Below are 112,032 nucleotides of genomic sequence, written 5' to 3' on the forward strand. Positions count from 1 at the left end.
ACATGAAATCCTGGGCAGGGAGTAGGGTACCGGTTACTAGCCTGCGAGCAAGGTAATCCATAACTTGGCGCGCGTAGCGGGGAAAATAAGCTATGGAGACTGGGGTCGCAGTTATGAGCGGGAGAAGACCCAGATGAATTATCTTCCCGCGTCCTCAGATCTATACCGATATCTCCCTGGCCAGGCTCTAGTGAGATAGATTACGGCTGCGACTATCACAATCAGACTTCCACAAGCAGTGATGGTCATTCCAACGCCGAATAGTTCGCCACTAACACCACCAAACGCCGGGCCGATTCCCTGGACCGTCATAAGTCCTGCTCCGAGTAGTGCGAATCCCTGGCCGCGCGTCGGCCCTCCGAGTGCTTCAGCAAACGGCAGCTGCAGGCCCAAGCTGTACGCAAAACCAATTCCGGACACAAACAGGGCAACCCATAGAATCCAAAGGTCATCGACGATGGCGAACAGGGCTAGCGGTGCTCCCATCACGCACATCAGTGGGCACACGAGTTGTTGCCGAGCGTGTGGCGTCAAAAGCCGGCCAAGCGTACCCTGACCGACAAACATTCCGATCGGTAGTGCAACCATCAATGCACCAGGAGAGACCGACCCATTCCACTGTTGAGTGACAAAAGGAACCAAGAGACCCTCAGCCCCCGCGAAGATGCCGATCGGAGCCCATTGCATTGCGAACAGCAGCGGCATTCCGGGTCGTGAGAAGATCGTTCGTATATTCTTGAGACTTCCCTTCAGTAACGTCTGACGATCGTCAGTCGCGTCCAGCCCGCCAATCATCGGCTCGGCGAGGACGCCGAAACTGACGCCGATACCGGCGGTGGGCACAGCGATCACGGCAGATGCGCGAAGCCCAGCGATGCGTCCCTCAGTCACGAGATCACTTCCCCTCGACGTCAACGCTACCTAACACCTATGATGTGTCAAGACCATTAAGATGAAATCGAGTCGCGAGCGAGGCTGCCTTTGCCATCACAATCACGTGCCGCCACCATCCCCCTGATCGGCGGGCGCCCCTGCCTCGACCTAGCCAACACGGTCAGCTGGCGGCCCGTGTCCGATCGTCGGGAGGAACACCTGCTCGAGCCCGACGACGCGCTGACGTGGTGCGTGCGCGCCGGGGTCCTCGACCAGGCCGAAGCCGATCAGCTGGACCAGACGTTCACGGCCCACCCGCACCGGGGCCGCGCCCTCATCGACGAGCTGGTCGACCTGCGCCAAAGCGTCTGGCAGCACGTCGTCGATGCAGCCGAACCCGATGTCCAGGCTCTGTCACCCCTGGTCATCGCCGCCCTGACCCACTGCCGACTGCAAGCAGCCGACGACGCCGCGCAGTGGGCCGCAGTGATCCTCGATGAACACACTCCCGCTCGACGCGTCACCCTCGACCTGCTCGACATGCTCACGCATCCCACCGGCCGGATCGGCCAATGCTCCGACGCCACATGCGGGTGGGCCTTCGTCGACACCAGCCGCGCCCGGAACCGCCGATGGTGCAGCTCAGCCGACTGCGGCAACCGCCACAGAGGCCGACAGCACTACGCGCGAAGTCGATAGCCTCTTGTCACCCGGGGATGAATCTGCTGTCCGGCAACACGACTCCTATACGAACGCTCGGCTTCATGGCCCCTTGTGCATCGGATTGCCGCACAGCAGACTGAAGGTATGTTCGAAGACTTCAGCTCTGAAATGGTCGATGCCGGCCGACTGGAGTTGTTCGTCCGCCACGGCGGCGACGGCCCGCCCGTTCTGCTGCTGCTGCACGGCCACCCCCGCACCTCGGCCACGTGGCATCGGGTCGCTCCACGGCTCGTCGAGCAGGCCGATCTCGCCATGCGTGCGCCACCGGTTCACCCATTTGGAGGCGCATGCCCGTGAGATTCCCATCTCGGCCGCGACGTGCGCGATCGGGCGGGTTTTGCACCGTTCAATGAGACGCCGGCGACCTTCGAAGGACAGGGCTGCGTTCGCGTGAGTCACTTTATGGACGCGGCGGTCCAACCCGAATGGACACCGGTCAGATCGGTTGACAGCTGCCACAGTCGGCTGGCGCTTTCACGGTTGAGCGCGTGTTCACGAACACCGCCATCGTCCATCGACCCAGCGGGGTCGGCTATGCGGGCGATGTCGCAGTCTTCGCAGTACGTCCCGCCGAGGCTGCTGAGGCTGGGCGAGGTCGCCGCCCATAGGCCAGTGGCCGCTCCCTGACTCGGTGTCTTGAAGCCGCGCCCGATGATGTTGCCGTCGGCGTCGACCCAACCGAGTTCGATCTGCTCGGTGCGGGTGAGGTCTCGTTGGAGCTCAGTGAGGATCGGTCCGGGATGCAACGAGAACGCGCGAATCCCGTCAGACTGCGCCAGCTGGTCGAGTTGGGCTGCGAATAGGATGTTGGCGGTCTTCGATTGACCGTATGCCCGCCACTTGTCGTAGCTAGCCTCGAAGTGCAGGTCGTCCCAGCGGATGTCAGACACGTGATGCCCGGCCGAGGAGTAGCAGATCACGCGGGCCGTCTCGACCAGGAGCGGTCGGAGCAGGTTGATCAGAGCGAAATGGCCAAGGTGATTGATCGCGAACTGGCTCTCCCAACCCGGTCCGACGCGGCGCTGTGGTGAAGCCATCACTCCTGCCGCCGCCACGACGAGGTCCAGGTGCGTCCCTGATTCTACCAGTTGCTCACTGGTTTCTCGGACGCTGCGAAGATCCGCCAAGTCCATCGGGACGATGGTGCACTCAAGCTCGCCCAGCCGCTCCCGCGCAAGCCTGGGACGTCGAGCCGGCACGACCACACGAGCACCCGCAGCCACCAGCGCCCGGGTGGTTTCCAAGCCGAGACCGGAGTACCCGCCGGTGACGAGAGCTGTCGCGCCATGCAGGTCAATGCCAGCCATGACGTCCTGGGCGGTCGAGGTCGCCGTGTATCCGGAATGAATGGATTGCTGATTTAGATGGTTCATGCGTACAACGCTAGAATCTAGAGTGGACTCTAGGTCAACCAAGAGGGACGGTGCGCACCATGCAATCAGAAGTGACCACAGCTCAGGGGCTGTCCATCGGCGAGGTTGCCGAACGCACTGGCATGAGCGTGCACGCCCTGCGCTACTACGAGCAGCAGCAACTCCTGATCGGGCCAGTGTCACGCACTACTGGCGGCAGAAGGATCTACACGCCCGTCGACGTAGACTGGCTACAGATCTGCGTCAAGCTCCGTGAGTCTGGCATGCCTCTGGCCGAGTTGAAGCACTTCGCCGAGCTGGTGCGTTTGGGGCCAGGAAACGAGGACGAGCGCCTCGCACTCCTCGACGCGCACCGGCAGCGAGTCGATTCCCAGATACAGGCACTCCAGGAATGCCGAGAAGTGATCGAGTGGAAGGTCGACATCTACAACAGGCACCTACGTGACGGCGAAGCAAAGGGACTGTGGGACCCAACGACGCGCGACACCACTGCGCAGCGACTGTCAACAACCTCCTGACCCGCAACAACTAGGGCAAGCGGGCCTGAGAAGCATCGAGAGTAGGACAACGATGCTTGATCGCTGTTCATCATGATCAATCATCTCCGAATATCGGTCCAGGACGAGGCATTTCTGGGACACCATTTCGAGGTTCGATCTCCGGGCCCCCACCACTGCAAGGCCCTACTCCCCTTGTCCGGACAGGCCGGGTCCCGGCAGGACATGCAGAGTCGCGTAGTACTGGGTAGCTCCGATATCAGAGGGCGTCGGAGTTCCTCACCATAGGACTTTCGGAGTTTTGTACCCTGTAGCATTAACGAAAGGCTGCGTCGCGCTAACCGGTGGCGGAAAGCGTGCTCAATCGGTGCCTCAAACTGGCAGTTCGACCCTGACGCGCACCCCGGCCGTTCTTTGGGAGCCGGAACTAGGGTTCCACGACGGCAACAGCTTCAATCTCAATAAGCAGGTTCGGGTCTGCCAATCTGGAGACTCCGACATGGGTGCGCGTCGGGCAGCTGGCGTTGAAGAAGGTCGTATAGACGGTGTTAACGACGTCCTGCTGATCCATACGTGTGTTGTAGATCGTAACCTTGACGATGTCGCTTCGGGCCCCGCCGCCGGCCCTAACGAGATTGTCGATGTTCTCCAAGCAAGCCCTCGTCTGTTCCTTTAAGCTAGCTTTGGAGGCTGGCACAGGGTTGTTGGAGCCAATAACAGGAAATGTCTGTCCGGAAGTGTAGATGGTGATTCCCGAGGTCCGTACGAGCGGCGCAAACGGAGGTTTCAGTATCCCTGTTACGTCGGCCAGCGTCTCCGACCAGTGGGCCTCGAGACCGGCATCGATGTATTCATGCATGAGAGATTCCTTGCTGTTATGAACGGTCGGCGATGGCCGATATACCGGTTAGTGGACGGTAGATAATGGCTCCGAAGATCAGTTCGACGGGATAGGCGAAATTCGCTCCGTCAAATGGGTCACCCGGAGATGGATCTAGCTTATTGTGGTGTTCGCCGCTAAGAGCCCCGCAACTTCTGTTGTTGATGTTGTGTCGCAGGAAAATGAAGGTACGAGGTCGCGTCAGCCCAATTGGGGTAGAGCACAGATTCCAGAACTGCATTGGCACTGAGTGTCCACATCGGTGTCAGAGTCGGCGAGTCACGAAAACTCGGGCGATGTGATGTTGGGCTAGAGACGGCAGCAATGTCCTAGTCATGGAGACTGCTGCCGTCGCCTGGGCCGCATATTTCGGTGCCACTTGAACGTATGCGGAGCGTTGTTCGAAGTCGAACGACTACCTTGGAGCCGTCCCTCGGTGCCACTCGAGGATCTGCTCACCGGTCATGAACACCGCGCGTTCATCCTCACGAATGTGTGCCAAAGCTTGATCAACATAGGTGAGACGATGCGGCGCCGCCATGATGTAGGGGTGAATGACCAGCGCCATCACTCGAGCTGAGTCATCGGCGTCGTCGGCGAGCTGGTCAAACTGATCGGTTGCTCGCTGGAGGTACTCCCGTGCGGGGTGGTGCTGGATGAGCATCATCGCAACGTCGTTGCACTCTTGCGTATAAGGGATGCTCGTGATCGGCGTAGTGCGCGTCCGCAGCTCAACGGGTTGATCATCCAGGACCCAATCGCAGACATACTGGTATCCCTCTTCGACGAGAATATCGGGCGTCTCCCAGGTCTCGGTGAGACCAGGGCCGAGCCAGCCACGCGGAGCCTTGCCGGTCACAGTACGGATTGCCTCGGTAGTGCGTCGGATGTCTTCACGTTCGTCGGCCACCTTCTGCATGTTCTTCTGCCCGTACCCGTGGCCGACGAACTCCCAGTTGCGTTCGACTGCCGCCGCTGAGATGGCCCGGTAGGAGTTCACCGCGCTACCGTTGACCGCCAGCGCCACCGGGATTCCGTGCTGGTCGAGCACTTTCAACAGTCGCCAGAACCCTACACGGTTGCCGTATTCGTGCCAGCACCAGTTAGGCACGTCCGGCGTCGGGACGCCTCCGGCTGGCGGGGAGAGCACCGTGCGGGGCATGGGCTCTTCGTCGCTCCATTCCTCTATGTTGACAATGACCCATACGGCCACCTTCTTGCCGTTTGGCAACGTCCGCGGTGGGCGCTCGGAAATCGCGCTGTAGTCGAGACGGTCGCTCGGTCTCATGATTCCTCCTGGTCGGTGATGGAAATGGTCAGCGATGGTAGTCCAGTGATCTCGACGTGGATCCGGTCTCCGCTGTTAAGTGCGGATACCCCTGCCGGAGTGCCGGTGAAGATGAGATCGCCAGGCTCAAGGGTGTAAAGCGCACTCAGTTGCGCCACGATCTCCGGTACTGCCCAGATCATCAGGTCAAATCTGGTCTTTTGGCGCTCCTCACCGTTGATGTCGACGGTGAGCGTTCCGGCGTCAATGCCAGTAACGCTATCGCGTGGAACGATCGTCCCGCAGGGCGCTGAGCGGTCAAATGACTTTCCCGGCTCCCAGGGACGGGCTTGCGCGACAGAGGCTTTTTGCAAGTCGCGGCGGGTGAGGTCGATGCCTGCTGCGAAACCGAAGACAGCCTCCATCGGATCTGTGGCACCCTGGTTACGGAACCGATGACCGATCGCGACAACGAGCTCTCCCTCGTATTGCAGGTCTCGGGTGGCCGGAGGATAGGGGATCTTCGCACCGTCGAGTTCTACGGCATCGCCGGGTTTTTGGAAGAAGAACGGGTCGTCGCGTTCGTCGCCCTCGCGCATCTCTTGTATGTGGTCAACGTAGTTGCGACCGACGCAGTAGATCCGGCGAACTGGGAATCCCTTCTGCGAGTCGAGGATAGGGATGAGCTTCGGGCTGATGGACCATTTCGGGTTCACGTGTCACTCCTGGTTTCGTTGGCGGGTGTGAGTCGACTGAAGTCGGCGTCGCGGAGCATGAGTGCAAGGGCTGCTGAGACGATCGACAGCCCGGCGATCTGAATCAGGCCACCGGCGTTCCATCCCACGACGCCCACGATCAGGCTGAACAGGAGACCGGCGAATCCAGCGGCTGTGTAGAGGCAGCTGGTGAACAGACCTGATGCACGGGACGAATGGGCTTCGTCCATGCTCTTCACGAGCGCGGCCGCAAGACCGACGTAGATTCCGGAACTCGCGACCAGACCGAAGAGGAATGACCAGGTGGCCTGCCAAGTAATTTCCGAGGGTCCTACGAAGAGAGCGACACCACACACAGCTTGCGCTACGCTCAGTGAGAAAAGGGCAAGGCGCGGAGTCAGTTTGTCGACTATCCATCCACCTAACGGCGAGGCGAACGCGGCGAGTCCGGAGAGTCCGACAGCCAGTGCTGCGTCCGTGCTGGTGAATCCGAGGTGTTCGATCGTGAAGCTTGCATACATTCCGATGTATCCAAAGTCGATCAGTCCGAATAGCACCGTGATAGCCGCGAGCATCATCGGGTTGTGGCTCAGGAACTTCGAGGCGCCGCCGACATGGTGCAACGACTCGCTGACGGACCGTTGCTCAGTGAATGCAGTGCGCACGGTCACCAGCACGAGCAGTGCCGCGACAATCCCGATCACCCCGAACGCGATCATCGGTGCGCGCCAGGTATCGAAGACTTGGTGCAAGAAAACACCGATGTTCGGGCCGATTAAGGAGCCGGTAGCGAATGCCATGTTCACGGAACCGATCGCGACGCCGCGCCGTTTCGGAAACGCGTGGGAGGCGATCGTCAGTATCGCGACGAGTTGGAGTGCCTCTCCGACGCCAGAGAGGATACGCCAGAGGAGCATGTCCCAGAAACCGAAGCTCACCACGGTGAGGATAGTCGCGACGGAAAATACGATGGTGCCGAGGATGATTACGTTCTTTCGGCTCCATCGACGAAGTGCGATGCCAGCGGGTATTCCCGTCAGCCCCATACCCAGTGCGAATAGCGTGGACTGCAGGCCAGCCTCTGGTAGGCCGAAGCCGTACTCGGCACGCACCTCGGGGAGGAGGACCGGAAACACCATGCGGTCCATCGCATTGACCGAATAGGCGACCAAAATGAGTAGAAACATGAACACTGCGGCTCGAGGGCCGATCACCCAGGGGACTCTGCTTGCGGTGTTATGTCCGTTCGGTGATTGACTGGCTATGTGCGTTCGGTCTTGGCGGATCATCGTTGATTGCCTTTCGTTTCAGGGATTCGTCACTTGCTCCACGTGCCAGCCGCGCGGGCGCGATCGACCAGAGCATCTCGGCGTTGGTTCACGGAGTCAATGGCGTGCTGTGCGGATTCCTGCACGAGTGCCCGATCGCGCAGCAGTATCCGCCCATCGCAGATAACGGTATGAATCGCCGCAGATGTTCCGTGATATACGAGGCTCTCGGTGACATCGCCGCTTGGCAGCATGGACGTGTGGGCGCGGTCAAGAAGGATCAGGTCGGCGCGCTTACCGGGGCGCAGGGATCCAGTAATGTGGTCAATGCCGAGGTCTCGGGCCGCCCGAATGGTCGCCATCTCCAGCGCAATCCGGGGCGTGAGAGTCGCGCGTCCCGTGCGGGCGTGCTCGGCAGACACCAGGGACCTCAGGGTGCTGAGGATGTCAGCGTTCGCCGGCATCGCTAGTGTGTCTATCGACACGGAAGTCAACACATCAGCTTCAAGGAATTCAGTGATCCGGGGAAAGCCCATTGTGCGCATCTCCGAGAGGGGGCTGACGGAGATCTTCGTACCCGTGCGTGCGATAGCCTCGATGTCTTCTGGTGAGGCGTGGACCGCATGGACTATTTGCACATCGGACCCGAGGAGGCCTTCCTGTTCCAGCCTTGTCAGTCCGCAAGATTGACAGTCAGCTTCCCGCATACACCGGTCGCAGTGCATCGTGATGGGCATTCCGCGCTCACGTGCCTCTTGCCACTCTGAACCCGATAACTCGGTGGAGGTGCGATAGGGGCCGCGCAATGCGACGCCGAAGTGGATTCGGTCATCTAGCCGCGACGTCGACCAGCGCTCACGGGCGGCATCGAGGCCGCTGAAAACCATTTCTTCGTTTGCAGGCGACGAGTCCCGGGGGCCGTAGGAGAATCGTCCGCGCAACCCCGCGTCGAGTTGTGCTTGCAGATTCGCGTCGACGTCGTCAGCGTCTACCACGTTGTGATCCCAGTTGTGTATCGTCGTAATGCCGTTCTGTACAGCTTCGGCGAGGGCAAATCGAGCAGACCAGTAGAAGTCGTCGACGTTAAAATGAGGCGCGAGACCGCGCTTGACGGAGAAGTAGTCGCGGCCCGGTGCGTCGCCGACAGTGCCTCGCAGCAGCGAGTTCCACAAGTGCCAGTGTGTATCAATGAACCCCGGTAGCAGCAGGCTCCCTGTGGCGTCGACTACATCAACACCGTCGGGCACATCGATTCCGTGGTCAATGTCCTCGATCACCCCGTCGCGGATGAGGACATCCGATTCTCGTTCTGGGATATCTGGATCGAACGGTAGGACGTAGGCGTTGCGTAGCAGCAGGTTAGATCGTTCAGGAAGCATGATTCTCCATAAGGACGAGAAATACGATTAGCCCGAAGGTCACAACTGACCAGCGGAGCAAAGGAACAGGGAGGCGACGTCCGATTGCGGCGCCGAACCAACCACCCAGTAAGCCCGTCACTGCCATCACGGCAGCGGCTGGCCAGGACACGGTCGCGAAGATGGCGAAGTACACGAGAGAAACGGTGCTCGCAACCACGGAGAGCACGCTCTTGAGCGCATTCAGCCGTTGCAGCGGCTCGTGGAGGACTAAGCCGAGCACGCCGAGCATCATGATTCCGAGTCCGGCATTAAAGTAGCCCCCGTAGACGGCCACCCCGAACTGCCCCAGGCCCGCCCAGCGCAGTGGTTTCTGCCGAGGCGCAGGTTCTGTGCCGCGATCATTGCCCCGTTCCATCAGGCGGGTGAGGTAGGGCTGAACCGCGAGCAGCAGGGTCGAAGCCAGCACCAGCCACGGAACGACTGCGGTAAAAGTCCGCTCATTCCCCAATAGAAGCAGTGCTGATCCCAGTAGTGCACCCAAAACGGTTACCGCACTAAGAGTGAAGATGCGGCGGCGCAGGCCGGAGAGTTCGCGTCGATACCCCCATGCACCTCCAATGTATCCCGGCAGTGCGGCCACTGTGTTGGTCACATTCGCGACTACCGGTGGATACCCGAGAGCAAGCAGAGTTGGGAATGTCACAAGTGAGCCGCCGCCCGCAATCGCATTGATCGCGCCCGCAGCGGTCCCTGCAAGTGCCATCGACACCACCGAACTCCATTCCATTAACCTACCTCCGACAATGATCGTACCCAGTGTATGCACTGGATGCAAACAGCATTAGTGTGTGCGAGGTATGCTTCAGTAATGAACAAAGTCGACCAAGTAGACACCGGATCGGCCCGCTCGGTTTATGACGCGCTCTGGGCACGATTCCTTGACGGGACCTACGCGTCGGGGGACCGGCTACCCGAAGCGGCCCTCGCCGAAGAGCTAGGCGTCAGCCGAACGCCCGTTCGAGAGGCACTTGGACGCATGCTCGCCGACGGTCTTGTCACTCCGGCAGCACGGGGTGTTGTTGTTGCGCGACTGGACCACGATTCGATGCGGCGTCTGTTCGACTTCCGACGCAACCTCGAAGGATTCTCTGCCGAACTTACGGCCGAACGATCGCGAGTAGGTCTAATCGCCCCTGTGTGGTTCCATGAGCTCAGGGATGTCGCGGGTGAATTTACTGCTGCCGTCGATGGTGGCAATGCATTGGCTGCGACGCAAACGAACATGCAATTTCATGGCCTCGTAGTGGAAGCTAGTGGCAATGAGTTCCTCGCTGATGCCCACCGTCGAGCTATAGCGCGACTCTCTGTGTCCACAGCACTCAATCTCGAGCACACAGAGTGGGCCCGTGAAGCAGCTAGTCAGCACGAACTAATTGCGAAAGCAATCGCCGACGGCGAAGTCACCGCTGCTCGGGACCTCGCCGAAGGACACATACGTAGCGCAACACGAGTGTTTGACGCAGCCAGTTAGAACGCAAGTTTGGCCGAGCTGCCCATGGAGCCATTCCTGATCGGATACAGGTGGGCCGCTATCATCTCTTGAAATCGCCTGGATTCTATGACGGGGGACGTCAGTACGGCGGATGTCTGCCCATCAGAGGGACGCCTATATTTTTTGCCAGTATCCGGCTGAGTATTCAGTGGTGTGAGCGCCACTGACTATTGCGGTTGAGACGGGCATGACAGGAAGCCCTCTCCGTGGCTTCACTCCCCAGGTGGCGTGGATAGACGTGCAGCGGCATAGGAGGCGTTGCTGGACGAAACAGCGGTGGTCCAAGTCGTTGCCGTTGAGATACTCAGGCCGAGAAGCCGCGAGAGAACCGGTGCTGGTAGCGAGATAGCCAAAGGCGTCAGAGCTGCCTTCCTGAATTTCGTCGGATTGCGGACACCGAGTTTGCGGAGGCGAGCCGCTAATGACGTGGGTGTGAGGTGTCGTCCGGGGACGCCTCCTGGGAATAGCCAGTCGTCTTCCATTGCGGGTGTCGTCAGCCGGGGAGCTGATCGATCGTGTTGAGCGTGGATTGCCGCGATATCCAGTGACGAAGGAAGCTCAAGCGGATGCGTTCCGATCAGGATGCTGTATTTGCCGTCGTGTTCGCGAAGATCGGACAGCCTCAACTCAGCGACACGGCCAAGTCGAATACCGTAGATCAATAGCAGACACCCCGCGAGTCTGGTCTGGCCGCTGATCATTTTCGAGGGGTCCAGGAACTTGTCCAGTACCGTCCAAATGTCAGTGCTGGTTAAGCCGGCAACCGTGAGTGCTGTCGCACGAGAGGCCGGGATGGTGACCTTAGCTGAGGCAAGCTTGTTCTCATAACACCATGTCAAAAAGTGTTTGACCCGTATTCGTGTTCCCGGCCCACGGGAGAGCCAGTTGTCGACCAACGATTGATTGACACCTTCGATCGAGCTGCCGCGCGAGCGTAGCCAGCCAATGACCTCAATGATGTGTCCCAGCTCGGTGCGGATCCCGCTCACCTGGCCGTTTCCGGCGGGATCCATCTGCCGCCGCAACCTACTCAAGTGTCTCCACCGGCCAAATTGTAGAAAGGCACGCCGCTCCGATGGATCAGCTACCTCATCGGCAGTGGCCGCAATCCACGCTTCGAGCCTCGCCAAGTTCTCATCCCGCCAGGCCAGCACACCATGCTCGACGAGGAACGCACGAACAACGACTTCCGCGCTGCCACTGGCAACCTGGGACAAAGAGTCGTGGGAAATTCCCCCAGGATGAGCGATCAACGATCGAAGCACTGCGACCGATTTGCGCCGCTGGAATAGTGTAAAAACCGCTTGTGGCGGGGCCGCACGTAATGCCTCACGCAGCAAGTCTCGCCCGTTTGCAACGGGCGACGGGCCGCCTTCGAACAGCGAGTCGACGAGGTCCGCGGCTTTGCAAAACGGGCAGAGTCCGAGCTTGGACAGGTATTCGAAGCGGCCGCATCGGAGGCAGTTCTGATGGAACAGCGGATTCCGTTCACCGCATTCCCAGCAGTAGGGCGCCCCGTCGACCCTGGCACGGACCTGGCGGTCCTTCCCGCAATCGGCGCAGGCTTCGATGACTTTCGGCGAGCACGTCGCACACAGCGAACCACCATCGGCGAGGCGGTTCGCTGGAACTTTGTTACGCCGGCACTGACTGCAGGGTTCTTTCGACAGGGCGCAGTTCTCGCAGATGGCTCGTGCGGTGCCCGCGAAGCGGCAGGGACGAACGTGGCCGCAACGGGTGCAAGTGCCGCTACGTTCCTTCATTCGGCACGTGCGACAGAGAATTCCCTCAGGTCGTTCTGAGCCGATTTGTTTTGTTCGGCCACATCGCGCGCATGTGCCGAAGTTCTGTGGGAGACGGTTCACACAGCTAATGCAGAGACGCGTGCCGTCGACCATGATTCGGGATGTGATTGAAGGTTGCGAACACGAATCACATGGAGCCATGTTTGCGCGCCGCCTGCTGAGGGTGACTAACCATGCCCGACCGGTTCCCCGTTGCGGGTCGAACCCGTGACAGCGAATCCATGCTTCGGCGAAGCATTCCTGCAGAACTTCCTCGGCCAAAGCCCGGTTCTTCACTATCCGCAGAATGGTGGCCATGAGGATTCGCGAGTGGTTGTTGAAAAGTTCTTCGAAGGCACCAGTGTTACCGCACTGAATTTTGATCAGGAGCCTGCCGCAAACATCGACAGCGTCCATGGTTGTTTGGTTGTCATGATGTGAAGCCGGAACTATATCCTGCCTTCCATGCACCGATACCTTCAAACATATCTACTTCATAATGCCACAGTGTGGCTGGCCTCGTGAGTAGCTAAGTTGTCGGATCTCTCAATTCAGGTAACTCAGGTATTCACGGTGGAGATTTGTCGCCCAGCAACGTTCCGAACTCTGTTGCTGTTGCCGCGCTGTCGGAAACGAAATCGCTTAGCCCGGTTCGAAAGGATCTGAAAGATATCTTTCGCCCTCCCCTAGTTCCAACTCCAGGGGTTTTGGAGAGATAGCATGAGGGCGAACACCCACAACCAGGCAACGAAAATGAGAGCGGGCTTGCCAACCGAAGGAAGCATCGAGGAGGAGTTCGATGGAAAACGACAGGAGCGAGGAGCACGCGCACCACGACCAGACGAACACTGGACACGACAAGCAGAGTGCGGGGCATCCGCATGACATGTCGGGCATGGCGGTTGGGGCGACACTGCATTGCCTGACCGGGTGCTCGATCGGGGAGATCATCGGGCTCCTGGTGGGCACCGCAGCAGGATGGACGAACCTGCCGACCACAGCTGTCTCCATTGGGCTGGCATTCGTCTTCGGGTACTCATTGTCGGCACTTCCCCTGGTCCGCGGCGGCATCGCCCTCTCCGTGGCCCTGGGCCTGGTGCTCGCGGCCGATACGTTGTCCATCGTGACAATGGAGATCGTGGACAACCTGGTCATGCTGGTCATTCCCGGAGCCATGGATGCCGGCCTGCTCAACCCCATCTTCTGGGTCTCCATGGCGCTTGCACTGACCGTCGCATTCTTCGTCGCCCTGCCAGTCAACCGAGCCCTGCTGCGACGTGGCAAGGGGCACGCGGTCACTCATCACGCGCTCGGCGAAGGCACAACCATGGACAATCGACCTCTCGTCATCGGTATCAGTGCCTTTCTATCGGGAGGATTCATCGCCTCGATCGGTACGTTGCTGAGTTGAGCGTGCGTGCTCGGGCCATACACGACCTCGAGTGGCGAATGCTGTACAACTCAGAAAACATGGGCCTCGAGCTCACAGGCTCCACCGCGGTTGCCGGCAAGCCGAGCGCGATCCTCATACTGTGTGTCAGCGCCCTGCCTGCGGTGATCGCGATACCACTGGTGGCTCATTTCCTGTCACGATGGGCATCCCGCCCCGGCGCGGCTATAGACCTGCTTATCGCCGGCGGTCCGGTAGGCGTCGCGGCGGTCCTGGGCGAGAACATCATTATCCTGACTCTCGCGCTTCTGATCTTCGTCGGCGGAATCGCGGCAGCCGCCCCGGCCATCGTCGAACTCATCCACCAACGAGCCGACGGCGCGATCGGCGCATCGACCGCGCTGTACACCGCCTCCATGTTCCTCGGCACCAGCATCGGACCGCAGATCGCCGTACTGTTAGCACCCGGTGGATTTGCCATAATCGCGGGATCGCCGCTGCCTGCATTCTCGCCATCGGGGCGCTCTTGGTCAGGGCTGTCCGTCGCAGCCTGCGCGATAACCAAGACAGGAGATAGGACAATCAGTAACCGTGAGAATTCGTCCTCCGCTTAAGGGCCCGGTTGGGCTATCCGAACGGGTGAACGCCCGTAGTGCCGTTAGCTGCGTAGATCGCTATCGCTCCGATAGCCGTGCCCAAGCCGTCGCTGAGCACGAGCAACCTGCCAGCGAAGCTTTTCACTTCACCGCGTCGGAGCAACGGGCTCGGAGGTCGGCGGCGAGATCCTTGATCGGCGGCTCTGACATGGCGCGGTGGAAACTAGCCCAATGCGCCTCTTGCAGATGCTTGGGCACGATCAGATCGAGGCTGTTACCGATGGTCTCATCCGCGCGGTATCCAAAGAGCGTCTCCGCTCCCCTATTCAATTGGCTGACCTCGCCATCGGTGTCAGCGATGATTACGGCATGTCCCATCGTTTCGATCATCTCATGTGCATTCTTGACGACGGCGGCCCGGACTTTCACCTGTGTCCGCAAAGCCACGGTTGCGGGCCCACATGATCCCTTGCGCATCGGTCCTCCGCGAAGCAGAGTAAAGATATGTTCGAAGAGTTCAGGGCCGAGATGGTCGACGCCGGCCGACTGGAATTGTTCGTCCGCCACGGCGGTGACGGCCCGCCTGTTCTGCTGCTGCACGGCCACCCCCGTACATCGGCCACCTGGCATCGGGTCGCACCGCAGCTCGTCGAGCAGGGCTTCACGGTGGTGTGCGCCGACCTTCCCGGGTACGGCCGATCCGGCAAGCCCGCACCGATGCCGGACCACTCGGCTCATTCCAAGCGGGCCGGGGCCCAGGACCTGGTAACCGCCATGCACGAGCTGGGCCACGACCGATTCGCCGTCGTCGGCCACGACCGGGGCAGCTATAACGCCCTGCGGATGGCATTGGACCACCCAAACTCAGTTACTCGCGTGGCGTTGTTGGACTGCCTGCCGATCAGCGAGCACCTCAACCGCGCCGACGCCCGCTTTGCCACGGCGTGGTGGCACTGGTTCTTCTTCGCCCAGCCCGAACTGCCCGAGCCGGTCATCACCGCCGACCCGGACGCCTGGTATCGCGGCGACCCTGACTCGATGGGGCAGGAGAACTACGACGAGTGGCAGTCCGCCATCCACGACCCGGACGTCGTGCGCGGCATGCTGGAAGACTACCGGGCCGGAATCACCGTCGACGCCGACCACGAGCGGACTGATCGGGCAGCGGGGCGACGGGCACGGCAGCCGCTGCTGGTGCTGTGGTCCTTCCAGGACGATCTGGAGGACCTCTACGGAGATCCGCTGGCGATCTGGAAGGACTGGGCCGACCACGTCACGGGACATGGCATCGACTCCGGTCATCACATGGCTGAAGAAGCTCCCAACCAGCTCTCACGAGCGCTCGGCGACTTTCTCGCTGTAGAGTCCCGATGAGCTATCCCCGCTTCAGCACGGGAACCGTCATCGGGACAGTGTCGGATTCCACCTGGTCGTGGCGAGGTTGTCAGGGTGGAGTTCGGGGAAGTGTGCGCCTACGCCGATCGTGTGCCGGTCGGCGAGCCAGCGGCACAGCCGTTGACGGCTCTGCACGGCCAGCAAAGGGTCGACATCGCCCATGGAATGCCAGCCTGGCTCCTCCAGCTGAACGGGGTTGCATCCCGAGAAGTATAAGTCGCTTTCCACAGGTGGCCCGGGGTGTGCACCGGCGTCAGCATCGCCATGATTCCGTCGCCGATGGACGTGTCTGCCCGGGTTCACGATCTCACTCGTCAAGATTTGATAGAGGGTGAGCCAGACATCGTGGAAGCGCCTACGGGTGACGACTGGTGAGATGGACCGGTCTGACTGGCGTTGCACCGCCGAGCACGGCGTCGGCTTCCATCTGGTCATACAGAGGACCAGACTGTAACGAGACAGTACTGGTCCGGGTCCTCGGCGGCGGTGACACGGCCGGTCGGAACATGGAACAGCGGAACGAGGATGGATCGATGGGTCGGACACGGCGAGACGAGTCGCGTGGGCTGGGCTCGCGGTGGCGGAGGTGGTGGTCTCGGCCCTCAGCCGCCACGGACGTGGAGCCGCTGCTGAGGCTGGACGAGGCGCTGGCGGTGCTCGGACGCTGCCCGCACCATCCGCAGGGTCTCGTCCGGAGAGAAGCCGACACGGTTCCCGTCGCGTCGATCGTCGGGACCCTGGCGCGCGGTGAGGACTTCGACCGGTTGTTCCGGCCCCTCAACCCCGCCCTGCGGGACCGGCGGGAACGCCTCGCTCGTGCCGGCGCGGCCGGCTTGTCCCCAGTGTCGTTGGTCCGGGTCGGCGAGCTGTACTTCGTCGACGACGGACATCACCGCGTCTCGATCGCACGAGCCCGGGACCAGCTCGCCGTCGACGCGCTCGTCCGCTCCGTCTGCACGGTCGCCTTCGCCTGCGCGTGCCTGACGCAGACGGATCTGCAGGTCAAGGCCGCCGAACGCCGCTTCCTGGAATGCGTGCCGCTGCCGGACCCGGCTCTGCGCGACGTGTGGCTCGATGACCCCGCCGACTACGAGGTGCTCGCGGCTGCCGCGCGCCGCTGGAGCGCCCAGCACGGCAGCACCGCCGTCGCCGAGGACGAGGGTGCCCTTGACCCTGCGGTCGCGGCCGCCTGGTGGCGACACCACGTCGTCCCGCTGGCACACAGGAATGGATGCGACGGAGCCGGGAGCATCGCCGCGGCCTATCTGTGCATCCACTGACCTTCCCAGGGCCGCGTCCTCTGCTCTGACGTGGATCGAGGATCGCAGAGATTCGCTTCCGCATGGGCGCGCAATATGTCAGGCCGCTGCGGATGCCATAGTTTTCCGGCAGCGGTATCCCGTGCCGTAAACCGATCCCCCTGCGAGCACTCGAACGCGGGAAGCCCGCGCCCCGTTAAACGGCGACTATCGTGGTGGTATGAGTTTTAAGGAACTATTGGACTTGGAACACCAGGGTTGGCAGTCGCTGTGCAACGGCAGTGGGTCCGACTTCTACGGTCACCTGATGACCGACGACGGCGTAATGGTCCTGGCTCACGGCCAGGTGTTCAGCCGACAAGACGTCGTCGACTCGCTCAGCGAAGCGCCGCCGTGGCGCACCTACGAAATTGACGAGGAACGGCTGATCCCGCTCGGAGATTCCGCCGCTGTGTTGGTCTACCGCGGCAAGGCGTACCGCGAGGACTCGTCTCCTGCGTTCATCGGGTGGATGGCTAGCACATACGTCCGGGGAGACGACGGCTGGGCACTCGCCTCCTACCAGCAAACGCCAGTTCCGGAGTGATCACGGCTCGCTGAAGGATCCGCCCGCGTCGACGAGACTATGACGGTCCCTTGCGGACCTGGCGAGACTGGGCCAACTCCGTTACCGACCATGGAATCGACTTTTGTCACCACATGGTCGAGCAAACTAGTACCCTGCTCGCACGAGCAATCGGCGGTTTCCTCGCCACAGAGACGCGCTGAACCATCGGGTTATGAGCAGTTAGTCGGATTACCGGCAGTCATTCGCAACGTCGCGCAGGACGGACACACCTGCCGCGATGGCGGGATGATTACTACTGCCACGGCGGACACTGGCAAGAATCTGCCTACCGGGGGCAGACGGACCAGTCAAAGGCACTCGGATGACAGCATGTGAGGCAGGAATCGGGACGATGCGCGGGAGCAGGCACACGCCGAGTCCGGCTGCGACGAGCGCGGAGACGGCATACCACTCCTTAGCCTGATGCGTGATATTCGGGGTGAACCCAGCTGCGGCGCAGGCCACAGACAGGAGGGTGTAGCTGTCGTTGTCGTGACGCTTGACGATCCAGGACTCCTCGCCGGCGTCAGCAAGGTTCACTCCCCCAGTTTGCGCGAGTTTGTGGCCGACGGGCAGGAGGAGGTCCTGCGGGTCGTTGAGGACGGGCTGCTGCTCGAACCGTTCGTCGGTCGGTGGTGGCGCATCGAGAGTCGGGAGGACCAATGCGATATCGGCCTCATCGCTCAGCAGAAGGCGGTAGCAGTCAGCGCTCTCCTCTTCCCGCAGCAGAACCTGCAGGTGGGAGTGCCGTGCTTGCAGGCAGGTGGTCGCCGGGGCCGCCAGCGCCGCGATCGCCGAGGAGACCCCGCAGATCCGTAGGGTTCCGCGGAGGCTGTCAGTGGTCGCAGCGAGTTCGGCTCGCGCCTGTTCCCACTGCGCTTGGATAGTGTTCGCGTGCGTGAGCAGGATGAGCGCGGCTGGTGTGAGGTGGACGCGTCGTCCCTGATGTTCGAGGAGCTCGGTGCCGAGGTCGTGGGCGAGCTGGCCGATCTGCTGGGACACGGCCGAGGGCGTGAAATTGAGAGCCGTCGCCGCCGCGGTGACCGTTCCGTGCTCGGCCACCGCCGCCAGCGCGCGCAGTCTGCGGAGATCGATCATGTAGCAATTCTAGGTGTTTTCTTTCAGAAAGGATCGCTGGACCTACACAAACCACGTTCTCCACACTGAACATATGACCAGGTTTCCCGCCCCATTGCTGGTGCTGTGCAGCGTACTGAGCGTCCAGTTCGGCCAGGCGATCGGCAAGAGCCTCTTCGGGCCGGTTGGGCCCGGCGGCGTTGTCGCCTTGCGGCTCGGTCTGGCCGCACTCGTCCTCCTGCTGATCTACCGCCCTGCCCTGCCGCGCGGTCGCACAAACGTGGTCCTGGTGCTTGGTTTCGGCACCGCGATCGCGGGGATGAATCTGGTCTATCCGGCGATGCAGTACCTGCCACTGGGGCTGGCAACGTCTCTGTAGCTGCTCGGGCCCATCATGCTCGCGCTACTCACCTCTCGCCGCCTGCTCGATATCGGGTTCGCCGCCCTCGCCTGTCTCGGCGTCTGGCTGTTCCATTCCCCGGCGGGGGCCCACTACGCGCTGCCGGGCATTCTGTTGGCCCTGGCATCCGGGGCGGCGATGGCCACGTATCTTCTGCTGAGCCGGCGAGCCGGTGCCAGCAACGTCACGGCCGCGCCACTGGTCTGGGCCGTCACCTGGGCCGCCGTGCTGACCGTGCCCAATGGCATCGTCGAAAGCGGTACCGCCCTTCTCAACGCCCGCGTGCTGGGCGTCGGGCTGATCGTGGCCGTCCTGGCCGCGGTACTGCCCTACTCCCTTGAACTGGTGGCCTTGCGCCGCATTCCGCCGCGGATCGTCGGGATCCTCCAGAGCCTCGAGCCCGCCGCGGCCGGGCTTGCCGGCACGATCATCCTGGCCGAGCACCTGGACGCCCTGCAGTGGCTCGCACTCGTCTGCGTCGGCGCTGCCAGCGCCGGCACCGTGGCCGGTCTCCGACGCCGGAAGTCTCCGGCCACCGACCGGACGAGTGTGCAGAATGGAATATTGACCCACGGGCCGACCATAGGTCCCGCAGAACGCAAACGACACTGCACACGGCAGAACATAACCGAAACGGAGGACTGATGACCGTGATCAATGTGATCGGCGTTCCCAGCAGCGCGGGCAGCTACTCGGCCGGTCAAGAGCAAGCGCCGACGGCGCTACGAGCGGCACGTCTGATCGAGGCGCTCACCGGTGCGGGCAACGACGTCCGCGACCGCGGCGACCTGACCGAGCAGACGTGGAGTCCTGACCGCGACCGACCCTTCGCCCAGAACCTGACCGAGGTCGTGCAGTCCGTGCAGGAACTCACAACGGCAGCCGCCGATCTGCTCACCACGGATGAGCGGCTCCTCGTCCTGGGCGGGAACTGCACGGTCGCGCTCGGGACCTGTGCCGGCCTGCGGCGCGCCAGTGGCGAACCGGGCCTGGTCTACATCGACCGCCACTTCGACCTCAACACCCCCGACAGCACCACCGAGGGAGCACTTGACTGGATGGGTCTAGCCCACGCTCTGGACCTGGACGGGGCCGCAGACGAACTGGTCGCCGCCCTCGGCCCCCGACCGCTGCTGCGACCGGACCGGCTGTCCTTCCTCGGCGTGGACGCGACCCAGGCCACCGACTGGGAACGGACGCAGGTCGAGCGACTCGGCCTGCACGTCGTGCCACAGGCCGACCTCATGCAGGCACCAGCCCGGGCCGCGGCCGCAGCACAGGAGGCCCTCTTGCCCGGACCGTTCGCCGTGCATATTGATGTTGATGTGTTCGACTTCATCGACGCGCCCATGGCCGAAAACGTCAACGGCCGCAATAGCGGCTCCACGATCGAGCAACTCGAACAAGCTCTTGCCCAGCTGTGGCGGCACCCAAACTGCCGGGCACTGTCCATCGGGGAACTCAACCCCGTGCACGCCGCCGCTGACCCCGACGCTCTCCCCCGCTTCATCGCAGCACTGGCCAGGGCGCTGACTCCGGCGGCTCGCAACGTGAAGGAGTGGCGTTGACAAATCGTTTTGGCGTTCGCAGACTCTGAAGTCGCTATTGCGGATAGGACTTGCCCCAGGCGTTGATCTGGTCGACGATGGGCGCGAGCGAGTCACCGAGTGGCGTCAACGAGTACTCGACTTTCGGTGGAACCTCGGCGTAGACCTCACGCCGGACGATGCCGTCTTCTTCGAGTTCGCGCAGCTGACGGGTGAGGCTACGGGGCGGTGCCAAGGGCAGCGCCCGGCACAGCTGACCGTAACGATATGGCTTCTCAAGCAGGTGCTTCACAATGGTGAGCTTCCAGGCCCCACCCAGCACCGCTGTCGCTACCTCCACCGGGCAGACCCTGGTCGCGGTTTCTACCGGTTTCCGCACCTGGTGTCCCTTCGCACTGTTAATTTCGGCCGTTATGGCCACTCTTGACTGTACTACCGTCAGTGGATGTTGGCTGTCAGGATGGAACGCATGGACGACCCAAAGACAGTGTTCTGGCTCAGCGCCCACCCCGAACCCCGTTCCCTGAATGGTCAGCTTCGCAGGATGGGAATCAAGCATCTCAAATCGACAGGCCACCACGTGGTGGAGTCTGACCTCTACGCGATGGGATGGGATCCCGTCGTTCGCGGCGACGGGCTGGTCGAGGCCGGCCAGCGGTTTGACCCGACCGGCGACACCAAGCGGGCATACATCGAAGGCAGTCTGCCCTCCGACGTCCGGGGAGAGCAGGCGAAGCTCCAGGACGCCGATGCCGTGGTGGTGCAGTTTCCGTTGTGGTGGTATGCCGTGCCGGCGATCCTGAAGGGATGGTTCGATAGGGTGCTGGTCAGTGGGTTCGCCTTCGGCAAGGATCCGGATACCGGGCAGCGGCTGCGGTTCGAGAAGGGCCCATTCCAGGGGAAGCGCGTACTGGTGCTGGTCACTCTGGGCGATCGACCGCGCGCGATCGGACCGAGGGGCAAGAGCGGGGAACTGTGCGAGCTGCTGTTCGGGCTCCTGCACGGAACCTTCGCCTACACCGGCATGGTCGTGTTGCCGCCGATGGCCTTCCCCAGCGCCGACTTCACGGATAACGAGTCATACGCAGACATGGAACATGCGCTGCACGATCGGTTGGACCAGCTATTTGAGACTCAGCCCATTCACTACCGTCCACAGTTCCAAGGCGACTACACCGAGGAATGGGAACTGGTCCCAGAGGTCCGCCCGGGCGAGACCGGCCTGTCAACGCACGTCATTGATGACCACGAGCGGCCCTCGTAGCTCGGCCCCAGTCCCCCGGCCCTTCACCGGACTTCGAGCGTGGTCAAGGCACTGTGACGCCTCACGCGGCGATTGTTCAGCCGCGATGTACTCAAGTACGGCGGTTAGACACTAAGTGTCGCTAGTTGTTGGAAAACGCTTCGCACCTGGGCGGACACAGGACGCACCACCTGAGCATTTAGCGGTGGTGACCCGGAGGGGTGTGACCCAGAGTATATACGCGGGCTGACCTTCAGTTTCATGCGTGAGCGGGCATACTGAGGTGTGCTTCAAGGAGCGTTTGTGCTTCGATAGACTCCTCTGCACCGAGGTCGGAACGGTGCCTCCTCGAGTCACTTCGATGAAATCATGCCGTGGCGAGCTCGCGGACGTAGGTACGCTGCTGCTCGATGTGCACCTCGATTACGCCGGCGCGGGCCAGGCGCTCCAGGGTCTCGATCGACGGTGCGACGTCACCACCCTCCAGTCGTGCCACGTGCGGCTGCCTCCAACCCAGCATGACCCCGAACGCTGTCTGAGTCAGTTCTTGCTCACTGCGGTAGTGAACGACCGCCAGGCTCACCTCGTTCGCCAGCGCGAGACGATCGGCCTCGGCCGCGTACTCAGAATCAGTCTCCCGGCGCTCGCGGACGATCTCGCCGTGGCTCTTCAAGTCGGACAGCTTCATGATCATCACCTTCATTCCTCGATCTGGTCTAATCGTCGTTCGGCGGCCCGGCATGCCCGAACGAAGCCTTTGGGGTCGTACTCCGCCTCGGGACCGTAGGCCCCGACGACGAAAGTGTCGCCGAACTGTCTGTACAAGGCTCGTGTGATGCTTCGCCCGCCCCGAGGGCGTAGCTCTCTGAGTTTATCGGCTCCCTTCACCCCACTGTTGTGCGGGAATGGCAGCTTCGGTCCAAGCAGCTCCAGTTTCGCGATCGCGTTGTCGACTGCCACGGCCTCTCGAGCACTGAGTTTTCTATGCTCGTCCTCGGCGTCCGGGTGGTCGACTACGCTCCACATAGCTACAAATATACCATGCGTGTTATATGCTCGCCAGTCTGTGCCTGCAGCCGAGACAGCATCGGGTACTTGCCCGGAACAGACCCGACATCCGTGGACCACTGTCGACCAGCAAGCATAGTCACCTTTCGTCAGATATATGCGTATCGCATACACTGTGGTCGTGGAATCAACACTGGAAGAGGCCATCAACGAGTGGCACGCAGGCGTGAACGCCGGCGATCTGAGCCGCTCGGCGACGGCTGTGGGCGACCCGGTCGTTGTCCTCGGACCCAAAGGGGCTGGCCCCATCTCGCCGAATCAGTTCGCGGACTGGGTCGAGCGATCGGGGATACATCTCGTGCCCCGCTCCTGGCACCCGATCAGCGAGCGGCTCATGGTGGTGGAGGAGGACGCGACGTGGCCGGACGATCAGAAGCCCACGCGCGTGGCGACGGTCTTCCGCGTGACAGGGACGAAGGTGACCGCCGCGCTGCGGGTGCCGGACCTGAAGTCAGCGCTCGAGCTCGCCTACATCTGCCGCGAGATGGCCGCGACAGAATGAGCACGCTCGGAACAGGGCAACTTCTGTTCACGTTCGTGCGGCACTGGTCACGACAGGCTGCATCCGGCGACGCGACGGTCGCTGAACAGGGGCGGCTCGTACTGGTGACCGAGGCCGTGAACTCGTTGGCGATGCGAGACGAACCCGCAACTGTCAATGCCATCGCCCGCGAACTCGGCATCGACCAGAGCGGAGCATCCCGGATGATCAAGACCGCAGTCGCCGCCGGCTACCTGGAAATGATGACAGGCTCGGCAGACGGTCGTTCGCGCGAGGCGTCGATGACCTCCGAAGGAATCGTCGCGCTGGAGAAGGCCCATGCCTGGCAGGAGCAGGTCCTCACCGAGCTCACCGCGGGATGGAGCCAGAGCCGGCGCAACGACTTTCACAGCGCCATGGCAGATCTCATCGCCCGCTCTTATGCGATCGATGCTTGACGAGCATGGTGAATCGCGAGTTAGCCCGCAGTTAACCCACTCCTCTTCCCACAGCACTTTGCGCAACAGTTCCACATTTCATCATTGCTGCCCCGTCTCGGCGGTTCCGTCTGTGGACCGAGTCTGGGGTCTTCCCCTGTGGAGCAGTATCGGGCACGCGATAGCAGTCACGATGAGAACGAGGCCTCCCGTGACCGTGGCGGCTCCGAGTCCGTCGGTGAAGGCGTGGCGGGCAAGCTCATTGAGGTGAGTTGCGGCATCGGCTGGTAGCTGCTCGGCGACACTGAGAGCTGCACCAAGGCTGGAGCTGACGACTCCGGTAGCTTCGGTCGGGAGGTCGGTGGGCACCCCGTCGAGGACTCGGGACTGGTACAGGGCGGTGCCGATCGAGCCGAGCACGGCGATACCAAGCGCAGCACCCAGCTCCGCGGCAGTCTCGGATAGGGCGGAGGCTGCACCGGATCGGGCCGGCGGGGCGGAGCCGACCACCACGTCGGTGGCCAGGGTCATCATCGGCGCGATGCCTGCGCCGATGAAGGCCGAAGCGGTTATGGCGAGAATCAAGCCATCGTCGACCGGGACCCGGCTGAACGTGAACATGCCTGCGGCTGCTACGGCAGCTCCGGCACCAAAGATGAGGGGGTATCCGAAGCGGGGTACGAGCACAGAAGCCAGAACGGACATGCCTCCGACGGCGGCCATAATCGGCAGCATCGCCACGGCAGCGATCAGCGGCGACAGTCCTGCGACAAGCTGCAGGTACTGCGCGCTGTAGAACATGACTCCGACCAGCGAGAACATCGCCAGTCCAGCTCCCAGGACGGCACCGCTGAAACGCGGGTTGGCAAACAAGCCGACCTCGACCAACGGTTCTTCGAGACGCCGCTGCCGAATCAGGAACACAGTGCCGGCGAGTACGCCGGCGACTAGCCCGACCACAGCAGGGGCAGTGAAGGCGAGTTCCTCGGCGGCGGTCTTGATCGCCCAGACGACCGGCAGGATCGCGGCGAAGGACAGCAGGACGCTGAGCATATCCAGCCGCGCCGAGGCCGGGCTCTGGTACTCGGGCACGAACCGGGGTGCCAGCACCAGCAAGAGCACGATGACCGGCACATTGATCAGGAAGACCGACCCCCACCAGAAGGCCTCGAGCAGCGCACCGCCGATGATCGGGCCCAGTGCGATGCCGCCGGACAGGCTCGCCGTCCAGATCCCGATGGCCCTTGTACGCTCGGCCGGGTCGGTGAACATGTTGCGGATGAGCGAGAGCGTCGAGGGCATCAGCGTTGCCCCGCCGATCCCCATCAGGGCACGGGCGGCGATGAGTATCTCCGGGCCCGGAGCGAACGCCGCAAGCGTTGAAGCCGCACCGAACACGGCCGCACCGATCAGGAGCAGCCGACGTCGGCCGATGCGATCACCGATGTTGCCCATGACGATGAGCAGGCCGGCCAGCAGGAACCCGTAGGCGTCGAGGATCCACAGTGTCTGACTGGGAGTCGGCGTCAGTTCCTGGGTGATGGTCGGGATCGCGATGTGCAGGATCGTGATGTCCATCGACGTCAGGATCACCGGCAGCGTCAGCACGGCCAAGCCGAGCCACCGCGACCGCCGGTCATGCGAATGAGAGGTCCGGGTGGGCATGGTGCGTCTCCTCGATCACGTTGCGTATTGCGTACGCATCGAGCGTAGCGTATGAGATACGCAACGCGCTAGACTGGGCTGCGGAGGTGATCAGATGAGTCCGAGAGTCGGCCCGTCCGGGCCCCTATCACGCGAGCGGATCGTCACTGCGGCGATCGAGATCGCCGACGAGGCGGGGTTGGAGGCGATGACGATGAAGCGTGTCGCCGCTCGGCTGGGTGCCGGAGCGATGTCGCTGTATCGGCACGTGGCCGACAAGGACGAGCTGATCGGTGCCATGGTCGAGCAGGTGACCGGGGAATATGCCTACCCCGACCAAGATGGGCTTGGCTGGCGGGAGGCCATGCATGTCCTCGCCCGCCAGGACTGGGCAGCCTTCCTGGCCCACCCGTGGATGCTCACGGCCACCGCCACCGTCACCCCACCCTTCGGAACCGCCTCACTGGCGGCCATGGAATGGGCGCTGACGGCGCTGGAAGAGGCGGACCTCCCACCGGACGCGGCTGCACGCGTGGTCATGACCATCAACAACTACGTCCAGGGCAGCGCGCGCGTCGTCCTCGGCGACCGGCAGTCAGAAGTCGGAGACGACCCTGGTCGCACGTGGCAGCACCGGCTCCACGACGTCGACCTGGGCGACTTCCCTCGTCTGAGCCGACTCATCGCGCATCCACTCCCCGCCGGCGAACGAGACTGGTTCATACAAGGGCTGGATGTCATACTCGACGGCGTCCAGCCACGCCAGAGCCCCTGACGAGCCGCGATGCCCAGTTCGTAGTGCACCTGCGCGACCCAGGGGACAGCGTCGTCAACCCCTGCGGTGTCTGGCACCGCCAAATCGTGCACGAGCCCAGCGACCTGCTGTTCCTGACCGCTGGCGAAGGAACCGAACAACGGCCCCTCAACGAGTAAAGGGCATTCATCAGCCCGCCTGCCGATCATCATTGTGGGCACGATACTGCAATCCCCGCTGGGGCATACCTGTGCTCGTCACACGTCCATCAAATGCCCATCGCTGGCAGTTGAGTCTCTTCTCGACAACGAGATGTCTGCGAGACTCATCAACCCGCTGGTCAGGCCTTGCGCAGCCCTTGCCGCGCGAACTCGACGACACGCGCCCGCATGACCTCGTGCCGGTGCTCGTCAGTGGCGTCCGGCAGGAGGAATCGCGTCAGTTGCGGCATGGTGTGCGGCCAGGCGGCCATGCCGATGAGCGTCATCAGCGTCGCAGCAGTCTGTTCATCAGCATCCCGTCCAAGTGCCTGGGCGAGAGCGTTAGCCTTCGCCTCATAGGAGCGGGTGCGGGCATCGTCGTCGGGAACGGGCCGGTCGCCGTAGTAGAGCGCCTCCCACAGCATAAGTCGGCGCAGCGTGGGATGGTTGCGATGGAAATCATAGAGCCTGCCCACATACTCGGCGAGATCGCCCTCGGGCAGGCCGAGTCCCTGGGCGTGCTCGGCCTTGGCCTCGGTGACGACAGCATCGAACAGCTTCTCCTTACTGCCGAAGTAACCATAGATGCGCTCCTTGTTCACGCCTGCCCGGGCCGCGATGGCATCGACCCGCGCCCCGGCGATGCCATGATCGGCGAACTCCTCTCGCGCAGAGGCGAGCAGAAGATCCCGGGTCGTGTTTCGAGGTGCCATACCTCCATTCTTACCACACAATCCAACTGGTTGGTTGACACCCAACTAGTTGGTTGGCATGGTGGACGGCATGACAACTTCCGCCTCGACCCCGAACAGTGCGCCCGTTCTCCGGACAGTCGCGATACTGGTCAGCACGGCCATCGTGGGCATCGGACAGACCTACATCGTCCTGCCGTTGCTGTCGACGATCGCCGTCGACCTCGGCACGTCCGCATCCGCCGCGGCGTGGCTGGCGACGGCGTTCAGCCTGAGCTTCGCCGCGGGCTTCCTGCTTGCGGGGCCCTGCGCCGACCGCTTCGGACCACGACGGGTCATCCTCATCGGCCTCATCGCCGCAACTGCCTCCACAGCAGCCGTCGCAACGGCCCAGACCCTGCCAGTGGCAATCGGCTTACGGGCCGTCCAGGGAGTCACAGTCGCCGCACTCGCGCCGACCGGCTTCGCCTACGTCGCCGACCAGATCGCACAGACCCGCCGCCCGGCCGCCTTGAGCGCGCTGAGCAGTGCGGGCCTGGCCGCGGCAGTACTCATGCAGGTCGCCGCCCAGATCCTCACGCCATGGGGATGGCAGTCGATCTTCATCGCCTCCACCGTCCTCCTGGCCGGGCTTGCTGTCATCGCCTGGCGCGGACTGCGCCCCGATACCGGCGAACGGGCCGACAGCGTGCTGGGCGCGTTGGCCAGGATGCGGCGGCTGCTCACCCGCCCGGCACTCTTGGGCCTCTACGCGGCGACGCTGACCTTGATGGGCAGCTTCGTCATCGTCTACACCGGCCTCGAACTTGCCGGCCCAGCCGCCATCGCCGGCAATCCGAACGCGATCCTCATACTGCGCGCCAGCGCCCTGCCGGCGGTGATCGCGGTACCACTGCTGGCTGGTTTCCTGTCACGATGGGCACCCCGCCACCGCGCGGCGATTGCCCTGCTCGTCGCTGGTGCTGCGGTCGCCGTCGCGGCGGTCCTGGGCGAGAACGTCATTGTCCTGGCCCTCGCCCTACTGGTCTTCGTCGGCGGAATCGCGGCAGCCGCCCCGGCGATCGTCGAACTCATTCACCAACGAGCCGACGGCGCGATCGGCGCATCGACCGCGCTGTACACGGCGTCGATGTTCCTCGGCACCAGCATCGGCCCGCAGATCGCGGCGCTCTTGCAGCCAGGCGGGTTCACAGGCATTGGGGCCGTCGCCGGCTGCATCCTTGCCATCGGGGCACTTCTCGTGTGGACCGCCGGTTCGCGATCAGCGTCATAGACTCCATATGCATCTGCAATCGCACCTCGTCGTCACATAGGGAGCATGCGCGACTGAAGAACCCGCGCGCGACCCTTTGCTCCATCCTCGCGGGAAAGATCGGCACAGTCAGATCACCTAGACCCCGTAGTGTCAGATACGAAGTCGTCGTTGGCTGCCAAACCGGAAGAACGTTCGGCGTCGTTAAGCTTGAGGAGGCATACCATGGGTCGGATAGTCGTCGTGAACTTCGTCAGCATCGATGGCGTCATCCAGTCGCCGCTGTCGCCCGACGAGGACCGCGAGGGCGGATTCGCGCACGGTGGCTGGGTACCGCCATACAGCGACGAGACCGTCAACGCTTTCATGCAGAACGCGACCGTCGGCGCTGCCAGCATGCTGCTGGGCCGCCGTTCCTACGAGATCCTCACCGACGCCTGGGCACCGGCGGACGAATCCGAGCCGGCGATCGCGGCCATGAACCGCATGCCGAAGTACGTTGTCTCGTCGTCCCTGGACGATCTCGCGTGGCAGAACTCCCAGCTGGTCACGGGTGATCTGTCTCGCTCCGTCACGGACATCAAGGACCGCACCGATGGCGACCTCGTCGTGTTGGGTTCCGGGGCCGTGGTCCGTGGACTCGCCGAATACGATCTGGTCGACGAATACCGCCTGTTGCTCTTCCCGGTCGTCCTCGGCGCTGGGAAGCGCATGTTCGACGACCGCGGCCACCTCGCACGGTTCGAGCTGTCCGACAGTGTGGTTGCGCCCAGCGGCGTCGTCATCCTCACCTACACGCGCACCACCTCCACCTCAGCGCCCTCAGCTGCGGACTGACGCCAGCGAACGCGCCCCATGAGCCCGCAAGACAGGACCTGCCCGCTGTCCAGCATCCATGGCGATGGCGCTCGCTATGCATTGGAGGACTGCGGATCGAACCACGCGCCACTGACGGGGTCCGCCTGTTACTCGCGGTCGCTCTCAGTCGCCGAGTTCGATCGCGGCGACGGAGAGGTAGAACGGCGAGGGGACCACGGGGCGCTGGCCGTGGATGATTCGACGAGCGAGGAGAACCGGCCATTTCGGCGCTTCACGCACGCCGGTGACGTACACGACAGTCCGGTCGCGATCGACGTCGTGCAGGATGCCGGGGCCGTATGCGCCCCGGGCGAGGAATGCGGGCATCCCAAAATCGCCGGTGTTGAGCACGTGTCGCGGCTCGGACCATGCCGCTCGATCTGGGCTGAGTTCGCGCGCCGTACTGACCCAGAGTCCTTGCGCCGGGAGCCCTCCGATGCCATGCAGGTCCGATCCTCGCGCGAGCACCATCAGCCAACCGTCTTTCGTGCGGGTGACGGCATTGTCAAAAAACCCTTCCTTCGGCGTCGCGAACACCTGCGGGTCCGACCAGGACACGCCGTCGGGACTCTCGACCACCTGTAGCTCGTAGTCCGGAAGCTCGCCCGGGCCGATCTCGTGCGGATTCGCTTGGAACCACATCACATAGCGTCCGCGATCGTGCATGACCAAGGGTTCGAGCACACTCGAGCGAGGTGCCACACCACGGATCAATGGCTCCTCGCGCCGAACCCACTCGCCGCCGATGAGCTCCAACGCACCGAGCGCGTAGCTGCTTCGGGGACCGTACTGTTTCCGCGATGCCCGACCGGTGTAATAGATTCGGGCGGGCTGGTCACCGACGGCGGGCACGAACGAGGGAGTGTGCATCCCTTCGGAATCCCACGCGTCCTTCGGCGGGTCGGGAGCGAGGCTACGGGCACGGCCGCGGTCATCGAGATCCACGGACCACGATGCGCGTGCAGGGTCTTCCTCGGGAGCGAGGGTCGCGACATACAGGCGGTTCCGGAATGACGAAGAGAACCCGCCGAGAAACATCGTCGGGGTCCCGTCGAGGACGTGAACGTCGGGGTCGCCCAGACCCAGCACACCCCGCGGCATAGGGCCATCGACCATGTCCCACAATGGGACGATCCCGGATGAGAAAATAGTGTCGGACACGACGACCTCCAAGCGAATCGGACACGCTAGTCAGCGCGGACTCCCCTGTGGATCAGGTAGGTCGTTACTGCCAGACTAGCAAGGTCTTCGGCGAACGCAGTCAAATGCGGACCTCCAGCAGTTCTGCCCTGCCCCGGGACTGGGACACAAAATATCCACCCTCCTCTGCCGAGAGTTGAGAGACACGCTGGTCGGTCGGGGCCCTCTTTACCCCATGCCTGTGGTCGTATTCCTTTGCTTCACGCATGGAGCATGTCGCCTGGACACAGTCTCTGGCGGTAGCGTTGGATGGCATGAAACCTCCGGAACCGGCGAACGCGACGAGCCCCTCCAGCGACTCGGTGGCCCCGGGAGTGTCCCCGTCCCCCGGGTCGTGGTTTCGGGAGCGGATGTGGTTAGTCGATCTGCTCGTCGCGTTCGGTGTGTTCTTGTACAACCTGCCGACGATGCCGGCGTCTGCGTTGCACCTGATCGACGATCCGGTAAGTTACGCGACGCTGACGGTCCTGTCGCTCGTCATGTGCGCGATCTACATTCTGCGCCGTCGCTTTCCGCTCGCCGTTCTGGTCGCGATGCTGGCACTCGCGTGCGCTCAGCTGTTGTTCGGCGCGCCGATCATCATGGCCGACATCATCCTGCTGTTCGGCGTCTACACCGTCGCCACGCGCTACGCCTGGACCGTGTCGCTTCCTGCAGCGCTCGTTGTCGTCGGCTGGCTGCTGGCGGTTGTCATCCCGCGGCTGAGCGATGACTTCATCGATGTCGGCCAGCTGGGCGTGCTGATCGTCGTGACGCTGTGGGTGTGGACGTGGGGCACACTGGTGCGGATCCGCCGGCAGTACATGGACGGACTACGGGAGAGGGCCGAGCAGGCTGAGCGCCAGCGGGAGACGAACGCGCGGATCGCGGTCGCCGATGAGCGAGCACGCATTGCCCGCGAGATCCACGACATCGTCTCGCACAGTCTCAGTGTCGTCGTGCTCATGTCCGACGGTGCCGCCGCGAAGGTCGACTCGGAGCCGGAGCGTGCGAAGTCGGCGATGCTCACCGCTCGCGATACGGGCCGGACGGCGCTAACGGACATGCGGCGCATGCTCGGGGTGCTGCGCGATGACGAGCCCGGCTCGCACGCCCCGCAACCGGGCACCGCGCAGCTCGACGCCCTGATCGAGCAGTCCCGTGCCGCTGGTCTGCCGGTGGCTCTGACCGTCGAGGGTGAGCCGGTCTCGGTGCCGGATAGCGTGGGGCTGACGATCTACCGGCTGGTGCAGGAGGCGTTGACCAACGTGCGTAACCACGCCGGACCGGACCTCTCTCGTGTCGCCGTGCTGCTTCGCTTCCAGTCGGCTGAGGTGGAGGTGCGTATCGTCGACGATGGTCAGGGCGCAAGCACACGAGAGAGCGAACAGGCCAGCGGGCACGGCCTGGTCGGCATGCGGGAACGCGTGGCCGCGCACCGCGGTAGGCTCTGCGTTGGTCCGAGCAAGGCCGGCGGCTTCGAAGTCGTGGCTGTGCTGCCGGTGGAGGGAGGACCATGACGGTTCGGGTGGTGCTGGTCGATGACCAGGAGATGATTCGGATGGGACTGCGGATGGTGCTGGAGTCCCAGCCGGGCATCGAAATCGTCGGGGATGCCGACGACGGCGACAGCGCGCTTGAACTGCTGGGGCAGGTCGAGGCGGACGTCGTGCTCATGGACGTGCGGATGCCGCGGATGAACGGCGTGGAGGCGACCCTCCGCATCCGGGAGCGGGAGGGTGCGCCGGAGGTGCTCATCCTGACGACCTTTGACCTCGACGAGTACGCCTACGATGGCCTGCAGGCCGGTGCCTCGGGGTTCCTGCTCAAGGACACGCCGGTCGAAGACATCGCGGCCGCGATCAGTCACATTCACAATGGCGACGCCGTTGTCGCGCCGAGCACCACCAAGCGTCTGCTCGACCACTTCACCCGGTCCCGACTGGAGCTGGCGGGCAACCCCGCCCCCGGTGGACGGTTGGAGGAACTGACGCCGCGGGAGCATGAGGTCCTCCAGTTGATCGCTCGCGGGATGTCGAATGCGGAGATCGCCGCTCATCTGGTGCTCGCCGAGGGCACGGTCAAGGTCCACGTCGGCCGCATCCTCACCAAGCTGGGCCTGCGAGACCGGGTCCAGGCTGTCGTCCTCGCCTACGAGAGCGGGCTCGTCGAGGCCGGCGAGCACTGAGACACCCGGACTGTCCGGATATCACTTCAGGCATACGAGCACAGGGATGTACCTCGTGAGACATAGCCGGAAGATACGCCTATAGCCAGACGATTTCCGGCCGTGATCTGGGGATCGTAGAGGTATGTCTTCCACGATCGTTGCCACCGAGAACCTGACCAAGCGCTACGGCAATCGCACCGTCGTCGAGAACCTCAACCTGGCCATCCCCGAGGGCTGCGTGTACGGGTTCCTCGGCCCCAACGGCTCGGGCAAATCCACGACGATGAAGATGCTGCTCTCCCTCATCCAGCCCACCAGCGGCAACGTCGAGATCATGGGCCAGCCCATGACCCGTGGCACCCGAAGGAGTCTGCTGGGCCAGATCGGCTCGTTGATAGAGTCGCCGCCTGGCTATGCGCACCTGACCGGTGCGGAGAACATGCGCCTGGTTCAGCGACTGCTTGGGCTGGACCGGCAGCAGGTCGATGTCGCGGTGGCCACCGTGCGGCTGCAGGATCAGATGGGCAAGAAGGTCCGCGACTACTCCCTGGGCATGAAGCAGCGCCTGGGCATCGCGATGGCCCTGGCCCGGCAACCTCGGCTGCTGATCCTCGATGAGCCGACCAACGGCCTCGACCCGGCCGGGATCGAGGAGATGCGGACCCTGCTGCGACGGCTGGCGGGTGACGGGGTGACCGTCATGGTCTCCTCGCACCTGCTCGGTGAGATCGACAAGACCGCGACCATGCTCGGCGTCCTCTCCGCCGGGCGGATGATCTTCCAAGGCACCCGCTCGGAGTTGATGGTGGCCTCGACCCCGGATGTCATCATCACCTGTACCGACCCGCAGGCCGCTGCCGCCACGCTGGGCTCGTTCAACGCCCGACTCACCGAGGCCGGCGAGGTCGCCGTGCCCGGCCTCGACGATCGGCAGACCGCCGGCGTCGTCGCCGCACTCGTCGGCGAGGGAATCGGGGTCTACGGAGTGGCCCGCGACGAGCAGAGCCTCGAAGACGTCTTCATGCACCTCACTGCCGGAGGTGGACTGTGAACACCCGCGCCGTGTCCAATGAGTTCGCCAAGATGCGGCACCTGAGAGTCGGTCTCGTCGCCGTGGTCATGGTCGTCGCCGTGCTCGGGCTCTCGCTCTACACCGTGGTGTCCAGCCCGACGTTCAGCCCTGAGGCACCGGGAGCCTGGAACGGGCTGCTGGCAGGCATGTCCCTGGGCATCCCATTGGTCTTCCCGCTGCTGCTGGCGGTGCTCGCCTCGCGCCAGATCGACATCGAGCACCAGGGAAATGGGTGGCTGCTGCAGGCGACCTCCGGACTCACCCCGGGCGGCATGTGCCGGGCGAAATTCATCGCGCTGGGACTCATCGTCACAGCGATCACGATTGGCACCAGCCTCCTGGTCCTCGCGACGGGGAAGCTGCTGGTCGGGATCATCCCGCCTGTCCCTTTCGTCCACTGGGCCGGCTTCACGGGGTGCATGCTCGCCGTCAACCTCGTCGTCCTCGCCGGCCACATCCTGGTCTCGGCGAAGATCGACAACCAACTCGTCGCCCTCGGAATCGGGATCCTCGGGACCATCCTGGCCGTCTTCTCCCAAGGACTGCCCGCCGTCGCCGCGCACCTCACGCCGTGGGGCTACTACGCGCTCGCAATGGCTGCCGACTACCGGGGCAGCGGCTTCGTCGCCCTGCCGCTGCCGTATCCGAGCATCGCCGCCCTGGCCGTGGTTGCCAGCGTTGTGTTCACCATCATCACCTACCGCTTCGACCATCAGGAGGCCTGACATGGGTGCCCTCAACGCCGAACTGATCAAACTCAAGCGCGGGCTGGCCTGGCCAGTCGTGGTGCTCCTGCCCATCGTCCTCGTGCTCGCAGGGGCGGCGACCCAGCTGGCCCGCGGCGGGCAGCCGGAGAACGGGTGGCACACAGTCTGGGTCCAGTCCGTCGTCTTCTACGGCCTGTTCCCGTTAGCGATCGGGGTCGCGATCCTCGGCTCCCTGGTCTGGCGGGCCGAGCACCGCGGCAGCAACTGGAACGCCCTGATGAGCGGACCAACCTCCTCGCTGCGCATCGTCATCGCCAAAGCCGCCGTCGTCGCCGGACTCACCGCGATCATGCAGATCATCCTCCTGGTTTCGGTGGTCGCCATCGGAAAGCTCGCGTTCGGGCTGCCCGGCATGCTGCCCGGCCAGTACGTCGGCATCACCGGGCTGCTCGTGGTCGCGACCATCCCGGTCGCGGCCGTCCAGTCCGCGCTGTCGATGGTTCTGCGCTCCTTCGCCGCCCCGATCGCGGTCGCGCTCGTCGCCGCAGGCATCTCGCTGGCGCTTCTGATGATCGAGGTCCCAGGTGCGATCGCCTCGCCCTACGGGCTCGCCACGCGCACGACCCAGCTTGGCACCGGCATGTTCGCTGACACCGGCACCATCACCGGCGGCGACGTCGTCGCGATCCTCATCGCCGCTGCGATCCTGGCCGTTGCGCTCGTAACGGTCACGACCTGGATCCTCGAACGCCGCGACACCCGCATCTGAGCAGGCTAATCCAAAACTCTCAGACGGGCACCGCGAAGAGCGAGCGTGGATGCAGCTCACCAGGGGGAAACGATCGTCACGCGACCTTCACGATAGGCCGCAGGGGCCCACCGATCGTCGTCGCCAATCGCTCGACCTGTTCCTCGAACGCCTCGCGGGGCGGCGCGCCGTACTCGCCGAACCACAGCACCTCCACCTCGCCGTCTTTGGCCACCCACGTTCCGCTCACGACGCCGCTGGCGATCACTATGTTCGCCTTGCGCGTCACCGAAGCACGGTGTGCCGGCGGGACGACATGCTCGGCCTTGGTGCCCGGCCCGATTGCCCATTGGTCGTGGCCGGGCAGGAACTGCACAGCCTCAGTGGGGCGCGCCTCCATCAGCGCGTCAACGTCCTCACTCGTCACGTAGACGGTCTCGCCCTCGACATCGACGGCCACCAGCTGGTCCTTCATCTCCGCGAGCCAACCCTGCAGGCGCTTGCGGCCGGCGCTGAGTCCTTCACCCAGCCAATAGTGGATGTGGTCATGGGTTGCCGGGACATAGCTGCGCAGGTACGACGTGATCGCGTGTGGTCCGGCCTCGTCGAGGTCCCAGAGTCCTGCCCATCGCGCGATATCGGCAAGCCGCTGGAAGGAGTGCTTCCCGTCTCGTTGTGGCCCTAGGCTCACGTCGCCCTGCCAGGTGAGCGGCTTGATCAGCGTGCCAGCACCATCGTCGAAAACAGGGCGCAGGTGACGGTACGTCTGCTGGCGCGTCACCGCCGTGCCGAGCTCAGCGATGGTGAGCGGTCCCTCCTCGAGAGCTTCCCGCACCGTCTCACGGAAACCGGGCCAGTCGGTTGCCTTCAATTCGTAGTACTTCTGCCAGCTCGGCAGCTCCCACTGCCGTCCGGCCGACCGAAGCGCGAGATAGGCTCCGCCGTCCTCCGGTGTCAGGTAGTGCCTCGCACCTCGGAAGGCGAAGACTTTGATGACCTCTCCGCCGGCGAGGGCGCGCCCGAGCTCTCCGGCATGCGATCGGACCCGGCGTGCCCCGACTGCGTACTCAGCCGAGCCGTCATCCGTCGCCAACACCGCCCCAAGGAGTCGCACCACGTCCGCGACCGAACCGCTTCCCACGGGGTCGAGCAGATGCAGCTACATCCCCCAGGCGAGGACTTGCGACCAGGTGATCGACACCCCCGCAGTTTAACCGGACGACCGGACAATGCCCGATCGCTTACACGTCCCGCCGTGTCTACGGGTGATAGCAGCGCTATAAAATGCCGACCACCAATGAGCCGACTCGTGAGAAGATGGAAGGCCTGACGAATGGAGGAGGACTTGTCACGAGATTCTGACTGCGATCCGGTCAATGGCAAGCACGACAACGAGCTCAGAATTGTCCTCAACCCGCCGCAGGACGACCGTCCGTTCGCAAAACTTCTGCGACACCGCGGGTCGACCAAGTCGTACCGGCCGGCTCACATCGATCTCGAGACTCTCAGCCGGCTCCTGGGAGCAGCGATCGGCTGCGCATCCACCGACCAGCGGCCCTACGGTTCGGCACACGCCAGATACGGGATCGTGGTCACCGTGATTGCCGCCGCCGTTGATGGTCTCGCACCTGCCGCTTCCCGCTACCTGCCCGTAGAGCATGCTCTGGTCCAGCGTGAAGAAGGCGATCACCGCGCCCTCCTGGCACGCGGATCCCTCGACGCAGACTGGTTGACTACCTGCCCTGCCATGCTGCTGCTCTCGGCCGACCTCGCCGCCGCCAACGACTCGTTCGCAACCCAGGAAGCAGGCCGGGGTGAACGCTATTGCTGGTTCGAGGCCGGCCTGATTGCCCAGAACGTCTACCTGTGGGCCGCTGAGAACGCGCTCGGGACCGTCTTCCTCGGCGGCCTCGACTCCGTCAAGATACAGGCTGCGGCACGGTTGGTACCGCCATCACACACGATCCTTGGCATCCACCCGCTCGGCCACCCCGCTGAAGGAGCGACATCCGAATTCTGAGCAAATCTGTTGCCCCACCTACCGTCAGACCGCGCACCAGTGCCAGGGTCGGACTACTCCTTCTCGGTCGAGGCCACGCCAAGGGTGCGTCCTTACGCGATCGATGATGGCGGATGGTGGCCAGTTCGTCCGGCGAGGACCTCCGAGTAGAGACCAGCGAGTCGGTCGACGCCGTCGCGTAGTTCGTTCTCGGGCAACGTGAACGGCAGGCGCAGGTGTCGCTCGAACGCGCCCCCGACCCCGTACCGTGGACCTGCCGCGAGCAGCAGCCCGTGATCCGGGGCGGTGTTGGCCAATCGCGTGCTAACCGGCTCGGCCAAGCGCACCCAGAGACCGACCCCGCCAGCAGGGATGGAGTACGTCGCATCCGGCAACTGCGTCGACAGCGCTGTGCCCAGAGCATTCAGCGCGCAGTGCCGCGCCAGCCGGGGACCTTCATCGCGGGTCCGGCCTCCTGCTATGAGCTCGACTGCTGCCAGCTGCTCGAGGACCGGGTTGCCGAGGTCGAACAGGTTGCGGGAGCGAACCAACCGATCGATGAGCTCCGTGCCGGCCCGTACCCAGCCGACACGCAGGCCTCCCCAGACGCTTTTGGACAGCGACCCGATGGTTACCACCTGCCGGTGGTAGGCGGCCAGCGGCGTCACGGGGGAAAACGGGTGCAGCCCGGCTTCGACGTCGAGGAGGGTTTCGTCGACGATGGTCGGCGACGACAGCCGCATCGAACGGCGCACGTCTTCTCCCATCGTGAGGCCCGTGGGATTTTGGAACTCCGGAATCAGGTAGGTCAGGTCCGCGGAGCGGTTGGCGGCAGAGAACCGCTCGGCGTCCCACCCCTCAGCGACGCTGATCGGTATGATGCGCGCGGAACGGTCGAGGAAGACGCGGATCGCGTTGGGGTAGGTGGGATGCTCGATGACCACTCGACCATTGCGAGGCAGCAATTCATGCGTGACCAGCGCGAGGGCGTGCTGGGCTCCGTGGGTAACCATGATCTGGTCCGGGCCGGTGGGCAGACCCCGTTGGCGGTAGCGGTCAGCGATCGCGCGGCGCAGTTCCCCGACTCCGGCGCGTTCATACCCGTTCCCGGCGAAGTGGCGGGGCATGTAGTCCAACGCTGCGCGGAACGCGGCGTGGATCAATTCGCCCGGTGCCGCTGGAGACGCCGACGAGAAGTCGATGACGTCGGCGACGCAGTGCGGCCTCAAGGTGTCCAGGGCCGTTGCCGGCAGTGTCACGACGGCTCGCGTGCGGGAGTTGGTCTGCAGGAAACCGGAGGCGACCAGGTTGCGATAGGCCGTCGCCGTCGTCGTCCGGCTGACACGCAGGGTTTCTGCCAGGGTCCGCTCGCTGGGAAGCTTGACACCGAGGGCGAGACGGCCGTCGACGATGAGGCGTTGAAGAGCCTCGGACAGTGCCCGATGCGCGGGTCCCGACTCGGGGTGCCACTGTCCGAGCAGGACTGCCAGTGCGCTTGCTTCCACCCTCATCATGCCAGCATCGCCCATCTGGCTATGGAAATAAAGTCCAGTACGGTCGACAGTGGCACGTATGGCCTCTCGTTTCCAAACACTCCGACGGTCCCGACGTGCAGCGAGACCTCTGGTCCGAATGGGGCCGCGTGAGCAGCTTCGGGCCGGCAACTTGACCCGCCGGGTATCCCAACTCCTGGTCGGTCTGATCGGATACGGGGCGTGCGTGATGCTGCTCGTCGAGTCCGGGTTGGGGGCGGCGAGTTGGAACGTGTTGGCTGAGGGGATCGCGGAGAGTACCGGGCTCTCCTTCGGGTGGACGACGAATTTCATCGCGGCGGTGGTGCTCCTGGCCTGGATCCCGTTGCGCGAGCCTCCCGGCATCGGAACTGTTCTCAACGTCATGATCGTCGGAGTCGCCGCTGACGCCACCGCCGCACTCCTGCCCGACCTCGACTCCCTCGGTGCCCGCATGGCGGCCTTCGCCATCGGGCTGGTGGGATTCGCCTTCTTCGACGCCCTGTATCTCGGAGCACAGTTCGGGTCCGGTCCGCGTGATGGGCTGATGACCGGCCTCGTGCACGTGACCGGGAAACCGGTTGCGGCCGTGCGGACCGGGCTCGACATCGTCGTGGCCCTCGTCGGTTGGTCTGTCGGGGGCACGCTCGGTCTCGGCACGATCCTGATCACCCTGTGCACCGGATGGCTCGTCGGCACTGTGCTGCCGTGGGTCACCGTCCGGCTCGAGCACAAGTCCCCTCCCGCAGCCAGCAGGCAGGTCGACCGCGATCCAACCTCAGCCGCAGCGCAGATGATCGAGGATCCTCGCGGATGGCCCCACCGCAAGGCATGGGGAGCCAGCGGAATTTTTCGGGCCACTGACGACGAGGCGTAGTTCTCGACGGTCAGGTCCACACGGTCATGCCTGCTGCTCTTCGCGCGGCTTCTTGATGAACAGCGACAAAAGCGCGGCGGCGAGCACAGTGATAATGGCGACGGTGAACACCGTGTCGAGGGCGTTGAGGAACGTCAGGTGAGCCGCCTGAGTGACCTCGCCTGCGAGTTGGCCACCGAGTTGCTCGCGCAGCTGTTCCTGGGCACCCATGGGGAATCCCAGGGCGATGCTCTCGAGCAAGCCGCCATCGGATCCGAGGTCGCCCGCGACCTCAGTGGGTGCATTGGTCGCTTGCACGGCCTGGGCGAAGGTCTGGGCAACGAGGGTGGAGATGATGCTGCCGAAGACCGCGATGCCCAGGGTCCCGCCCAGCTGCTGAGTGGCCTGCTGGATGCCGGAGGCCACACCGGACTTCTCCTCCGGTGCACTGCCGACGACGAGGTTGATGGCCGGGACCAGCAGGAATCCCGCACCGGCACCGGCGAGCAGTAGCGCAGGGGCCAGCGACAACACGGACGAGTCGGTGTCGAGGCCGAGCAGGATGGCCAGGGAGGCGGTGATGGCACCGGCACCGATGAGCACTGTCCCCCGGCTGCCGAGGCGTTCGGTCGTCCATCCCGCCAGGGGTGAGGCGATGGTGAAGATCGCCGTCAGCGGCAGCATCGCCAGGCCGGTGGCCACCGCCGTTTTGGATTGGACACCCTGGAAGAAGAACGTCAGGTAGAACATGATCGCGAAGAACACGAACATCGTCACCACGCTGAGCACGCACCCGATGGCGAAGGTCCGGTCCCGGAACAGGGTCAGCGGCACCAGCGGACGGGACACCCGGCTCTCGATGGCGATGAAGGCCGCGAGCAGCACCAGACCGCCGATGAGGAAGCCGATCGTGCCCGTCGTCCACCCGTTATCCTGGATGGCGGTGATGCCCCAGATCACGGCGACCATCGATGCCACGAGCGTCGCCGCTCCGGCGAGGTCGAGCCGTTCGCGTGACTGTGGCGGCGAGTGGCGCAGCACCCGAGCCCCGACTCCGACGGCCAGGAGCCCGAAGGGCAGGTTGACCAGGAACACCAGGTTCCAGCTCCCCACGGCCAGCAATGCCCCGCCCAGCAGTGGTCCCGAGGCCAGCGCCGCGGCGGTCACCGCGCCGAAAACTCCCAGCGCGCGAGGAAGTGCGTCGGCGGGGAATGCGGTGCGGATCAGCGCGAGTCCGGCGGGGCCGATCGCGGCGGCGAAGACTGCCTGGAGGACGCGGCCGGAGATGAGCATCTCCACGCTGATCGAGAGTCCGCAGAGCAGGGAGGCGAGCGTGAAGCCGCCGACACCGATCAGGAACAGCCGCTTGTGCCCGAGCCGGTCGGCCACCGTGCCCGCAGGGATCAGCAAACCCGCGAACACCAGCAGATAGCCCGTCGTGACCCACTGGATCTGCGCTGGCGTGGCTTCCAGGTCGGCGGCGATCGACGGGTTGGCGACGGACACGATCGTGCCGTCGAGCTGGATCACCATGATCCCCAGCGCGACCGCCAGCAGGGTCAGCCAGGAACGCCTGGTCACCCGCTGTCCTGTGTCGGCTATGGGGTTGCTGTCGTGTGGCTCTGTCATCACATGTCCTTCCTTGTACGGTGCGCAAGTGCTTACTTGCGCACCGTACAAGGAACTTGCGCACCGCACAAGTGGGTCGTAGAGTTGGAGCATGACCACCGAACGACTCGACCGCAGGCGCGTCATCGACGCCGCCGTCACCCTCCTGGATGCCGAGGGGCTCGATGCACTGAGCACCCGGCGGCTGGGTGCGGCGCTTCAGGCCTCGGCGAATGCGATGTACTGGCATGTCGGCAGCAAGGACAACCTCGTCGGTCTCGCCGCTGACGCCGTCTTCGCCGAACTGGAGCTCGGCACCGACGACAGCGCGCTTTGGCGTGAGCGACTCGCCGCTACCGCCCGGGAGCTCCGCACGATGTTCACCGGCCATCCATGGCTCACCGGTGCATTCGCCGCCTACCCGAACACTCAAGGGCCCGCGCTCCGGCGCTTCCAAAACCACCTGCTCGTCGTCTGCCGACAGGCAGGATTCGAGGGCTTCGACCTCGACTGGGCCGGCGCGACCGTGTTCTCCTTCGTCATCGGCGACGCCTGGGGGCATACCCATTCACCGACCCTGGACGACTCCTCAACCATGACCGCCGACCTGCTCGAGCAGGTCAAGCCCGATCTCGCCGACTACCCGTTGCTGCTGGAGCGCTACACCGCGCTGTCGAACGCCGACCCGGCCACCGTTGACGACTCCAGCTTCGACTTCGGCTTGTGCACACTGCTCGACGGACTACAGACCCACCTCGACCACCAGGACAAGTCAGCGCAACTACACGCGTGACCTCCTCCCCTGCGTGGCGATTTGGTTCGCTTGACTGCGACTGGACTGTCAAGCTTCCAACATGCGTGAGATTGACCTGAGTCCGGTGACCAGGATCGATGCGATGTCGCCGCCTGTGATGGTGCTGGCGTCGGCGAATATGCCTGTGCTCAGCCGAGTCGTGCGAGTGGCCAGTCCGTAGGGCGAGGCGATCCCACACGGAATCCCGATGTTGAGCACCGCCAGCGAGATGCCTGCGGCGACGAGCGCGACCGCGATCAGGGCAGCGAACGACTGCAGGGACATCGAAGCGCGGACTGGACGGCGGCAACCGGGATCGTCACCACCACGAGCAGTCCCACAATGCCTATGTATTGGCCGGGCAGCATGCCGGGCAGTCCGAAAACGAGCTTTCCGATGCCGATTAACGAGGCCAGGAAGATGGTCTGCGTGATCGCGATGACCCCGGCGGCTGGTTCAGTCGTGCTCGGGCGTTGGAGTGTTCGAACTCCTCCAGGCTCGGACACGGCGGTCGGCAGCAAGAGAGGCCACAGCAACGGCAAGGGCGGCCAGCGCCAACAGGGCTCCAATCCAGCTCGGAGCGAGGAGGCCGGCTCCGGAGGAGATGCCGAGTCCACCGAGCCATGGCCCGAGCGCGTTGCCCAGGTTGAAGGCCGAGATATTGCTCGTGCTGGCCAGCGTCGGTGCATGGTCGGCCAGGTTCATCACGCGGGTCTGAAGGGCCGGGTTGATCACGAACGCTCCGACGCCGAAGAGAGCGAGGGTGACCACCATCGCGACCTGGTGACCAGCGGTGAGCGTGAACGCGGCCAGGATCGCTGCGAGGCCGATCAGGCCGAGGCACAATGTGGCCATCAGGGACCGGTCCGCGAGTCGGCCACCGATGAGACTGCCGATGAAGGTGCCGACGCCGAACAGGCCCAGTAGCGGGGCCACCCAGCCGGGGGCGAAGCCGGTGACGTCGGTGAGCAACGGCGCAATGTAGGTGTAGGCGGTGTACAGCCCTGCCTGGGACAGCATCGTGGTGGCCAGTGCCAGCCACACGCGGGTGTTGGCGAACGCGGACAGCTCCCGGCGCAGGTCCAGACCACCTGATTGGGCGGGCTGTTTCGGCACGAGGGTGGCCACGCCGATCAGATCGACGATGCCGAGGACCGCGACCGCGCCGAAAGCAGCCCGCCACCCGATCTGCTGGCCGAGGAAGGTGCCCAACGGCACCCCGGCGATCGTGGCGATCGTCAGGCCACCGAACATGATCGAGATCGCCCGCGCCCGCCGCTCAGGTTCCACCAGATCTGCGGCCAGGACTGCCCCGATGCCGAAGAACGCACCGTGCGCGACCGCGGTCACCACCCTGGCGGCCATCAGCACCTCGAACGAACCGGCGAGCGTGGCGACGACCTCGCCGGCGATGAAGATCACCAGCAACCCGATCAGTGCGGCCTTGCGGGGGATACGAGTGGTCGCGGCGGTGATCAAGGGGGCACCGATGACCACGCCGAGGGCGAACACCGAGATCAGCCAGCCCGCCTGGGAAACCGTCACGTCGAATTCAGCAGACAGCTCGGGCAGCAGCCCGGCGACCATGAACTCCGTGGTTCCCAGGCTGAACACGGTCAGCCCGAGAACGAAGACAGCCACAGGCATCAGGAACCCCTCCCTTCACCCAAGCCGTTCTGCGATCGATCGAGTGCGGTCAATCCGGCCGTGGCGACGCGGACGTCGTCGCTCCAGTGACCGCCGGAGACGCCGATCGCGCCGACCACCTCGTCGTCGATCACGATGGGCAGCCCGCCGCCCATGGACACCAGCCGGTCGATGCCCGTCGGTGCGCCAGCGGCCAGCACGGCATCGGAGGCCAGTGCCTTCGACCACTGCTCGGTCGACATCTGCGAGGCGGCGGCGGTGTAGGCCTTGTCCTGGGCCACCTGCACCGCATTGAGCTTCGCGCCGTCCTGGCGCACGATCACCTTCAGCACGCCCGCGTGGTCTACCACTGCAATCGCGAACCGCAGCTGCGCCTGCACCAGCGCAGCCTCATCGGCAGCAGCGATGATCAGTTGCGCCGACTCGGCGCTGATCGTCGATACGTTCTTCACATCAGTCATGCTTGTGGCTCCTCTCCGTGCGACGGGCGCTGCCCGCCCACGACTTTGTAGTTCCATGTGGAACAACTAGACTAGCCATATGATTCCACATGGAACAACCGCACGCGAAGAACAGCGAAGCCAAGCCGGCGAGGAGCTCAGTCCAAGCGAGCTGGCAGCCTGGCGGGGGATGCTGCGGTTGACGCACCGCCTCCGCCGGGACCTCGGCGAGCAACTCAGCACTCACCACGATCTGTCGATGGCCGACTACGACGTGCTCGTGGCCCTGGCCGCCGCGCCAGACCGATCGATGCGCATGAGCGAACTGGCCGACATCGTCCTGCAGCCACGCAGCAGTCTCAGCCGGATCGTTGGCTCCCTCGAGAGACGTCGACTGGTCCAGCGATCACGCGTCGAAAGTGACGCCCGCGGATCCTCGGCGGCGCTGACCGCTGAGGGCTACCGACTGTTCGCACAGGCGCATCGCACCCACATCGCAGGTGTTCGCCACCGATTTCTCGAACACCTCAGCACTGACCAACTCGAGGATCTCGCCACCGCCTGGAAATGTGTGGACCCCGACGTGGAGCATGGTTGAATTGACTCGATCCTGCTGGAGACGGCAAAGCAGCACATCGTCACCGCGATCGGCGGTAGTGGCCCCGATTTTGTTTCGGCCCGTATCGAGGCAGGCTCCATGGACAGGAAGGGACATTCAGCGGGACCCGCGATAAGTTCGCCGGTAAGCAGTGGGCGTTGTCGCGGCGTCGCGAGCCAGGTGCAGGCGCAGATTTGCAGAGGTGCCCAGCCCGCAGCGACTGGCGATTTGGTCGACAGGCAAATCGGTGGTTTCGAGCAGTCGGCGAGCTTCGAGTAGTCGTTGCGCAGTGAGCCACCGGAGCGGTGTTGTCCCGGTCTCGGACAGGAAGCGGCGAGCAAACGTGCGCGGTGCCCAGCCGGCATGGGCGGCCATCGCGGTGACAGAAATCGGATCGGCAAGGCGTGCCAGTGCCCAAGTGCAGGTTGCAGCCAATCCGGGTGCGGTGGTCGGAGTCGGGCGTTCGACATATTGGGCCTGCCCGCCCTCGCGGTATGGGGCGACCACCATTCGGCGAGCGACATCAGAAGCAGCATCAGCGCCATGGTCGAGTCGAACCAGGTGCAGGCAAAGGTCTAAACCGGCGGCAACGCCCGCACTGGTCATCACTTGGCCCTCGCAGACGTATAACACGTCCGCATCGACGTTGACTTTCGGGTGCCGTACGGCAAGCTCGCCGGAATCACGCCAGTGTGTGGTGGCGCGACGGCCGTCGAGCAGCCCGGCGGCAGCGAGTGCGAATGCCCCCGTGCATACCGAGATGAGACGCGCGCCGCGCTGGGCGGCAGCTTGCAATGCGTCTATCACAGGAGTGGTCGGCGGGTCGTGCGGTGCATAACCGGGAATCACTATGGTGTCGGCATCTTTGAGAGCGGCTATCCCGTGGTTGGCATGGATATCGTACCCGCTTGTTGTCGGGACTGGACCCTGTTCGAGAGCTGCCGTGACGAAAGTGTAGCGATTTCGCTCGTCGTGGTGACCAAAGACTTCCGATGGGATTGCCAGGTCGAAGGCGACAACGTCCGGAAGGCAGAAGGCGACGACAAGGTGCATGCCATCAGTATGGCAGGATACTTTTGAAATGATGCATTTCTGCCTATCGCCGGTGGGCTCTTGACGGGCCACACTGAATGACGTGCCTAGCCAATCAGGCGCACATGACCGCAAGCTTCTTCGGCTGCGGCTCCGAGCACGGGATAAGGCCCTCCAGAATGTGGTGTGGTCTCTGCCCCACGTCTGAACAGGAGATTTTTATGCAATTCATAGATGCAAGTTCTTTCAGCGCCGAGCGCCCGTGGGGTGCCCTCGATGTGGCCGAGATTGACAACGCATCGATCCGGCTGCACTGGACCGATGAGCCATACGTTTGGCATATCAACGACGGACCGGAAGTTTTCGTAGTGCTGGACGGCACGATTGACATGCACTACCGCTCTGAGGGCAACGAGAGGGTCGAACTACTCACTCCCGGCCGAATTTGCTACGCCGAATCCGGCGACGAGCACGTAGCCCATCCCGCTCCCGAAGCTCGCATTCTGGTGATTGAACGTAAGGGGAGCATCTGACCAGATCGTTGCCCCTGAGAATGTTCGTGCCGGCGGGCGTCGTCGATGGGAGAGGTAGCGCAATCGGGAAGTAGACGGTGCTTCTGGCTCAGGCAAACCGAACGGGGGGCAACCCCGCCATGAGGTCATCTAGCCCGGCCTTGATCCGTTCTGGACTCATACCTTGCCGCTCACGCTGGTGGGTGTAGTGGCTTGCAGAAAGTGGTTCGAGTAGGGCTTGAGCCAGGTAGGGCGCATCGGCGTCGGGCCGGGCCTGCCGGATCAGCGCAATGAGATGTTGACGATGAGCCGTGTAGGGGCCGCTTCGATATCGGCGATCGGGTGACATTGTGGCCTCGGCTGCCGCCATCAATGAGCCATAGGTCTCGAGGAGATCAACGTAAGCATGCAGGAACGCTCGAATGCGTTCGACTGCGGGCGCGCCGGGACCCAGCGGCGGTCGCCCGCTAGTCATCGCGTCCTGAAGGCGGTGTTCACGTTCGTCCATCATGGCCTCGACCAGTCCACCCTGGTCACCGAAGCGGCGGTAGACAGTGCCGACCCCGACGCTAGCGGCCGCGGCGACCTCGTTCATCGTCAAGGCCCCGACACCTTTGAGCGCGACGAGTTCCTCGGCGGCGGTGAGAATCCTGGTCCGGTTCCGCGCCGCGTCGGCTCGCTCGGCGCGCGAAGTCGGTGCGCCGGTTCGTTCGCCTGCGGAGGCACTCGTGCTCATTGCCGTCACCTTTGCTCTGTCCGTGATCGTCTTACGTGCTCATCGTACGGCAACCCATTGACATACGGATAGCTATCCGTATAGTAGCAATCGGATAGCAATCCGGATAAGGTTGTGGAGGTGCTCGATGGGTGACATTGGCTTGCTCATGATTCGACTCGTTGTCGGTCTGCTGCTGGCAGGCCATGGAACTCAGAAACTCTTTGGTTGGTTCGGCGGGGCCGGGCCGGCCGAGACGGGACGACAGTTCGCCGCCATGGGATACCGTTCTGGACGCGCTATGGCGGTGCTGGCGGGTTTGAGCGAACTCGGGGCCGGTTGTGCTCTTGCCGTGGGAGTGGCCACGCCATTGGCCACGGCGGCAGTGGTCGGAGTCATGGTCAATGCTGCTGTGGCTGCTCATGGCAAGAATGGGTTGTGGGCGGACAATGGCGGCTACGAGTATGCCTTGGTCATCGGCGTCGTCGCCGTCGGCATCGCCACTCACGGCCCCGGTGACTTCTCGGTCGACGCCCTGGTCGGCATGACCAAGACCGGGTGGGCCTGGGGGCTCGGAGTTGCCGTCCTCGGCGCGGCCTCGGCAACTATCGTTCTGCTATCACGCCAGTCAGAAGAGACCAACAGCGATCCGACCCGCTCGCACGACGAACCTCGGGCGGAGTGACTGGGATGGGCAAGCGACTCCAGCACCCGCACGGGCCCCGCTCTTCTCCCGGCTCTGCAGGCGTGTTCACCCTTGTGCTGCTGTGCGGCGCACAGTTCATGGTCGTGCTCGACACCTCCATCGTGAACGTGGCACTGCCTGCCATCGGAGCAGACCTGAACTTTCACTCCGATGCTCATCTTCAGTACGTGATCTCCCTCTATGCGCTCACGTTCGGCGGATTCCTCATCCTTGCCGGGCGGATGGCGGACATATTCGGCCGTAGCCGCTTGTTCCTTATCGGACTGCTGGTATTCACCGCCGCATCACTGGCGTGCGGTCTGGCGGGCACGAGCGGATTACTGCTGGGAGCAAGGGCGTTACAAGGTGTGGGAAGCGCCATTGTGTCTTCGGCGGCTCTGGCTCTATTGACAACGCAGTTCGCCGAAGGAAAAGCACGTAACACAGCGTTGGGAGTGTGGGGTGCCACAGGCGGGGCTGCGGGGGCATCCGGCATGGTCCTCGGCGGACTGCTGACCTCCGCGTTGGGCTGGGAGTGGGTGTTCTTCATCAACGTCCCAGTCGGCATCACCATCATGATCGCCACACCACGCATCATGCACGCGTGCACAACAGCCTCCCCAGACACACGCCTCGACCTGCTCGGCTCAACCTGCATCACCGCCGCGTTGGGCCTACTGATCTACACCGCAACCCAGATCGAACAGCTCGGCCTGGAGCCTACGACACTTGGGATGTCGCTGGGAGTCGTGGTCTTGATCATCGTCTTCATCGTCGTCGAGCAACGAACGACTCATCCAATACTTCCCTTTCGACTGTTCCGGGTGCCCGGACTCGCCGTGGCCAACATCGTGGTGCTCATTTTGAACTCGATCATTGCCTCGCACTTGTTCTTCACTACTTTGTACGTGCAGAACGTTCTCTCATACTCGCCGCTGCAGACAGGATTCGCGTTCGTGCCTAATAGTGTTCTCGTCGTCGTCGGCGCGAGTATGACCTCCCGACTGGTCCACCGAATCGGAGTCAATTACCTCCTCGCATTTGGTTCGGCTCTTATTGGGATCAGCGCACTCCTGCTGAGCCCGGTACCGTCCGCTGGCAGCTACCTGCTCAACGTCCTGCCCGGGTTCGCCCTGGCCGGCTTCGGTCTTGGCATCGGATTCACCGCTGCCATGATCGCCGCCACCACCGGGGTGCCGACCCGCGATCACGGCGCAGCCTCGGGGCTCATCAACTCCGCCCAACAAGTCGGATTCGCCCTCGGAATCGCTATCATCGTCGCCATCGCGTCCTCAATCGGACGCAACCTCCACCCAAGCGATGGAGGATTTCAAACCGCGATATATACATCCGGCTACCTCCTCGACGCGGCACTCGCACTCCTCGCCACAACCATAGCCCTCATCTTCATTCGCCACTCCAAGCGAGGAAAGTCTCACAGCACATCTGACCCAGCCGATCAAACATGAAACCAACAGGTTCAAACCACCGACAATGAAGGGTCGACCGGTGAACAGGAACTGCATGCAGACCCGAGCCTTCGACCTCAGTCCTGGTCGACGTGTTCACACTGTGAGTCGAAGTCGCCAGGAAATTCGGCAATTCGGCGATGAGTGACCGTCCTTAGACACGACGACTCGATCGGGTACGACCATCGGAGGCTCATTGTCCACTGAGACAGACCCGCACTAAGTGGCAATGACGAGCGAGCCAAACACCAGTGTGTGGACGAAGAAGGAGACGCACATCGTGCCGCTAAGGAGAACCCCACCCTACTGAGTGGTTGCCGACCTGCCCGTAGCAGCTGGCGGCGCTCCTTCACTGTTCGGTAACGTGAAGGCGTGCTTACCGAGGATCTGCGAGAACTTGCCCACGCGACGATGAACCACGCGCGACGGTGGAATGACGACGCCGACCACACCGTGGCCGGCGGATTGCTCACGGAATCCGGACAGGTCGTCCTCGGCCTCAACACGTACCACTTCCTCGGCGGCCCGTGTGGCGAGGTCGCCGCTCTGTCCAACCATGCCTCCACGGTCCCCGATGACCCGATCGTCGCGGTCGCAGCCGCGTATGGTCCGACCGGCGACATCATCGCCCCCTGCGGGAAGTGCCGACAGATCATCCTCGACCTCTCCCCTTCCATCCTCTTCGTGGTGCGAGAGGCTAACGGCCTGACAGCGCGGACTGCTGAGGAGCTCCTGCCCTTCGCCTACGAGTGGCGGGACGCGGAGCGTCCGCAGCGGATCTACATGTGGGAGGGATACGAATCCGCGATCCGAGCTGGCGAGAAGCGCCAGACCATCAGGATCGACGACCCCTTCCGCCCGGGGCAGGCAGACCTCGTGTTCGAGAAGGACGGCGGCGAGGTCGTCAGCATCGCCGCGACCGTCACCGACGTCCGATCTGTGACCCGCAGCGGGCTCACCGACGACGACGCCAAGTGGGATGGCTTCGACACGCTCACCGACCTCAACGCTGCTCTCGATCTGCACTACCCGGGACTGCAGGAATCGAGCACGATCGACATCGTGGCATTCACAGTATCGGAGCAGTGACCGCTCGCTGCCAGACGTCCGATACTGATTCCTTCTGCTCGATAGCAATGTGGGCCCTGGGTTCTCAGGAGAAGCGTGATTCCACACTTCGTACAGATCATACGTAGTCACATGAAATGACTGCAGAGTCGGTCAGATGATCTCCATTGCCGGCCCACAGTGGATTGCGCGGTAGATGTCGTTGCGGAGCTCGTTGGCTTCTTCCGAGGTCAACGTCCGGTCGATCGGTCGCAGCATGATTCGCAATAGCATGTTGCATTGGCCCGGCTGGGTACCGAGCCGGTCACGAGCCGACTCGGGTAGATCCGAATGGGGAGTCCGGCTGAGCACCTCGACAGACTCGATGACCTCAGCACCATCTGCCAGGGCAGTACGGATGACGTCACCCAACGTTTCCTCGTCCTCGTCATCCGGGACCACAACGGAGATGTCCCGTCGCGCATGCGGCAACGGTGAGACGTGCTGCCACGGATCCAGGTGCCGCATCTGCTCGGCGATGCGCGGCTCGGTGGCCCGCAGGTACCGGATGTCGGGAATGGATTTGCGCAGCATCAACGCCCGTTCGAGCCCCATTCCCAGGGCCAATCCTGACCACCGCAGTGGGTCGAGACCGGCACTGCGCAGAACACCGGGGTGGATGCGGCCGCATTCGGCCAGTTCGAGCCATTCGCCATCCAGTCGGACATCGATCTGGCGGCCACCGATAGTGTATGGATGCACCGCGTCGGTGACTGTCCACTCGGCCCCGGGAAGAACGGCTTCGACGAGGCTCTCAATCATGTCCAGCATGTCCTCATCGCTCGTGTCTGAAGTCTCGCGAATGCGCCACAGGTCGACCTGGTGCGGTTCGCCGACGTGACTGCGATCAACGACGTCGCGGCGATAGACCAGTCCGGGAACCACGAGGAGCTCGTCGACTCCGTCGCGAGCAGCATATGATTCCAGAGCGGCCGGGACCTCAGCGCTGGTGTGACTGCGCAGCATGGCCGTCGGACTGACATAACGGGTGTACCGACGATCACGGGTGACGTCGGCGGGGTCATACCCGAGGCGGTCGTAATTGTCCCTGACGGCGACCACGGGCGGGTTGCGCACGTAGCGGACGGTGCAGTTCCATCGGTCCCGTAGGGCCGAAACGACTGAGGTCAGGAGTTGCTGGATTGCGTGTTCGCCCTGGTCGGGGTCGGTGAGGTCGCGCAGAGCAAGCGCGCGCTGAATCTGGGTGGGCGTGAGGTGCGAGTTGGACATGGTGAGTCTCCGAAATCAGGTAGGCCGTGAAGGATGTACTGATTCCCCCGACCGTGCCTGCGGAGACCCGGCGACTATCGGCGCGCGTGAAGGACCCCGCGGCCGTCTCCCGGCCGGGGGTCAATAAATCGCTGCTGCCAACTCACATTCACAAGAGTATCAGCAGCAACGTCACGAGCGAGCGTGCTTAGCAGATCGCGGCGTCGATGAGAATCGAGCCCGTGTTGCTTCTTCTAGAGTCGCGACTGAACAGTAAAACGCGGTCCGCGAGGTCTCCGAAGCGGTTTAGCCCTCACGTCGCATTGTCGCCAATCAGTCTGACGCGGTCGGAAAGCGGCCCGGTGGCGTTTACAGGAAATGGTCAGGTTCAGCCCACGGGAACGTTCAGGGGGAACCGGCCTACGGTCGTCGTATGCCGATGTTGAGAATTGAAATTGCAGCTACTGATCAGATCGAAGCCAAGCGCATTCAGTCCGTCTACCAACGCGGAGAACGAATTATCAAGCTTGATGACGAGGCCACTGACGAAGCGTGGAAGGCCGGGTATACACCTGTAGGTCGTCCTGTTTTCGTCGGTCTCACGAATGGTGAACCACTGATGTATCGATTCGACGTCCCCGTTGAAACGTCGGTTCGATAGCCCACGCTATTGCGGGACAGGACGTTCGTGACGTCGCCATTCGGGGCGCTTGGCTTCGTCGCGGGGCGGCGCTTTCGCCTCGGTTGTTTGGGTCAGCGTTCGGGCAATCTGCCTCTTTTTCTGCGCTCATGGATACATTCTGGTAACGAATTACAGGTGATTCCTAGAATTCGTGATAACTCGTTTCTGATTCAACAACGTCAGTGATACTTTCAAAATACTAAATAGGAGCGGGCCACCCGAAGCAACCGAGTGACCCGCACGACAACGCTGAATAGGAGCGCCGTCATGAAGAAGATTACCGCATGGGCGAAGTCCCACAAGATCGCCGCAGTTTTCATTGGTGCAGGAACATTCGTTTTTGCAGTGTTCGCGGCACTGTTGGTTTCTGGGTTGATCCTCATGGCAAACGGGTACAAAGCTGAACCTGTTGCTGAGGTCACACAGGAGGCGGCTAAGAAGGTCGACGAGTCGAGAGCCGAGGAGCCGGTAGAGAAGCCAAAGGAAACGAAGGCACCGGAACCGAAGAAGGCCGAGTCTCCGAAGGTGGAGAAGCCCAAGCCCTCATCCAAAGCTGAGACGGTGAAGCCGAAGAAGGCGGACCCCGTTGACCCACTCACGAAGCGTCTTGTCGCCGCTCAGAAAGATCTCGACGTCTGGTTTGAAGAATGCGACTGGGACAACGATTTCATCGACAGAGGCATAGCTCAGTATGCAACTGGGGTCTGCGAGTCCAAAAGTATTGGTGTGATGGTCTCGGGCAGCGACGTGCAGGCGGAAATTTTCATGGAGGGTGTGGCAGAAGAGGCACCTCTGGGTAAGTACTTCATTGATGACGGTATGGCGGTGTGGTCCCTTGACGATGGCGCACTCAACCAGGCGTGGGATGCACTCGGTGCACCAGGCTTCCCCAAGGACATGTCGGACCTCGTTAAGTAACACACGCCAATTAGGAGAGTCACCGTGTCCAAGCTCAAGTCATGGTTCAAGTCGGAGTTGCCGTCTCAGAAATACAACGGATCATTCGGTGGTTCGTTCCTCGACGGATTCCGCATTCAGTACCGCACGAAGACAGGTTTCGAGAAGCTGCCCACAGCTGGACTTACGGCGACTGTGCAGGACGGCGCGAACGTCGGAACCTATGTGAGCGCAAAACGTGTTGTTGCCGGAGGCGTGCTGTTCGGGCCGCTCGGTGCTGGCGTAGGTGCGCTGATTCGTAAGAACCAAAATGAGATTCACGTGGTGTTGGAGCGTGACGACCAGATCATTGGAACGATCAGTGGTAGCGCGAAGCACACTGCAAAGGCTCGGACGTTTGCCGAGAAAGTGAATGCGTCGTCTTCCGATCCTGGCAATACTGGTGAGGTGGAGTCGTGAACTACGGATACGCTCAGCGCCCGCCTGGAGCACTGTGCTCCACTAGCCTCGGGGTTTCATGATTAGGAGCGTCCAGGACCCGGACAGAGAGAAGAAAAGTGCTCCTGACCAGGGATAATGATGTTTGCGACGACATCAATATTCTCTGGAAAAGGAGCACTCTCAGAGTGAAGCCTACCCGCACCTATCCCCGCCTGCACATCGATAACGCACCCAGCAACGCCCTCGGCCACGCCGGTGGCCTCCTGCTCACCGAAACCGTGCACACCAGCGGCCTCGACCACCATCTGAAAACGGCGCTGGCACCGTGGAAGAAGCCCTTCGCCGTTCATGATCCAGCCAAGGTCCTTCTCGATCTCGCGATCACTCTCGGACTCGGTGGTGACGCCCTGTCCGATACCACAGCGGTCCGCGACGAACCTGATCTGTACGGGCCGGTGGCATCGAATCCGACGATCACCAGGATCGTCCAAACCCTGGCCAGCGACGTCGACCAGGCGCTAGCAGGCATCAACCAAGCGCGGGCGACAGCCCGGACCCGCGTGTGGGAACTGGCCGGTCCACACGCCCCGAACCACAACGCCGATGCCCAGGATCCATTGATCATCGACATCGATGCCAGTCTCGTCACCTCACACAGCGAGAAAGAAAACGCGAAACCCACCTACAAGAAAGGGTTCGGATTTCATCCCCTGCTCGCCTTCATCGACCACGGCGACTGTGGCACTGGTGAACCCGTGGCCGAGTTGCTGCGTCCTGGCAACGCGGGATCGAACACCGCTGCTGATCACATCAGCCTGGTCAAACTCATTCTCGACCAGTTGCCCGGGGCCAACCCTCGCCCGGGCAAGAGTGTCCTCATCCGCACCGACACCGCTGGGGGCACCCACGACTTCGTTGAGTTCCTCACGAAGCGGCGTCTGTCGTACTCGGTGGGGTGGATGCTGCCAGAACACACTCCAGAACTGTATCGCCAACTGACGGAACTCGGTGCTTGGGAGCCAGCCTATGACACCAATGGGGACCCCCGCGACGGTGCTGATGTGGCCGAGCTGACAGGGGTGCTCGACCTGACCGGCTGGCCGGAAGGAATGCGAGTCATTGTCCGCCGTGAGCGTCCTCATCCGGGCGCGCAGTTGCGCTTTGATGATGTCGACGGGTATCGGGTCACCGCGTTCGTCACGAACACGACAGGCGCTCAGCTGGCGGATCTGGAAGTCCGTCACCGATCCCGGGCTCGGTGTGAGGATCGGATCCGCATCGCCAAGGGCTCCGGGTTACGTAACTTCCCGCTGAAGGGATTCGATCAGAACCAGATCTGGTTGGCTGTCATCGCTTTGGCTGGAGAGATCGAGGCGTGGAAGTCGTTGTTGGCGTTTCCGGACCACGAGATCCGCCGGTGGGAACCAAAGAAGTTGCGTATGCACGTCTACGCAGTCCCGGCGACGATCGCGAGGACAGCCAGGCGGACCGTGGTGCATATGAAAGAAACTGCCCGCTGGGCCGGGGCCATCGTTGCTGGCCTCGACCTGTTGCGGAGTCTGCCGGGGCCAGCCCCAGGATAGAGCTTGGGTGTCCGTGTTCGTTCGAGTTGAGGAAAGGGCTGGGGTTGGATCCCCGCCACGCCGTGGCGACACACGGCGATCGTGTCATGCTCGAATGGCAGAATCAGTGTCAGCACGCGGCAACGGAGCCGGAATCATGAACGACAGCCAGTCGTGAAAAATCGAGGCTAGGGGAGAACATGTGAAAAGCGTAAAGCTTTGCGCGGTCATGGTGGCCGCTGCGTTGACATTGGCAGGTTGCGGACAAGCACCGGGGAGCAACGAAGCTCAGTCGACGGAGGAAGAAGCGGTTGAGCCGATTGCGGATTACAGCGGGCCTCCAGTGCAATCACAGAACAACTGGCCGTGCTTCACCGTGGCGGAGGTCGGTTCTCAGTTGTCCATGGGATGGGAGCTAGTTGTAGCCGCTCGGGATGCTCCTGACCAGAAGAGCTACATCGACGATCTCTCGGATGATGGAGAAGATCTCATTGGTGACATTGAAGACGATCTCTCCTGTAGCGGAGCAACACAGCTAGCTGACTTCAATCTCGGAGTGGCGACTCTCAATATCGATGTGGCTCTGGATGAGGACACTGATGAACAGTATGAGGAGATCGCAGAGTACGGGAATGAGCTTCTTGATATCTCCGACGAAGAAGGTTACGAGTGGGACTATGAGTTCGTGACTGATGTATCGGAAATTGGTCTGTAATGGGTTGGTCTCGCAAGAAGAAGCACTCCCGGAGAATGAAGCTACATAAAAAGGATGACGTAGTAAATGTATTCGATAGGGCGTCTTATCCGACTCCCTCTAGTCACTACCCCCAAGAACGTTTCCAATGACCAGTTTGCCTCCGACTCAGGACATGCAATTCCCCCCGAAGCAGCACCGCCGCTCGAAGCGGAATTATTGGCTGATTCCCCTCACATTTGTTGTCGGTATCGGTCTCGGCATTGGCGGTACGTCCCTCGTTTACTACACGACAGACTCAATGGATGAGTCGGCTTCGCCGCAGTCTGCTTTCGACTCACCGGATGCGTTGGGCGAGGAAGCAGACACCGAGGACTCGCCCGAGGTGGAGCCTGACTACAGTCCTGTGGCTAGCGATTTCGAAGTTGAGCTGATCGTGAAAGAGCAGGAGTGCTTCGGCTCAGCGGGGTGCAACGTCAACTTGCGCGTTGAACCGAGCTACGTTGGTACGGAAGTCCCCAGCGGTCAGTGGGAAATTACGTATGAGGTGACTGGCATCGAAGATGAGCCTCAGATCCAGACTTTCACGTTGGACGGATCAGAGTTTTCGTATCAGCCCGAAATTGACGTCCAGACTGTGAGTCGGTCATCTGAACCTACGGCTGAAGTTACCGACGTCTACGAAGGGTACTGAGGCTCCCGTTCGCGAGTTCTGACCCATGAATCTCTCGAAAGACTCGTTGGAACGTCTTTCCAGTCCTCAGCTACCAACAGAGCCCGGGAGGGGTTATTCGGGTGCCGATAAGAGTGCGCGTACGATCCTCTCAGTCTGAGCCGAGGGACCGGATCCACCGGGCTCTTCCTTGTGGTCCGCATGCGACGTCGAGGGGGCTGCGGAATCGGTTGAACATGTAAGAGCTCCTCATTTTTCAGATGACGGTGATGCCCCCATTCTTCCATGCTGGTTTGCCGGTGTTGATTTCCTCGATGCTCCGGCTCACGCGACGGTCGACGTTGTCCATGCCCTGATAAAAGCCCTTACCAGAAATCCCCAGGCGATACCCATGGCACTCCGTGTCTGGGGTGAGCGACACTGTATTCATGGGGTGTGGTCAGCGAATCTAGCAACATAGGCAGAGTCAGACTTGCAGCGGTCGCGAGTTGTCACTTGTCGATCTTCGTCCGTCGTTTCGGGCTACAGCACAAACGAACCTCATCGCTATCAACGCGCCACCAGCGCCAATGCTTCTGACTGACAAGCACCAACATGGCTCACCAGCACAGTCGATCCTTCTCGAGCAGTCTTAGTCCAGGACGAGATGAAGAGCCGGAGTGAACTGCCGTAGCGGTTGTACGTGCCAGGCCCCCACCACCGAGACAGTACTCCCGGACCCGAGCGCCAGCGTGGAACCGCTGGTCAGTTCTCATTAAGTCCTACTTAGGTGGTGTCCGCGAGACGGTTCGAAACAGCTGATATGTCAGGACCGTATGAAACTCTTGAGAAATCAGAATTAGACAGTTCGTGTGTTGATCGCAACACTCGGACGTAACCAGCTTGGGAGGACACGCATGGACAAGGGTGCCAATTCATCGCAGGATTGGTTGCCGCCTGGGGCGCTCGACCATCTGAAGGTGCGTTCGGACGGGCTGTGCTGGTGGTGCCGTGAACGTCCTGCCACCACCGGCGAGCACAAGTACAAGCAGACCGATCTGACCAGACTGATGCGTGATGACTATCTGGTCTGGGTCGGCGACGAGGGAATGCGAGAGATCCGTGGTAAACGTGGGATCAAGCGTGACCGCTATGGTGTCGTGAAGTTCCCAAAGTCCTTGTGCGGCACCTGCAACAATGATCGCTCCCAGCCGTTCGATCGGGCATACTCGAAATTCTCGGACTATCTGGACGAGACCTGGGTGCGAATCATGCCGGGCGTCCCCTTCGAGGAGATATACGGAGACACCTGGACGAAGGACACTCTCGACCTCGCTAGGTACTACACCAAGCACTTCGGATGCCGCATGGTCCGGTCCGGATTGCGGGTGCCCGAATCACTTCGGGCATTCATGGACGGGGCCACCGATATGCCCGATGCCCACATGGCGCTCGTGACGACAGACTCCGTCCACCGCGTCGCTAGTAAAGGGTTGACTATGAGCGGCGACTGCGTTTGGACCGATCCCGAGCGAACCGAGTTCAGAGGCTGGGTGATGGCAGCCTACGTCGGTTCAGTCGGTGTCCGATACCAGTGGTGGGCGGAAGGACAGAAGCCGGACGGGTGGGACTCACAGTTCTTCCACTACCCGTCGCCCGAGATCAACTGTTTCAAGGACGAACAAGCACTGATGGAAGGCAGGACCAGGCAACCTGGTTGGTTTGCCAGGATGTCGCAGTGGCTCAATCGGCGCTCCGACCACGACGCCGCTGAGATGAAGTGATACTGCCGGAATTGCAGGCCCAATCTTGGCCAGCGAACGGTAGAGATTCTCCGCCTTCGCTATGAGCAGCGGCCAGAACGCCCGGCTGCAGCGGCGCTTGACCTCCTCGACGGACTCCTCGAACTCCTTGATTGCCTGAGCTAGCGACCTCGCTCAGCCCGGCGGGCGGATCAGCAGACTTTCTGCTGCTGGGGCATCGGACCTCACCCGCTGAGTCATTCTGTCTGTCCTTCTCCGTCGGGCCTCTCTGTCATGATCCGGGCCGCGACTTCTTGCTGCGCCGGACTGAGCTGCTTCGCGTCATAGCCGTCCATGGCCACTGCCCACCAGACGGTGGCGGTCATCGGGCAGGTACCGCAGGTGCGCTGGCTGATGACGCCCCACTGGCCCATGCGAGGCGGAAAGTCCCAACCCTTCCCGAACGCCTCTTCGGAGGTGAGCTGCTCAGTTTTCCCACACACTTCGCACCAGTGCTCGAAGGGTTCCGTTGACTCACTCATCACGTCGATCTCATTCCGCAGTTCTGCTTGTGTTGTTCTTGATCCCCGTCAGCAGCGCGACGAGCATGGGCTCGAATTCCCAGATCGCATCCGAGCAGTCGCCGTCCGGGAGGTCGCGTGCGTGTCGGTGGTCGTCCTCGCTCAACGGGGAGGTGCCGCGGGCCATGACCACGGCCAGCTCGAGACCACCGACGAATGCGCGGACGACATCGGCACCCGGCCTCGCCCATGTACATCCCTGGCTGCCTGACGATCGTCCTGGCCAGGTCTGCCGGATCGGCAGTGAAGGCAGCGCTCACCTCGTGTTCGTCGGTCATTTTCAGTTCCAATCGCAGGTAGGCTTGTTTGATCAACGGCGAAGTTCCCAGGGCTAAGATCCGAGCGTGCTGGGTTGGACAGTTGATTCTATTTGATCCCATATGGGTCGCCAGGTCGTTGCCGATAGTCGCGGACGAATCCGGCCACGGCCGTGTATGAGCGATTCAGGAGCTCAGCGCGCTTTGCGATCGACAGATCGGTGCGCGTATATGCAATCGCGGCATCTTCACGAGTCCACCGCTTCCACTGATTCTGCGCCAGCGATTGCCCGTATTTTCCGGCTGCTGGCCGCACTCCCCATTCCCGGAGCCATTTGCCCATCGTCGACTCATTGACGACCAGCGAAACTGCGATGTCAGCGATGCCCTCACCAGCTGCTCGACGCTGCGTCGCTTCGAACCGTACCCGTTCCTTCGTCTCCCGCGTCGTGTATCGCCGCGTCTCGTTGGCCGAGGCCACGCTTGTACCTTGCATAGCACCTCATACACACACCACGTGCTACTGCGGCCCGGTCGCACCACACGACTGCGCAGACACTCATGCTGGACTCATCGTCGAGAACATGTACTCAGAATCGTTGAAGCACTGAACCCCGGTCACTGGGGCTATAATATTGACAGAAGCGAGGGCAGGACTCCTCGCACAGAAATTGAGCCAACCCCCGTCGTTTAACGACGGGGGCGCTTTATTTTCAGGCCGGAGCTGTCGACACAGCTCACGTTCGATGGCGCGATCATTGCCGCGCACAAAGGCATGCGCTACTCAACACTCGGCGTATGGCTACGTCCCGGCAATGTGTGGTGGGAGGGGAAGTAGACTCAATGGTAGTTTTATCTTGTCGGCGAAGGAGCGGAGTTGGACTGGACATGGCTCGGCCCAGTGCTTTCACTTATTGGTGCACTGTCAGGTGGGTTATTGGCGGCGTGGTTTACGTCGCGAAGAGAAGAACGACGGTTGGTTCGAGAACAGGTCCGTGTGGCTCGCACTGCCCTCGAACGTTGCGCAGCTTCGCAGTTGGGCCCTGACGTCATTGCTTATCCAGGGGCTGATCCTGAGTTGATGGCCGAGATACAGCGAAACAGGTGGCAGATCTTCTTTGACCTGTACTTTGATTCAAACTTTGAAGCGAAGGCGGCGCTCGGTGCCATCAGGCATTTGGATGCTGAGATGTCGAGAGCGCTAGACAAAAGTACCTCATGGCGCTTAGAACCTGCGGAGATTGCGATACTTCGATCTGCTTTAATCCGAATCGAGCAACAACACTCCTGAGGTATGAGTTGCCGTCAGAAGTGCGCACAGTCACTCACGACCATCACTATCCGAGGGCACACTCAGGTTGCACAAACACGTCCAGAGCTGAATCGATGGATATCTAACAGATGCCCACGTCGTGAGCGAGCCCAGCAACCTCGGCTCGGAGGAGCTTTCCCGAGCGATCATCACCAGGCCGGGAAATTACACCGGCGTGAGACCCAGTGCCGATGTAGCCCACGCCTTCGTCAACGACCTCGACCTGATGTTGTATCAGCAGTTAACGACTGTGTCACTGGAAGCTCCTATCTTGTGCCTGAAACGCTGTGACGCCCAACTTTGAAGGTGCGGGGCGTCGGGTGGCTGAAGTAGTGAAAAAGTTGGAAACTCGAGGATCGTCGCAATTGCAATAGACAACTTTTCCTTTGAAATGCTTCCGGTAGTGCCTGAGCTCCTTTTCGACATCCGTCAGCGTCGTGTAGAACTCGTCTTCTTTGGCCTTCTTTGCTGTCCGCAAATGGCTGTAAGTTGACTTCGCTGTCTGTGACGTCATTTTCTCCCCCTGCTGGCCCGTCTGCGCCGCCGAACATACGGGGCTTCCTCCTGGACCATCCTATAGCCGCAAGTAACGACTGCCTGGTAAACGAGGATGTCTTCTGCACAGTTGCTCCATACTCCGTAGCTTGAGGCGAACGCGACCGAGCCACTTAGCGTCGTGTGCCGCAGTGGCAATCGGTCTGTTGACTGCGTTATAACCCCGCATCTATTCCGCAGATTCAACGACAGCTCGTAGTAGACGGTGACAGCCGATTACACCTCTGACCAGGCAGGACCGAAGTCCATGGCAATCCGCAGAAACCCCCGATAGAGCGGAACTCTTACTCGAAAGGTCACCGGATCGACGCCGGTCGGAGCCACAAGTTAGAAGAACCCCTGAATTTCTACGGAAGTTCAGGGGTTCTTCTGCGCCGAGGGAGCAGTTTCCTCCATCATGTACTAACGTACTGTTCGGTAACTCACATTCACCGAGATGCCCGTTGAGACCACATGATGCAAAGGAGCAACCACATGAAACGTGGAACACAGATCGCCGGTGCGCGGGTTCTGATCACCGGTGCCGGCAGCGGAATCGGACGCCTGATGGCCCTCGACGCCGCAGCACGTGGAGCCGCGGAAATCCTCATCTGGGATCTCTCAGCAGAGAGCGGACAGCGTGTTGTTGATGAGATCGTGGCGACCGGATCGCACGCCCGCTCGTTCACGGTCAATGTGGGCGACTCCGACCAGGTCGCAGCCATCGCAGAAGACACCGGGCCAGTCGACGTCCTCATCAACTGCGCCGGAATCGTCACCGGCACGAAGCTGATGGAAGCCGATGAAGCCGCAATCCGCCGCGTCTACGATGTCAACACCCTCGCCCTGTACTGGGTGACGCGTGCCTTCCTGCCTGGAATGCTCGAGCGCGACCGGGGCACAGTGGTCACCATCTCAAGCGCGGCAGGAATGGTCGGCGTAGCCAGGCAGACGGACTACTCGGCGAGCAAGTACGCTGCGGTGGGCTTCACCGAGTCTCTTCGCGCCGAACTGCGCGCCGATGGCAGCAACGTCGAAACCCTCGTCGTCTGCCCCTTCTACATCAACACCGGCATGTTCGAAGGCGTCAAAACCAAGTTCCCTCTTCTTCTGCCCATCCTCGAGGAGACCAACGTCGCCGATAACGTCCTGGACTCCGTCGAATCAGGGCGTGAGCAGCTTGTCATGCCTTCGCTGGTCCGCATCCTGCCAGGGGCACGGCTGCTGCCGACACGCGTGTTCGACAAGGTGATGGACTTCCTCGGCGTCAATAAGACCATGGATCATTTCACCGGCCGACGGCCCGCGGTCGCAGAAAAGAACACTGCATCACCTGCCGCCGAGCTCAATGATGCCGACCCTGCCTCGGCACCCGCACGGCGCTGACAAGCGACACGGCCCGATCCTCTCGTTGCCCCCGCTCCTTCCAGGTGCACAATGAGAAGAGGAACGACGGCACGAAACTCGCCGTCACACCGAGGCTGCTGAGAAGGAGGACGTCATGGCCGTCACCGACCTGGTCCTCGAGGGCGGAGGAGCCAAACTTCCCGGCCTCGTCGGTGCGGTCAATGCGCTGAGCTCGGCCGACTATTCCATCCACCGCATCGCCGGAACCTCGGCCGGTGCCATCGTGGGTGCACTGACCACGGCGGGCATTCCGCCCGAGAACCTCATCGAGACGATCCTCGGCAAGGACTTCACCGATTTCGAAGACCTCAACCCGGTCTTCGACCTCGTGCCGTGGCTCGGGAAGATCCAGGGACTGCTGTTCCACAAGGGCATGTATCTCGGGACCGCCCTCCACGACTTCCTTGCCGACGCCCTCGCCGCACAGGGCATCCGCACATGGGGAGACCTCCGCCTGCACGACCCCCACAGCGCGCTGCCCCCGGAGCGGCAGTACCGGCTCGTCGTCATCGTCTCCGACGTCTCCCGCGGCCGCATGCTGCGCCTGCCCTGGGACTACCAAGAGGCCCTCGGCGTCGATCCGGATTCGCAGTCGGTCGCCGAGGCGGTCTGCGCCTCCGCCGCGACGCCGTTCTTCTTCCGACCCCGCTCACTGCCAGCCGATTCGGGTGTCGCCGGCGGCGCTTCGGTGCTCGGCGCGGACGGCGGACTGCTGTCGAACTTCCCCGTCGACATCTTCGACCGCAAGGATGCGCGGCCAGCACGCTGGCCGACGCTGGGCGTGATGCTCTCGGCCAGGACGACGGCAGAAACCCAGTGGCGACCCAACGCGAACACCTACCAATATGCCGTCTCGCTCCTGTCGACGATGATCAACGCCCACGACCGGCGCCATATCGACGAGCCCTCAGTCACCGATCGCACGATCTTCGTCGACACCGCCGATCACAGCAGCACCGACTTCGCTCTGACGCGGGCCGACAAGCTCGACCTCATCGACTCGGGCGACACCGCCGCCAGGGAGTTCCTGAACACATGGGACTGGCAGACGTGGAAGGAACGCTACGACCGACGGTGACCGCAGCGACGTCCACGACACCGACGAGAGCCAGAACACCTGTGCACAGGCCTCAGCTCGTGCAACAATGTGGGCATCGACAGGCACACACATCGACCACCACCGAAGGAGCGAGCATGAGCGACAATCCCAACGATCCGAGACAGTGGCAGGACGAACCTGCGATGGGTGAACCTGAGATGGATGACCCCACCCTCGAAGCCCTCGACGACCCGACATTCGACGAGCCCACAGCCGACGAGCTGGACGATCCTGAACTCAGTGCCGCTGAGGCCGAAGCCGATGACGTCGACATGGAACTCGACGCCGACGCCGAACCCGATGCGGCATCCGCACCATCGGTCGAGCCCGGAGCAGACGGCCCCGAGGGCACCGGCATCGAAGGCGCCGACGACGCTCTCCTCGAGGATGCCGATGAGGACGAGCTCGATTCCCCGGACAGTCCCGATGAGTTCTCCACGGATTCCGCGACAGCCGCCGAATTGGGCAACCGGCCCGGCGATGAGATGGTCACCGAAGACGAGGACGAGGATGAAGTCGCCGAACTGGCCGGCGATGACCTCGATGTCGACGCTCTCGCCGATGACGGGGCCGAGGAGGTCGCCGTCATCGACGGCATGCCCGAGGTCATCGACGACAACTACGACGAAGACTGAGCAGTGGATCGTTCGGAGAACGCCAGGTAGGACAGCACGTTCGCTGTCTGAGCCGGGCGGTCTCCGGCCAGCCCTTCCAACGACTGCACCGCTGCTGAGATCGCCGTTCGATACAGCAGGGAACCCGTGCTGATCCGGGCCACACCTGACTCGGCCAGCTGGTTGCGTGAGAACCGTGGGCTGGCCAGCACGTTGACCGGCACCGGGCAGGCCTCGACGATCCGTGTGATGACATCCAGGTCGAGATCCCCGGGGACGAAGATCCCATCGGCCCCGGAATCGACATAGCAGCGCATCCGCTCAAGGGTGTCGCCGAGGTTGTCCTGACCGGTCCAGTACGTGTCGATCCGGGCATTGACGAACAGCCCCGGAAACGCCTCCTTGATCGCGTTGACCTTGCAGGCGAGCGCCTCCGGTGCGACGAGGCGACCGCGGGCGGAATCCTCGATGTTGATTCCGGTGACTGCGAGTGCATCGTCCTGCCGTCTCGTTGCATCGGTCTCGACAGCGAAGCTCCCCCGCAGATTGTCGACGACGGCACCCGGGTCGTCACTGTACCCATCCTCGAAGTCGCAGGTGAGCAGCGCTTTGGGCAGTACCTGTGAGATGTTTCCGATCAGATCGGCCATTGCGGTCAGCGTTTCGCGGTCCTCATCGGCGGCGCCGATGCCGGCGGCCACACCAAGACTGGTCGTGCCGATGGCCGGGCGGCCCGCCTCGGCGAACAGACAGGCACTCGCGACGTCCCAGGCGCAGGGCAGGACGAACGGCTCCCCCGGCCGGTGCAGTTGGTGGAAGGGCAGTTGGCGGAAGGCATTCATAGCTGTGTCACCTCTGTGGCAAGAATCCAGTCGAGGCGGTCCCGACCGGTTGGTGTGAGTGTGAGTGCTCGACTGTTCCGGCGCCGGACGATCCACGTGCGTTCGAGGAATTCTCGGCACAGTTCGTCACCGAGCCACCCACCGAGGTGGGTCCGCCGTTCCGTCCAATCGAGACAGCTGCGTGTGACCGGGCGAGACGACGGCGGTGCGGTCGGTACGTCGATTCCCCACGCCTCGGCGATGGACTCACGGCCAGCAGCAGTCATGGTCACCGTCTCGTCGATCCACTCTCTCGCGGTCAGGGCTGCGAAGATCTGGACCCCGAGCCTGCCCGCGATGTGCCTGTAGCAGGTGCGTGCCTCGAGGAGGTGCCGATCACGGGTCTTCGCGGCCAACGACGGCGCCGATTCGATCCGCCCGTCTGCCAGGGCACCCGTGTGCTCGAGCCAATCGGCGATGTCGGCCGAGGCGAGCTGGACGTAGCGGTGCCTGCCCTGGCGACGTTCGGCCAACACCCCTCGGTCGATAAGCATGCTCACGTGTTACGAGGTCGACGACATCGGGATGGCCAGGGCGCGGGAGAGCTCGGTCATGGTCCAGGCCCTGCCATCGAGGAGGCTGGTGCAGATCATCACTCGCGTGGGATCGGCGATCGCCGAGGCGAGTGCGGCGATGTTCGGCGCCGATTCCGGGTAGCTCCTGCTCATGCCTCCATGCTAAGACTGCCACGGTTCGGGGTGAGCCGAAGCGTCCTCGAGGTCAGGAGACTGCCAGTGTTCGTTTGACCCCGACGATCGTTGACAGCGCCAGGCCGAGGAATCCTCCGATGAAGACCGGTGCCCCGTACCCGCCCAGGTCAGGCCGTATTGCCGCCTGGCTCGCGCGGTGGCATATGGTGGACAGCGATCACCTGGACGGCGGATACTAAGGAGCAGTCATGACAGATATGACAGTCGATGACTCGGCGGCCGACCGCCTCGAATCCGCGCTGACGGGACGAATCGACCGGTCTGCAATGGACACGATCGCCGATCTGGTGCAGCAGGTTCCTCTGCCCGAGCTGACTCGCCTCGTCCACACGAGCACACCGCTGCAGTCGGCGGTGCTCTTCCGCATCCTGGACAAGGACGACGCCCTCGCTGTCTTCGAGAACCTTCCCCCGGGCTACCAGGCGGAGCTGATCCAGAGCCTGCGCGAACCGGAGATCGCCCACATCGTCGAGGGCCTCGACCCCGACGACCGCGCCGAACTCTTCGGCGAGCTGCCGGCCAATGTCGTCCGTCGGCTGATGAGTGGCCTCGACGCCGAGGAACGGGAGATGACCACCGCCGTCCTCGGATACCCGAAGTCTGCCATCGGTCGGTACATGTCCCCGGAGGTGCTCAGCCTCCATGAGGACTGGACCGCCGCCGAGGCGATGGAGGTCGTCCGCGCCCGCATCGACGGCCCCGAGACCGTCTACCTTCTGCCCGTCGTCGGTTCCGGTCGTGTCCTTCTCGGCGTGGTGTCCCTGCGCAACCTCATCGCTGTTGAAGACTCGGCCCTGGTCGGGGACATGGTGCGGGAGTCGATCAGCACGCAGGCGCTGACCGATCGAGAGGTCGCTTCCCGCGAATTCCTCTCCCACCGCCTCATCGCGATGCCGGTCGTCGATAAGGAGGATCGTCTCGTCGGGATTCTGACCATGGATGATGTCCTCGATATCGTCGATGAGGAGGACGCTGAGGACATTGCCCGGTCCAGCGGTTCCGAGCCTCTGGACCGTTCCTACCTCTCCAGCACGATCCTGCGCCTGGTCAAGAGCCGCATCGTGTGGCTGCTCGTCCTCGCGGTCTCCGCGATCCTCACCGTCCAAGTTCTCGAGGTCTACGAGGATCGGCTCGACCAGGTCGTCATCCTCGCCCTCTTCATCCCACTGCTTACAGGCACCGGCGGCAACACCGGCAATCAGGCTGCGACGACAGTGACCCGTGCCTTGGCCGTGGGTGAGGTGAGGATCCGCGACCTCGGGAAGGTCATCTGGCGCGAGCTGCGGGTCGGGGCACTTCTGGGAGCTGTGCTCGGCAGTCTGGGGTTCCTCGTCGCCGGTCTGGTCTACGGGTGGGCGATCGGCCTGGTCATCGGCCTCACCCTGCTGTCGGTGTGCATCATGGCCGCCACCGTGGGCGGACTGATGCCGATCATCGCGAAGCGAGTCGGTGCCGACCCCGCGGTGTTCTCCAACCCGTTCATCTCCACCTTCTGCGACGCCACCGGCCTCATCCTCTACTTCTCGATCGCCACGGCGGTGCTGGGGCTGAGCTGAGCGTCGGGTTCACGCCGACCAGGCCGCCCACAGCTGGGAATATCGGCCACCGGCGGCAACCAGGCCCTCGTGCGCGCCCTCTTCGACGATCCTCCCGTGATCCATGACAAGGACCCGGTCCGCGGTCTCGGCCTGGCTGAGACGGTGCGCGACGACGAGGGCTCCACGTCCGGCCAGCGCGGCCTTGGCCGATAGTTCGAGCGTGTGGGCCCCGGCCGATCCTGCCTCAGCCGTCGCCTCGTCGAGAATGGCGAAATCCGGGTCGGCGAGCACCAGGCGGGCCAGTGCGATCGACTGCTCCTGGACGGCGGTGAGCCTGGCCCCGCCGTCGCCGACTCCGGTGGCCAATCCCCGGGAGAGTTCGGCGACCCAGTCGGCACCGACCGTGTCCAGAGCGGCAGTGATCTGCTCGTCCGTCGCATCCGGGACCGACAGAGCCACATTCTCGCGCAGGGTTCCGTTGAAGGTGTGGACCTCCTGGGCGACCATCGTGATGTGCGAGCGCAGGACCGATTCTGGCAGTTTGGTCAGTGACTTTGGCTGGTTCGCTTCCCTCGCCGAGGCGGCTGTGCTCATTGCGAGTCCGGCCCGTCCGTGGGTGGGTGCGGAGAGGCCGGCCGCGATCCGTGCGAGTGTGGACTTCCCGGCCCCCGTGGTGCCGACGACGGCGACGACCTCGCCGGGTTCGAGTCGAAGGCTCACGCCCTTGAGGACGTGGTTGCTCGGCTCCGGGTCCTCATCGTAGGTGAACCACAGGTCCTCAAGGACCAGGGCCGGACGGTCGATGCTGATGTCGGTCGACCGCCTCGGCGAGGTTGCTGCCTCATCGATGACGCCGACCATACGAGTCAGCGAGGCACCTGCTGATTGGATCTGGTCGAAGAGCCCGACGAGGGCGCCGATGGGGTTGAACAGGCGGTGGAAGACCAGGGCCGCGGTGGTCACGGCGCCGGCGGTGGTCTCGCCGAAGTAGACCAGAGCGAATCCGGCGATGAGGAGCAGGGAGAGGACGACGGCCTCGGCGCGGTTGTTGCGTGAGAAGGCGCGGGTGAGGAAACTGAACACGCCGATCGACAGATCGCGGGCCTGCCCGGAAGCGGAGTCGATGCGAGCCAGCTCCCCGGACTCGGCCCGGTAGGCACGCAGGGTTCGAGCACCGGTGAGACCGCCCAGCAGGCGTCCTGCGCGACGACCGAACGCGGCGCGCTCCTCCTTGTAGATCGGCTCCGACCGGGGCAGATACCAGCGCAGCGTGAGCCAGTACATCGGCAGCGCGACGAGCCCGACGATGCCCAGCCGCCAATCGATCGCGGCCAGCCCGGCCGCGGAGACGATGACGATGAGCAGTGATTCCACGACGAGCGGAAGCACCTGCGCGGCTGCCTCACTGATCTTGCGGGAGTCGTCGGCGACGCGGGATACCAGGTCGCCGGTGCCGGTGGATTCGACGCGCTGTGATTCGAGGGTGAGCGCGGATTCGACGACCTGTGTGCGCAGGTCACCGACGACGGGCATCGCGATATGGGCCAGCGCCCACGCCCCGATCCAGGTGCCCAGCGCCATGATCACACCGGCAATGGCCACGGCGATCGCGCTTTCGATGACGAGGTCAGAACCTGCCCCAGCGGGGAGTTCGTCCACAAGACGGCCGATCGCCCAGGGTCCGACGAGGCCGGCACCAGCATTCGCCATGCCAGCGACGATGAGGATGATGAGCCAACCCCACCTGGCGCGCAGCGACGGAGCCAGATGGACGAAAGAACGGCGCCTGGTGGCGATGGACAGTGTGGTCTGAGAAGTCTGCTCCGGGGTCGCACTCATCGGGTCACCGCGTTTCGGTAGGCCGTGGCGGAGATGCGGTCGACAGATTCGTCGGTGGAGGTGTTGCTCGCGGATTCGTCTGCGGCGGCGAGGAGGTCGGCATGCTTTCCAATCAGGGCCGGACCTGTGGCCGGGACGAACACAACGGAATCGGCTACGGCGAGGAACGCCGGGGAGCTGGTGGCGATGAGGGTGGCTGCGTCCTCGCGCGAGCTGCGCAGGTCCTGGAGTCCGGCTGCGATCCGCGCTTCGGTGACGGCATCGACCGCGGTGGTCGGTTCGTGGAGGACGAGGAACTGGGGGTCGGCGTGCAGAGCTCGGGCCAGCGCCACTCGCTGGCGCTGTCCTCCGGAGAGGTTGCCGCCGAGCTCCTGGATTCGGTGGTCGAGTCCGGCGTCGACGAGACCAAGGAGCTCATCGGCACCCGAGGCAGCCAGCACCTCGGCGGTCACTGGGACATCATCGGCGCCGAGGATCATCGTAATGTTGGAGCGAATCGTTCCCTCGAACAGGTCGACCGTGTGGGGTGAGACGATCATCTGCCCGACTCCGGTGCCTCGCGCATGGCCGGCCAGGGCGGCGATCAGTGCGGTCTCCGCCTCGGGTTGCTCGGTGACGATGCAGGTCAGTGAACCGAAGGTTGTGGTGAAGTCGACCGTGCGGTCCTCGCCCACGCTCCAGTCGCGGATACTGATCGCCTCCTCGGTGATGGCGACGGTCGGTGCGGTGGCCTGGCTGTCTGCGGTCGCTGCGGCCGTCGGTGCCGCATCCTCGCCGTCGATGTCGGTCAGGAGCTGGGAGATCCGCTGAGCGGCACCATGGGATTGGGCGAAGAGACCGACGATCTCGGCCAGGGCTCGCATCGGTTCGGTGAGGAACGCGGTCATACCGAGGATGCCGATGAGCGCACCGACGCTCATCTGTCCCTCGATGAGGCGCAGACCGGCGACGATGAGGACGATCGCGAGCACGACCGACATGACCAGGGCCCCGAGACCGGCGAGTCGTCCGGTCCTCTCGCCGGTGGCGATGCCGGCGGTGGCAGCCTCGTCCGAGGTGTGCCGGTAGCGGCTCACAGCCCAGGATTCTCCGCCCATGGCCTTGATCACGCGCAGCCCGTGCATGAGGTCGGAGGCTGACCTTCCTGCTCGTGCCACGGCTTCGAGCTGTGCACTGGCCTTCGTGGACACGGACCGTCCGGGCAGGGCCACGATGACGAGGCCGATGGGTACGGCGATGAGGACGACGAGGCCGGTCACGGGGTCCGCGATGAGGAGGAAGACGGCAGCCGTGATCATGCCCAGCACCGAGGCGATTCCCCGCCCCAATTGGGCGAAGGACTGTGCCGCCGTGTCCGCATCCGCCGAGGCGATTGACAGCACCTCACCGGAAGCGCGGTCCGGAGGGAGGTTTGCCGAGGTGAGCGCGGCGTGGGTGATCTCGACGCGCAGGGCGTGCGCCTCGTGTTCGCGGGCAGAATTGCACAGTCGTGCGCCGAAGCGGTAGCCAAGGCTGAGCACGGTGAACAGCAGGCCGATGCCAATGATGGACACGATGAGCATCGGGAGGGACAGCGGGATGATCGCGACGTCGACGACGATGCCGATGGCGACCGGAACGAGCGCTTCACAGACCTGCCACAGCGACATCGTGATAACGCCGGGAAGCAGGAGGCCGAGGCGTCGACGGGCGGCTCTGCGGAGGAGAATCGAACCTGATGAGGGAGTCTGCGGCACGAAGGCTACCCTAACATTTTGCGAGGAGCCGTGGAGGCCCTCACTTGGGCTTACGATAGGTTCCATGGGCACCAGGCTCGATGACAACATTTCATCCGCGGCCGACCGCACCATCGTCATCACCGGTGGCAACAGCGGAATCGGCCGGGCGGCAGCATCCATGCTCGCAGGCATGGACGCTCGAGTGGTGCTTGCCGTGCGCGATCTGGGCAAGGGACGGGCTGCGGCCGAGTCGATGCGTGGAATCGTCGATGTGCAACGTCTCGATCTTGCCGACCTCGACTCTGTGAAAGCGTTTGCCGAGAATTTCACCGACCCGATCGACATCCTCATCAACAATGCCGGGATCATGGTCCCTCCCCTCGGGCGGACCGCTGACGGGTTCGAACTGCAGTTTGGGACGAACCACCTCGGACATTTCGCCCTCACCAATCTGCTGCTCGGCCAGATCCGCGACCGCGTCGTCACTGTCTCCTCGATCGGGCACCGTTCGGGGACGATCGACTTCGATGATCTCAATTGGGAGCGCAAGCCCTACAAACCCATGGCCGCCTACGGTCAGTCGAAGCTCGCCAACTTGCTCTTCACCTCCGAACTCCAGAGACGGTTCTCCGACGCCTCGTCATCGGTCATCGCGACCGCGGCCCATCCGGGGCTGGCGGCGACGAACCTGTACAAGCGCGAGGGCAGCCGCGTACTCGCTTCCGTCACCGAGGCCGTGATCGGTCTGATCTCGCAGAACGAGCAGCAGGGCGCTTTGCCGACACTGTGCGCGGCCACAGCGGATATCCCGGGCAACAGCTATGTCGGCCCCCGACGCCTCAAGGAGACCACGGGACAGCCGACGCTCGTCGACCGTTCTGATGAGGCCAAGGACGCCGAGGTTGCGCGTCGCCTGTGGAAGGTGTCGGAGGAGCTGACCGGGGTGGAGTTTCCGCTGTAGAGCCAGTGGTTCCTCGCGCGGTATAATGGGAAGTGGGTACGCGAGGAGGCGATGATCATGATCGGCAACGGCCAATGGGTCACGACCCGGGACATGGCGAGTGCGCAGCTGTTCATGGATGAGATCCACATGCAGGAGGACCTGCGCGAAGAACGCTCACGACGCCGACGCGAACTCTTCGACTACTGGTGGTCGCGGGTCCGCAGTCTGTTCGCCACCAAAGCCTGAATCTTTACAGTGGCGAAATAACTGTACTGCGCAATGTCCGGGTGACGGTCGGCGCTGGGATCACCGTCATCGCCGGCACCGATGCGAACGAGACTCCGTTCGTTCCGGTCCCCACGGCCCCTCGCTGCACGACGAGATCGACTTCCTCATCGCCGCCGGGATGACGACTGCCGAGGCACTCCTTGCGGCCACGACCTCGGCCGCCGAGGCGCTCGAGCTGAGTGATCGCGGGCGGATCGCCGCGGGTGCCCGAGCCGACTTCGTCCTCGTCGACGGTGACCCGAATGCCGATATCTCGGTCCTGCGCACCCCCGCCGAGGTGTGGGTGGCGGGGACTTCGATGCACCGTCTCTGAGGTCGATCGCTGCTTACCCTCGACAGCGCAGCTTTTCATCGACGAATTCGCGATGCACGCGGAGTGGCAGAAAGACTCCTTGCAGCGCCACGACGAATCCATGCGCCGGGTGTGGAGAGGCATTGTGCGCCTCTCCCGCCGCCTCGCCTGACTGCCCCAGCTGCTCACCGAAACGCCTGCTCACCGGTGATGTGACGGCCCAGGATGAGAGTGTGGACCTCATCCGTGCCTTCGTAGGTGCGCACCGATTCGAGGTTGTTCGCGTGCCGCAGCGGTGAGTACTCGAGCGTGATGCCGTTGCCGCCGAGCATGGCACGGGCCTCCCTGCAGATAGTGATGGCCTCGCGGCAGTTGTTGAGTTTGCCGACCGAGATCTGGATCGGGTCGAGCGTGCCTGCATCTTTGAGGCGACCGGTCTGCACGGCCACGAGGATACCCTTCTGGATCTCGAGGACCATGTTCACCAGCTTCTGCTGGGTGATCTGATAGCCGGAGAGCGGTTTGTCGAACTGCATCCTCTCCTGCGCATACTTCAGAGCCACCTCGTAGGAGTCTCTGGCGGCGCCCATCGCGCCCCACATGATTCCGTAGCGTGCCTCGTTGAGGCAGGAGAACGGCCCCTTGAGTCCACGCACATCGGGCAGGACCGCCTCGGCGGGCAGTTGGACATCGACGATGTCGATATCGCACTGGATGGAGGCGCGCATCGACAGCTTCTGTTCGATCGGGGTCGCGGTGAATCCCATGGTGTCGGTGGGGACGAGGAACCCGCGGATGCCTTCGTCGGTCGCGGCCCAGATGACGGCGATATCGGCGATGGAGGCCAAGCCGATCCAGCGCTTGGCTCCATTGAGGGTCCACGAACCGTCGTCATTGCGTGTTGCCGTGGTCGCCATCGATCCCGGGTCGGATCCGGCGGTGGGCTCGGTCAGGCCGAAGCAGCCGATGATCTCGCCCTTGGCCATCCCCGGCAGGTACCGGTTCTTCTGCGCTTCGGAGCCGAATTTGTGGATCGCGGACATCGCCAGCGACCCCTGCACGGAGACGAAGGTCCGTAGTCCCGAGTCGCCAGCTTCGAGTTCCAGTGCGGCGAGGCCGTATTCGACCGCGGAGCGTCCCGGGCAGCCGTAGCCGTGCAGGTGCATGCCCAGTAGCCCGAGGTCGCCCATCTCGGCCACGATCTCGCGGGGGAAGACCGCGTTTTCGTACCAGTCGGCGATGTTCGGGCGGATCCGTGCATCGACGAATCCACGAACCTTATCGCGGAGTTCGATCTCGGTCTCACTGAAGAGGCCGACGAGGTTGAGAAGGTCGGAATTGTCGAGGTCGGCGGCGTCCTGCGTGGTGGCGGTCGTAGTCATTTCAGGCTCCTGTGGTGGCTGGGTGCGGGTGGTCGGCGGCGCCGAGGATATCGTCCGTATCGGCTCCGAGCTCTGGTGGCGCGGAGCGCACGGGTGGGCGGAGTCCGTTGAAGTTGACGGGGAATGCCACCTGCCGCATTGGTCCGGCGGTGGGATGGTCGACCGTCTGGACCATCCCGAGGGCTTCGGTCTGCGGATCGGCATAGACCTCGTCGAGGTGTTTGATCGGTGCAGCGGGGATACCGGCGGCGGAGAACAGTGCGCACCAGTGGTCGACGGTTTTTGTCCGCAGGGTTCTCGAGAGTTCCTCATTGACGTACTCGCGGTTGATCACGCGTCCCCGGTTCGTTGCGAATCGCTCGTCCTCGCCGAGGCCTGGTCGGCCGATGGCGGTGCACAGCTGCTGCCACAGAGAGTCGTTGCCGATGGCGATGACGAAGTAGTCATCGGCGGCCGGGTAGGCCTGGTAGGGCACGAGGTTGGGGTGCCCGGAGCCAAGCGCGTGCGGGCGTTTCCCGTCGGCGAAGTAGTTCGTCGCCCAGTTCACGTGCAGAGCGAGCTGACCTTCGTAGAGCGAGGTCGTCAAGTACTGACCTTTCCCGGTTCGGCTGCGCTCGAAGAGTGCGGAGACGATACCGATAATTCCGAACAGCCCTGCACCCAGGTCACCCATGGCGAATCCGGCCTTCATCGGCGGTCCCCCTGCCTCACCGGTCAGGGACATGAGACCACCGCGAGCCTGGGCGACCATGTCATAACCCGGTTCATCGCGCATCGGCCCGTGATCGCCGTAGGCAGAGATGTGGAGGATGACGAGGTGCGGGAACTTCGCTGCCAGTTCCTTATAGTCGAAGATCGTCTGCAGTGAGCTACCGGGCCGGAAGTTCTCGACGAGGACGTCGGCGTCTGCCAACAGTTTGTGGACCTGCGCCTGTCCACGATCGGACTTGAGGTCGATCGTCACGGACTTCTTGCTGTGGTTCGCGGCATGGAAGTACGTGGCATCGGGGCCGACCATGGGTGGGCCCCAGGCACGGGTCGGGTCTCCCCCATCGGGGTGTTCGACCTTGATGACCTCGGCGCCGAGGTCGGCCAGCGACATCGTGGCATAGGGTCCGGCAAGGATCTTCGACAGGTCGATGACGCGCACGCCGGCGAGCGGCCCTTCGAAGGTCCCACCTGTTGCGGTGCTCGTATCGGGTGCGGATTCGGTTTCTGTGGTTCTCACGACTTGCTCCGGTGTTCTGTGGCTTCAGGCCACGGGTGCGGGTGTGGGGACGACCTCGGCGAAGACAGCGTCGCGGGCCACCATCCGCCCATCGACGATGTCCTCGAAATGGGTGAGTGTGTCGACCACGGCATTCTCATCGGCAGTGACGTTGCTGCCGATGAAGGTCCTGGCCACGAGCAGCTTGCGGAAGTTGTCGTCACGGGTGACTTCGGCACCGGCCTGTTCGAGCAGAAGGGTGGCCATAATCAGTTGAGCCAGATCGTCGGCATAACCGCCGACGAGAGCCTCGGCAGCATAAGACTCGGCACCCAGGATGACGTCGCCACGGTCGACGATCGCCGTCCACCTGGTCAGAAGCTCACGGATCTCAGGGCCCGCCTCGGCGAGGGTGATGGTGTTCAGCTTCTGCGTCATCGTCTCGGCCAGGAGCTGGTGCGTGTTCTGTTTGCGCATGCAGCGCAGTACGTCGAGGGCGATGACGTTGCTCGAGCCCTCCCAGATCGAGCCGAGGTGGGAGTCGCGGACGAGGCGGGCGTCGGGGAATTCCTCGATGTAGCCGCGACCGCCGCGGACCTCCATCGCCTCGCCAGTGACGAAGCGAGCGCGTTTGCAGATGTAGTGCTTGGCCAGCGGGGTGAGCACGCGGATCTGCGCGGAAGCGGAAGCATCGCCTGCATCGGCTTTCTGGAGTATGTCACCGGCATAGAAGACGAGTCCGAGGGCGGCCTCGGCTTCGGCCTGCAGCGGCAGCAGGGTCATGCGCATCAGGGGTGCTTCGATGAGGGCTTTGCCGAAGACGACGCGTTTGCGGGCGTGGGCGAGCGCCTCGTTGACCGATCGGCGCATGAGGGCGGTGGCGCGCATCGCGTTGGACAGGCGGGAGGTGTTGACCATCTCCGCCATCTGCCGGAATCCGCGCTCGAGCGCTCCGACCTGGACGGCATAGGCACCGTCGAGGGTGACCTCGCCGCTGGGCATCGACCGGGTACCGAGCTTGTCCTTGAGCCGGTCGATGACATAGGAGTTCTTCGACCCGTCCGGGCGGTGCTTAGGCAGCATGAACAGTCCGACGCCACGTGTGGTGTCGTCACCACCGGGGAATCTGGCGAGGGTGAGGATGATGTCGGCGTCCGGGTTCGAGGCGAACCATTTGCGCCCGGACAGGGCCCAGTTCTCGCCGTCGCGTTCGGCCACCGTCTCGGTCTGGGCGATGTCGGTGCCCGCATGGATCTCGGTCATGAACATCGCTCCGGTGAACCGACGGTTCGGATCGGTCGAGATCAACCGTTCGATCGCCTCGGCGATTTCCTCCCCTTCGCCGAACTTCCGCAGGGTCCTCGCGGCGGCGTCGGTCATCGAAACCGGGCAGGCCAGACCGAACTCGGCTTGGACGAAGACGTAGGAGAGGATGTACTTCACCAGGTGAGGCGGCACGTCGTCCCAACCGTGGAGGCCGCGGTGAGAAAGTGCCGAGAGGCCGTATTCCTCGTAGGCCGCCTTCTGCAGTTCCTGGTAGCTGTGGTGGTAGTCGATGGAGTCGACGCGATCGCCTTCGCGATTGAACTGCTCGAGTGTCGGCGGGTTCTTGTCGGCGATGTCGGCCAGTGGGGCGAGGCGCTGTGCGGCGTCGGCGCCAAGTGCGGTGAGCACCGGGGCGATCAGCTCCTGATCGCTCGTGCCGAGGTAGGACTCAATGAGGGGCTGCAGGGCGGGATCGAGGTCGACGTAGTTCATGGTTCCTTCTCTGATCATCAGTGGTTGCTGCTCTGAGCGGTCAAATCAGTGTCGATCAATGATTCGCTGTGGATGCTGTGGTGACGGAATCCGTGGGAGTCGCCGGGGTGGTTCCTGTCTTTGCAAGATGCCCGGTTTCTCCTTCGCGGTTGATCCACGACTTTCCGCGCAACAGGAGAGACATACACACGATGGAGATGAGGACGTACCCCAGGCCGAGGCAGACCACGACCCAGATCGATCCGGTTGCGCTGAGAAGAGCCTGGCTGAGGAAGGGCGCAGTGCCAGCAAACAGAGCCGTCGAAACTTGATAGGCCACAGAGATCCCGGTGTAGCGGATGGTGGTGGGGAACAGCTGCGCGAGCACGCCGGCCAGAGCTGCGTAGTACATCGCGTGTGGCGCGGTCGCCAGCACCATGCCAAACATCGCCAACCAGAAATTCCCGGTCTGGATGAGGAGGAACATCGCCGGCAGCAGAACCAGCTCGGGCAACAGCATGATGAGGATCGCCTTCTTAGCATCGACTTTCGACGCGAGAATGGCTCCGAAGGGCTGGATGATCACCTGAGCAATGAGGGCAACGGTGATGACTTGAAGGAACTCGGTGCGACCGAAATCCAGCTCAGTCGTCGCCCAGGACAAAGCAAACGTGGTTTTGACGTAGGTGATGGCCACGCCTGCAACAACGGCACCGATCGCCAAGGCAACAACTTTCCAGTGGTCGTGCAGCAGCTCGACGATCGGGGTGCGTTTCTGGGGCGCCTTCTCGGTCGCAGCAATCATCTCAGGAGATTCGGTGATCTTAAGCCGAATGTAGAGACCAACGAGGATGAGGATCGCCGAGGCCAGGAAGGGAATTCGCCAGCCCCAAGCACCGAAGTTCTCGGCACTCATATATGTCAGACCAAGGAAGGAGACGGTAGCCAACAGATTGCCGACTGGCGATCCCTGCTGCGCAAAGGCACCGTAGATGATCTTCTTACCCGGCGGAGCAAACTCGGTCGCGATGAGGACCGCACCTCCCCATTCGCCTCCCATGGCAACCCCCTGGATGATACGAAGGAGGACCAGGAGAATCGGAGCCATGAAGCCGATCTGCTCGTAGGTGGGCAGGAGGCCGACACCGACCGTGGCCATTCCCATCAGCAGGAGTGTCGTGATGACGGTGTTCTTCCGACCGAATTTGTCGCCGAAGTGACCGAAGATGACGCCACCGAGCGGCCGGGCGATGAAGCCGACGGCGAACGTGGCGAAGGCGGCGAGTGTGCCCATCGCTGGGCTGACTTCCGGGAAGAAGAGCTTGCCCAGCACCAGCGCCGAGGCGGTGCCATAGATGTAGAAGTCGAACCATTCGATGGTGGTGCCGACGAAGGCAGCGGTGCCGGCGCGGCGACCCTGTTTGGGATCGACTGAAGGTGCGGGTGTTGCGTCCGTGTCGGGGATCGGCGCTGATCCAAGGTTGCTCATGTCTTCTCTCTCGTTGCTGGAGTTGGTGGCTCTATCTGTGCCAGTCATCACTGTTGCACTTGTATTACTCAGAGTCCAAGACGTAATCTCTAGGTTATTATTTGGAATTATTTATTAATCGAGTTTCAGCATCGGGCGATGGAAGCTTCACCGCCCCCCAGAGGAAGGCTTATGGGATGGAGTTGCGGCATTTCTCGGCCTTCCTCGCCGTGGCACAGGAGCTGCACTTCGGACGAGCGGCGGAGACCCTGCACATCGCCCAGCCAGCGCTGAGTCAGATGATCCGCTCGCTTGAGAAAGACCTCGACGTGCAGCTGTTCGAACGGACCACCCGCCGGGTGCGACTGACCTCCTCAGGTGAGGCGCTGCTCGAACCAGCTCGCGCAATCCAGGCTCAAGTCGAGGGTGCGCGTCGAATCGCTCGGGCTGCGAAGGAGGGCGTGGTCGGCCGAGTGCGGATCGGGTTCGGCGGCACGAGCGGCTATTCGATCCTGTCCCTGCTCGCCCGAGAGGTCGCGCACCGCCAGCCCGGCATCAGTCTGGAGATGCACCCGCAGACCTACTCCGGGGAATCGGCGCTGGCCGTTCGCGACGGCACGATGGATATGGGGATCATCTCCCCGCCAGCACCTGCAGGCATCGCCGTCCACGTCATCCGGCAGGAGCGGGTCATGGTCGCGGTCCCCGCCGGCCACGAGCTCGCCGACGCAGACAGCGTGTCCATGGCCGACCTGCGGGAGCAGCCGTTCATCACCTATGCGCCTTCGCACGGTTCGCAGGTGCGGGAGGCGATGATGCGCTTGGCCGATCAGGCCGGCTATCTTCCGCGCATCGCGCAGGAGGCACCGGACCCCTACAGTCTGCTCGCGCTTGTGGGCGCCCAGGTCGGAATCGCGATTGTCGTCGAGTCCTCGAATCACATCCGCATCGACGGCGTCACCTATGTTCGCCTCGCCGAGGGTGGGGATGCGTTCACATTGGCGCTCGGTTGGCGCCGCAACAATCCCTCGAAGGCCCTGGCCAGGGTGGTCGAGATCGTGCAGGAGATCCTGCCTGAGGCGAGTGAGGGCTGATTTGCCCCGACGTCACTAAAACTCCCCGGCGCCACGCGAAAACAGTGACGTCGAGGAGTATTAGGGAAACGGGCCAGCTGCGGACTCGCGGGAGCCGCGCCGGCGGAGCAGGTGTTACCAGCTGATCACGTGGGGAACGCTGACGTGCTTGAGGCCCTCGAGACCGAACTCGAGCCCGAAGCCGGACTTCTTCACGCCGCCGAAGGGGATGCGCGGATCCACTGCGCCGTGCTTGTTGATCCACGTCGACCCGGCCTGGAGACGAGCTGCGACCTTCTTGCATTCCTCGAGGTCGCTGCCCCAGACCGAAGAGCCGAGGCCCACCTCGAGCTCATTGGCCCAGCCGATGGCCTGCTCCAAGTCGGTGTACTTGATGATCGGCAGAACGGGTCCGAACTGCTCCTCAGCGACCAGGGGATTGTCGTTGTCGATGTCGGCGACGAGTGTGGTCGGGTAGAAGTATCCCGGCTGGTCTGCGGCAGGGTCTCCGCCGGTGAGGACTCGGGCGCCGGAGTCCTTGGCGGCTTGGACGAGCTTGGCGACGATGTCGTACTGCTGTTTGTTCTGCAGCGGTCCGAGCACGTTCTCCTCCTCCAGGCCCACGCCCATCGGTGACTGCTTGGCCACCTCGACGAGGGCTTCGCAGACCTGGTCGTAGAGGGATTCGGGCACGTAGAGGCGCTTCATCGCCGCACAGGTCTGACCCGTGTTAATGAACGCACCCCAGAACAGGTCGCCGGCAATGGCGGCAGGATCAGCGTTCTCGAGCACGATGCCTGCGTCGTTGCCGCCCAACTCCAAGGTCAGACGGGCCAAAGTATCGGCGGCCGAGCGCATGATGGCCTGACCGGTCTTCGTCGACCCCGTGAACATAATCTTGTCGATGTCTTCATGGGAGGTCAGTGCCGCACCGACCTCGCCGCTGCCGGGAACGACGGTGAGCACATCGGCGGGCAGAACCTCATTGATGACTGCGACGAGCGCCTGCACGGACAAAGGCGTGTACTCGGAGGGCTTGAGGACGACGGTGTTGCCCATCTTCAGCGAAGGCGCGAACTGCCACACGGAGATCATCATCGGCCAGTTCCAGGGACCGACGGCACCGACGACGCCGACAGGTGCGTAGTGAAGCTCGGCGTGGGTCTCCTCATCGTCGACGAGGACCTCGGGCTCCAGCTCGAAGGCAGCATTGGCCCGCAACCAGACGGCGCAGGCCCCGACCTCGAAGCGGGCGTTGGGCCCGTTGAGCGGCTTGCCCTGCTCGCGGGAGAGCAGCTCGGCCAGCGCCTCGGCGGAGGCTTCGACAGCGTCGGCGGCTTTGTTCAGCAGCTCGCTGCGCTCCTCCGATGACCGCGACGCCCAGTCGGACTGGACCTTGCGGGCGGCAGCGACGGCCGTGTCGATGTCGGCTGTGCTGCCCTCACGGGTGCGGCCGACGACCTCGCCGGTGGCGGGGTCGAGCAGTTCGCGTCCGTTCGGGTCTTCGATGGTCGACAGCAGTCCTGCGAACGTGGTGAGGTCGGTGCTCATGATTCTCCTTTTCTCGGGGTGGAATGAGTGTTGCGGGGATGGCTTCAGCCCAGGCTTCCACCTGTGCCGATGCCTGCATAGAGCTGTGGGCGACTCGACCTCAGGACAAAGGCCCAGATGGTGCCGAGGACGCCGGGTACGAGCACGATGGCCGGCAGCAGCCAGGAGAGCACCGAGGTGCCTTCGAGGCCGATGAGGACGTTGAAGTTGATGACGATGGAGACGAAGAGGACGACGAGGCCGATGGCTGAAAGTCCCGGTGCGATGACGCGCGTCCACAGCGTGTACTCGTTTGAGTGAGCGCGCAGGAATCCGATCACGGCCAGCGCCGTCAGCGCCATGAGGAGGACGAGCCCGAAGGCGCCCATGTTCGTCAGCCAGGTGAACAGGGTGACGACGGGAAAGAGCGGATCCTCGCTGCCGGCGCCGACGATCGCGAAGACGAGGATGACGATGAGCGCAAGTCCTGACTGGGCCAGGGATCCGGCAACGGGTGCACCCGAGCGGCGGGAGGTTCTGGCGAGGAACGTCGGCAGCACCCGGTCGCGGCCGAGCGCGAAGAAGTAGCGGGCGACGATGTTGTGGAAGGCCACGAGGGCGGCCAGAAGTGAGGTGAGGAAGAGCAGGTTGGACAGGTCGACGAACCACACCGGAGCGTGTTCGCCGAGGAAGACGAACATGAGATCGGGACCGAACTCCTGGGACCGTCCGACAACGCTCGAGGGGCCCTCGGCCACGGTCATCGCCCAGGCGGAGAAGGCGTAGAAGACGGCGATGATGCTCACCGCGATGATCGTCGCTCGCCCTGCCGTGCGCTTGGGATCCTTGACCTCCTCGTTGTAGATCGCGCCCGACTCGAAGCCCATGAATGCGGCGATCGAGAACGCCAGTGCGGCGCCGACTCCGGGTGCGAAGAGCTGATCGGGCAGCATTCCGTCGGCGGTGATGCCTTCCGGGCTGTGACTGAGACCAATGATGTCGAAGACGATGACGACGAGGAATTCGGTGCCGACGATGATGCCGAGGACCTTCGCGGAGAAGTCGACGCGGCTGATGCCCATGAGTCCGACGATCACCCACGCGATGAGCGCACAGATCCACCAGGCCATCTGCAGGCCGAACAGCGAATCGAGGAAGGAGGAGAAGACGAAGCCGAACATTCCGGCGATGCCGATCTGCATCGAGTTGTAGGCGACCAGCGCGGTCAGTGCCGCACCCATGCCAACCGGCTTGCCCAGTCCTTTGGAGATATAGGCGAAGAAGGCGCCCGCATTGTGCACGTGCCGGCTCATCGCCGCATAACCGATGGCGAAGAGGATGAGGACGACGCCGAGGACGATGAATGACAGTGGGATGCCGAGCAGACCGGTGACCGCGAAGTTGCTGGGGACACCGCCGGCGACCACGGTCAGCGGCGCCGAGGCGGCGATGATCATGAAGACGAGTGCGAGGGTGCCGATGCGGCGGGAGTTCAACCCCGCACCGGCTGCCTGCAATGGTGCGGCTGCTGATTCCAATGGTGCGCCCGCCCGCTGCGTGGCGCCCGCCTGCTGTGCTGCGCCCGCGGTTCGCGATTGTGGGCTGTCGGGTTCGCGTTTCACGTCCATGTGATCCACCTCAGAGTTTGAATGTAGCTCCAGGCTCTCTCACTGAGGACTGAGGTGTCTTGGCTCTGCGAGCAGGACTCTTGACGATCGGCGCAGTCAGCTCAGCGAACCCCGACGGAATGCGGCAGGAGGCGATCCCACGACGCTGCGGAAGAGCCTCGAGAAATGCGCTGGGTCGCTCAAACCCCACCGGGCTCCGATCGCGGCGACCGGCACGTGAGCCTGAAGCGGATCAGCGAGGTCGTGGCGGCAGGCCGCGATTCGGCGGCGACGGATCTCACCGGACACCGATTCTCCACTGCCTTCGAAGACCTGGTGCAGCGCGCGTACCGACATGAAATGTGCGGCAGCGATCGTTGTGGGCGTGAGCTGCGGGTCGGCGAGGTTCGCGTCGATGTAGGCGGTGATCTCCGACCAGAGTCGCCGCCCTTCCCCCAGCGCTTCATCGGTCTCGGCAAGTTCATCGGCCATGACGGTGGTGAGCAGGTCGACGACATTGCCTGCCAACCTGATTCCGATGGACTTGCTCAGCGTGGGCAGCATGGCTCCGGCCTGGGTGATGATCTGGGTGGCAACGGCACCCAGCTGATGATCGGCACCGATCGAGGTGGCCGTGAGCTGGCCGACGGTGTCGGTGGGCAGGTTGACCCGTGACTGCGGGAACATCATCACATAGGACGAGAAATCACAGTCGAAACTCAGCGTATAGGGACGCGAGGTGTCATAGATCGCCAAGGATCCGGGTGCCAGGGACACTTCGCGGCCGTCCTGGATGAGCATCCCGTGTCCCTTGAGCTGGAGCGAGACCTTGTAGTAGTTCGTTGAGGCATCCGCCCTGGCCCCGGCCGCACTGCTGAGCGAATCGGCGGAGATGAGTTCGGACGTGCGCAACACGGCATGAGGGTTGGCGCTGATATGGGACATGACGACGGAGTCGTAATCGCGGGCACTGATCGCTCCCCGGAAACCGCCGCGGCGCTGGGGTTCGGTGTCCAGCGGCACGAACGAGTCCGAGACGAGGGCCTGCCACCCGTCGAAGTCTGAGGCTGTGCTCTCCAGTAACATCTTCGTCCTTCTCAGAAACAACCGGTCGTCGACGTCAGCATCGCCCAACCGCTTGGCGCTCACTCTATCCCCAACTGCGCAGGGAGTCACGAGTCCATCAGGATTTACCGACCAATTGGTCATTTTCGCCCGATCGCTCGGCCGACATTCGGCCGATCACATAGTCGAGCTGCGTGCGGAAGCCTGCGAAGTCGAACGAGTCGCCACCGATGATTGCGGTGGTCTGGGCACCAAGCAGATATGTCAGGAGAACATCGGCGGCAGGCTCAAGCACCACCTCGGCGGCCAATTCTCCATCGACGTCGGCCTGGCGAAGCCAGCCGAGGATCCAGGTCCGCCACAGCGCCATGGTCTCCCGGGTGGTCCGGGCATGTTCGGGGCTCTGGGCCACCTCGGCGAGGAACGACAGCACGACGCGAGCCTCATCGTGGAGCTCGGGGGTGACAGGGAGGACCTCGTCGGCGAAGGCCCGCAGTGCGGCGATGCCGCGTACGTGCACGGTGGAGAGTTCGACGCGGCGGTTGGTGGCCTCGTAGACGAACAGGTAGGTGGCGGCCAGCAGATCCGACTTGGAGGCGAAGTAGGACTTGATCGCGCCGTTGGCGAATCCGGCTTCGGTGGCGATATCGCGCATCGTCGCTCCGGCCAGCCCCTGGCGAAGAATGATGCGCAGGGTCGCCTCGACGAGCTCGCGCCGACGCTGATCGTGATCGACGATCTTGGGCATACATCCTCCGGTCCCGCTCTTGACTTTATTTTCTACAAGCGTAGGTTATTAAGTGAACAAACACACACACCGATGACGTTGCAAAGGTGCACCCATGTCTTGCCATTCCGCTCCTGCCGATCCTTCCACACCGACCGCACTCACGCCGTTCTCGCTGCCCACGGAGGCAGAGATCGCGACCGTGACTTCGGTCCTTCGCGAGGCCGGGCACTTCCCCGCCGAGGCTCGTCTGAGCTACGTCGGCCTGCTCGATCCCGTCCGCGGCCAGACTCAGTCCGCCGCCGAGGCCGATCGCCGTTTCCGTGCCCTCATCCTGAACAAGACCGCAGGTACGGCTCACGACATCATCGTGTCCGCGACCCATTCGAGAGTTGATTCCCTCGCCGAGGTGGACTCCACCACCGAGGGCGAGTTCCCCGTCATGGAAGAGGAGTTCGAGCTCGTCGAGGAAGTCCTCGCCGCCGATCCGAAATGGCAGGAGATCCTGACTCGGCGGGGTCTGCCCGTTGCCGAGGTTCGGGTCGCACCGCTGTCGGCCGGGGTCTTCGAATACCCGGAGGAGTCGGGCAGGCGCATCCTGCGCGGACTGGCCTTCCACCAACAGCACGAGAGTGATTCCGCGTGGGCGCGCCCCATCGACGGACTCGTCGCCTATGTCGACGTGACGAACAAGACCGTTGACCAGATCCTCGACCTCGAGGACGTCCCGGTGCCCACCGAGCACGGAAACTACACGGACCCGGAGCTGACAGGTCCGGTGCGCACCACACAGAAGCCGATCGAGATCACCCAGCCCGAAGGCCCGAGCTTCACCCTGACCGAGGGCAATCACATCGAGTGGGAGAAGTGGTCCTTCGATGTCGGCTTCGACATGCGCGAGGGTCTCATCCTGCACAACATCGCCTTCACCGACGGCGAGCGCACTCGCACGATCCTCGACCGAGCCGCAATCGCAGAGATGGTCGTCCCCTACGGCGACCCCTCACCTGTGCGGTCCTGGCAGAACTACTTCGACACGGGCGAATACCTCGTCGGGCAGTGGGCGAACTCATTGGAACTGGGGTGTGACTGCCTCGGCGACATCACGTATCTCTCCCCGTGGGTGGCGAACAACCTCGGCGAACCTCGGCAGATCAAAAACGGCGTCTGTATGCACGAGGAGGACGCGTCGATCCTGGCCAAGCACTATGACCTGTGGTCGGACGTGGCCTACACCAGGCGCAATCGCCGGTTCGTCGTCTCCTTCTTCACCACCGTGGGCAACTACGACTACGGCTTCTACTGGTATCTCTACCTTGACGGCACGATCGAGTTCGAGGCCAAGGCCACCGGCGTCGTCTTCACCTCGGCACTGCCGAATGGATCAACGGACTTCGCTTCCGAAATCGCACCCGGCTTAGGTGCCCCGTTCCACCAGCACCTCTTCGGGGCACGACTCGACTTCGCCCTCGACGGCGGCAAATGCCGGGTCGAGGAGGAGGACGTGGTGCGTCTGCCGACCTCGGAGACGAATCCGCGTGGCAATGCCTTCAGCCGCAAGCGCACCGTCCTCGGCACGGAACTGGCTGCCCAGCGCGACGCGGATCAGTCGAAAGCTCGGACCTGGGTGGTGTCGAACCCGGAATCGGTCAACCGCCTCGGCGAACCTGTCGGCTACAAACTCCACCCGACGGGACTGCCGACTCTGCTGGCGGCCGAGGATTCGTCGATCCACCGCCGGGCGACATTCGCGTCGAAGGCGCTGTGGGTCTCGCAGTATCACGAGGACGAGCGCTATCCGACCGGTGATTTCCCCAACCAACACCCCGGGCATGCGGGACTGCCGGCGTGGACCGCCGCCGATCGAAACGTCGACGGTGAGGACATCGTGCTGTGGCACAGCTTCGGCCTCACGCACTTCCCACGGGTCGAGGACTGGCCGATCATGCCCGTGGACACGGTCGGGTTCAAACTGCGGCCAGAAGGATTCTTCGACCGCTCCCCTGTCCTCGACGTCCCCGCCCCGGCATCCGGCGGGCACTGCGGCGAGTCCGCCGGCGACTGCTGCGAGGGGTGAGGCGTGAAGGATTTTATCGTCACCAATGGGCGCATCTGCACGAGCGATCCTGAGCAGCCATTCGTCGAGGCCTTCTCCGTCGTCGCTGGGAAGATTCGTACGGTCGGAGCGCTTGACGAGGTGCGTTCGTCCGTCACCGCCGTCGCCGAGGTGGTCGACCTCGAAGGTCGGTTCGCCATGCCCGGCCTGGTCGACGTCCATGCCCACCTCGGGCTCGGAGGGCGCCAGCTTGCGTTCGAACTGCAGGTGCTGCCCAGCGACGGCGTCGCTGAGATCGCGGCGAAGGTCCGCGAGTGGCAGTCTGAGCTGAAGGCTGGCCAGTGGGTGGTCGGCGGAATCGTCGGCTCGACCGTGATGGACGATCTCACCCATCACGACCTGCACACCCTCGACGAGGCGGCCGATGGTCATCCCGTGCTCCTGCGCGATGACACGATGCACAACCGGTGGGTGAACTCTGCCGCGTTCGAAATCCTCGGCATCAGTGAGGAATCCCCCGACCTGGAGGGCGGAACGTTCGTCCGGGACGGCGAGGGCAGGCTCAACGGCGTTCTCACCGAGCTGGCCTGCAGCCCGGCGGAGGCTGCCGTCTTGGATGCGATCGACAACGTGGCGGACTTCCATACAAAGGCCATCGGCACAGCCGTGCAGACGCTCAATTCCTACGGGGTGACTGCCGTCCAGGAATCCGCGACGATGGACTACGCCCTGCGGACGCTGCGGGACCTCGACGAGGCAAGCGATCTGACAGCGCACGTTGTGGCGTCGATGCCGGCCCAGCCATTCCTCGAGGAGGGCATCACCGGTGAAGAGCTGTACCGGGTCGGAGATGAGAACCACTCGGACCATCTGCATCCGACCTTCGCAAAATATGTGCTCGACGGTGTGCCGATGACGCGAACCGCGGCATTGGTCAATCCGTATCAGTGCCATCATCCCGACGATGATCCGAACTTCACCGGCGAGCCGCTGTGGGATCGGGACGAACTCATCGCATCACTGCTCGCGCTGGCCGATCACGGCCTCAATGCGAAGCTGCATGCCACCGGCGATGGAGCCGTGCGGATGATCCTCGACGCCGTGGAGATGGTTCGCAAGGAGCGAGGGTGGGACACCAGATTCCACATCGCCCATGTCGAGTACGTCCACGATGATGATCTCCCTCGTTTCGCGCAGCTTCAGGTGGTCCCCGACGCGTCTCCTTATCTGTGGTTTCCTTCTGTGATGCAGGAGTCGATGGCCAAACAGGTTCCTGTCGAGACGTTCGAACGGTCCTGGCCGTTGCGTCGACTCATCGAATCCGGGGCGCTGGTCTCCTGCGGTTCCGATTGGCCCTGCGCCGCGCCCACCCCGGACCCATGGACCGGGCTGGCCACGCTGATCACGAGGGCGAATCCGGCCCCTGAAGTTCCTGGTCAGCTCAACGCCGGCGAAGCACTCACAGTCGAGCAGGCGGTCGCTGCATTCACGCGCAACCCTGCCCAGGCCATGGGCCTGGGTGAGAAGACGGGAATGCTGCGACCCGGACTATCGGCCGATTTCATCGTCCTCGACCGGGACCTGTTCGCCGCCGAACCAGCACACTTGCATGAGACCACGGTTGTGAAGACATACTTCGAAGGAAATCTGGTCTATGAAGCGTGATCGTCAGTCGGCGCGAAAGGCGGTTGACGTTCAGAGCTGGCGGAAGAAGTCATCCGTCGTGGCGTTGGGGTGCTTCGCCAGGGGCGTGACCTTGACGTTCATGTAGGCAAACATCGGGAAACCCTGGAAGGTTGCGTGCAGGAAGTCGAGGTCGTCGACCTCGTACATCGAGATGTTGGAGTATTCGCCCACGATACGCCAGATGCCCTTCATGATTCCGCGCTCCTGGAGGTCAGCCGAATAGGCCTTCTCCTTGACCTGGAAATCGGCTTTGGTCTCGTCGGTCATCGATTCGGGAAATACGACGTCCATGCGTGCAACGAACAGCATTGCGCCTCCTGTGTTGGTTGATCTGGTGATTTGATGGCCACTATAGGGCTTTGACCGCCGAGGCAGTGTGGCTGTCCGCTCCCCAAAACCAGAAGAATCACTCATGTGCGCATTGACCCTGCGCGCACGAGAGGTGACTCGTCTTGCTTGTGCGCGCAGAGTTCCCACCCACCCCTATCGGGCAGTGAACCAGGTCACTAGTCTGACGTCATGAACGCCACCGACGATAACCGCACAGTCAGTCAGCCGGGCTCGATCACCGAGCACAGCGAAAACTTCCCCACCGAGCACTTCGACTATGTGATCGTCGGCGCGGGATCCTCCGGCTGCGTGATCGCGCGCAGACTCATCGACGCTGGCAAAAAGGTCTGCCTCATCGAGGCCGGCGGGGACGAGACGAACCCGAACATCGATCACCTCAACACCCTCGGTCTGCTCTGGCATTCGGCTCAGGATTGGGACTACTATTCGACCCCGCAGCCGGACGCGATGAATCGCAAGATCCACCTGCCGCGAGGCAAGGTCCTCGGCGGTTCCAACGCCCTCAACGCCGTGATCTGGGTCCACGGCGACGCCTGGGACTACGAGCAGTGGGTCGAATCAGGCTGCCCCGGCTGGTCCTGGGACGAGGTACTGCCCGTCTTCAAAGCCATCGAGACCTACGACGGTGAGATCACTGACGAACGCGGCACCGACGGCCCGATGGACGTGCGCATCGGTTACGAACGCAACCCCATCCAGGAGGACATGGTCGCAGCAGGTGAGCAGACTGGCCTGGACTACAACCCGGATTACAACTCCGGCAGCGTCGAAGGCATCTCCCGGATCCAACTCAATGTCCGCGACGGCAAACGATTGAACACCTGGCGTGCCTACCTCAAGCCCCACCTCGGCGACGGAAATCTCACGATTCTGACCTCGACACATGCTCGTCGGCTCCTCACCGAGGACAAGACCGTCACCGGTCTTGAGGTGGACTTCCGCGGTCGGGTGGGAAAGGTCACCGCCGACGAAGTCATCCTCACCACGGGTGCGCTGGCCTCACCGGAACTGCTCCTGCGTTCGGGCATCGGACCCGCCGAGGAGCTGCGCGAGGTCGAAGTCGATCCCATCCACGACCTGCCGGGGGTGGGCAAGAACCTCCAGGATCACTGGCTCTCCCCCGTCATCTTCACCACCGGATCCGAGCCGGTACCGATGGGTGAGGTGGCGCCGGCCGAGGTGCATCTGTTCTGGAAGTCGAAGCCTAACCTTCCGGTGCCCGACACGCAGCCCCTGTTCTTCTCCGTACCGATGTACGCTCAAGATTCTGCCCCCAACGTGCAATCGGGGCCGGACAACGCCTTCACCCTCCAGGGCGGACTCGTCCGCCCCGAGTCCCGTGGCGAGGTCACGCTGAGCGGCCCGAATCCGCAGGATCCGACGCTGGTCAACCCGAAAGTCTTGTCCGTACAGGCCGATGTCGACGCTCTCGTGGCCTCGGTGAAGCAGTGCCGGGCGATCGGTCGTGCCGATGCTCTGGCCTCGTGGCAGCCCACGGAGATCTTCCCCGGCGCCGAGGTGGCAGATGAGGATCTCGAGGACTATGTCCGGGGATCTGTGGTGACCTATCACCACCAGGTCGGCACCTGCCGGATGGGACAGGACGATACTGCCGTCGTCGACCCGCAGTCGTTCAAGGTCCACGGGCTAGAGGGACTGCGCATCGCCGACGCCTCGATCATGCCGCAGATACCCACGGGCAATACGAATGCCCCGACGATCATGATCGCCGAACGCGCGGCAGCTGTCCTCGTCGGCTCCACGGTCGAGGGGATCACCGCTCCGGGGCAGTAACGCCAGCTCGCCACTGAGGCGCCTGCTGGTAGTCTTCGATCTCGTCGGCCGGACTGCGAACGAGAGGGGTGTGTCAGTGACCGAGGACACCGATTCACCTGCTGCCGCCCAGGACTTGCTGGTCACCATCGGGGCCGGGCTGCTTGCGGGTGGGATCTCCTCCGTCGACGTCGAGGACGCCCTGACCGGTCTCGCCCGCACCATGGGCATCAGAAAACTCCGCGTCGCCGCTCTTCCCCGCGGCCTGTTCCTCACCTCCGGGTCCGGGGACTCGACGAAGTTCGAACGCATCGGCCCGGACCTGCGCTTCGATCAGACCGCGAAGCTGCTCGACATCGTCGACGCCTTGCGGGCCCGGCGACTCACGGTCGAAACCGCCAAGTCGATGATCGAATCCGAGGTCTACGCTGCACCGCGGCGTTGGCCCGGTTGGCTCTCCCGCCTCGGCGCCGTGCCCATCGGCATCGGACTGTGCCTGCTGCTCGAACCCGGTCTGGTCAATCTGGCCTTCGCAGCCTTCGGCTCACTCATCGTCGCCGGTATCCTCGCAGTCATCGGCCGCTGGCCCAATCTCAGTCCGCTGCTGCCGGTGAGTTCCGCGTTCATCGTCTCCGCCATCATGCTCATCGGCTACCGACTCGATTGGCTCGAGAGTCCTCTGCGCACGATCGTCGCCACTCTCGCACTGCTGCTTCCGGGCAGCGCCGTGGTCACCGGGCTGACGGAGATCTCTGCCGGGGCACTTTCGGCCGGCAGCTCACGGCTCGTCTCCGCCACGGTGCAGCTGGCGATGTTCATCGCCGGAGTCGCCGGTGCGGCCGCGATCACCGGCACCGGACCCCAGGCGCTGCAGAACACTCAGCTGGCCGATTCGACCTGGCAGCTCTCCGCCCTCGGCGTCCTCTCCGCCACCATCGGGCTGATGATCTACCTCTACACCCCGCTCGAACATACGGTGCCGATCGTTCTCACGATCGCGGCGGCTGCGCTGGCGCAGCTGGGCATCGGAGCCGAATTCGGTGCCGCCGTGGGTGGGCTTGCCGGGGCGCTGACCGCCTCACTGGTGGCCGTCATCCTCTCTCGCCTGCCGCGCGGACCGATCTGGCGAATCAGCTACGTCCCCGCATTCCTCATCGTCGCACCCGGCTCGTTCGGCCTGCTCAACGCCTCCCAGCTCGAATTCGGAGACGGCGGCGGTGTTGCGGGCAGCCTACTCGCGGCCGGCGCAACCTTCTTCTCGATCGCCATCGGCACCGTCATCGGTGCCGCGGTCGCCCACACCGTCGAACCCAAGGACGAGATCGTCGCCTGAATCACCGAGGTCTGTGAGCCAAGAGGATCACTGCACCGGGTCGGTGAACGAAGCCTGGTACTCTTGACGCGCGGCGGCGCGAGCCTGCAGCTGGTTGGGCACCATCGCCCCGAAGAGTCGGTCGCGGACCGCCAGCGGCAGCAGGTTGGCCACCTTGACTGCCGGGCCGATGAAGCCGGGGACTGTGACCTCGAACCGGGGCCGGGCAGCGGCCTTGACCACACTGCGGGCCACCTCGGCGGACGTGAGCAGTTTCGCCGCACCGCTCGACGTTCCTGCCGCCAGCGCCGTGTCGACGACTCCGGGCATGATCGCCGTGACCACAACGCCAGTGCCGCGCATCTCCGCGCGGACGGCCTTGAGGTAGCCGAGCACACCGTGCTTCGTGGCAGCATAGGTCGCCTCCCCCGGTGTGGGCAGGATGGACCCCGCCGAGGCCACGGTGATGAGGTGGCCGCCACCGCGGGCGACCATGGCCGGGGCCGCGGCCTTGATCCCATTGATCACGCCGAGCAGGTTGACATCGATCTGCGCCCGGGCCGCGGAGTGCGGTTCCTGCGCGAAGGGACCGACCCACATCAGGCCCGCATTGCTGACGAAGATGTCGATGGAGCCGAGCTCATGGGCCACCTCGGTGAGGAACGCGTTCAGGCAATCGCGGTCCGTGACGTCGAGCCGGTAGGCCTTTGCGCCCAGTTCTGCGGCAGTCTTCTGGGCGGCGTCGAGGTCGATGTCGCCGATGGCTACCTGCGCCCCGGCAGCCGTGAACTCGGCCGCGATCTCCCGGCCGATGCCATGGGCCCCGCCGGTGATGGCCACGACCTGTCCGGTCAAAGTCCGCTTGTCACTCATGCCGCCACCTTTCCCCTGCGAGGGTCGCGCTGCCGCCCCGTTCGCATCTCGCGCTCCAGCTCCAGCAGATAGTGGTCGAAGTCGACCTGCATCGTGTGCCGGGGCGAATCATAGAACTGCCGCTTGTTCCGACGATCGTCCTCATGCATCCGCCGGGTCATCTCCGCCCGATTCGGCAGCTCGTACTCCCCGGTGAGCACCTTGACGGCCATCCTGCTCTGCGCCTCGGCCAGCGGCATCACGGCACCGACCGGCTGGAGCAGGCCGATGAAGAACAGACCCGGCTGGTCAGGATGGATCATGCGCTTGAACAGCGGCAGGTCGTTGCCCTCGGCAGAGATCAGATCCGAATCGAAGAACGGAAAATTCACCCGATAGCCCGTCGCCCAGACGATGAGATCGGCCGGAGCCTGGCTCCCATCGGTGAACACCACTCGATCTCCATCGAGTCGTTCGATCCCCGGTCGGGTCGTGATCGCACCGGCGCCGAGGCGGTCCCTGATCGCGTCCGACTGCACCGGATGCGATTGGCCTGGCTTGTGCCCTGGTGTGGGTAGACCGTATCTGCGCAGACCCCCGGAGAGCAGCGCGGCGAGACGGAGTCGGATACCCGTCGCCCACCACGGCGCCCAGCCTGGCAGGGCGATCTGGTCGGCGGCCATTCCGAAGAGGGTCTTCTTCATCACCCATTGGCCGCGGCGAATGGAGAGGTTGACCCTGCGCGCCCGGTGAGAGCCCTCGACCGCAATATCCATTGCGGAGTTGCCGGCGCCGACGACCACGACGTCGCGACCCTCGAGCTGGTCCCCGCTGCGGTAGTCGTGGGCGTGGATCTGCTCGCCGTCGAAGTGTCCCGGGTAGCCGGGGTCGGGCCAGCGCGCGTCCCAATGGTGGCCGTTGGCGACCATCACCGCATCGTAATGGCGAGTCTCCGTCACTGCTGACTCACTGCTGCCAGCAGGAGTATGTTCGGAGGCGGCCGTGGAGCGGATGTCGACGTCCCAACCGCCTCTCTCACCTCGGCGGACCTGGGTCACTTCGGTGTTGAAGGTGATCGTGTGGTCGAAGCCGAAGTGATCGACGTAGTCGCGGAAGTAGGCATAGACCTGATCGTGGCTGGCGTAGTGCGGGTAGTCCGCCGGCATCGGGAAGTCGGAGAAGGCCATGCGCGGGCAGGAGGTGTTGATCTGCAGGGTCTCGTAGCAGGCGCTGACGCCGTTCGGGTTGTCGAAGAGCCAGTTACCGCCGAATTCGCTGCCTTTCTCGAAGCAGTCGAATGGGACGCCCGCGGTGTAGAGGGCCTTGGCCGCCGCGATTCCCGAGGCGCCGGCTCCGATCACGCAGACCTGCGGCAGTGCAGGGTCGGCGGGGATCTCGGTGGTCACTTTCGGAGCTTGATGCTTCTGTCTGACATTGTAAGGCATGTCACACATCATGCCATCTAAAATCAGAATTTTCACTACACTGGAACAATGAATGATCGAGTCACCGAGGATTTCTCCACCACCACCTCGGCGGGGCTGTGGCGTGGAACCTCTCGTGCCGACCGTGATGGAGCCCGTCGTGAGCGGCTTCTCGAGGCCGCCCTCGAGCTGTACGGAACGCTCGGCTTCCGCGGAACGTCGATCCAGGCACTGTGCCAGGAATCCGGGGTTTCGAGTCGATCCTTCTACGAACTCTTCCCGGCCAGGGGTGCAAGTTCATCGCAGGAGGCGCTGTCGGCTCAGGAGGCACTGCTCGAACAGCTCTACATCGTCCTCAACGCGGAGATCGGCGAAGCTCTGGCGACGCTGACGATCCCGACCTCGTCGAGCCTCCTCGACGCGACCATCCACATCGTCGCCACCGCCCTCATGCCGATGCTCAGCGACGAGCGCAAGGCCCGTGTCCTCGAGGTCGAAGCCGTCGGCGTCAACGAGTCCCTCGAGGCGCGACGCCGAGAGACGATGCGCATGCTCGCCGCCGCCGTCGATGCCGCATTCGAGCGAGTGCAGTCCGTATTCGACCTGCACGGGTCCGAATCCTCGCTGCGGCCAGACGATGGCGGCCTGACCAGTCTCATCATCGTCGGCGGGATCACCGAGGCCCTGGTCCAACGCGTGCACACCCCCGCCCCAGAGCGCACATCGACCACGGTCTTCCTGACCCGCATCGCCGAGGTGGCCATGCGTGCCCATGGGGTGTCCCCGAACAGCGGTGCATGACACCATGAGCTGTCATCGCTTCATGCGTTCGTCAGCGAATCTGAGTGAGTCACGGGTTCGTCAGGGAACCTGAGCGAAGCACGGGTTCGTCAGCGAACCGGGTAGGCATGATCGTCGAGGGAGACAATGACTGTTTCGCAATCGCGGGTGGGCCGCGGCACAGGGGCCGCCATCGTGGCCATCGTACTGGCGCAATGGTTCGGAACCTCCCTGTGGTTCAGTCCCAACGGTGCCGTCGACGGCCTCTCCACCTGGCTCGGTTCGACACCGGCGCAGTTCGGGTGGCTGATCGCCGCAACCCAGATCGGCTTCATCGCCGGAACTCTGCTGAGCGCGACGACCGGAATTGCCGACCGATTCCCGCCCGAGCGGATCTTCATCGTCTCCAGCCTCGTCGGCGCTGGACTGAACTTCGTGTGGACGCTGGGCCCTTCGGACCTCGTTCTCGTCTGGATCTCGCGCTTCTTAGTCGGAGTGAGCCTCGCGGGCATCTACCCGATGGGGATGAAGATGATCGTCAAACGGGCTCAGGCGAAGTCCGCGCAGGCTCTGGCCTGGCTCGTGGCCATGCTCACCCTGGGCACCGCGATGCCGCAGTTCCTGTCTGCAGTCGGTGCCTCTCTGCCCTGGCAATCGATCATGTGGGGTTCGTCGGCTCTGGCGGTCCTGGGAGCCGGACTCGTCGCAACGATCTCCCGTCGCGGTACGGGGCTCTCCGGTCGCCAGGCGGGACTCTCCGGTCGTGGAGCGGCGCAGGCGAGCGCGCCGACGGTGACCGCGCAAACTGGGGCGACACGTCCCGTGCCGGCGAAGACCGCCGCGGACTCAGCACTGCGCAGGCTGTTCCGGGACCGGATGTTTCGCGCGGCCGTCTTCGGGTACGTGGGCCACATGTGGGAGCTCTACGCCTTCTGGACCGTCGTGCCGACGCTCGTGATCGCGGCTTTGGCCGATCAACACAGCCCCACCGGGCTGGCGACGACGAGTTTCCTCGTCATCGCCGCCGGCGTTGTCGGATGCGTGATCGGCGGAATCATCAGTCGCAGGACCGGCGGCGCTGCGGTCGCTGCAGTCGCACTCGCCGGATCAGGTCTGATGTGCCTGATCTACCCGCTGCTGCCCGACCTCGCCCCACTCCTCATCGCGGCACTCGCGCTCTGGGGCTTCCTCGTCATCGCCGACTCTCCCCAGTTCTCGGATCTCGCCGCCCGATACGCTCCGGCCGAACTGACGGGAACGGGACTGACGGCGATGAACTCCCTCGGCTTCGCCGTCAGCGTCATCAGCATCGTCATCCTGCAGAGCCTCATTGCCAGCATCGGAGTGGCCGCCGTATGGCTGCTCCTGCCGGGTCCGATCCTCGGCCTGATCGCGATGCGACCGCTCTTGGTCAGGCGAAGGGTGCCGAAGCCTGATCCAGACGAGTGACTTCATCGTGAGTGAGCTCAAGTTCCGGGGCCGCCATCAAGGCATCGAGCTGGTCCGGCGTGCGGGCCGAGACGATCGGGGCGGTCACGTCCTTGGTCAGCAGCCAGGCGAGGGCAACCGTCGTCGGCTCCACGCCGTGGGCACCGGCCACCGCGACCAGTTCGTCGACGGCTTCGAGTCCCTCGGCGCTGAAGTAGCCTTGGACCATACCGCCGCGGCTCGCGCCCTCGAGATCGGCCTCGGTGCGGTATTTACCGGTCAGGAATCCGGCGGCGAGGCTGAAATAGGTGAAGACGCCGAGGCCGTGCTCCAGTGCCAGCGGCTGCAGCTCGACCTCGTAGTCGTGGCGTTTGACGAGGCTGTATTGGGGCTGGATCGCCACGGGCTTGGCCAGGTTCTCCTGCTCTGCCACGGCCAGCCACTCGGCGAGACGGTCCTTCGAGTAGTTGGATACGGCGACATACCTGGCCTTACCGGCGCGAACGACTTCGTGGAAGACCCGGGCCACCTCGGCGATGGGTGTCACCTCATCATCGCGGTGGGCGTAGTAGATGTCGACGTGATCGGTCTGGAGGCGTTCGAGGGAAGCATCGATGGCGGTGCGGATGTATTCGGGGTCCTGCGTCTTGTGGTCCGGGTGGTCGCCGACCTTCGTGGCGAGGACGACCTTATCGCGGTTCCCGCGGGCGGCCAGCCAGGTGCCGATGATGGTCTCGGACTCTCGCCCGGTGTTGCCGGGCACCCATGCTGGGTAGGACTCAGCAGTGTCGAGGAAGTTGCCGCCGGCTGCGAGAAATCCATCGAGGACGGCATGCGATCCCGCTTCGTCGACGGTCCAGCCGAAGGTGTTGGTGCCGAGGTTGATGGGGAAGATGGAGAGATCGGTGCCGGGGATCTGTACCTGCTGCGTCATGGTGCTCCTGTGTCGTCTCGGGGTCGGACGCCGGTTCATACGAAGGTTCGCACGTGGTCATCCATGTGGTCCAACGACGGGAGCGGAGAAAATAATTCCGAGCTGTGAATGCGAATGAGACGCTATTTGAGCAGCCGGTCCATTCTGCGGTCGCTGAGCTTCTTCCCGCTGGTCTGGCAACCGGGACAGTACTGCAGTGACTTGTCGGCATAGGAGACTTCCGCGATGGTCGAGCCGCAGACCGGGCAGGCCTGGCCGGTGCGACCGTGGACGCGGAGCCCGCGTTTCTTCGCTGCCTTGACCTTCGCCGGAGGCAGATCGATCAGCGAGTCTCGGGCCTGGCCGAGGACCTCGCGCACCGTCTCGAGGAGCGCCGGCGCATCGACGCCCTGGGCCGGGGCGAAGGGGGAGATCTGCGCAGTGTGGAGGATCTCGTCGGAGTAGGCGTTACCGATGCCGGATATCAGCGCCTGGTCCTCGAGGACGGTCTTGATCCGGGACGTCGAACCAGCCAGCGTCGCAGTGAATTGATCTGCGTCGATGGACAAGGCGTCAGGTCCTGCGTTGTCGATGGCGGCCACCTCGGCGCGGTTGGTCACGAGGGAGACCGAAGCGTTCTTCTTCGTGCCTGCCTCGCTCAGGTCGAAGCCGGCGCCGGAGGCCAAGTGGAGGCGCAGACCCAGCGGGCCCTTGCCCATCCGGACCGGTCCCGTCGGCACCACGTCATGCCAGACCAACCAGCCGGCGCGGGCGAACCGACAGACCAGGTCGAGCCCGTCGAACTCGACGATGAGGGCCTTGCCCACCCGGGAGACCCCGCTGATCTCGAGTCCGTTGATCGCCGCCAACGGCGGATGGGCGGTCTTGAGGATGCTCAGCTCCCCGACATCGGCCCGGGTGATGAAGTCACCGACGACATTTGCGCGCAGGAACCTGACCAGTGCGTCGACCTCGGGCAATTCGGGCATACGCCCAGTATGCGCCCTTGGCCATCAAGTGGCACGGCTCTTGTCGGTCCCGGGTTCGGGGGCTAACGTGGACAGACCACGTGGCTGCGTGCGCCGCCATGTTTTTCGACCACTGCTGTAGGAGGTTGACGATGGCTGAGAATGTCGCCCAGAAGCTCATCGGCTCGCATCTGGAATCCGGGACGATGACGCCCGGCAACGAGATCGGGGTCCGCATCGATCAGACACTGACCCAGGATGCGACCGGGACCCTAGTCATGCTCGAGCTCGAGTCCTTGGGCTTGGACCGGATCCGCACCGACACCTCCGTCCAATACGTCGACCACAACCTGCTGCAGACCGATGAGAAGAACCCCGAGGATCACATGTTCCTCCGTTCGGCCGCGCAGCGCTTCGGCCTCTGGTACTCCCCCGCCGGCAACGGCGTCTCCCACCCCGTGCACCAGTCACGGTTCGGCAAACCCGGTACCACCCTCATCGGCTCCGACTCCCACACCTGCGCGGCCGGTGCACTGGGAATGCTGGCCATCGGCGTCGGTGGGCTCGAAGTGGCCATGGCGATGGCCGGCGATCCCCTCTATATCGCCGCACCCGAAGTCATGGGCGTCGAACTCACGGGCGAACTGCCGCCCTGGGTCTCGGCCAAGGACGTGATCTTGGAGATGCTGCGTCGTCACGGCGTCAAGGGCGGCGTCGGCAAGATCATCGAATACCACGGCGAGGGGCTGAAATGCCTGACCGCCATGGACCGCCACGTGATTGCGAACATGGGCGCCGAACTCGGTGCCACCGCGACCGTCTTCCCCGCCGATGACGCCGTCAAGGACTTCCTCGAAGCCAGCGACAGGGGCGAGGACTTCACTCGCATCGTCGCCGACGAGGGGGCCGAATACGACCTCAACGACTCGATCGACCTCTCCCAGCTCGAACCACTCATCGCCGCTCCCTCCTCGCCGGGCAATGTCCGGCCGGTGAGGGAATGCACGGATGAGGAGGTCTTCCAGGTCGTCATCGGTTCATCTGCGAACCCGGGCCTGCGCGACTTCGCCGTCGTCGCCCAGATCCTCGAGGGCAGGCGGCTCGACGGCCGGGTGTCACTCGACGTCAACCCGACCTCGCGTGAGATCCTCGCCGATCTCATCGCCGGCGGCTGGCTGACCTCACTGGTCGGATCGGGTGCCCGCATCCACCAATCCGGCTGCATGGGCTGCATCGGGATGGGCCAGGCACCGGCCGTGGGCCGCAACAGTCTGCGCACCATGCCCCGGAATTTCCCGGGCCGCTCCGGCACCGATGAGGACGCCGTCTGGCTGTGCTCGCCCGAGACCGCGGCGGCCGCGGCTCTGACCGGGCGCATCACCGACCCGCGGGACCTCGACATGGACTACCCGCAGGTGAGGCTGCCGGAGAAGTTCTCCGCGAACCGGTCCATGCTGGTGCCGCCGCTTCCGCTCGAGGAGGCGCGGGAGGTCGAGCTGGTCAAGGGCTCGAACATCTCCTCCCTGCCCGACTTTGAACCGCTTCCCGACGACATCGATCTCGAGATCATGCTCAAGGTCGGCGACAACGTCTCCACCGATGAGATCATGCCCGCCGGATCCAGGGTTCTGCCGTATCGCAGCAACATTCCCAAAATCTCCGAGTTCGTCTACATCCAGGTCGACGACACCTATCCCACGCGTGCGGTCGCCCACGACGGCGGGCACGCCATCGTCGGCGGGGAGAACTACGGTCAGGGATCCTCACGTGAGCACGCCGTCATCGCCCCGCGCTACTTGGGGCTGCGCATCGTCGTCGCCAAATCCCTGGCGAGGATCCACTGGCAGAACCTGGCGAACTTCGGTGTCCTCGCCCTCGAATTCGCCAATGAGGACGACTACGAGGCCCTGTCGCAGGGGAACGTCCTTGAGTTCCGCGGCCTACGTGACGAGCTCGGTGCCGGTGAGACGATCACCGCCGAGGTGGCCGGACGGAAGTTCGAATTCCGGCACACGCTCTCGCCCCGACAGGTCGACATGGTCCTCGCCGGAGGTCGCATCGCCCAGCGAAGTCAGCAGGAGAACAGCCGGCAGAGCTGACGGGGTCAACTCACGCACTCGGTTTGCCCACCTACGCTGGTCGGCGAGCGCGGCAACCCTCCGGCGTTCGCGCGACGACCACTCCTCCAGGCGTTCGCGCGACGGCAACCTGAATGGCGCTGAATAACGCTCCCGCACAGTGCACACAACGTCAGCAACCCTTCGGTCGCTGAGCACCCCGTAGTTGGGTTGCCCAGCGGCCGGAGGGTAGCTGAGATATCAAGGTGCGGCGAGGAAACCGCGCAGCAGTGCCGCGGTACCGTCGAGATGTTCGGCCATGGCCGAGCGGGCTGCAGTCGAGTCTCCGGCGAGGATCGCGTTGTGGATTCGCTGATGCTGGTCGTGTGAATGGGCCAGGTTGGGTTCGATCATGGGGATCCGCTCGAGCAGCTTATTCGCCCGAGTCCGACTTTCCACCATGGAGCGCACCAGGCTCGGCGACCCCGTGACCTGCGCCCAAGTCAGGTGCAGCTGGGAGTCCAGTCGCCGGTACTCGTCCAGGTTCGACTGCCTGCTCGTGTCCATGGCCGCAGCCAGCTGACCTCGTTGGGGTGCGGTGAGATCCTGCCCGGCTGCCACTTCGGCGACGCCCATCTCGATCACACGGCGCCAGGTCAGGGTGTCTTCGACCTCGGCGGGTGAGAACCCGGCAAACTCATCCGCGCCCGAAGCATGAGCGGTGCTGTGCCCCCAGGCCTCGGCCGGATTGCGGGAGACGAACGTTCCTCCGCCACGACCTCGGCGGACATTGACCCATCCGGCGGTCTGCAGTTCCGAGATCGCCTCGCGCAAGGTCGCCCGGGACACCCGCAACTGCTCCGCGAGCTCACGTTCGGGCGGGAAGCGTTGGCCGGGCGGGATGATACCGAGGCGGATGATCTGGAGCAGGCACTCGATCGTCTCCTCGAAGATGTTGCCGGAGCGGGCCGGAGCGATCGCGCGCAGCGCCGTCACCTGGCTGCTGGGGGCTTGGGCCTCGTTTCCCTGAGTCACTCGGGTTCCCGTCTTCTCATGTCAGTGCCGTGTCCCTCGACATCATGCCACCCTCAATCACAGCGGGGTCGTGTAGGCGTTGGTCAGGCCGCCGTCGACGGTGAAGGACTGAGCCGTGACGAACGAGGCATCGTCGCTGGCCAGGAAGGCCACTGCCGCAGCCATCTCGCCAGCCTCGGCGAAACGTCCCATCGGCACATGCACCAGACGACGGGCAGCCATCTCCGGATCCTTGGCAAACAGTTCCCTCAGCAGCTCGGTGTTGACCGGCCCGGGGCAGAGGGCGTTGACGCGGATGCCTTCCTTCGCGAACTCCACGCCGAGCTCACGCGACAGGGCGAGCACCCCGCCCTTCGACGCGGTATAGGAGACCTGGGAGGTCGCCGAACCCATCAGCGCTACGAACGAGGCCGTGTTGATGATCGAGCCGTGCCCCTGTCTGCGCATATGTTTCAGCGCCGCCTGGGAGCACAGGTAGACGGATGTCAGGTTGATGTCCTGGACCTTGCGCCACACGTCGAGGCCGGTCTCCGTGATTGAAGCGTCGGCCGGTGGGGAGACTCCCGCATTGTTGAAGGCGATATCCACGCTGCCGTAGGTGTCGAAGGCAGTCTGGAACAGGTTCTCCACCTGGTCCTGGTCGGTGACGTCGGTGGCGACGAAGAGGCCCCCAACCGCCTCGGCGGCGGCTGCTCCTGCGTCTGCGTTGGTGTCGGCGATGACGATGTTCGCCCCTTCCGAGGCGAGACGCTTCGCGGTCGCCAGACCGATGCCGCTGGCGCCGCCGGTGACGACGGCGGTGCGCCCGGGAAGACGCCGGCAGATGATCTGGGTCGAGTCCGTCGCTGCTGTCTCGTTCATGTGATGTCCTTTGCCCGTTGGTGGTGAGAGTGCGTGGGGTGGTTGCAACCGGTCAGTCGGTGGCGATGAAGAGGTTCTTCGTCTCCGTGAACGAGTCCATCGCGTGGGGACCGAGTTCGCGGCCGATGCCGGAGCGTTTGAACCCGCCGAACGGGGTCGAATAGCGCACTGCCGAATGGGAGTTCAGCGACAGCGCTCCCGAGTCGACGCCGCGGGCAGCCCGCAGTCCCCGGCCCACGTCGCGGGTCCAGATCGATCCCGACAGACCGTAGGGCGAATCGTTGGCCATGTTGATCGCCTCGGCCTCGTCGCGGAAGCGCTGCACGGTCACCACGGGCCCGAACACCTCCTCGGTGACGATGCGATCACGCGGTGATCTCGGCAGCACGACTGTCGGTGCCATCCAGTAGCCGGCACCGCTGGGGGCGCTGCCGGTGAACGCGATGTCGACGCCGTCGAGGAACCCGGCCACATTCTCATGGTGGCCGGAGGAGATGAGCGGTCCCATCTCCGCATCCTCGAGGCTGGGATCGGTGACGACGACACCGGAGACCGCGGGTTCGAGGAGTTCCATGAACCGGTCGAAGACTGAATCGTGGACGAGGATTCGGGAGCGCGCGCAGCAGTCCTGGCCAGCGTTGTCGAAGACGCCGTAGGGTGCGGTGGCTGCGGCGAGTTCGAGGTCGGCGTCGTCGAAGACGATGTTCGCGGACTTCCCGCCGAGTTCCAGCGTGGTCCGCTTCATCGTCGTCGCAGCGTCGGCCATGATCTTCTCGCCCACCGCGCTCGATCCGGTGAACACGATCTTCGCGACCCTGGGATCATCGGTGAACGTCTGTCCGACCACGGACCCCGTGCCCGGGATGACCTGGAAGACACCGTCGGGGATCCCGGCCTGCCGGGCCAGCTCGCCGAGGCGGATCGCAGTCAGCGGGGTCAGCTCGGCGGGCTTGAGGACCACGGCGTTGCCCGCGGCGAGCGCGGGCGCGAAACCCCATCCGGCGATGGGCATGGGGAAGTTCCACGGCACGATGATCCCGACGACCCCGAGGGGTTCGTTGAATGTGACGTTGACTCCCCCTGCCACGGGAATCTGATCGCCGAGGTGGCGCTCGACCCCGCCGGCGAAGTAGTTGAGGACGTCGCGGACGTTGCCTGCCTCACCGCGTGCGTTGCCGATCGTGTGCCCTGCCTCGGCGACCTCGAGCTGCGCGAGATTCTCAATATCGTCATCGACGGCGCGGGCGAATGCGCGCAAGAGTTCGGCGCGTTCGGCCGGATCTGTGGCCCGCCAGCGGGTGAAGGCGTCTGCGGCCCGACCGATTGCGTCCTGCGCCGATTCGACGCTGTGGGCATCGACCGAGGTGATGAGCGCCTCTGTCGCGGGGTTGATCACTTCGGTCATCGGTGGGCCTCCGCTTTCGTCTCGGGTGTGGGTGCCTCAGTTGTCTGTATCGTCGGCACTGTCTTCGTTGTCCTCGCGCGCTGGGCGGCGGCCGCGACGAGGCTGGTGAACAGACGCAGATCCTCGAGGGTCTCTTCCGGATGCCACTGCACCGCGAGCATCGAACCGTCCGGCGTCTCGAAGGCCTCGATGCAGCCGTCCTCGGAGCGCGCGCTGACAATCATTCCCTCACCGAGGTTGTTGATGGCCTGGTGATGATGGCACCGGACCGTAGTCCCGGTTCCGATCAGGCCGGATACGGCGGTATCGGGTGCGGTCCGCACAGCCACCTCGGCGAATTCGTCCTTCTTCTGCGCCTCGTGGGCACCGTAGCCCTCGAGGTCGGGAAGGTGCTGGTGCAGGGTTCCACCGTGGACCGTGTTGACGATCTGGGCGCCGCGGCAGATCGCGAACACCGGGACATTCGCGGCCCGGGCATGCCGGTACAGGGTGGTTTCGAAGATGTCGCGGCGGGTGTTGGGCACCTGGGTGCGGGGGTGGGCCTCGGCGTCGTAGAGGGCCGGGTCGACGTCATCGCCTCCGGTGAGGATGATGCCATCGAGTTCGGCCACCTCGTTCGGGGTCCAGGGGTCTTCTGGGGGCAGGAGGACGACGCGACCACCGGCGCGGGTCACGGCGGTGACGTAGACGCTGGGCAGGAACGCCGCGTCCCGATCCCAGACTCCGAACTGGCCGCGGCCGTAGTAGGTGGGCAGGCCGATGAGCGGTCGACGGGTACCTGGATCGCGGGTTGGTCGTTCGATGGTCGGGTCAGAGTCGTTCAAAGCCACGCCGGACCTCCCAATCAGTGACTGCTGCATCGAAGGCCGCCATCTCCACACGGCCCGCGTGAGTATAGTGGTTCACGACCTCGTCGCCGAATGCCCGGCGGGCGACCTCGGAGGATTCGAAGGCGGCAACGGCGTCGTGGAGGCGGCGTGGAATGCTCGGCACGTCCTGGGTGTAGGCATTGCCGGCGAGGGCTTCGGGCAGTTCGAGTTTGTTCTCGAGTCCATGGATCCCGGCCGCGATGAGGGCTGCGGTCGCGAGGTAGGAGTTGGCGTCGGCGCCGGGGACGCGTTGTTCGAAGCGCAGGCCGGGGCCGTGGCCGACGATGCGTACGGCACAGGTTCGGTTATCCCAGCCCCAGCCCACCGAGGTGGGAGCGAAGGAGCCGTCGGCGAAGCGTTTGTAGGAGTTCACATTCGGGGCGTAGAGGTAGGTGAAGTCGTGCTGAGTGGCGACGACGCCGGCGACGAATTGCTTCATCGTCGTCGACATCTCGGTGCCGTGGCCGGTGGGGAAGACCGGTGTTCCGTCCGTGTCGCGCAGACTCATATGAATGTGGCAGGAGCTGCCCTCGCGGTCGTTGGGTTTGGCCATGAAGGTCACCGACTTGCCCTCTTGGTCGGCGATTTCCTTCGCGCCGAGTTTGTAGACGACGTGGTTGTCGCAGGTGGTCAGCATGTCGGTGTAGCGGAAGCCGACCTCGAGCTGGCCGAGGTTGCATTCGCCCTTCGCGCTTTCGGTGTAGAGGCCTGCTTCGTCCATCTCGTTGCGCAGGCGGCGCAGGTATCCTTCGACCTGGCCGGTGCCGAAGAGCGAGTAGTCGATGTTGTAGGCGCTGGCGGCCTCGAGGTTGCGGTAGTCGTTCTCCATCGCCTCCCGGTAGCCGGTGTTGTAGAGGGCGAATTCGAGTTCTGTCGCACCGATGGGAAAATAGCCCAGTTCCTCGAGCCTCTCCAGCTGGGCCTTGAGCACTTGTCGTGGTGAGACGCTCAGTGGCGAGCCGTCGAGGAAAGCGAGGTCGCATTGGACCATGACCGTCGCCGGGTGCCAGGGGATGCGCCGCAGGGTCGAATAGTCGGGGACGAACATGAGGTCGCCGTAGCCGCGTTCCCAGGAGGTGAGTTCGTAGCCGTCGACGGTGTTCATCTCGACGTCAGCGGCCATGAGGTAGTTGCAGCCCTCGGTGCCGTGGTCCATCACCTCGTCAAGGAAAAACCGGCCCGTGATCCTTTTGCCTTGGAGCCGGCCCTGCATATCTGTGGCGGCGATGAGCACGGTGTCGACTCGGCCGGCGGCGATCTCTGCCTTCAGCTGATCCAGGGTCATATCTGATGAAGTCACGCTCATGGTTCCTCTTCTCGGTAGTGGCACCGCGTTCGCATCCTTGCGACACTCACGCACAGCCCTGCGGTTCTCACGCATCGTTGCGGCATTGGTGGCTTGCGGCGGTTCAGGAAGACTTTCCCATTTAAGGTATGTCACCGAACCATTTGCGCGCAATAGGTGGGACGAAATTTGCTGAAACGCCGCCCTGGGGTCTGCATAAATACCTATTGACAAACCATTTGCACGGTGACAGGCTCAACGTCAGAACAGAGTTGTGAACCGCGTCACGCACTATTTTCGTGACTTCCGCACACATTCCACAGCCGCGTTCCACACGGACGTGCACACGCCAGCCCCGGTGTCTGCGCCCGGGCAACGGTCGGATTCCGACGATCCTGATCGGTCACCGACGACCGATTCGAATCGCACGGACTGGGCCGTACGGGTTCTGACCGACGGTCCGATTCAGTCGGCCGGGTGGCTGGTCAGCGGAAGCAATCATTTCGAGAAGAACGGTGTTCTCCATGAGCAATGAAGCCTCTCCACCCAACGATCCGTCATCCGGCCCGCCACCTGACGGCAAAAACACACACGACGCTGCCGGTCCGGCCCTCAGCGATGACGAAGCCGGTCTTGCCGAGCTCGGATACAAACAGGAACTCAAACGCGGCATGTCGGGCTTCGGCAACTTCGCCGTCTCCTTCTCCATCATCTCGATCCTCGCCGGCTGCATCACCTCCTACAGCATTGCGCTGGGATCAGGCGGCCCGGCGGCGATCACGATCGGCTGGCCGCTGGTGGGCATCTTCGTCCTCTGCGTGGCACTGGCCATGGCAGAGGTCTGCTCGAAGTACCCGACGGCAGGCGGCCTGTACTTCTGGGCCGGGCGCCTGGCCAAACGCAACAAACGGCATTGGGCCTGGTACGTCGGGTGGTTCAACTTCCTCGGCGAGGTGGCCGTGACCGCCGCCATCGACTACGGCGCGGCCACGACCATGATGGCCTTCGCTGCGCTGACCTTCGGCGTCGTGCCCACGGCGCTGAACACGTTCCTGCTGTTCCTCGTCATCATCGTCATCCACGGCCTGCTCAACACCTTCGGCGTCAACCTCGTCAATCTGCTGTCCGGTGTCTCAGCCTGGTGGCACATCGTCGGCGTGCTCATCATCGTCGGCGCCCTGTGGATCATGCCCACGAAGCACCAGTCGTTCAGCTGGACCATGACGGCCTGGCACAACGAGACTGGCTTCACGTTCATGCCGTTCGTCTTCCTCATGGGCCTGCTCATGGCTCAGTACACGTACACCGGCTATGACGCCTCGGCCCACGTGGCCGAGGAGACCAGGAACGCCTCGATAGCCGCACCCAAGGGCATAGTCATGAGCGTGCTGATCTCGATCATCGGCGGTTGGATTCTGCTGTATTCGATCACGGCCGCCATCCAGGACGGCTCGGAAGCAGGACTCACCGCTCTCAATGCCACGGCGACTGGCCTGCCACCGGCTCAGGTCTTCCTCGATGCCCTGAATAACCCGACGATGGCGAAGTTCCTGCTCTTCATCGTCTGCGGCGCTCAGTTCTTCTGCGGCATGGCCTCGGTGACGGCGAATTCGCGGATGAGCTACGCATTCTCCCGCGATGATGCGATCCCCGGATCCAAGCACTGGAAGAAGGTCAACCCGCGCACCGGCACACCCACGAACTCGATCTGGCTGTGCATCGTGCTGTCCTCGGTCCTGACCGTACCGGCGCTGTTCAACGAAACAGCGTATCTGGCGGTGACGAGCGTGGCGGTGATCGGGCTCTACATCGCCTATGTCGCACCCGTCCTGCTGCGACGGCTCAAGGGCGATTCGTTCAAGCCGGGTCCGTGGAATCTGGGTCGCTGGAGCGCGGTCATCGGGTGGGTCGCTGTCGTCTGGGTGATCCTCATCTGCATCCTGTTCGTCCTCCCGCCCACGTTGCCGATCACGATCTCGACGTTCAACTACTCCCCCATCGCCGTGCTCGCAGTGCTCGTCATCAGCGTCGTCCTCTGGTACGCCCGAGGCAAGAAGCACTTCATGCAGCACCTCGACAAGGAGCAGCTGGCCATCGACGAGAAGAAGCTCCTCGACGAGATCGACGACTGAGCAAGCTGAGCCCACGACGGGTTTCCTCTCGATCAACTCTGCGGTCGAAAAGGTCGTCGCCAGTGACGACTTTTTCGACCGCAGAGTTGATCGACGCGGGGAGAGTTCGCCAGAGGAGTGCTCTCTCCACCCGCTCTCCACCCGCTCTCCACCTGTCGCCGGAAGACACAGCTCTCACTCCGGCCGCCACCGCCACCGCGACTGGGGCCACAGATGCAGACGACCCGGTTGCCTCATAGCGAGGCAACCGGGTCGTCTACGTGTCTGGCCGCTAGCAGCCGGGTGAGGGCTTCAGCGTCGCGCCGAAGGTCGCTCCACCCGACTCACACCGACTCTCGACTCACGCGGTCTCGGACTTGTACTTGTCCTCGATTGCGCGGCCGACCTCTTCATCGATGTTGCGCCAGTACTTGAATACGTTGGTCAGCACAGGCTCTTCCACGCCGTCCTTCAGAGCACCGACGACCGTTTCGATGAGGCCCTGGCGCTCCTCTTCGGAGTAGACCTCGCGAACCAGGGTGTGCGCCTGTCCGAAGTCATCATCCTCTGAGTGCAGAGTAGCGGCACTGCGGACCAGCTCACCATCGGATTCCCAACGGGCCTCGACCGGAGTCTCTTCGGCCTGGTACGGGCGACCGTAGGAGTTGGGCGCATAGTTCGGAGCATCACCTGAGTGGTGGTACTCCATCTGACCTTCCTTGTCATAGGAATTGGTCTTCGTGACGGGCGCATTGACCGGCAGCTGGTTGAAGTTCGTGCCGATGCGGTTCCGCTGTGCGTCGGGGTACGAGAAGACACGACCCATGAGCATCTTGTCCGGCGAGATTCCGGTGCCCGGCACGGTGTTCGAGGGGCTGAAAGCTGCCTGCTCGATCTGGGCGAAGTGGTTCTTCGGGTTCTCGTTGAGGGTGAACTTACCGACCTCGATGAGCGGGTAGTCCTTCTTCGACCAGGTCTTGGTCAGGTCGAAGGGATTGAAGCGGTAGGTCTTTGCTTCCTCGTAAGGCATGATCTGGACGTAGACGGTCCAGGACGGGTAGTCGCCGCGCTCGATCGCGTCGAACAGGTCGCGGCGGTGGATGTCCGCGTCCTCACCGGCCAACTGGCCAGCTTCCTCATTGCTCATGTTCTCCACACCCTGGTCGGTGTGGAAGTGGTACTGGACCCAGAAGCGTTCGCCGGCCTCGTTGGCCCACATGTAGGTGTGCGAGGAATAGCCGTTCATGTTCCGCCAGGTCTTCGGCAGTCCCCGAGGTCCCATGAGGTAGCTGACCTGGTGTGCTGATTCGGGCGAGAGTGACCAGAAGTCCCACTGCATGTTGTTGCTGCGCAGACCCGAATCCGGTGTGCGCTTCTGCGAGTGGATGAAATCAGGGAACTTCATCGGGTCACGGACGAAGAAGATGGGGGTGTTGTTGCCCACCATGTCGAAGTTTCCGTCTTCGGTGTAGAACTTCAGCGCGAAACCGCGCACGTCGCGCCAGGAGTCAGGTGAACCGAGCTCACCGGCAACGGTGGAGAACCGAGAGAGCATCGGGGTCTTCTTGCCCTTCTGCAGGAACTTCGCCCGAGTGTACTTGGAGACATCTGCAGTGATCTCGAGTTCGCCGAAGGCACCGGAACCCTTGGCGTGGGGGCTGCGCTCGGGGACGCGTTCGCGGTCGAACCGAGCCAACTTCTCAACGAGTGCAACGTCGTGGAGGAGAAGTGGGCCGTCGGGGCCGACGCTCAGCGAATGCGCGTCGGACTCTCGAGGGGCACCCGATTCGGTCGTCGAGGGCTTCGTGCCGTCGAATCCTGGATGTTCATGATCAGCGTGTTTTGTCATAGCTTCTCCTTCAACCGATTGAGCGACAGGGAGTTATCTTCCCGGTCCACTTCATCCATCATATGACGAACAACAACCGTCATGGGCGATGCAGCGAAAGGGCGACCGCGACTCCCCTGATATCGAGTTCCTGGCAGCGTGCAGAAGACTGTCGAAACCGAATTTCACACTATCCAGGTTCCCTGCCTGGTTCAACCGAGGCGGTCCCTGGAAATATTCCTGGCCCTCAGCCTTCGACTGCTGCCCCGCTTCCACCGCCTGCCGAGCCTGATCCGGACCCGCTGCCCTCACTGCTCGACCCACCGCCCGTACCGCCCGAGCTTGAGCTGCCGGCCCCGGAGCTTCCCGCACCATCCTGCGAGCCAGAGCTCGCACCTGCGCCCGAGGAGCTCGCTGCCCCGTCGGAGGTGTCCGTTCCGGCACTGCTGGATGAACTCGAATCGCTTCCTCCCCCTGTGCTCTCGTCGCCGGTGGCAGTGGAAGAGCTGGCATCGGTGCCCTGGTCAGACCCTGTCTGATCAGCCGTCGAAGATGTGGTGGAGCTTCCTTCGCTCGCCGAGGTGGACTGTCCTTGGCTCGTCGTCGAGCCGTCGTTTCCGCTTCCCGGATTCGAGTTCTGATCGGGCTGTGTCCCCGCCCGCTCTGCACCGGAACCGGGGTTTGCGCCGCCATCCTGTGACGTGTCGGTTTCATCACCGGTCCCGGAACTTCCGGACACGGATCGTGAGATCTGTGAGGTTCCGGGTGAGATGTCGGCATCGGTGAATGATTCGGCCATGACCACGGCACCCAGTCCGATTCCGAATGTCGCCACCCCGATGGTCACCGGGTAGAGCACTCGTTTGCGGCGCAGCCTCTGCCACCAGGTCTTCTTCACTTCGCTGTCGGTTTTCGTGCGATCGGCCGCTTTGCCAGGCGCCGACTTACTGCTCAGGTGGCCGAATGTTCCAGGTTCCTGAATCTCGCCGCCTGCGGTGGATCGCTGCGTTGTGGCGCCGAGTGACTTCGCTTTGACGGCCGGGGCGAGTTTCGTGCCGACTTCCCTGATCTTCTCTTTGCCCTTGTCGAGGCTGCTCGTATACAGGGTCACTGCGAGGCCGGTGATGATGCTGGCGACCCCTGCACCGACGACCGTCCCGGCGACACCCAGTTGTCCGCCGATGACCGATGAGGTGGCTGCAGCCGCGGCGCCGGCGAGGAGCTGAGTCGCGGAGACCCTGTTTTCGCTCTTCTTTTCGGCCTTGCCATTCTCCTCCCCACGCTCACCGGGTTCGCCATCGACTGGCATAGCTGCGGACACCGCGGTTGGCTGGTAGTGGTTCGCGGTGCCCTCAGCCTGAACTTCTGGTTCCGGCACGGTGTCGCGACGGATGGGATTGGGCGGCATCACTGGCGTGGTCACATGTGTGGCTGCGAGTTCTTCGGTGATCAGTGGAAGAGTCTGCGATGGATACGTCACCGCCTCGAACTCACCGTTTCGAGGTGGTGCTGCCTCGTGCTCCGATGCTGTTCGTCCGTGTCCCGACTGTGTGCGATTCTGCTCGTTCGCCACATGTGTCTCGTTCTGATTCGACGCCAAAGTTCCTCCAGTGACCGCTGCCTGGAATCAGTATCTGACGCGGAGGTGCGGGTATCCTGACCCGCACCAGCCCAGCCTGGGACAAAGCTGTGAGCCACACCCTTCACTAACGAACCTGACCTGCGATGATGACCTGTCGTGTGACGCAGCGAACACCCCTGTTGACACCATCTTTTCAGGAATGAAATCCGGGTCTGCACAGGAGCAAGGCAGGATCCCGCCGTCACCGCAGGGAGCGCCTTCGGGCGGGCACCACCAGGTGGGCATCACTCAGTGCAGGACGGCTGCATCGAAATGGTCCGGAAGCACTTCTGCTTCGTCGAGTCGAAGCAGCTGGAAGCGAGCATAGCCGGGGACGGAGTTCAGGCTCACCGCGAACAGCCCGCGACCGGTGAACCGTGTCGACATCTCCAATGCATCCCGCTCGCCTCCGGCGCCGGTTCCGGCTCCGGTTCCGGCTCCGGCCGCATCATCGACTTCGACCATGAGGTTGAGAGCAAAGCACGGGTCTTCCAACCCGACGAGAGAGACCTTCTGCTCTCCACGGAATCTCGCCGGCGCTGCCGGCGTCACCGACTGGACCTGTTCATCAATCTCTAGGACCACCTCGGCACCGATGGGAAGAAATGTGCGGGCCAACCCCGGTAACGGGGAGAACTCGGCCGGGCGGTCAAGGCGCGCGATGCTCAGACGCCACCGCAGACGGTCCGGAGTCAGGGCCTGGGAACCGGCGAGTGAGACGAGCTCGGTCGTCTCCCCCGCTCCGTTGACCCAGGGAACCGGATCGAGGTCGTCGAATGAGGTGATCACGCGCATGTGATCACTGTAGTCGCGGCTCAGCACCACCTGCCAAGAGCATCAATGTCGGTCAGAACATCAATTCAGGACGAGGCAGAACGGGTGACCTGCCGGGTCGAGGAAGACGCGGAAGGTCTCCCCCGGCTGTTCGGCTGCCTTTCCTGCACCGAGTTCGGCCACAGCCGCCTCGGCGACATCGAGATCATCGACGACGACGTCGAGGTGCATCTGCTGCGGGTGGGCCTGACTCGGCCAGCTGGGTGCGTGGTAGTCGTCGACCTGTTGGAAGCAGATCGGCGGCCAGGAATCGGATGTGATCTCTGCCCAGGTGCCATCGTCATCGACCCTGACCTGCCAGTCAAGGAGTTCACCGTAGAACTCCGCGAGTTCGCGTGCGTCAGGAGCGTCGAGAACGACGACGGGCTGTTTTGCGATAGCCATGGTGGAAGTCTACGCCGCGGGCCTGACACGGTGAAGAACGCAGACAGGAGGACCTGTCGACCGTTGGGCCTGCGCCAAGGCCCACACGCCGGTCGGTGCTAGGCTCGAAACACCACAGGGGAGCGCAATGAGATTGGCGCTGAGAGTGCGCAAGCAGACCCTTCGAACCTGATCCGGTAAGCACCGGCGGAGGAAGTGAGGACAGACACCGATGACCGATGTCGACACGAGGCACACCACCAACAGCGGCATTCGACTGGCCGCGGATGGACCGGTTGCGAGCCTGAGAGCGGAAACTGCTCCAACCTGGGAGGCCGCAGTCGGGCACAGATTCGTCACCGAACTGTTTGCCGGGACAGTCGATGACTCCGTGATGAGTCAGTACCTGATTCAGGACTACCAGTTCTTCGAATCGTTCCTCTCGATGCTCGGTGCGTGCGTCGCTCACGGCGATGCGCTCGGGTCCAAG

Annotated in this window: 112 protein-coding genes, 1 pseudogene and 1 riboswitch (1 of these 114 only partly in view); of the genes and pseudogenes, 54 read left to right on the forward strand and 59 right to left on the reverse strand. The window is 63.4% G+C overall.

Translation table 11 applies throughout. The features are described 5' to 3' along the window. Positions 1-981 precede the first annotated feature (981 nt). Positions 982-1,572, forward strand: coding sequence for a CGNR zinc finger domain-containing protein (locus BLT92_RS05170; RefSeq protein WP_092103771.1), 591 nt, complete (start codon positions 982-984; stop codon positions 1,570-1,572). 252 nt (positions 1,573-1,824) lie between these two features. Here BLT92_RS05170 and BLT92_RS05175 read toward each other — a convergent pair. Both BLT92_RS05175 and BLT92_RS05180 read right to left on the reverse strand, forming a co-directional pair. Beyond that, positions 1,825-1,995 (reverse strand): annotated as a pseudogene (locus BLT92_RS05175) (helix-turn-helix domain-containing protein); the annotation flags it as partial. After that, positions 1,992-2,969, reverse strand: a complete 978-nt coding sequence (locus BLT92_RS05180; protein WP_092103773.1) for an SDR family NAD(P)-dependent oxidoreductase — start codon at positions 2,967-2,969, stop codon at positions 1,992-1,994. The pseudogene BLT92_RS05175 and the gene BLT92_RS05180, both read right to left, overlap by 4 nt. 59 nt (positions 2,970-3,028) lie before the next feature. Here BLT92_RS05180 and BLT92_RS05185 point away from each other — a divergent pair, with 59 nt between their 5' ends. Further along, positions 3,029-3,487: a MerR family transcriptional regulator gene (locus tag BLT92_RS05185; protein WP_092103775.1), complete on the forward strand. Its 459-nt coding sequence runs from the start codon at positions 3,029-3,031 to the stop codon at positions 3,485-3,487. Between the two features lie 406 nt (positions 3,488-3,893). On the opposite strand, the gene BLT92_RS05190 is transcribed toward BLT92_RS05185, so the two are convergent. The 6 genes from BLT92_RS05190 to BLT92_RS05215 form a co-directional block, all read right to left on the reverse strand. Further along, positions 3,894-4,325 (reverse strand): RidA family protein, encoded by a 432-nt coding sequence (locus BLT92_RS05190; protein WP_092103777.1) that lies wholly within the window; start codon positions 4,323-4,325, stop codon positions 3,894-3,896. A 436-nt stretch (positions 4,326-4,761) separates the two neighbouring features. Further along, entirely contained in the window at positions 4,762-5,634 is an 873-nt protein-coding gene (locus BLT92_RS05195; protein ID WP_092103779.1) for a polysaccharide deacetylase family protein, read from the reverse strand. Next, entirely contained in the window at positions 5,631-6,329 is a 699-nt protein-coding gene (locus BLT92_RS05200; protein ID WP_092103781.1) for a fumarylacetoacetate hydrolase family protein, read from the reverse strand. The genes BLT92_RS05195 and BLT92_RS05200 overlap by 4 nt, the downstream gene beginning before the upstream one ends. Continuing rightward, entirely contained in the window at positions 6,326-7,516 is a 1,191-nt protein-coding gene (locus BLT92_RS05205; RefSeq protein ID WP_157691331.1) for an MFS transporter, read from the reverse strand. Before BLT92_RS05205 ends, BLT92_RS05200 begins: the two co-directional genes overlap by 4 nt. Positions 7,517-7,647: 131 nt before the next feature. Then, positions 7,648-8,976 (reverse strand): amidohydrolase family protein, encoded by a 1,329-nt coding sequence (locus tag BLT92_RS05210; protein WP_092103785.1) that lies wholly within the window; start codon positions 8,974-8,976, stop codon positions 7,648-7,650. Further along, the gene (locus tag BLT92_RS05215; RefSeq protein WP_197679664.1) at positions 8,966-9,721 is read right to left on the reverse strand and encodes a sulfite exporter TauE/SafE family protein; all 756 of its coding nucleotides are present in this window, start codon (positions 9,719-9,721) and stop codon (positions 8,966-8,968) included. The genes BLT92_RS05210 and BLT92_RS05215 overlap by 11 nt, the downstream gene beginning before the upstream one ends. 105 nt (positions 9,722-9,826) lie before the next feature. Here BLT92_RS05215 and BLT92_RS05220 point away from each other — a divergent pair, with 105 nt between their 5' ends. After that, on the forward strand, positions 9,827-10,489 hold the full coding sequence (locus tag BLT92_RS05220) for a GntR family transcriptional regulator (RefSeq protein ID WP_172802553.1): 663 nt from the start codon (positions 9,827-9,829) through the stop codon (positions 10,487-10,489). Between the two features lie 233 nt (positions 10,490-10,722). On the opposite strand, the gene BLT92_RS05225 is transcribed toward BLT92_RS05220, so the two are convergent. Beyond that, positions 10,723-12,612: a sigma factor gene (locus BLT92_RS05225; protein WP_231939143.1), complete on the reverse strand. Its 1,890-nt coding sequence runs from the start codon at positions 12,610-12,612 to the stop codon at positions 10,723-10,725. Here BLT92_RS05225 and BLT92_RS20785 point away from each other — a divergent pair. From BLT92_RS20785 to BLT92_RS05235, 3 genes are all read left to right on the forward strand, one after another. After that, positions 12,523-12,735 (forward strand): hypothetical protein, encoded by a 213-nt coding sequence (locus BLT92_RS20785; RefSeq protein WP_231939189.1) that lies wholly within the window; start codon positions 12,523-12,525, stop codon positions 12,733-12,735. The genes BLT92_RS05225 and BLT92_RS20785 overlap by 90 nt on opposite strands. A 358-nt stretch (positions 12,736-13,093) precedes the next feature. Further along, positions 13,094-13,705, forward strand: coding sequence for a DUF4396 domain-containing protein (locus tag BLT92_RS05230; RefSeq protein WP_231939034.1), 612 nt, complete (start codon positions 13,094-13,096; stop codon positions 13,703-13,705). Between the two features lie 38 nt (positions 13,706-13,743). Continuing rightward, a complete protein-coding gene (locus BLT92_RS05235; protein WP_157691332.1) occupies positions 13,744-14,298 on the forward strand; it encodes a hypothetical protein in 555 nt (184 codons plus the stop codon). Between the two features lie 123 nt (positions 14,299-14,421). Here BLT92_RS05235 and BLT92_RS05240 read toward each other — a convergent pair whose 3' ends face one another. After that, positions 14,422-14,757 carry a PAS domain-containing protein gene (locus BLT92_RS05240; protein WP_092103794.1) on the reverse strand — a complete coding sequence of 112 codons (336 nt, stop codon included), beginning with the start codon at positions 14,755-14,757 and terminating at the stop codon, positions 14,422-14,424. Between the two features lie 27 nt (positions 14,758-14,784). Between BLT92_RS05240 and BLT92_RS05245 the strand changes: the two genes are divergently transcribed. Further along, positions 14,785-15,654, forward strand: a complete 870-nt coding sequence (locus tag BLT92_RS05245) for an alpha/beta fold hydrolase (protein ID WP_092103796.1) — start codon at positions 14,785-14,787, stop codon at positions 15,652-15,654. A 27-nt stretch (positions 15,655-15,681) separates the two neighbouring features. On the opposite strand, the gene BLT92_RS20350 is transcribed toward BLT92_RS05245, so the two are convergent. Continuing rightward, positions 15,682-15,837 (reverse strand): hypothetical protein, encoded by a 156-nt coding sequence (locus BLT92_RS20350; RefSeq protein WP_157691333.1) that lies wholly within the window; start codon positions 15,835-15,837, stop codon positions 15,682-15,684. A gap of 371 nt (positions 15,838-16,208) precedes the next feature. Between BLT92_RS20350 and BLT92_RS05250 the strand changes: the two genes are divergently transcribed. Both BLT92_RS05250 and BLT92_RS05255 read left to right on the forward strand, forming a co-directional pair. Next, entirely contained in the window at positions 16,209-16,955 is a 747-nt protein-coding gene (locus BLT92_RS05250; protein ID WP_157691334.1) for a hypothetical protein, read from the forward strand. Positions 16,956-17,154: 199 nt separating this feature from the next. After that, the gene (locus tag BLT92_RS05255) at positions 17,155-17,520 is read left to right on the forward strand and encodes a nuclear transport factor 2 family protein (protein WP_092103800.1); all 366 of its coding nucleotides are present in this window, start codon (positions 17,155-17,157) and stop codon (positions 17,518-17,520) included. A 210-nt stretch (positions 17,521-17,730) separates the two neighbouring features. Here BLT92_RS05255 and BLT92_RS05260 read toward each other — a convergent pair whose 3' ends face one another. After that, positions 17,731-18,639, reverse strand: a complete 909-nt coding sequence (locus BLT92_RS05260; protein WP_092103802.1) for a LysR family transcriptional regulator — start codon at positions 18,637-18,639, stop codon at positions 17,731-17,733. A gap of 73 nt (positions 18,640-18,712) precedes the next feature. Between BLT92_RS05260 and BLT92_RS20685 the strand changes: the two genes are divergently transcribed. From BLT92_RS20685 to BLT92_RS05270, 3 genes are read left to right on the forward strand one after another with little or no spacing between them, the layout of a single operon-like run. Next, complete coding sequence (locus tag BLT92_RS20685) at positions 18,713-18,997, forward strand: DMT family transporter (protein ID WP_197679665.1); 285 nt, start codon at positions 18,713-18,715, stop codon at positions 18,995-18,997. Positions 18,998-19,012: 15 nt separating this feature from the next. After that, entirely contained in the window at positions 19,013-19,663 is a 651-nt protein-coding gene (locus tag BLT92_RS05265; protein WP_197679666.1) for an EamA family transporter, read from the forward strand. Next, complete coding sequence (locus BLT92_RS05270) at positions 19,663-20,586, forward strand: arginase family protein (RefSeq protein WP_092103804.1); 924 nt, start codon at positions 19,663-19,665, stop codon at positions 20,584-20,586. Before BLT92_RS05265 ends, BLT92_RS05270 begins: the two co-directional genes overlap by 1 nt. 34 nt (positions 20,587-20,620) lie before the next feature. Here the strand turns inward: BLT92_RS05270 and BLT92_RS20790 are convergent, their stop codons facing one another. Continuing rightward, positions 20,621-20,905: a winged helix-turn-helix transcriptional regulator gene (locus BLT92_RS20790; protein ID WP_269457382.1), complete on the reverse strand. Its 285-nt coding sequence runs from the start codon at positions 20,903-20,905 to the stop codon at positions 20,621-20,623. Between the two features lie 129 nt (positions 20,906-21,034). On the opposite strand from BLT92_RS20790, the gene BLT92_RS05280 reads away from it, so the two are divergent. Then, entirely contained in the window at positions 21,035-21,829 is a 795-nt protein-coding gene (locus BLT92_RS05280; protein ID WP_231939036.1) for an NAD(P)H-dependent oxidoreductase, read from the forward strand. A 346-nt stretch (positions 21,830-22,175) separates the two neighbouring features. Here the strand turns inward: BLT92_RS05280 and BLT92_RS05285 are convergent, their stop codons facing one another. Together BLT92_RS05285 and BLT92_RS05290 are read right to left on the reverse strand one after the other, a co-directional pair. Next, a complete protein-coding gene (locus BLT92_RS05285) occupies positions 22,176-22,511 on the reverse strand; it encodes a helix-turn-helix domain-containing protein (RefSeq protein WP_157691335.1) in 336 nt (111 codons plus the stop codon). Continuing rightward, positions 22,508-22,834, reverse strand: a complete 327-nt coding sequence (locus BLT92_RS05290; protein WP_092103808.1) for a type II toxin-antitoxin system RelE/ParE family toxin — start codon at positions 22,832-22,834, stop codon at positions 22,508-22,510. Before BLT92_RS05290 ends, BLT92_RS05285 begins: the two co-directional genes overlap by 4 nt. A 163-nt stretch (positions 22,835-22,997) precedes the next feature. On the opposite strand from BLT92_RS05290, the gene BLT92_RS05295 reads away from it, so the two are divergent. Both BLT92_RS05295 and BLT92_RS05300 read left to right on the forward strand, forming a co-directional pair. Continuing rightward, complete coding sequence (locus BLT92_RS05295) at positions 22,998-23,378, forward strand: hypothetical protein (protein ID WP_172802555.1); 381 nt, start codon at positions 22,998-23,000, stop codon at positions 23,376-23,378. Further along, positions 23,375-23,815, forward strand: a complete 441-nt coding sequence (locus BLT92_RS05300; protein ID WP_092103812.1) for a MarR family winged helix-turn-helix transcriptional regulator — start codon at positions 23,375-23,377, stop codon at positions 23,813-23,815. The genes BLT92_RS05295 and BLT92_RS05300 overlap by 4 nt, the downstream gene beginning before the upstream one ends. A gap of 81 nt (positions 23,816-23,896) precedes the next feature. On the opposite strand, the gene BLT92_RS05305 is transcribed toward BLT92_RS05300, so the two are convergent. Then, a complete protein-coding gene (locus BLT92_RS05305; RefSeq protein WP_092103814.1) occupies positions 23,897-25,459 on the reverse strand; it encodes an MFS transporter in 1,563 nt (520 codons plus the stop codon). 94 nt (positions 25,460-25,553) lie between these two features. Between BLT92_RS05305 and BLT92_RS05310 the strand changes: the two genes are divergently transcribed. Then, positions 25,554-26,213 carry a TetR/AcrR family transcriptional regulator gene (locus tag BLT92_RS05310; protein ID WP_092103816.1) on the forward strand — a complete coding sequence of 220 codons (660 nt, stop codon included), beginning with the start codon at positions 25,554-25,556 and terminating at the stop codon, positions 26,211-26,213. A gap of 319 nt (positions 26,214-26,532) precedes the next feature. On the opposite strand, the gene BLT92_RS05315 is transcribed toward BLT92_RS05310, so the two are convergent. Further along, on the reverse strand, positions 26,533-27,105 hold the full coding sequence (locus BLT92_RS05315; protein WP_092103818.1) for a TetR/AcrR family transcriptional regulator: 573 nt from the start codon (positions 27,103-27,105) through the stop codon (positions 26,533-26,535). Positions 27,106-27,175: 70 nt separating this feature from the next. Between BLT92_RS05315 and BLT92_RS05320 the strand changes: the two genes are divergently transcribed. Then, on the forward strand, positions 27,176-28,357 hold the full coding sequence (locus tag BLT92_RS05320; RefSeq protein WP_157691336.1) for an MFS transporter: 1,182 nt from the start codon (positions 27,176-27,178) through the stop codon (positions 28,355-28,357). A gap of 204 nt (positions 28,358-28,561) precedes the next feature. Further along, positions 28,562-29,173, forward strand: a complete 612-nt coding sequence (locus tag BLT92_RS05325) for a dihydrofolate reductase family protein (protein WP_092103822.1) — start codon at positions 28,562-28,564, stop codon at positions 29,171-29,173. 144 nt (positions 29,174-29,317) lie between these two features. Here the strand turns inward: BLT92_RS05325 and BLT92_RS05330 are convergent, their stop codons facing one another. Further along, the gene (locus BLT92_RS05330; protein WP_197679667.1) at positions 29,318-30,355 is read right to left on the reverse strand and encodes a glycoside hydrolase family protein; all 1,038 of its coding nucleotides are present in this window, start codon (positions 30,353-30,355) and stop codon (positions 29,318-29,320) included. Between the two features lie 293 nt (positions 30,356-30,648). On the opposite strand from BLT92_RS05330, the gene BLT92_RS05335 reads away from it, so the two are divergent. From BLT92_RS05335 to BLT92_RS05355, 5 genes are all read left to right on the forward strand, one after another. Continuing rightward, positions 30,649-31,893, forward strand: a complete 1,245-nt coding sequence (locus tag BLT92_RS05335) for a sensor histidine kinase (RefSeq protein ID WP_092108814.1) — start codon at positions 30,649-30,651, stop codon at positions 31,891-31,893. Beyond that, positions 31,890-32,561 (forward strand): response regulator, encoded by a 672-nt coding sequence (locus tag BLT92_RS05340; RefSeq protein WP_092103826.1) that lies wholly within the window; start codon positions 31,890-31,892, stop codon positions 32,559-32,561. The genes BLT92_RS05335 and BLT92_RS05340 overlap by 4 nt, the downstream gene beginning before the upstream one ends. 124 nt (positions 32,562-32,685) lie before the next feature. Further along, positions 32,686-33,594: an ABC transporter ATP-binding protein gene (locus BLT92_RS05345; RefSeq protein WP_092103828.1), complete on the forward strand. Its 909-nt coding sequence runs from the start codon at positions 32,686-32,688 to the stop codon at positions 33,592-33,594. Next, on the forward strand, positions 33,591-34,340 hold the full coding sequence (locus BLT92_RS05350) for an ABC transporter permease (protein WP_092103830.1): 750 nt from the start codon (positions 33,591-33,593) through the stop codon (positions 34,338-34,340). Before BLT92_RS05345 ends, BLT92_RS05350 begins: the two co-directional genes overlap by 4 nt. Before the next feature lies 1 nt (position 34,341). Then, the gene (locus BLT92_RS05355) at positions 34,342-35,091 is read left to right on the forward strand and encodes an ABC transporter permease (RefSeq protein ID WP_092103832.1); all 750 of its coding nucleotides are present in this window, start codon (positions 34,342-34,344) and stop codon (positions 35,089-35,091) included. 76 nt (positions 35,092-35,167) lie between these two features. Here BLT92_RS05355 and BLT92_RS05360 read toward each other — a convergent pair whose 3' ends face one another. Continuing rightward, a complete protein-coding gene (locus BLT92_RS05360) occupies positions 35,168-36,211 on the reverse strand; it encodes a DNA glycosylase AlkZ-like family protein (protein WP_197679668.1) in 1,044 nt (347 codons plus the stop codon). 204 nt (positions 36,212-36,415) lie between these two features. On the opposite strand from BLT92_RS05360, the gene BLT92_RS05365 reads away from it, so the two are divergent. Further along, positions 36,416-37,090: a SagB/ThcOx family dehydrogenase gene (locus BLT92_RS05365; protein ID WP_157691337.1), complete on the forward strand. Its 675-nt coding sequence runs from the start codon at positions 36,416-36,418 to the stop codon at positions 37,088-37,090. A gap of 92 nt (positions 37,091-37,182) precedes the next feature. On the opposite strand, the gene BLT92_RS05370 is transcribed toward BLT92_RS05365, so the two are convergent. Further along, the gene (locus tag BLT92_RS05370; RefSeq protein WP_172802556.1) at positions 37,183-38,580 is read right to left on the reverse strand and encodes an aminotransferase-like domain-containing protein; all 1,398 of its coding nucleotides are present in this window, start codon (positions 38,578-38,580) and stop codon (positions 37,183-37,185) included. Between the two features lie 121 nt (positions 38,581-38,701). Here BLT92_RS05370 and yczE point away from each other — a divergent pair, with 121 nt between their 5' ends. After that, positions 38,702-39,457, forward strand: coding sequence for a membrane protein YczE (gene yczE, locus BLT92_RS05375; RefSeq protein WP_456236399.1), 756 nt, complete (start codon positions 38,702-38,704; stop codon positions 39,455-39,457). A gap of 24 nt (positions 39,458-39,481) precedes the next feature. Here the strand turns inward: yczE and BLT92_RS05380 are convergent, their stop codons facing one another. Further along, positions 39,482-41,065: an MFS transporter gene (locus BLT92_RS05380; protein WP_092103838.1), complete on the reverse strand. Its 1,584-nt coding sequence runs from the start codon at positions 41,063-41,065 to the stop codon at positions 39,482-39,484. A gap of 91 nt (positions 41,066-41,156) precedes the next feature. Here BLT92_RS05380 and BLT92_RS05385 point away from each other — a divergent pair, with 91 nt between their 5' ends. Then, positions 41,157-41,837, forward strand: a complete 681-nt coding sequence (locus BLT92_RS05385; protein WP_092103839.1) for a TetR/AcrR family transcriptional regulator — start codon at positions 41,157-41,159, stop codon at positions 41,835-41,837. Between the two features lie 48 nt (positions 41,838-41,885). Here the strand turns inward: BLT92_RS05385 and BLT92_RS05390 are convergent, their stop codons facing one another. The 3 genes from BLT92_RS05390 to BLT92_RS05400 form a co-directional block, all read right to left on the reverse strand. Then, positions 41,886-42,122: a hypothetical protein gene (locus BLT92_RS05390; RefSeq protein ID WP_092103840.1), complete on the reverse strand. Its 237-nt coding sequence runs from the start codon at positions 42,120-42,122 to the stop codon at positions 41,886-41,888. A gap of 171 nt (positions 42,123-42,293) precedes the next feature. Continuing rightward, positions 42,294-43,484 carry a Cmx/CmrA family chloramphenicol efflux MFS transporter gene (locus BLT92_RS05395; protein ID WP_092103841.1) on the reverse strand — a complete coding sequence of 397 codons (1,191 nt, stop codon included), beginning with the start codon at positions 43,482-43,484 and terminating at the stop codon, positions 42,294-42,296. Beyond that, a complete protein-coding gene (locus BLT92_RS05400; RefSeq protein ID WP_092103843.1) occupies positions 43,484-43,945 on the reverse strand; it encodes a GlcG/HbpS family heme-binding protein in 462 nt (153 codons plus the stop codon). Before BLT92_RS05400 ends, BLT92_RS05395 begins: the two co-directional genes overlap by 1 nt. 79 nt (positions 43,946-44,024) lie before the next feature. On the opposite strand from BLT92_RS05400, the gene BLT92_RS05405 reads away from it, so the two are divergent. Next, entirely contained in the window at positions 44,025-44,522 is a 498-nt protein-coding gene (locus BLT92_RS05405) for a MarR family winged helix-turn-helix transcriptional regulator (RefSeq protein ID WP_092103845.1), read from the forward strand. A 117-nt stretch (positions 44,523-44,639) separates the two neighbouring features. Here the strand turns inward: BLT92_RS05405 and BLT92_RS05410 are convergent, their stop codons facing one another. Further along, positions 44,640-45,575: a DJ-1/PfpI family protein gene (locus BLT92_RS05410; protein WP_092103847.1), complete on the reverse strand. Its 936-nt coding sequence runs from the start codon at positions 45,573-45,575 to the stop codon at positions 44,640-44,642. Positions 45,576-45,679: 104 nt separating this feature from the next. Between BLT92_RS05410 and BLT92_RS05415 the strand changes: the two genes are divergently transcribed. Beyond that, positions 45,680-46,087 carry a cupin domain-containing protein gene (locus BLT92_RS05415; RefSeq protein ID WP_231939038.1) on the forward strand — a complete coding sequence of 136 codons (408 nt, stop codon included), beginning with the start codon at positions 45,680-45,682 and terminating at the stop codon, positions 46,085-46,087. 88 nt (positions 46,088-46,175) lie between these two features. Here BLT92_RS05415 and BLT92_RS05420 read toward each other — a convergent pair whose 3' ends face one another. Beyond that, positions 46,176-46,802, reverse strand: a complete 627-nt coding sequence (locus BLT92_RS05420; protein WP_092103849.1) for a TetR/AcrR family transcriptional regulator — start codon at positions 46,800-46,802, stop codon at positions 46,176-46,178. Positions 46,803-46,929: 127 nt separating this feature from the next. Here BLT92_RS05420 and BLT92_RS05425 point away from each other — a divergent pair, with 127 nt between their 5' ends. From BLT92_RS05425 to BLT92_RS05435, 3 genes are all read left to right on the forward strand, one after another. Continuing rightward, entirely contained in the window at positions 46,930-47,466 is a 537-nt protein-coding gene (locus BLT92_RS05425; protein WP_092103851.1) for a DoxX family protein, read from the forward strand. Positions 47,467-47,471: 5 nt separating this feature from the next. Then, positions 47,472-48,935 (forward strand): MFS transporter, encoded by a 1,464-nt coding sequence (locus BLT92_RS05430; RefSeq protein WP_092103853.1) that lies wholly within the window; start codon positions 47,472-47,474, stop codon positions 48,933-48,935. A 372-nt stretch (positions 48,936-49,307) separates the two neighbouring features. After that, entirely contained in the window at positions 49,308-50,024 is a 717-nt protein-coding gene (locus tag BLT92_RS05435; RefSeq protein ID WP_172802557.1) for an ASCH domain-containing protein, read from the forward strand. A gap of 132 nt (positions 50,025-50,156) precedes the next feature. Here BLT92_RS05435 and srmL read toward each other — a convergent pair whose 3' ends face one another. Beyond that, positions 50,157-51,272, reverse strand: coding sequence for a PheS-related mystery ligase SrmL (gene srmL, locus BLT92_RS05440; RefSeq protein ID WP_092103856.1), 1,116 nt, complete (start codon positions 51,270-51,272; stop codon positions 50,157-50,159). A 928-nt stretch (positions 51,273-52,200) separates the two neighbouring features. Here srmL and BLT92_RS05445 point away from each other — a divergent pair. The 5 genes from BLT92_RS05445 to BLT92_RS05465 all read left to right on the forward strand — a co-directional run bounded on the left by BLT92_RS05445 (position 52,201) and on the right by BLT92_RS05465 (position 56,221). Continuing rightward, a complete protein-coding gene (locus BLT92_RS05445; protein WP_092103858.1) occupies positions 52,201-52,851 on the forward strand; it encodes a hypothetical protein in 651 nt (216 codons plus the stop codon). Positions 52,852-52,875: 24 nt separating this feature from the next. After that, positions 52,876-53,289 (forward strand): hypothetical protein, encoded by a 414-nt coding sequence (locus BLT92_RS05450; protein ID WP_092103860.1) that lies wholly within the window; start codon positions 52,876-52,878, stop codon positions 53,287-53,289. A 167-nt stretch (positions 53,290-53,456) separates the two neighbouring features. Further along, positions 53,457-54,854, forward strand: coding sequence for an IS1380 family transposase (locus BLT92_RS05455; RefSeq protein WP_092103861.1), 1,398 nt, complete (start codon positions 53,457-53,459; stop codon positions 54,852-54,854). A 181-nt stretch (positions 54,855-55,035) separates the two neighbouring features. Continuing rightward, positions 55,036-55,548, forward strand: coding sequence for an LptM family lipoprotein (locus BLT92_RS05460; protein ID WP_092103863.1), 513 nt, complete (start codon positions 55,036-55,038; stop codon positions 55,546-55,548). Between the two features lie 127 nt (positions 55,549-55,675). Next, a complete protein-coding gene (locus tag BLT92_RS05465; RefSeq protein WP_157691338.1) occupies positions 55,676-56,221 on the forward strand; it encodes a hypothetical protein in 546 nt (181 codons plus the stop codon). Between the two features lie 235 nt (positions 56,222-56,456). Here the strand turns inward: BLT92_RS05465 and BLT92_RS20355 are convergent, their stop codons facing one another. Beyond that, positions 56,457-56,630: a hypothetical protein gene (locus tag BLT92_RS20355; RefSeq protein WP_157691339.1), complete on the reverse strand. Its 174-nt coding sequence runs from the start codon at positions 56,628-56,630 to the stop codon at positions 56,457-56,459. A gap of 466 nt (positions 56,631-57,096) precedes the next feature. Here BLT92_RS20355 and BLT92_RS05470 point away from each other — a divergent pair, with 466 nt between their 5' ends. Then, positions 57,097-57,963, forward strand: coding sequence for a hypothetical protein (locus BLT92_RS05470; RefSeq protein ID WP_092103867.1), 867 nt, complete (start codon positions 57,097-57,099; stop codon positions 57,961-57,963). Positions 57,964-58,178: 215 nt separating this feature from the next. Here the strand turns inward: BLT92_RS05470 and BLT92_RS05475 are convergent, their stop codons facing one another. The 4 genes from BLT92_RS05475 to BLT92_RS05490 all read right to left on the reverse strand — a co-directional run bounded on the left by BLT92_RS05475 (position 58,179) and on the right by BLT92_RS05490 (position 60,585). Continuing rightward, a complete protein-coding gene (locus BLT92_RS05475; protein WP_092103869.1) occupies positions 58,179-58,463 on the reverse strand; it encodes a hypothetical protein in 285 nt (94 codons plus the stop codon). Positions 58,464-58,473: 10 nt separating this feature from the next. After that, on the reverse strand, positions 58,474-58,629 hold the full coding sequence (locus tag BLT92_RS20360; protein ID WP_157691340.1) for a hypothetical protein: 156 nt from the start codon (positions 58,627-58,629) through the stop codon (positions 58,474-58,476). A gap of 239 nt (positions 58,630-58,868) precedes the next feature. After that, the gene (locus BLT92_RS05480) at positions 58,869-59,255 is read right to left on the reverse strand and encodes a hypothetical protein (RefSeq protein ID WP_157691341.1); all 387 of its coding nucleotides are present in this window, start codon (positions 59,253-59,255) and stop codon (positions 58,869-58,871) included. 1,069 nt (positions 59,256-60,324) lie between these two features. After that, positions 60,325-60,585, reverse strand: a complete 261-nt coding sequence (locus BLT92_RS05490; protein WP_197679670.1) for an adenine-specific methyltransferase EcoRI family protein — start codon at positions 60,583-60,585, stop codon at positions 60,325-60,327. Between the two features lie 515 nt (positions 60,586-61,100). Between BLT92_RS05490 and BLT92_RS05495 the strand changes: the two genes are divergently transcribed. From BLT92_RS05495 to BLT92_RS05505, 3 genes are all read left to right on the forward strand, one after another. Beyond that, the gene (locus tag BLT92_RS05495; protein ID WP_092103875.1) at positions 61,101-61,991 is read left to right on the forward strand and encodes an SDR family oxidoreductase; all 891 of its coding nucleotides are present in this window, start codon (positions 61,101-61,103) and stop codon (positions 61,989-61,991) included. 115 nt (positions 61,992-62,106) lie between these two features. Next, entirely contained in the window at positions 62,107-63,090 is a 984-nt protein-coding gene (locus BLT92_RS05500) for a patatin-like phospholipase family protein (RefSeq protein WP_092103877.1), read from the forward strand. A 116-nt stretch (positions 63,091-63,206) separates the two neighbouring features. Then, on the forward strand, positions 63,207-63,746 hold the full coding sequence (locus BLT92_RS05505; RefSeq protein WP_092103878.1) for a hypothetical protein: 540 nt from the start codon (positions 63,207-63,209) through the stop codon (positions 63,744-63,746). On the opposite strand, the gene BLT92_RS05510 is transcribed toward BLT92_RS05505, so the two are convergent. The 3 genes from BLT92_RS05510 to BLT92_RS20365 are packed head-to-tail and all read right to left on the reverse strand — an operon-like array spanning position 63,731 to position 65,274. Then, entirely contained in the window at positions 63,731-64,567 is an 837-nt protein-coding gene (locus BLT92_RS05510; RefSeq protein WP_092103880.1) for an isocitrate lyase/PEP mutase family protein, read from the reverse strand. The two genes, BLT92_RS05505 and BLT92_RS05510, sit on opposite strands and share 16 nt — an antisense overlap. Beyond that, positions 64,564-65,100, reverse strand: a complete 537-nt coding sequence (locus BLT92_RS05515; RefSeq protein ID WP_157691342.1) for a transcriptional regulator — start codon at positions 65,098-65,100, stop codon at positions 64,564-64,566. The genes BLT92_RS05510 and BLT92_RS05515 overlap by 4 nt, the downstream gene beginning before the upstream one ends. A 9-nt stretch (positions 65,101-65,109) precedes the next feature. Further along, complete coding sequence (locus BLT92_RS20365; RefSeq protein ID WP_157691343.1) at positions 65,110-65,274, reverse strand: winged helix-turn-helix domain-containing protein; 165 nt, start codon at positions 65,272-65,274, stop codon at positions 65,110-65,112. Between the two features lie 230 nt (positions 65,275-65,504). Here BLT92_RS20365 and mgtE point away from each other — a divergent pair, with 230 nt between their 5' ends. Further along, entirely contained in the window at positions 65,505-66,872 is a 1,368-nt protein-coding gene (gene mgtE / locus BLT92_RS05520; RefSeq protein ID WP_092103884.1) for a magnesium transporter, read from the forward strand. Positions 66,873-66,881: 9 nt separating this feature from the next. Here mgtE and BLT92_RS05525 read toward each other — a convergent pair whose 3' ends face one another. Together BLT92_RS05525 and BLT92_RS05530 are read right to left on the reverse strand one after the other, a co-directional pair. Further along, entirely contained in the window at positions 66,882-68,693 is a 1,812-nt protein-coding gene (locus BLT92_RS05525; protein WP_092103886.1) for an ABC transporter ATP-binding protein, read from the reverse strand. After that, entirely contained in the window at positions 68,690-70,429 is a 1,740-nt protein-coding gene (locus BLT92_RS05530; protein ID WP_231939039.1) for an ABC transporter transmembrane domain-containing protein, read from the reverse strand. Before BLT92_RS05530 ends, BLT92_RS05525 begins: the two co-directional genes overlap by 4 nt. A 64-nt stretch (positions 70,430-70,493) precedes the next feature. Here BLT92_RS05530 and BLT92_RS05535 point away from each other — a divergent pair, with 64 nt between their 5' ends. From BLT92_RS05535 to BLT92_RS20800, 3 genes are all read left to right on the forward strand, one after another. Then, entirely contained in the window at positions 70,494-71,372 is an 879-nt protein-coding gene (locus BLT92_RS05535; RefSeq protein WP_092103888.1) for an oxidoreductase, read from the forward strand. Between the two features lie 51 nt (positions 71,373-71,423). Then, complete coding sequence (locus BLT92_RS20795; RefSeq protein ID WP_157691344.1) at positions 71,424-71,600, forward strand: hypothetical protein; 177 nt, start codon at positions 71,424-71,426, stop codon at positions 71,598-71,600. Between the two features lie 124 nt (positions 71,601-71,724). Next, complete coding sequence (locus BLT92_RS20800) at positions 71,725-71,955, forward strand: amidohydrolase family protein (protein WP_269457390.1); 231 nt, start codon at positions 71,725-71,727, stop codon at positions 71,953-71,955. Between the two features lie 164 nt (positions 71,956-72,119). On the opposite strand, the gene BLT92_RS05545 is transcribed toward BLT92_RS20800, so the two are convergent. From BLT92_RS05545 to BLT92_RS05560, 4 genes are read right to left on the reverse strand one after another with little or no spacing between them, the layout of a single operon-like run. Continuing rightward, positions 72,120-73,316 carry an acyl-CoA dehydrogenase family protein gene (locus tag BLT92_RS05545; protein WP_092103890.1) on the reverse strand — a complete coding sequence of 399 codons (1,197 nt, stop codon included), beginning with the start codon at positions 73,314-73,316 and terminating at the stop codon, positions 72,120-72,122. Between the two features lies 1 nt (position 73,317). Next, positions 73,318-74,544 (reverse strand): CaiB/BaiF CoA transferase family protein, encoded by a 1,227-nt coding sequence (locus tag BLT92_RS05550; RefSeq protein ID WP_197679672.1) that lies wholly within the window; start codon positions 74,542-74,544, stop codon positions 73,318-73,320. 24 nt (positions 74,545-74,568) lie between these two features. Next, complete coding sequence (locus tag BLT92_RS05555) at positions 74,569-76,281, reverse strand: acyl-CoA dehydrogenase family protein (RefSeq protein WP_092103892.1); 1,713 nt, start codon at positions 76,279-76,281, stop codon at positions 74,569-74,571. Positions 76,282-76,336: 55 nt separating this feature from the next. Then, positions 76,337-77,749 (reverse strand): MFS transporter, encoded by a 1,413-nt coding sequence (locus BLT92_RS05560; protein ID WP_092103894.1) that lies wholly within the window; start codon positions 77,747-77,749, stop codon positions 76,337-76,339. Positions 77,750-77,925: 176 nt separating this feature from the next. On the opposite strand from BLT92_RS05560, the gene BLT92_RS05565 reads away from it, so the two are divergent. Continuing rightward, on the forward strand, positions 77,926-78,822 hold the full coding sequence (locus tag BLT92_RS05565; protein ID WP_092103896.1) for a LysR family transcriptional regulator: 897 nt from the start codon (positions 77,926-77,928) through the stop codon (positions 78,820-78,822). 114 nt (positions 78,823-78,936) lie between these two features. On the opposite strand, the gene BLT92_RS05570 is transcribed toward BLT92_RS05565, so the two are convergent. From BLT92_RS05570 to BLT92_RS05585, 4 genes are all read right to left on the reverse strand, one after another. Further along, on the reverse strand, positions 78,937-80,352 hold the full coding sequence (locus tag BLT92_RS05570; RefSeq protein WP_092103898.1) for an aldehyde dehydrogenase family protein: 1,416 nt from the start codon (positions 80,350-80,352) through the stop codon (positions 78,937-78,939). Between the two features lie 44 nt (positions 80,353-80,396). After that, the gene (locus BLT92_RS05575; RefSeq protein ID WP_269457383.1) at positions 80,397-81,959 is read right to left on the reverse strand and encodes an APC family permease; all 1,563 of its coding nucleotides are present in this window, start codon (positions 81,957-81,959) and stop codon (positions 80,397-80,399) included. A 96-nt stretch (positions 81,960-82,055) separates the two neighbouring features. Continuing rightward, a complete protein-coding gene (locus BLT92_RS05580; protein ID WP_092103900.1) occupies positions 82,056-83,024 on the reverse strand; it encodes an AraC-like ligand-binding domain-containing protein in 969 nt (322 codons plus the stop codon). A gap of 97 nt (positions 83,025-83,121) precedes the next feature. After that, entirely contained in the window at positions 83,122-83,751 is a 630-nt protein-coding gene (locus tag BLT92_RS05585) for a TetR/AcrR family transcriptional regulator (RefSeq protein WP_092103902.1), read from the reverse strand. Positions 83,752-83,845: 94 nt separating this feature from the next. Here BLT92_RS05585 and BLT92_RS05590 point away from each other — a divergent pair, with 94 nt between their 5' ends. Both BLT92_RS05590 and BLT92_RS05595 read left to right on the forward strand, forming a co-directional pair. Next, positions 83,846-85,807, forward strand: a complete 1,962-nt coding sequence (locus BLT92_RS05590) for a primary-amine oxidase (protein WP_092103903.1) — start codon at positions 83,846-83,848, stop codon at positions 85,805-85,807. Positions 85,808-85,810: 3 nt separating this feature from the next. Then, positions 85,811-87,451, forward strand: coding sequence for an amidohydrolase (locus tag BLT92_RS05595; RefSeq protein ID WP_092103905.1), 1,641 nt, complete (start codon positions 85,811-85,813; stop codon positions 87,449-87,451). Positions 87,452-87,481: 30 nt separating this feature from the next. Here BLT92_RS05595 and BLT92_RS05600 read toward each other — a convergent pair whose 3' ends face one another. Next, positions 87,482-87,781 (reverse strand): muconolactone Delta-isomerase family protein, encoded by a 300-nt coding sequence (locus BLT92_RS05600; RefSeq protein WP_092103907.1) that lies wholly within the window; start codon positions 87,779-87,781, stop codon positions 87,482-87,484. Positions 87,782-87,991: 210 nt separating this feature from the next. Here BLT92_RS05600 and BLT92_RS05605 point away from each other — a divergent pair, with 210 nt between their 5' ends. Then, positions 87,992-89,617 (forward strand): GMC family oxidoreductase, encoded by a 1,626-nt coding sequence (locus tag BLT92_RS05605; RefSeq protein WP_231939041.1) that lies wholly within the window; start codon positions 87,992-87,994, stop codon positions 89,615-89,617. A gap of 76 nt (positions 89,618-89,693) precedes the next feature. Further along, complete coding sequence (locus BLT92_RS05610) at positions 89,694-90,929, forward strand: threonine/serine exporter family protein (protein WP_157691345.1); 1,236 nt, start codon at positions 89,694-89,696, stop codon at positions 90,927-90,929. A 27-nt stretch (positions 90,930-90,956) separates the two neighbouring features. Here BLT92_RS05610 and BLT92_RS05615 read toward each other — a convergent pair whose 3' ends face one another. Together BLT92_RS05615 and BLT92_RS05620 are read right to left on the reverse strand one after the other, a co-directional pair. Continuing rightward, positions 90,957-91,781: an SDR family oxidoreductase gene (locus BLT92_RS05615; protein WP_092103911.1), complete on the reverse strand. Its 825-nt coding sequence runs from the start codon at positions 91,779-91,781 to the stop codon at positions 90,957-90,959. Beyond that, positions 91,778-93,166, reverse strand: coding sequence for a flavin-containing monooxygenase (locus tag BLT92_RS05620; RefSeq protein WP_231939042.1), 1,389 nt, complete (start codon positions 93,164-93,166; stop codon positions 91,778-91,780). Before BLT92_RS05620 ends, BLT92_RS05615 begins: the two co-directional genes overlap by 4 nt. An 87-nt stretch (positions 93,167-93,253) precedes the next feature. Between BLT92_RS05620 and BLT92_RS05625 the strand changes: the two genes are divergently transcribed. Together BLT92_RS05625 and BLT92_RS05630 are read left to right on the forward strand one after the other, a co-directional pair. Next, positions 93,254-93,985 carry a TetR/AcrR family transcriptional regulator gene (locus BLT92_RS05625; protein WP_092103915.1) on the forward strand — a complete coding sequence of 244 codons (732 nt, stop codon included), beginning with the start codon at positions 93,254-93,256 and terminating at the stop codon, positions 93,983-93,985. Between the two features lie 126 nt (positions 93,986-94,111). Beyond that, entirely contained in the window at positions 94,112-95,413 is a 1,302-nt protein-coding gene (locus tag BLT92_RS05630; protein ID WP_092103917.1) for an MFS transporter, read from the forward strand. On the opposite strand, the gene BLT92_RS05635 is transcribed toward BLT92_RS05630, so the two are convergent. Next, positions 95,376-96,326: an aldo/keto reductase gene (locus BLT92_RS05635; RefSeq protein WP_092103919.1), complete on the reverse strand. Its 951-nt coding sequence runs from the start codon at positions 96,324-96,326 to the stop codon at positions 95,376-95,378. The genes BLT92_RS05630 and BLT92_RS05635 overlap by 38 nt on opposite strands. A gap of 122 nt (positions 96,327-96,448) precedes the next feature. Beyond that, complete coding sequence (locus BLT92_RS05640; RefSeq protein WP_092103920.1) at positions 96,449-97,294, reverse strand: DNA-formamidopyrimidine glycosylase family protein; 846 nt, start codon at positions 97,292-97,294, stop codon at positions 96,449-96,451. Positions 97,295-97,425: 131 nt separating this feature from the next. Here BLT92_RS05640 and BLT92_RS05645 point away from each other — a divergent pair, with 131 nt between their 5' ends. After that, positions 97,426-99,372 carry an aconitate hydratase gene (locus BLT92_RS05645; RefSeq protein WP_092103922.1) on the forward strand — a complete coding sequence of 649 codons (1,947 nt, stop codon included), beginning with the start codon at positions 97,426-97,428 and terminating at the stop codon, positions 99,370-99,372. A 219-nt stretch (positions 99,373-99,591) separates the two neighbouring features. Here the strand turns inward: BLT92_RS05645 and BLT92_RS05650 are convergent, their stop codons facing one another. Genes BLT92_RS05650 through BLT92_RS05670 form a run of 5 tightly spaced genes read right to left on the reverse strand, consistent with a single transcriptional unit; the run spans position 99,592 to position 104,806 of the window. Continuing rightward, complete coding sequence (locus BLT92_RS05650) at positions 99,592-100,365, reverse strand: FadR/GntR family transcriptional regulator (RefSeq protein ID WP_092103924.1); 774 nt, start codon at positions 100,363-100,365, stop codon at positions 99,592-99,594. 57 nt (positions 100,366-100,422) lie between these two features. Further along, a complete protein-coding gene (locus BLT92_RS05655; RefSeq protein WP_092103925.1) occupies positions 100,423-101,226 on the reverse strand; it encodes a 3-oxoacyl-ACP reductase in 804 nt (267 codons plus the stop codon). Between the two features lie 52 nt (positions 101,227-101,278). Next, a complete protein-coding gene (locus tag BLT92_RS05660) occupies positions 101,279-102,631 on the reverse strand; it encodes an aldehyde dehydrogenase family protein (protein ID WP_092103927.1) in 1,353 nt (450 codons plus the stop codon). After that, positions 102,628-103,461, reverse strand: coding sequence for a gamma-glutamyl-gamma-aminobutyrate hydrolase family protein (locus BLT92_RS05665; RefSeq protein ID WP_231939043.1), 834 nt, complete (start codon positions 103,459-103,461; stop codon positions 102,628-102,630). Before BLT92_RS05665 ends, BLT92_RS05660 begins: the two co-directional genes overlap by 4 nt. Then, positions 103,442-104,806 carry a glutamine synthetase family protein gene (locus tag BLT92_RS05670; protein WP_092103930.1) on the reverse strand — a complete coding sequence of 455 codons (1,365 nt, stop codon included), beginning with the start codon at positions 104,804-104,806 and terminating at the stop codon, positions 103,442-103,444. Before BLT92_RS05670 ends, BLT92_RS05665 begins: the two co-directional genes overlap by 20 nt. A 503-nt stretch (positions 104,807-105,309) precedes the next feature. Here BLT92_RS05670 and BLT92_RS05680 point away from each other — a divergent pair. Continuing rightward, positions 105,310-106,917 (forward strand): amino acid permease, encoded by a 1,608-nt coding sequence (locus BLT92_RS05680; protein ID WP_092103933.1) that lies wholly within the window; start codon positions 105,310-105,312, stop codon positions 106,915-106,917. Between the two features lie 340 nt (positions 106,918-107,257). Here BLT92_RS05680 and BLT92_RS05685 read toward each other — a convergent pair whose 3' ends face one another. The 4 genes from BLT92_RS05685 to BLT92_RS05700 form a co-directional block, all read right to left on the reverse strand. Continuing rightward, positions 107,258-108,745, reverse strand: coding sequence for a catalase (locus BLT92_RS05685; protein WP_092103935.1), 1,488 nt, complete (start codon positions 108,743-108,745; stop codon positions 107,258-107,260). A gap of 226 nt (positions 108,746-108,971) precedes the next feature. Next, positions 108,972-110,297, reverse strand: a complete 1,326-nt coding sequence (locus BLT92_RS05690; RefSeq protein WP_157691346.1) for a hypothetical protein — start codon at positions 110,295-110,297, stop codon at positions 108,972-108,974. A 297-nt stretch (positions 110,298-110,594) separates the two neighbouring features. Further along, positions 110,595-111,140: a HutD family protein gene (locus BLT92_RS05695; protein ID WP_157691347.1), complete on the reverse strand. Its 546-nt coding sequence runs from the start codon at positions 111,138-111,140 to the stop codon at positions 110,595-110,597. Positions 111,141-111,200: 60 nt separating this feature from the next. Beyond that, positions 111,201-111,563: a VOC family protein gene (locus BLT92_RS05700; RefSeq protein WP_092103940.1), complete on the reverse strand. Its 363-nt coding sequence runs from the start codon at positions 111,561-111,563 to the stop codon at positions 111,201-111,203. Positions 111,564-111,669: 106 nt separating this feature from the next. After that, a riboswitch (TPP riboswitch) is annotated at positions 111,670-111,775 on the forward strand. On the opposite strand from BLT92_RS05700, the gene BLT92_RS05705 reads away from it, so the two are divergent. Then, on the forward strand, positions 111,775-112,032 hold the 5' end (the start) of the coding sequence (locus tag BLT92_RS05705) for a TenA family protein (RefSeq protein ID WP_092103942.1). Its footprint extends 465 nt past the window's final position; only the first 258 of its 723 coding nucleotides appear in the window; the start codon lies at positions 111,775-111,777; its stop codon lies off the right edge, out of view. Its footprint overlaps the riboswitch before it by 1 nt.

The sequence above is a fragment of the Brevibacterium picturae genome, assembly GCF_900105045.1.
GTDB classification, from domain to species: Bacteria; Actinomycetota; Actinomycetes; order Actinomycetales; family Brevibacteriaceae; genus Brevibacterium; species Brevibacterium picturae.

Bases quoted from the DNA above. Each gene is read 5' to 3' on its own strand.
- BLT92_RS05180 (WP_092103773.1), bottom strand. From the start codon at position 2,969: ATGAACCATCTAAATCAGCAATCCATTCATTCCGGATACACGGCGACC.
- BLT92_RS05185 (WP_092103775.1), top strand. From the start codon at position 3,029: ATGCAATCAGAAGTGACCACAGCTCAGGGGCTGTCCATCGGCGAGGTT.
- BLT92_RS05190 (WP_092103777.1), bottom strand. From the start codon at position 4,325: ATGCATGAATACATCGATGCCGGTCTCGAGGCCCACTGGTCGGAGACG.
- BLT92_RS05195 (WP_092103779.1), bottom strand. From the start codon at position 5,634: ATGAGACCGAGCGACCGTCTCGACTACAGCGCGATTTCCGAGCGCCCA.
- BLT92_RS05205 (WP_157691331.1), bottom strand. From the start codon at position 7,516: ATGTTTCTACTCATTTTGGTCGCCTATTCGGTCAATGCGATGGACCGC.
- BLT92_RS05210 (WP_092103785.1), bottom strand. From the start codon at position 8,976: ATGCTTCCTGAACGATCTAACCTGCTGCTACGCAACGCCTACGTCCTA.
- BLT92_RS05215 (WP_197679664.1), bottom strand. From the start codon at position 9,721: ATGGCACTTGCAGGGACCGCTGCGGGCGCGATCAATGCGATTGCGGGC.
- BLT92_RS05220 (WP_172802553.1), top strand. From the start codon at position 9,827: ATGAACAAAGTCGACCAAGTAGACACCGGATCGGCCCGCTCGGTTTAT.
- BLT92_RS05225 (WP_231939143.1), bottom strand. From the start codon at position 12,612: ATGGCCACCATTCTGCGGATAGTGAAGAACCGGGCTTTGGCCGAGGAA.
- BLT92_RS05230 (WP_231939034.1), top strand. From the start codon at position 13,094: ATGGAAAACGACAGGAGCGAGGAGCACGCGCACCACGACCAGACGAAC.
- BLT92_RS05235 (WP_157691332.1), top strand. From the start codon at position 13,744: ATGCTGTACAACTCAGAAAACATGGGCCTCGAGCTCACAGGCTCCACC.
- BLT92_RS05240 (WP_092103794.1), bottom strand. From the start codon at position 14,757: ATGCGCAAGGGATCATGTGGGCCCGCAACCGTGGCTTTGCGGACACAG.
- BLT92_RS05245 (WP_092103796.1), top strand. From the start codon at position 14,785: ATGTTCGAAGAGTTCAGGGCCGAGATGGTCGACGCCGGCCGACTGGAA.
- BLT92_RS20350 (WP_157691333.1), bottom strand. From the start codon at position 15,837: ATGGGCGATGTCGACCCTTTGCTGGCCGTGCAGAGCCGTCAACGGCTG.
- BLT92_RS05250 (WP_157691334.1), top strand. From the start codon at position 16,209: ATGGGTCGGACACGGCGAGACGAGTCGCGTGGGCTGGGCTCGCGGTGG.
- BLT92_RS05255 (WP_092103800.1), top strand. From the start codon at position 17,155: ATGAGTTTTAAGGAACTATTGGACTTGGAACACCAGGGTTGGCAGTCG.
- BLT92_RS05260 (WP_092103802.1), bottom strand. From the start codon at position 18,639: ATGATCGATCTCCGCAGACTGCGCGCGCTGGCGGCGGTGGCCGAGCAC.
- BLT92_RS20685 (WP_197679665.1), top strand. From the start codon at position 18,713: ATGACCAGGTTTCCCGCCCCATTGCTGGTGCTGTGCAGCGTACTGAGC.
- BLT92_RS05265 (WP_197679666.1), top strand. From the start codon at position 19,013: ATGCTCGCGCTACTCACCTCTCGCCGCCTGCTCGATATCGGGTTCGCC.
- BLT92_RS05270 (WP_092103804.1), top strand. From the start codon at position 19,663: ATGACCGTGATCAATGTGATCGGCGTTCCCAGCAGCGCGGGCAGCTAC.
- BLT92_RS05280 (WP_231939036.1), top strand. From the start codon at position 21,035: ATGGACGACCCAAAGACAGTGTTCTGGCTCAGCGCCCACCCCGAACCC.
- BLT92_RS05285 (WP_157691335.1), bottom strand. From the start codon at position 22,511: ATGAAGGTGATGATCATGAAGCTGTCCGACTTGAAGAGCCACGGCGAG.
- BLT92_RS05290 (WP_092103808.1), bottom strand. From the start codon at position 22,834: ATGTGGAGCGTAGTCGACCACCCGGACGCCGAGGACGAGCATAGAAAA.
- BLT92_RS05300 (WP_092103812.1), top strand. From the start codon at position 23,375: ATGAGCACGCTCGGAACAGGGCAACTTCTGTTCACGTTCGTGCGGCAC.
- BLT92_RS05305 (WP_092103814.1), bottom strand. From the start codon at position 25,459: ATGCCCACCCGGACCTCTCATTCGCATGACCGGCGGTCGCGGTGGCTC.
- BLT92_RS05310 (WP_092103816.1), top strand. From the start codon at position 25,554: ATGAGTCCGAGAGTCGGCCCGTCCGGGCCCCTATCACGCGAGCGGATC.
- BLT92_RS05315 (WP_092103818.1), bottom strand. From the start codon at position 27,105: ATGGCACCTCGAAACACGACCCGGGATCTTCTGCTCGCCTCTGCGCGA.
- BLT92_RS05320 (WP_157691336.1), top strand. From the start codon at position 27,176: ATGACAACTTCCGCCTCGACCCCGAACAGTGCGCCCGTTCTCCGGACA.
- BLT92_RS05325 (WP_092103822.1), top strand. From the start codon at position 28,562: ATGGGTCGGATAGTCGTCGTGAACTTCGTCAGCATCGATGGCGTCATC.
- BLT92_RS05335 (WP_092108814.1), top strand. From the start codon at position 30,649: ATGAAACCTCCGGAACCGGCGAACGCGACGAGCCCCTCCAGCGACTCG.
- BLT92_RS05340 (WP_092103826.1), top strand. From the start codon at position 31,890: ATGACGGTTCGGGTGGTGCTGGTCGATGACCAGGAGATGATTCGGATG.
- BLT92_RS05345 (WP_092103828.1), top strand. From the start codon at position 32,686: ATGTCTTCCACGATCGTTGCCACCGAGAACCTGACCAAGCGCTACGGC.
- BLT92_RS05355 (WP_092103832.1), top strand. From the start codon at position 34,342: ATGGGTGCCCTCAACGCCGAACTGATCAAACTCAAGCGCGGGCTGGCC.
- BLT92_RS05370 (WP_172802556.1), bottom strand. From the start codon at position 38,580: ATGAGGGTGGAAGCAAGCGCACTGGCAGTCCTGCTCGGACAGTGGCAC.
- yczE (WP_456236399.1), top strand. From the start codon at position 38,702: ATGGGGCCGCGTGAGCAGCTTCGGGCCGGCAACTTGACCCGCCGGGTA.
- BLT92_RS05380 (WP_092103838.1), bottom strand. From the start codon at position 41,065: ATGACAGAGCCACACGACAGCAACCCCATAGCCGACACAGGACAGCGG.
- BLT92_RS05385 (WP_092103839.1), top strand. From the start codon at position 41,157: ATGACCACCGAACGACTCGACCGCAGGCGCGTCATCGACGCCGCCGTC.
- BLT92_RS05390 (WP_092103840.1), bottom strand. From the start codon at position 42,122: ATGTCCCTGCAGTCGTTCGCTGCCCTGATCGCGGTCGCGCTCGTCGCC.
- BLT92_RS05395 (WP_092103841.1), bottom strand. From the start codon at position 43,484: ATGCCTGTGGCTGTCTTCGTTCTCGGGCTGACCGTGTTCAGCCTGGGA.
- BLT92_RS05400 (WP_092103843.1), bottom strand. From the start codon at position 43,945: ATGACTGATGTGAAGAACGTATCGACGATCAGCGCCGAGTCGGCGCAA.
- BLT92_RS05405 (WP_092103845.1), top strand. From the start codon at position 44,025: ATGATTCCACATGGAACAACCGCACGCGAAGAACAGCGAAGCCAAGCC.
- BLT92_RS05410 (WP_092103847.1), bottom strand. From the start codon at position 45,575: ATGCACCTTGTCGTCGCCTTCTGCCTTCCGGACGTTGTCGCCTTCGAC.
- BLT92_RS05415 (WP_231939038.1), top strand. From the start codon at position 45,680: ATGACCGCAAGCTTCTTCGGCTGCGGCTCCGAGCACGGGATAAGGCCC.
- BLT92_RS05420 (WP_092103849.1), bottom strand. From the start codon at position 46,802: ATGAGCACGAGTGCCTCCGCAGGCGAACGAACCGGCGCACCGACTTCG.
- BLT92_RS05425 (WP_092103851.1), top strand. From the start codon at position 46,930: ATGGGTGACATTGGCTTGCTCATGATTCGACTCGTTGTCGGTCTGCTG.
- BLT92_RS05430 (WP_092103853.1), top strand. From the start codon at position 47,472: ATGGGCAAGCGACTCCAGCACCCGCACGGGCCCCGCTCTTCTCCCGGC.
- srmL (WP_092103856.1), bottom strand. From the start codon at position 51,272: ATGTCCAACTCGCACCTCACGCCCACCCAGATTCAGCGCGCGCTTGCT.
- BLT92_RS05445 (WP_092103858.1), top strand. From the start codon at position 52,201: ATGAAGAAGATTACCGCATGGGCGAAGTCCCACAAGATCGCCGCAGTT.
- BLT92_RS05465 (WP_157691338.1), top strand. From the start codon at position 55,676: ATGACCAGTTTGCCTCCGACTCAGGACATGCAATTCCCCCCGAAGCAG.
- BLT92_RS20355 (WP_157691339.1), bottom strand. From the start codon at position 56,630: ATGAATACAGTGTCGCTCACCCCAGACACGGAGTGCCATGGGTATCGC.
- BLT92_RS05470 (WP_092103867.1), top strand. From the start codon at position 57,097: ATGGACAAGGGTGCCAATTCATCGCAGGATTGGTTGCCGCCTGGGGCG.
- BLT92_RS05475 (WP_092103869.1), bottom strand. From the start codon at position 58,463: ATGAGTGAGTCAACGGAACCCTTCGAGCACTGGTGCGAAGTGTGTGGG.
- BLT92_RS20360 (WP_157691340.1), bottom strand. From the start codon at position 58,629: ATGGCCCGCGGCACCTCCCCGTTGAGCGAGGACGACCACCGACACGCA.
- BLT92_RS05480 (WP_157691341.1), bottom strand. From the start codon at position 59,255: ATGCAAGGTACAAGCGTGGCCTCGGCCAACGAGACGCGGCGATACACG.
- BLT92_RS05490 (WP_197679670.1), bottom strand. From the start codon at position 60,585: ATGACGTCACAGACAGCGAAGTCAACTTACAGCCATTTGCGGACAGCA.
- BLT92_RS05495 (WP_092103875.1), top strand. From the start codon at position 61,101: ATGAAACGTGGAACACAGATCGCCGGTGCGCGGGTTCTGATCACCGGT.
- BLT92_RS05500 (WP_092103877.1), top strand. From the start codon at position 62,107: ATGGCCGTCACCGACCTGGTCCTCGAGGGCGGAGGAGCCAAACTTCCC.
- BLT92_RS05505 (WP_092103878.1), top strand. From the start codon at position 63,207: ATGAGCGACAATCCCAACGATCCGAGACAGTGGCAGGACGAACCTGCG.
- BLT92_RS05510 (WP_092103880.1), bottom strand. From the start codon at position 64,567: ATGAATGCCTTCCGCCAACTGCCCTTCCACCAACTGCACCGGCCGGGG.
- BLT92_RS05515 (WP_157691342.1), bottom strand. From the start codon at position 65,100: ATGCTTATCGACCGAGGGGTGTTGGCCGAACGTCGCCAGGGCAGGCAC.
- BLT92_RS20365 (WP_157691343.1), bottom strand. From the start codon at position 65,274: ATGAGCAGGAGCTACCCGGAATCGGCGCCGAACATCGCCGCACTCGCC.
- mgtE (WP_092103884.1), top strand. From the start codon at position 65,505: ATGACAGATATGACAGTCGATGACTCGGCGGCCGACCGCCTCGAATCC.
- BLT92_RS05525 (WP_092103886.1), bottom strand. From the start codon at position 68,693: ATGAGTGCGACCCCGGAGCAGACTTCTCAGACCACACTGTCCATCGCC.
- BLT92_RS05535 (WP_092103888.1), top strand. From the start codon at position 70,494: ATGGGCACCAGGCTCGATGACAACATTTCATCCGCGGCCGACCGCACC.
- BLT92_RS20795 (WP_157691344.1), top strand. From the start codon at position 71,424: ATGATCATGATCGGCAACGGCCAATGGGTCACGACCCGGGACATGGCG.
- BLT92_RS05545 (WP_092103890.1), bottom strand. From the start codon at position 73,316: ATGACTACGACCGCCACCACGCAGGACGCCGCCGACCTCGACAATTCC.
- BLT92_RS05555 (WP_092103892.1), bottom strand. From the start codon at position 76,281: ATGAACTACGTCGACCTCGATCCCGCCCTGCAGCCCCTCATTGAGTCC.
- BLT92_RS05560 (WP_092103894.1), bottom strand. From the start codon at position 77,749: ATGAGCAACCTTGGATCAGCGCCGATCCCCGACACGGACGCAACACCC.
- BLT92_RS05565 (WP_092103896.1), top strand. From the start codon at position 77,926: ATGGAGTTGCGGCATTTCTCGGCCTTCCTCGCCGTGGCACAGGAGCTG.
- BLT92_RS05570 (WP_092103898.1), bottom strand. From the start codon at position 80,352: ATGAGCACCGACCTCACCACGTTCGCAGGACTGCTGTCGACCATCGAA.
- BLT92_RS05575 (WP_269457383.1), bottom strand. From the start codon at position 81,959: ATGGACGTGAAACGCGAACCCGACAGCCCACAATCGCGAACCGCGGGC.
- BLT92_RS05580 (WP_092103900.1), bottom strand. From the start codon at position 83,024: ATGTTACTGGAGAGCACAGCCTCAGACTTCGACGGGTGGCAGGCCCTC.
- BLT92_RS05585 (WP_092103902.1), bottom strand. From the start codon at position 83,751: ATGCCCAAGATCGTCGATCACGATCAGCGTCGGCGCGAGCTCGTCGAG.
- BLT92_RS05590 (WP_092103903.1), top strand. From the start codon at position 83,846: ATGTCTTGCCATTCCGCTCCTGCCGATCCTTCCACACCGACCGCACTC.
- BLT92_RS05600 (WP_092103907.1), bottom strand. From the start codon at position 87,781: ATGCTGTTCGTTGCACGCATGGACGTCGTATTTCCCGAATCGATGACC.
- BLT92_RS05605 (WP_231939041.1), top strand. From the start codon at position 87,992: ATGAACGCCACCGACGATAACCGCACAGTCAGTCAGCCGGGCTCGATC.
- BLT92_RS05615 (WP_092103911.1), bottom strand. From the start codon at position 91,781: ATGAGTGACAAGCGGACTTTGACCGGACAGGTCGTGGCCATCACCGGC.
- BLT92_RS05625 (WP_092103915.1), top strand. From the start codon at position 93,254: ATGAATGATCGAGTCACCGAGGATTTCTCCACCACCACCTCGGCGGGG.
- BLT92_RS05630 (WP_092103917.1), top strand. From the start codon at position 94,112: ATGACTGTTTCGCAATCGCGGGTGGGCCGCGGCACAGGGGCCGCCATC.
- BLT92_RS05635 (WP_092103919.1), bottom strand. From the start codon at position 96,326: ATGACGCAGCAGGTACAGATCCCCGGCACCGATCTCTCCATCTTCCCC.
- BLT92_RS05640 (WP_092103920.1), bottom strand. From the start codon at position 97,294: ATGCCCGAATTGCCCGAGGTCGACGCACTGGTCAGGTTCCTGCGCGCA.
- BLT92_RS05645 (WP_092103922.1), top strand. From the start codon at position 97,426: ATGGCTGAGAATGTCGCCCAGAAGCTCATCGGCTCGCATCTGGAATCC.
- BLT92_RS05655 (WP_092103925.1), bottom strand. From the start codon at position 101,226: ATGAACGAGACAGCAGCGACGGACTCGACCCAGATCATCTGCCGGCGT.
- BLT92_RS05660 (WP_092103927.1), bottom strand. From the start codon at position 102,631: ATGACCGAAGTGATCAACCCCGCGACAGAGGCGCTCATCACCTCGGTC.
- BLT92_RS05670 (WP_092103930.1), bottom strand. From the start codon at position 104,806: ATGAGCGTGACTTCATCAGATATGACCCTGGATCAGCTGAAGGCAGAG.
- BLT92_RS05680 (WP_092103933.1), top strand. From the start codon at position 105,310: ATGAGCAATGAAGCCTCTCCACCCAACGATCCGTCATCCGGCCCGCCA.
- BLT92_RS05685 (WP_092103935.1), bottom strand. From the start codon at position 108,745: ATGACAAAACACGCTGATCATGAACATCCAGGATTCGACGGCACGAAG.
- BLT92_RS05695 (WP_157691347.1), bottom strand. From the start codon at position 111,140: ATGCGCGTGATCACCTCATTCGACGACCTCGATCCGGTTCCCTGGGTC.
- BLT92_RS05700 (WP_092103940.1), bottom strand. From the start codon at position 111,563: ATGGCTATCGCAAAACAGCCCGTCGTCGTTCTCGACGCTCCTGACGCA.